Source organism: Ktedonospora formicarum (genome assembly GCF_016587355.1).
GTDB lineage: Bacteria > Chloroflexota > Ktedonobacteria > Ktedonobacterales > Ktedonobacteraceae > Ktedonobacter > Ktedonobacter formicarum.
The window spans coordinates 3,102,945-3,218,287 of the sequence record NZ_BNJF01000001.1 but is presented as its reverse complement, the minus strand read 5'-3'; the positions used below and the strand labels follow the sequence as shown (position 1 = coordinate 3,218,287).

Genomic DNA, 115,343 nt, shown 5'->3' with positions numbered 1-115,343 from the left:
GCATAGCAAGGGCTGCTTTTCTATCGGCAAAGCAGCCCTTGCTCTATAACTCCTGCGAACCATAGGCAGTTTAACTCTTTCTACTTGTAGAGCTGGCGCAAATTATGAAGCAAGCAAGACGGTCGTGTGCCTCGCGATCTCTTCATCTTCTTCCGTCCACTCCTGGTTCATCATCTCAGGCTCTTGTACCAACTCAACGTCACAGGAATCATCCTCGATAGCCCAATTTGTGTACGCGTAAAATGACTCTAGTAGTGTATCTGTCACATCGAACATCATAGCAGTACCCTTTCCTTTATCCCCTGGCTTTGTAGCCCGTTTCCATTTCTCTGCTGCTAATACTACTTGAGCCGTGTCACAGCGCCATCATAAAACTGTCGCGAAACTGTCGCGTTTCTCTTTCCAGGGTAAACACAGAAGCGAAAGGTGATATCTCACTAGATAAATCGATAAATATGGCAAAGTGTTACGCCTGGGTCTTCTATTCACTCAGGCACATGAAACGACATGGTATGATAAGAGCAGGGACACACTCACGCGCATCCACAGTTCGATGCGACAAGGCAGCACAAAGGAGAGTGCCGTGAAATTTGACCTCAATGAAGAGCAATCAGACATTCGCGACATGGTTCGCCGCTTCACACAACAAGAAATCACGCCCCATGCCGAAATGTGGGATGAAAATAACCACTTTCCACGCAAAACCTTTACTCAAATGGCCGGATTGGGTCTGATGGGCATGACCACACCTGAAGAACTGGGGGGCAATCTGCTACCACGCCTGACCGCCGCCCTGGCTTATGAAGAACTGGCCCAGGGAGACATGGCTACTGCCGTAGGGCTCTCTGTTCATAATATGGTAACTGGATCAATCGCGCGCTTTGGCAATGAAGAACAACGAGCACGCTGGGTAGACAAACTTGCCTCGGGCGAGCTACTCGGCGCTTTCTCACTAAGCGAAGCCTCCGCAGGTTCGGACGCCGCCAGTTTACAATGTCGGGCCGAACGCGCGGGAGATAGTTATACACTCAACGGCAATAAACTATGGGTCACTAACGCCGGTGAGGCCGATATCTATCTGCTTATGGCACGCACAACAACTGGCAGTGAATCTTCGGGCATTAGCTGCTTTGTTATAGAGAAGGGCACTCCTGGCTTCCTCTTTGGCAAGACTGAGCGTAAGATGGGACTACACTCCTCGCCTACGCGCGAATTGATCTTTGAGAATTGCATCATCCCGGCTACACACCGCCTGGGGGACGAGGGAACTGGCTTCAAGATCGCGCTCTCTTCGCTCGATGGTGGTCGTATCAATATCGGTGCTATCGCTGTTGGCGTGGCACAAGCGGCCTTCGAGACAGCACGCCAGTACGCTCAGGAGCGTCAGCAGTTCGGGAGACCCATCGGAACCTTCCAGGCTATCGAGTTTATGCTCGCTGATATGGCGATGAAGATCGAGGCTGCGCGCCTGCTTGTTTATGAAGCCGCGTATAAGTTGGATCAGTCACAACAGCCATCACGGCAGACCTCGATGTATAGCGCCATGGCAAAGTGCTTCGCTACTGATACCGCAATGGAGGTCACAACCAATGCGATCCAGGTTCTTGGTGGCGCAGGCTATGTACGAGATTATCCCGTTGAGCGCTATATGCGCGATGTAAAGGTGGCGCAGATTTTTGAAGGCACCAATCAGATTCAGCGTATTGTGATTGGGCGCGCGCTCCTCGATCAGCTCCACTAATTTGTGGCTCATCCAGGTCCTCAGGCCAAGCGAGAGATTGCCTTATTAGTAGTATATCAAGACAAGACTCATATGAGAGACTTGCCAGAATTGTTTTTTTTCGATATGCTAAAAGGGCAAATTTCTGAACGACCGGGACGTGTGCTACCATGGACAGCAATGATGGCACGCGTCCTCGTCTCTTCTACTCCTCCTCTTGCCAATATCCAATATACTATTCAAGAGTTATCTCTATTCACTTCATTATGTTCTTATACGGGTCTATGCCTGTGGAAACTAATAAGGATCTTTATTCGAAAGCCTGAACGGCAGACCTGGTTTACATAAAGCTGAGCGAGTCAGCCCGCTAATGAGGGTCTGTACCGGTCACGACAGTGATGCCGGTATTTTTGTAGGAACAACTACCACGCTCAGGTTTTCAAATAAGCAGAAGGAGCTTTGTTTCATGAAGTCTGATTGGGTCGCGAGGATCAGCGACCGTGTAGAACAGCATGTGCGACAGGTGAAGGGCGAGCACGCCACGATTATCTGCGCCTCTGGGCTCAGTCCCTCAGGGACAGTCCACCTGGGTAACCTGCGCGAAATTATGACCGTTCACATCGTCGCTGAAGAGCTGCGCGCTCGCGGCTGGCAAGTTGAGCATATCCAATTCTGGGATGATTATGATCGCCTGCGCAAGATTCCCGCTGGCATTCAAACATCCTTTGAACAATATATCGGGCAACCCCTGTGTGACGTTCCCGATCCCTTTGGGGAATACGCGTCATACGCTGAGCGCTATATTACGGAATTCAGCGAAGGACTGGCCCATCTGGGAGTCCCTATGACACATGTACGCCAGTCTCTGGCCTATCGTGAGGGACGCTATACCGAAAAGGTCAAGTTCGCGATGGCACATCGAGGCGAACTCTTTGATATCCTATCTGAGTATCAAACACACCAGGGGCAGCAAGAGAGTATTAACGAGCGCCGCGCTGCTTACTACCCCTATCGGGTCTATTGTGAATCCTGTGGCAAAGATACGACTCAAGTTCAACACTATGACGAAGCGACGGCACGTATCGAATATACCTGCCAGAATTGCCAGCATCATGGCTCGTTCAGTCTGGATGAGAAGATCTCAGGCAAACTGGTCTGGAAGGTAGACTGGCCGATGCGCTGGAGTTTCGCGGAAGTTGACTTTGAGCCAGCAGGCGCAGATCACTCGACGCCCGGCAGCAGCTTTACTGTTGGGCAACGCATCGTGCAGGAGATCTTTCACTCGCCGACACCACAGTACGCATCTTACGCCTTTGTAGGCATGGAGGGACGCGTCAAGATCTCCAGTTCGGCTGGCACAAATGCCTCTCTGGCTTCCGCACTCGCCATTCTGGAACCGGCCATCCTGCGCTGGCTCTATATCCGCCGCGCCAACAATCAGCCCTTTATGATCGACTATGGACAGGGACTATTACGTCTGTATGACGAATGGGATTCACTCTCACGTCAGATAGCAAGCGGCAAGGCAAATGAGGCCAATCAACTCGCGTATAAGCGCGCGACTCAAGGCTCCGCAGGATCGATTAAGCGCGCGGAACGCAATGTCCCCTTCTCGCTACTGACCTCGACGATGGATGTCACACAGGGCAACGTAGAGCAGGTGTTGCGTATCGCCACCCAGACCCTCAAGGAAGAGCGCCAGATCGAGCCAACCCAGCTAGAGCCACGCCTGACCTGCGCTCTTAACTGGGTCAACAACTATCTACCAGAGGATGAGCGCACCACAATTCGTACCTCCTTTGACGCTGAAGCATATACCCAGTTGCCGGAGAGCGAGCAGGCCGCCTTGCATCTGCTGGTAGAGGAGTTTGAGAACGCCTGGAGCCTTGACGCCTTAACAGACCTCATGTACCGCATTCCCAAACAGGTTCGTGGTCTCCCTGCTGACGCTCCTGCTACACCAGAGCTCAAACAAGCCCAGCGCGCCTTCTTTGTAGCGATCTATACGCTCATCTGTGCCTCGGATACGGGACCACGCATCCCAACGCTGATGCTCTCACTAGGTAAAGAGAAGGTCAAGAGCCTGCTCACACCTGATGGAGTTTCAGCTCAGGCAGAGCAGCCTGCATAACCAGACATCTATATAGTGAAGTGTCAGACAAGGATGACCTGATACTTCACTATAGTGCGCTCGTTGCCAGCCAGGGTTAGGTATGTCTTATCGCCCACCATCCAGGAATTCAAACGGTACCGGGATACAGCCATGGTTGTGAGCACGGGCGTATCGTATTCAGTAATGGAGCTTGAGGGATCTATCACCCAGATATGGACCCTACCCTGACTATCCAGGGAAGCCAGTACAGTATCGCTCAGCCAGGAAACATGGAGTATTCCACTTCCTCTATGCCCGATGTAGCGCGCGATAATTTTATTGCTTAAGACATCACTAATCCGCACAATCCCATCATCGCCAGCCGAGGCCACATAATTATTGCGCCCACTTAGTTCATTAATCCGACCCTTATGGCTAAACTGAAAAACCGAGCGCCCATCTCTCCACACGCGCATATCCCCCCTCTCGTCCACGCTTACCAGAAGGGAAGTCTCAGTGTACCAATAGAGATCGCGCACAAGCGCGGATGCATGACAGTACAGCCTCAGATACGAACCAGACGCACGAGCACCAGCGAAAAGATGCGAGCAATCATAGGTATAGATCGATCGGTCCTCACAAGCCACCAGAACAAGATTATCGCCCACAGCCAGCGAGGTCACAGGAGAAGGAACTTTGATGCGTTCTAAAAGATGACCATCTGCCTTGGTCCAGATGTGCACCTGACGATCCCGCTCCTGGCATGATGCGACGAACGGAGAAGCAGGCAAAGTTGCGAGATATTTGACCGGCCCTACATGGCCCTTATATACCTCTAACTCCTCTTCAAAGGACACGATATGCACGGCATGATCCTCTGTCGCGACTATGTTCTCCTGGTAGTGGGTACGATTCGCAATGGCAATTATCGGAGCATCGAAACCATAGGTGCCCTCTTGCTGAAGCTCATTCGAGACAATTGGGGTTACGACATCAACCGTTGGGGTTAACGCAGTCGAACCTTTATATTTACCCAAATCATTAACCGCGCTGATGAATATCGCACCCAGACCAGAGATAACCGCCACGCTCAAGATGCCAAGCCCAAGCGCATTACGCCTATCTACTTGTTGCTGATCGACGAACGAAGAGTATGACCTATAAATCGCGGCTTTCGCTATGGGATACGCGCCAAGTGCCAGCCCAATCACATCATTTACCTTTTGCGCATCTGGGGGGCGCATCTCGGGATCAAGCGAGAGCATACGCGCGACAATATCTCTGAGAGCCAAGGGTGCGCTACCTACGGGAATAGGGGGAAAGTGAAACGGGTGCGTAGCGGGATCCTGACCTGTAAGCATCTGGTGCAAGAGCGCCCCCAGGCTATAGATGTCAGAGCGTGGCGTAGTCTGTGCCCGACCATATTGCTCAGGCGCGGCATAACCCGGTGAGCCAAAGGGGATCGTATCTTTGGCCTGCCCCTTGCGATAGGAGCGCGCGATGCCAAAATCAATCAATGAGACTTTCTGGCGCGGACCGACTATAATGTTCGCGGGCTTGAGGTCACGGTACACAATCGGCGGGGTCTGGTTATGCAGATAAGACAAGATGGAACAGAGTCTCTGCACGACTTCCAGCAGAGCACGCGTGACTGATTTCGCCTGGTACTCCTCTGGGCTCAGATGCGCAAAGTAATCCTCTAAAGTACGCCCCTCGACATAGTCCAGGGCCAGAAACCAGCGCTGCCCCTCCCTAAAATGTTCGCGCAGGTGGGGAATGCCGGGATGCTCTAACGATCTCAGGGCCTTTGCTTCATTGTAAAAGGTCGCAGTGGCATCAATCGTATCGGAGGCGGAATGACCAGCGAAGTCGATAACCTTAATCGTGGTAAGCTTACCACGCTGTTGTGTATCCTCAGCCTTAAATATTAAGCCGTAGCCGCCCTCACCCAGAGCGGTTTTCAGAAGATAGCGCTTATGCAACAGGATACCAGGCTTGAGAGCTGTGGAAGTAGTTTCAGGCAAAAACGCTTGTTTCATAACCTGCCTGCGCGTTGGACGCGACGATAGAGGGTCCTCAGCATCGGCGGAATCATATTGGGAGAGGGATAAGGGTTTATGGCAGAACTGGCATGTAGAGGCTTTGTTATCGTTGGCTCCTCCACACTGATCGCAAAATAACATACTCTAACTCTGCTCCTTCTCAGGAAAATCCTAGTATGTAATACCAAATTTAGAGGTAATACACACATATCAACGCAAAAGGAGAGAGAAGATCAAACGAACCTGAATCAAACGATTTGCCAAACCTGCACAGAGCGGTCCACACCTGCGGAAGCAAGGCGTGCGCCATCCGGCGACCAGGCGACAGACGAGACATACCCCTGGTGCCCCTGGTAGGTAAAGGTGCAACGCTCCTTACCAACATTCCAGACCTGCACAGTCTTGTCATTGCTCGCGATGGCGACATGTTTGCCATCCGGCGACCAGACAACAGAGTTCTTAGCACTATTGCCGCCAGAAGTACGCAGAAGTTTGGTATGCTGTGTATAGGAGATACCCACATCCCAGACACAGGCATAAGAATCGCTAGAGGCCGAAGCCAGCAAATACTCCTTTGGATGCCAGGCGAGAGCATTGACACGCTCATTATGCACTTTGAGCACACTGGGTTCCAGTTCCGTTGAGAAGATGGAGGTCAGACGCTGCCAGAACGAATGAGGCTTTTTCAATTCGGCGAAAGGGTTCCAGAAGCGAACTTGTTTATCGCGACCTGCGGAAGCCAGATACTTACCATCAGGCGACCATGCCAATGCATAGACATGATCCTTATGCTCGGTATAGCGATAGAGTTCCTCATGATCCTGTGCCTGCCAAACCAACGCCAATTTATCATTACCGCCCGAAGCAATGTAATCACCATCGGGCGACCACGCCACCGCGTTCACAGGCGCGCTATGCTCGGTATAGGTATATGTCAGATGGCCGTTGGCGGATTCCCAGATCTGCACAGTTGTATCATCGCCAGCAGAGGCAATATACTTGCTATCAGGTGACCAGCACAAAGTATTGACGCGAGCCGAGTGGCCTTTATATGTCCAGACACGATCACCAGAGGCAGCATCCCAAATGATCACAGTCTTATCATAACTCGCAGAAGCCAGCCACCTACCATCGGGCGACCACGCCACCGCCGTTACACGTCCACTATGCCCACTGCAAATGTATACCGTATTAGGTTGCTTGACAATCTGGTATTGAGTGGTGCGCTTCGCGGCCTTACCGGTAGTGTTTGCGCTTGACGCCATAGCTGGCGTTTTAGGTGGTAAGGGCGGCAAGGTCTCAGGTGCGCGATACATAAGCGGAATGCGCGTCGAAATCGTGGGTGGAGAAGTGAGAGCAGCCCCAGTAGTGTAGAGTGTAGCGATACGCTGTAACTCGGCACGCACTTTCGCAACAGATTCGGGGCGCTCATTCACAGGCACGCTGACCATCTGCATCGTCAGGTCAGCAAGTCCTTCAAGGGCAGGATGCTCTGGCAGATGGATGGACGAGAAATGGAACGGCGTCTCGGAGGGATCATATCCCGTGAGCAACTGGTGAAGGGTCGCACCCAGACTATAGATATCAGCGCGCTCTGTGGTCTGTGAACGGCCATACTGTTCAGGAGCGGCATAGCCCGACGAGCCAAGCGCGGTAGTATCCCTGGCTTTCCCCGGTTTGAAGTGGCGCGCAATGCCAAAATCGATCAAGAAGGCATTTCCGTTTGGGGTCAACATCACGTTCGCAGGCTTAAGGTCGCGGAAGATAATAGGCGGATTACGCGAATGAAGATATTCCAGAACGTCACAAAGCTGGATAGCAATATCCAAAGACTGATCAATGGGAAGAGTTGAGCCTTTGAGGCGGCTCAAGCGGCTCTCCAGCGGCTCTCCTTCGATGAAATCCATCACCAGGTAAGAGCGCCCCTGATCGGTAAACTGCTCATAGATGCGCGGCAGGTTTGGATGCATCAGACCAGCCAGCAAGACAGCCTCATGCTGAAAGGCATCCGCCGCCGATTGGCGATCATTCTCATCCAGGCTATTCTGGCTCATCTCTTTCACGGCGACCAGGCGGTTCCCAAATTGCGAATCGAGCGCCTTGTAAACAGCTCCAAAGCCCCCTTTACCAACATTCGCCAGAATGATATAGCGCTGCTTCAGCATATGCTGAGGCTGAAGCAGGCCCGTAATGGTCGTACTGCTTGTAGGTAACTGAAACGTACTATTGGCACTACTAGCCGAGCTGGTGGAGGGAGTGGGTGCCTGCGTTGAACTGCTCACAGTGCTACTACGAGCGCCCAGGCCAACAATCGTGTTTGTCGTTGTGTCAACTCCACCAAGCGCCTGCCCACAGGCACGACAAAAGCGAGCTTCTGGCCGATTGGCGGCCCCACATCGATCACAGAAAAATGTTGCAGCGGACGACATGGAATCCTTTTTCTCGATACGTATCAATCTAGCAAGAGAGCCAAAGATATACCGACTGTACAGTAGTACAACAGAGGAAAAATGTCAAGCGAAGCGTTCATAGAGCACATCATATCCCAGTTCTTGTTGGGCTTGGGTATGAGAAAGGCACATGTTAAGAGAGTGGTCCTAGCGGTTCTGGTCCTGGTATGACATAAATGTTACCGTAAGGGCTTATCTCACGTACACAGAGTAGGTATGATGGTATAATACCCTTGTCTGTACGGAGCAAGAATCATCCGGGAGCCATTTTTCAAAAACACACGTGAGAACGTTATACGATAGCTATCCGTACTGCCTGACTGTTTTGGAATTGAGGGGATGCTGTTACTATGGCAAAAAAAATCTTGATTATGGATGACGATCCAACTATTGCCGACTTGCTCACTGAAGCACTGGCGGATGAAGGCTATGAGACGTTTATGACGACCCAGAGCTTGCGTTTCTATGACTCTATTCAGGAACACAAGCCCGATCTGGTGTTGCTAGACCTGATGATGCCTTATCTGGATGGCCGTGACGAACTCAAGCTCATGACGATGGGGGTAGGCAAACAGATCCCGGTCATCGTGGTTACAGCGTTCCTGGGGGCCGCAAACGAAGAGCAGGAGTTCCGCGATGCAGGCGTTGTGCACATCGTGTACAAACCATTCGATCTGGACAAGCTGGTCGCGCTAGTGAAGCAGACCATCGGGGAACCGGAGGAAAGAAGCGCATGAGTGACATTACAACTAACACGCCCACGCGCTTGGCGCTTGACGCGATGGGCGGCGACAAGGCTCCCGGCGAGATAGTGCTGGGGGCCATTCAAGCTGCACGTGAGTATGGTATAGGAGTCTACCTTGTAGGGCAGGAGGAGGTGCTTAAGAGCGAATTGGCGAAGCACGATACTACTGGCCTGGATCTACCCATTGTCCATACAGATGAGGCCATCGATATGGACGAACATCCCGCGACGGCGGTCAGGCGTAAGAAGAATGCCTCGATGACCCTGGCGTTACAATTGGTGCGAGATGGCAAAGCTATTGGCGCGGTCTCCGCTGGAAATAGCGGCGCGATGATGGCGGCAGCACTCTTCACCTTGAAGCGTATTCCCGGCGTAGAGCGGCCAGCTCTTGGCGGCGTCTTTCCCACAAAGAGCACCCCCTGCCTGGTCATCGATGTTGGCGCCAATACGGACTGCAAGCCAGAATATTTACAACAGTTCGCCCTGATGGGCTCTGTCTACATGGAACGCATATTTCATACCAAGAAGCCACGCGTTGCGCTGCTCGCCAACGGTGAAGAAGAGAGCAAAGGAAACCAGCAAGTCGTAGAGACCCACCAGCTCTTAAAACGCAATGCCGAGCGGCTGGGCCTCAATTTCATTGGTAATATCGAGGGACGTGAAATTTTGCATCCGGCAGCGGATGTGGTGGTCTGCGATGGTTTTGTGGGGAATGTCGTACTCAAGCTAAGCGAAGGCATTGGTGAGACGCTCTTCTCTATGCTTCGCGAGGAATTCACCTCTTCGTTGATAAGCAAGCTAGCCGCAGCAGTCCTGAGACCAGGCATGCGTAAGATCTATAAGAAGCTGGACTACGCGGAATACGGCGGCGTGCCTCTGCTAGGTGTCAATGGCGCAGCTATTATTGCGCACGGTCGCTCCAATGCCAGGGCCATCAAGAACGCGCTCCGCGTGGCAAAGGAAACCGCAGAAACGGGTGTAACGCAAGCTATCACCGAAGGCGTCGCCCATTTGGCTGAGAGCAGAGCAGATAGCACACCTTCCGCACTTTAATACTCATTACGCAAAACTGGGTTATATTTACAATGACGCTATAAAATGTTGCGCATGCAACATCTTATAGCGTCATTTTTAAATGCCCGCCATGTATGACGGGCACCAAAATTTTTGGTCCAATTTGGCAATATGAAGCGACGCAACCGGCAACGTCCCCGATGCGTGATGTACCACGACTTTTCGTTCCAACTGGCATCCTCGCCGCTTATTTGTATATGTGCTCAGTGCCTAAGAGGAAGATTTCTTCTGCCTTTTGGCCGCACCACCCAGGCGACCAATACGGCTATAGAAATCAGGCCCCTGGCTCTCTTTTGTGGCGTTTCCGCCCTTCTTGCCCATCGCGGAAAAGTGCTCAGGACCATACTTCGTGACATTGGCTCGCCCACCTTTCTGAGCGATAGTGCGATAGTACTCAGTGCCACGCTTCTCTTTCAGGACGGTACCGCCCTTCTTCCCTATCCGCTGATAGTAGTCCTCGCCATACTTGGCACGCACAGTATTACCACCTTTGCGGCCAGTTTTGGGTGTGGGGGACGTCGTATTGTTATCTGTTGACGCTATAGACTGCGTGGAGTGCTCTTCCTCTACCATATAAGGCTTCCCTCTCAACTTCTCGCGACATACCAATCCTCAACCGTGCATCCTACCTGTCCCACCAAGTGGCGGGCGAGCCGCGAAGGCAATAGCCGCACGCCTGGTCGAAACTCGCGCAGAGCCTCGATGCGTATAAGTCTAACAAAATGTATTATAAACGTCAATACATTACATTGATGCACAAGAACAAATAGTTATTTGTGGCTATTTTATGAGCATTGCCTTTAACACAAGATAATACAAAGGGAAGAGCATGATCTGCTTCAAATAGCAGCGGATCATGCTCTTCCCTTTGAGGGGATATATTCCGACTAGATTTGTGTGTCTGAGGTTCCGTCGATGGCAGGCCAATCAAAAGAAAGGTCACCAGTAGAGCCGGAGCGGCGCAGACGAGAGCGCGAGCCCTTACGCTCATGAGGTATGCGACCCCCATATTTACGCATTGTGCGCATATGCTGTTTGCGCTCTTTATCCTCTTTAAATTCAATTGAGAGGCGGCGATAGAGGTCTTCCCATTCGTCAAGGATAGCCAGGCGATCATGTTTAGCGATGATATCTAGACTGCCCTGGCGCATACGCGCGCGCAACTCATCATTCTCAATCATAGTATCCAGGTAGCCAGCAGCCTCCTCACTATTACCGGGTTGGAAAAGGAAACCATTCTCGCCATGATGCACCAGTTCGGGCAAAGCATAGGAGTTAGCGGCAAGCACAGGCAGACCACAAGCCATGGCCTCCATCGTCGCTAGACTCTGCAAATCCGCCTCAGAGGGAATCGCAAAGAGAGTAGAGGTTCGACGTAGTGCGAGCAGATCAGCATCGCGCACATAGCCGAGGAAACTCACACGGTCCTCCAGTTGCAGGCTCGCCGTCAGTGCGCGCAGCTCACTCTCCATGGGTCCTGAACCTACCAGCGCCACATGAGCAGGCTGGCGCATATACTTCAGAGCGCGAATCAACACATCGATGCGCTTCTCCTCACTCAAGCGATTCACATGAATAATTAGTGGGCGATCCTCTGGTAGGCCGAAGCGGCGAAGCACCTCTGGGTCGGGCTCACCAGGCGTATACTTGCTGATATCGATGCCATTTGAGATGGCACGCGCAGGTGCACGCAAGCCATGTTCATAGAGTAAATTCAGCGCGGTTTGTGTGGGAGCAGTGACATACTCGCAACGGTTACAGAAATTGACCAGATAGCTATAGGTCACGCTGCTAAACGGCTTACCAAAGACGGGATCAGATGAGAGAGAGCGGCTCATATTGATCGGCAAGTAGTGATTGGTCGCGATCACGGGCTTACGCAACCCTCCCGCCAGGATTTGCGCAACATTGCCGAGGACTACCGGAGAGTGAATATGGATAATATCGGGATCGCTCCGCTTGATCAGGTTGCGAATCGGCATAAAGGGCAAGAAAGGAATACGGAGTCCCTCGTAGGTCGGCCACTCAAAAGACGAGAAGCGATAGACACGCACGTCATGCTCAAGGCGGCGTACATCGCGCGCACCATAACTGGGCGCGACGACCCAGACCTGGTGACCACGTTTGGCGAAATCGACCGCGAGGCCACGCGTGACGGTAGGCACGCCTCCTACCATTGGAGGATATTGATCGGTCACAAGCATGATGCGCATGGTTGCTTCTAGCTCCTGGTCATAATACTCTATGCATTCCTATGCGAACACCTAAGCGCGTAAGCGCCAGCAGAAGAGAGAATACCGCCCTGCCCTCGCATAAGAATTGGTTCTCATCTAGACCCTTAGACGATGTTGGTAACACCCTACCTTTGTTATACGCGCTGAATTACCAGATTGTTGTTACTATAAATTTCCTAATATATGTGAAAAACCGAGGCGTAATAGCACGCTGGTTTTCGTCTAAACCTTCACATAAACCGAGGCGAGCAATCGGATAAGCAGGCTATAAGCAACGACGACTTCAGGTAGGTACGAGTAACACAGAGAGGGACGCGGTAAGACATATTGGGTAGTCACCGCGTCCCTGATAAAAAGAAGGCACTGCTAGAAAGTGCTGCTTAGTCTGTGGACCCACTTTCACCTTCAGCCGGAGCAGGAGGAGCAGCCTCCACAGGAGCCTCTTCGGTAGGCTCTGGTAGCTCAACCTTCGGAGGAGCGACCTTGGCAACCGACTCTTCCGGCTCCGTAGCGAGCTTATAGCCCTTGGGAAGTTCCACGTCCTTCGCATAGATAACATCATCAAGCGTTGCCAGCCGTGCGATGTCCACTTCAATTGCCGGAACAATCTTAGATGCCTGGCATGTGACCTCAAGCGCGTCCATGTGTAATAGAGTACCCTTTGTATCGCGGATAGCAAGCGACTCACCAACGAAGTGCAGTGGGATCTTGATTTTCACCTCTTCGTTTAGGTTAATGCGAGAGAAATCGACATGCAGAACCTGGGTTGAAACCGGGTCGTGCTGCACATGACGAACTAGCACCGTCTCAGGCTTCCCTTTGGGAAGGTTTAGCGAATAGATACTGCCTACCGGACTCTCGCGCTGTAGACGCGTGAAGGTCTTCTCATCAAACTGAACGGCAACAGAGTCGAGCTTGTGACCACCAATATTACCAGGGAGAAGCCCCTGACGTCGCAAGCTCTTCGTCTTCTTCCCCATAATCTCGCGTGGGGTGACATCCATTTCGATTGGTTTCGCCATACGATATCTCTCCTTCTCACAAAAGTACACTCTCCTTATGCGAAAACCAGCCCTCATACGAGGGTTGATGTTCGTTGTAACGTACGCGCTCAGGTTTTCGCATAAGACCATAGGGAAGAATGCAAAAGTGCCATCATTCCCATCTCCAGGGCTTCTCAAGAGTCGCCAGCTTGTCAAATCACAGAGATGACAGCTTTTGAGAAGCCCTGTATCCCTTATTACGGATAAGTGGCCTTCCTGGATGAAAGGAGCTCGATATCAGGCAACAAAACCATTTCTCAGTGGGCAACGCTGCTTTGCTTCAAGCGTCGCTCGCGTTGCTCCTGGAAGAAGCGTAAGAGTTCATCCGCTTCCAGCGTATTAGGAACATCTTCAGCGGAGAGCCAGCCCTTACGCGCGATGCCAATGCCATAGAAGACATCATCGAGCCCCTCGGTCGTATGCGCATCAGGTCCAATTGGTACCTTCAGGCCCTTCTCGCGGCCCTTGCGCACCAGACGCCAATCCAGGTCCAGGCGCGATGGATGAGCATTGATCTCAATGCAGACCCCCTCTCGCGCAGCCGCGTCAACCACGGCCTCCATATCTAATGTATACCCTGCTCTACCAAGCAAAAGACGACCCGTAGGATGAGCGATAATTGAAGTATAGGGATTCGCAATGGCGCGCAACATGCGCCGCGTCTGCTCCTCCGGTGTGAGGTTAAAGTTACTGTGAATTGAGACAATCACAAAGTCAAAGCCAGCAAGCAAGTCGTTCTCAAAGTCAAGAGTGCCATCTTTTAGAATGTCACATTCGATGCCCTTGAGAATACGGAAGCGTCCCTTCAGTTCCGCGTTCAGGCGGTCAATCTCTTCCCACTGTCGGCGCACATCATCCTCTGAGAGGCCACCAGCATAGGCCGCCGCCTTACTGTGATCGCTCAAACCAAGGTAGGAGTAGCCACGCTCAATGCATGCATCAACCATCTCGCGTATGGTCCTCTGCCCATCGCTATAGGTTGAGTGTGCATGTAGGATGCCGCGCATATCACTCTGCTCTACAAGCTTAGGAAGTTTGTGTTGAGCAGCGGCTTCTATCTCGCCTGTATCTTCGCGCAACTCAGGAGCGATATACTCAAGATTGAGCGCAGCATAAATATCGCTCTCCTCGTGGCAGGGAATCAACTCCTCGCTTCCATCGCTAATCTTAAAGAGGCCATAGTCATTGATGGTCATGCCCATATTTTGCGCACGCCTGCGGAGCGGAATATGGTGCTCACGCGAGCCCGTGAAATGATGGAGGGTCGAGGGGAACTGACTATCGCTGACTACACGCAGGTCCATCGCGATGCCACTGGCAAGGACCACGCTCGACTTGGTCAATCCCTTCCCTGTAATCGAAAGAATGCCGGGTTGTGAGGTAAAGAAAGTCATGATTTTCTCGCGCTCATCCTGACCGGCACCATCGCTCACACTAACGACCATATCGATATCCTTCACCGTCTCACGGCGGCGACGCAGACTTCCCGCCACCTCCAGGCGTACAATCTCAGGGAGCGTCGCAAGGGCAGCGCGTATACGCTCGGCCTCGGTGAAGGCCACATCAAAGCGGAAACGGTCCGCATGCTGCTGCAAGAAGGCAATCCCTTGAAGAATCTTCTCCTGCGTCTTCTTGCCAAAACCAGGGATCTTCGCCACCTTATCATCTTTGCATGCCTGCTCCAGATCGGCTATGCTCTTGGGATGTAACTCATCATACATGGCGTTGATCTTCTTGGGGCCAACTCCCGGAATGCGCATCATTTCCAGCTTCACGGCTGGCGTATTGGCTCGCAGTTCATTCAGGATAGCGATGTGGCCCTCCTGGACAGCCTCTTCGACGCGCTTGATAAGCGTGGCTCCTAGACCAGGAGTCCCCTTGAGCTTCTTCTGTTCCACCAGTTGTGTGAGATCGCCATCCAGGCTATTGAGAGCACGCGCGGCATTCTCATAAGCTCGCTGCTCAAATACATTGCTATCGGCCTTGAGGGCCAGAAGAGATGCAATCTCTTCTAACATTGAGGCGACTTGTGCTTTATCCATAACATTCTCTTTCATTCGATCTTTGCCGTATAAGGTTTACGCGCAAGAGAAGATACATAAAGGGTACGTGGATTCAAGGATCGAGATGGAAGTCAAAGTATTCGGACGAGGTCACGCCCGTTTCAAAAGGGTGGCGCCCTCGTAGATCACGATTCAGGTAGCGCTTACAATCAAAATGCACCAGCAGCCAGCAATAAAGCGGATCGCTCACAAAGACAGCATCCCAGGGATGCTCTTCTCCCAGGTCAAGTACTTTGTTACAGACAAAGCAATGCGCCATCCGCACTTGCACTGCCTGCTCGAACCAGGATAAGACAAACTGATGCATATCATCGAGCAGCATATAATCCAGACAGTCAACTGGATAGCCAAAATCTATGGGATCTGGACATTCACGAAAGTCACTGTCAGCACGGCTAAGTGCGACCAGCGGGGCCTTGACGACGACTTTGATCTCATCGTCTACCCCATCAGTATACGCACCTGTCGTAGTGCTGGTAAGCAGGAGACCTTCACGGGCAAACCAGGACAATAGTTCATTACGCATATACTCAATATTGTACTACAAAACAGACGCCCTGTAACGAGCGTTTGTTCTATTTTTCGCACCTTCGACACAGGTCAGGTCTGCTACCAACAAACAAATAAAGATTCCCTGTACCTTGAGGCGGTCACCTTGTCTTGCGTGACAATATCCTGTATAGTAATTAGTGCAATATTAGTATGTTTCACATCAGGGCACACCACATTTATATTAATTGCTATCTAAATTATTGATCATCCTCTTCCTCTTATAAAATTTCTCTTGAAAGGTGCTTAATGAACAATTACAGCGAGGTTCCTGTAGAGCAGCGACAACTTATTGGTCAACAGTTAGGTAATTATCGTCTGGTCCGATTGCTCGGGCAGGGTGGCTTCGCAGATGTTTATCTTGGCGAACATATTCATCTTCAGACACATGCAGCTATTAAGGTCTTACGGCTTACATTGACCGCTGAGAATATGGAAAGCTTTCGGAAGGAAGCCCAGGTCATCGCACGCCTTGAGCATCCCCATATTATCCGTATCCTGGATTATGGCGTTGAGCATGGTCTCCCTTACCTGGTTATGAGCTATGCCGCGCATGGCGCGATCAGTCGCCACTACCCTCGCGGCACGCGGATCCCTCTACCCACACTCATAAGGCTCCTCAAGCAAACAGCGGGGGCCTTACACTACGCACATGGTCAGCGCCTCATCCATCGCGATATCAAGCCCGAAAATATCTTGCTCAACCAGAACGATGAGGTTCTATTAAGCGATTTTGGGATTGCCCTGGTCGCACAGACTTCACGCCAGACAACGCTAGATGTCGTAGGGACCGCGACCTATATGGCCCCAGAACAACTAATGGGGAAACCTTCACCCGCCAGTGACCAGTACTCGCTTGCGATTGTGGCGTATGAATGGCTCATGGGCAACCCGCCCTTTAGTGGCTCCTTCCCCGAGGTATGTGCGCAACAGCTGAACGCTCCTGCCATCGACCGCACCCGCAATAATGCGCACCTCATGCCAGAACCGATTGCCCAGGTCTTAGAAAAAGCTCTGGCAAAGGACGCCCAACAGCGCTTCCCCGATGTCCTGGCCTTCGTCAACGCCTTTGAGCAGGCTGCCCAATCATCAACGCACACTAGCACGGAGAACGTCGAACCAACCAAGCTACGTTTGCCAGCCCAGCCCCATGCTCCTCTGTCACATCAGAACGGCGATACAATCGGATATCAGAGCGAGGGTCTTACCGAAAAGACCCCAGCCTTAACCCCGCCTATAAACACCGCTGGGCCACGTATGCTACTCCCATCGCGATCTGTCCATAGCGAGAGGCCCATTAACGTCTCTCCACAGCAGAACGGATCACAGACGCCTTCATATAACATCAACTATGTTCCAGTTGGGCAAGCCTCTACTGGACGCTCCTGGCATACAAACGATGGGTATCGCCTTCCATCTAATCTCACACCCAAACGACTAATACTCATAGGAGGGCTGATACTCTTAATCATCATTCTGCTTATTAGCATCTTCCCACTAGGGAAGGGAACATCCCAAACTAGCTCCCAGAAAACACCAGTAGCAACATCTACAGCAAAGACAACCACTACAAAACCCTCGCCCGGAAGTATTCTCTACCAGGCTAACTGGTCGCAGGGGGCCGACGGTTGGGATCTTAAGGGCGGTTGGCATACAATGAATGGCAAGATCGGCATTGACAGAGAGGACGCTAGATCCGATATGGATATCTTCGCGCCCTTCCAACCTGCCATCGCCAGTTATATCGTTGAGACCCAACTCACGTTCAATGGTTTCGGTGGACCTGGCGGTAAAGACGAGGATAAGCACAAAGGTGGACCAGCCGATGGCGACGACTATGGCGTCATTGTACGCTTCAGCGATGGGGGCGGCTATGCCTGTGGTCTGGATAGAAATGCCGGGGCCTACATCGCCTCACTACACGATAATCATTTGCAAACGCGACTGACCAACGTGGGCTATTCGTTCGCCAGCGGAAGCCATACCTTCCGCGTCAAAGTCCAAAAAAGCGAGATCACGCTTATCATTGATGGACAACCAATAGCCCACACCAACAGCGATACGCATATGACACCGGGGCTGGTCGGTTTGCGTAGCAACAATGCGATCATCGAAGCCACAAACTTCAAAATCATAGCCTTATAATAAGGACAGCTTGTTTTTATTTACTTATTCACAAACCTGAGCACGTTCGGGTTGATACGAGACCAACGTCGCTCTTGCGACGTTGGTTTTGCTTAGGTCTCATGCGAAAGCCCATGCCGCTAGCGACCGCGAAGGCAACATCGATGTTCGTAGCAACAACCGCGCTCAGATTTTCCAATGAAGTTACAGAGGGGGAAGATGAAGGATAATCACGACGACCTGTTGAATCAGCAGCTAGGTAACTACAAGCTAATCAAGCTTCTTGGGCAGGGGGGCTTCGCTGACGTCTACCTGGGCGAGCATATTCACCTTCACACGCAAGCCGCTATCAAGGTCCTGCGCATCCGACTCACTAGCGAGAATGTTGATAACTTTCGATCCGAGGCTCAGACCATAGCGCATCTGGAGCACCCGCACATCGTACGCATTCTCGAGTACGGCGTCGAGCGGGATAGGCCTTTCCTGGTTATGAGTTACGCCCCACAGGGCTCGCTACGCAACTTACATCCACGTGGAACGCGTTTGCCCCTCTCTACCATTGTTACCTACACGCGGCAGGCAGCAAGCGCCCTGGAGTATGGGCATCAGCAGCGGATCATTCACCGTGATGTCAAACCAGAAAATATGCTGTTAAGCAAGGACAACGAAGTGCTCCTCAGTGATTTTGGTATCGCGCTTATCGCCCAGAGTTCCCATCAAAGCGCCCCTAACATCACAGGAACAGCGATCTACATGGCTCCCGAACAGACACAAGGTCGTGTGGTGCCCGCGAGCGATCAATATGCCCTGGCAGTCGTAGCCTATGAATGGCTCACGGGCGAGCCCCCCTTCAAGGGCTCTATGGCAGAACTGATTGCGCAACATCTTACCGCCCCAGTGCCACCACCACAAGACAAAGTGCCGGGCATAGCACCTGACATCGTTGGCACACTCTATCGCGCGCTTGCCAAAGGTCCAGAGCAGCGCTTTCCTTCTATTACAGACTTTGCCGATGCTCTGGCAAAAGCAAGTGAATCCACTCAGCTAAGCGCCAATCCTACGCCCATCATTCCGCCACCTCCTCCAGGAGCACAGACACCCATCATTCCGCCACCTCCACCCCAGATTTTCCCAATCGACCCATATCAATCACGCTCTATACCAACACCGAATATGACCCCTTCTCATCCCGTGCCTTCCGCACCCAATTATCCACCAACCAGAACAGCACCTCCGCCTGCAACGCCAAGCTATACGCCTATACAGTCAGTGCCACCCACCACACCAGCCCATCCCCCAGCGCCGGTGCAACCAACACCGTCATCACCCTCACATCCCTCAAACGCCTATGCAGCCTTCTCACAATCAGTACCGGCACAACCAACAAAAACCGTACCCGATGTGAGTGGTTTCGCGACTATTCATCAACCACAGACGCCAACGCCACCAGCGGAACCTAAAGTGCCCCTGAGTGTCACAACGCAGGAACATAGCTCACAGCCAACACGGAAGAGCAACCAGCAAGAGCGGAATACACTCGCACAACCACCAAAAGCGCCGAAGAAGCGCAGAGGTAAAGTATGGGCCCTGGTTATCACATTATTGTTACTCATACTGGTTATAGCTGGTGGCGTCTTTTACGCTAGCACAATGCTCTTGCCCAAACAAAGCGCCTCAACGCCCACTGCCGTCACGCAGACCACACCAACGCCAACACCAACACCAACTATGACACCGACGCCAACCATGACGCCTACACCTACGGCGATTCCAGAGACAATTCTCTACCAGGCCAATTGGAACACAAACGCGGATGGCTGGAAGATTGGAAAACAATGGAAGTGGATCAGCAATGGGTCTCTAGGGAGTGATGGTACCAACCAGGATGGGAACTATACTCTTATCGCGCCCTATAAGCCAACCAGTAGCGACTATGCGGTAGAAGCGGTTATACAATATAATAACAGCGTCTCAAGCGACGCAAACTTCAACCTCGTAGCCAGAAGCGTGACTGGGAAGAACGGCTATGCAGGCGGCATAAATGCCTCCAATAACGACGCCTATATCGCGCACCTTGATAACGACTCTGCCACTGACGAGACGAACAAACAGGACTATACCGTAGATAACACCCAGCACACCTATCGCCTGGAGGTCAAGGGGAATGTCGTCACGTTCCTGATCGATGGGCAGCAGGTCAGTCAGATCACGGATAATCGTTATACAGAGGCAGGGCAGGTGGGGCTACGCTCCAAGTATGCCGATATCAATGTCTTCAGCTTTAAAGTCGTCGCTCTGACGGCATAAGGTCATTTTGAAGCAAGGGCACACAGCATTGCTGGAACCAAACATAATAATGGGAAGGGTTAGCCAGGTGAGCTTGATCACCTGGCTAACCCTTCCTCATCGTTAGCAGTCTCACAAACCTATAGTGAGACGTTGCGCTTAGCGATTAGTTGATGTACTTATATTAAGAGGAGTATTGGTCGCGAACTCGCGCACAAGCTTGTTGAAATTCACAGCTTGCTCATCTTGCAAATGATAGCGACTCTTATCCATAATGCGTACTTCTATCGTGGAGTTGACACGCTTGAAGACCCCACTCACTTCGCTAGGCGTTAGTTCGCCCTCACGCCCCCACACTGCAAGCACGGGCACTTGCAGGCGCGCGAATGGCTCATGCACATCCATCGTCAGGCCATTGCTGAGTAAAGACGAGCCCGCAAAAGATGCTCCAGGCTGATGCGCGCTGGTAAAGACATACTCGACCAACTCGTCAGAGATCAGGCCAGGATTATGGTAACCAAGTTGATCATAGTAGCCTCGAATAGCCTGACGTGAGGCAAGCATATTATAAAGAGCCTGTCCTACAATTGGTGCACGCAACAGAAGACGCCAGGCGCTCTCTAATGGGCTCGGATAGTTCTCCTGCAAGATCGATGGAGAAGGCTCAACCAGAATCAAGCGCTCAAAGAGTTCCGGGCGGCGATAGGCATCCGCGATAACAAAGGCGCAGCTTTGGCCGTGCGCAATAACAGTGACAGGCTTATTGATGACCTCGCGCAGGAAATCGTGTATCAGGTCAGCATAGGTTTCGGCATCATACGCCACCCCTGGGCGATCCGAGAGACCATACCCCAGCAGGTCGATAGCATACACACGGAAATTCTCGGCCAGAGCATCCAGATTCTTACGCCACTCATAGGATGATGCGCCCGGCCCAAAACCATGAATAAAGAGGAGAGGTTTCGCGTCGCGAGCCCCCTTGACGCTGTAAAACATATCGCCATATTTCCAGGGATAGCGTCGCTCCTCGCCAGTGAGGACAGTATCAAGTTCGCCAGCCATCGACTCGACCATCTTGTTATAAATAGCCAGAGCTCCCAATGCGCCGCCTACTAACAGTGCGGTTGAAGCCAGTTTCTTCGCGAAACCCATATGCGTAATAACTCCCTTTTTATATATCGAGACCACGATACAAGCATGGTTGCCAGTCCCGCATCAGACTACATAGATTACTATACTCAGATTGAGAATATCTTTGGCGTTACACATCAATCGTCCGACATGCAGATGCAGCACCCGTCACGCCGCACTTTATTCACAGAATACAATATATCTGTTACTATAGCATGGACTCGAAGATCACACAAAGCAAACAGGACATTCTGAGCATATTATAGAGCAGATATAGATTTATATTCCTCTACTCATAACACGCAAGTGGCCAAGCTTCTGACGACACAAAGAGAGAAGCTTGCTAACACTTCAGTGGAACATCGTAAAGCGTTTGCACCAAACACAGCCAGCTTGTATACTGCTGGGAGAAATCAGATGACACTTTGCATCATCAATGAGATATACGACACAATACCCAGAGGAAAATAGAAACTAATGGCCGATATATCAACCAAATTATTATTTGCTCCCGCAGTTGAAGAGGCATTACATGAGGGAAAGGCCGTAGTTGCCCTGGAATCGACTGTCATCTCACATGGATTGCCTTATCCTGAAAACGTCCACGCGGCACAGTCTATGGAAAAGGCTATTCGTGAGGAAGGAGCCATCCCAGCAACGATTGGTCTGATCGATGGCAAAATTAAAATTGGTTTGAGTAGCGAAGAACTAGAATTCTTCGCTACCACTCCTGGCATCCATAAAGTCAGTCGTCGAGACCTTGCTTATGCTCTGGCAACGAGACGCCTGGGAGCAACAACAGTCGCAGGAACAATGCTCTGCGCTAGCATGGCAGGTATCCGCTTTTTCGCCACGGGTGGTATCGGTGGTGTCCATCGTGGGGCAGCCGAAACCATGGACATCTCCGCAGATCTGACGGAGCTGAGTCGAACGCCCGTCATGGTTGTATGCGCGGGCGCAAAGTCAATTCTGGATCTTGACCTGACTATGGAGTATTTGGAGACGCAGGGAGTACCAGTCCTGGGCTGGCAGACCGATGAGCTACCGGCGTTTTACGTACGCGAAAGTGGCTTCCGCCTCCCCTTGCGTGTCGATGATGTTGAGACAATGGCGCGTATCGCCTCCGAGCAATGGGAATGTGGGCTCAAAGGTATCGTCGTGGGCTGCCCCATCCCTACCGAACATGCCATGGATCCCAAGCCACTAGAAGCGGCTATCGATGAAGCGCTACGCCTGGCACAACAGCAAGGAGTAAAAGGGGCTGCAACGACGCCTTTCATCCTGGGGCACGTAGCACAAAGCACTGGTGGAACCAGCGTCGAGGCCAATGTCGCTCTGCTCATCAACAATGCCCGCTGGGCCGCGCGCTTCGCCCACGCGTACCACATCAACCGACAGTAGAACACAATATATTAGATTGATAAGGGGGGAGAAGCCATCGCAGAAACAATGTGATGGCTTCTCCCCCTTTATCTGGGTATTATTAGAGTGAATCCCAAAGGGCACAAAAAAGGTAGGGAGTTGAGGGGCAGGCAATCAGAAGCCGCCTCCTATCATATCTCCCTACCGATGTGTGCTGACTTTAGGATTTTGAAGTGAAAATCTCATCTGAGAAGAAGCGAACCCACAGCACCACGACAGCCAATCCTCCGATCAACGCGAAGAAACCCATCGCGCCGCCCGCTTTGTCTGTGCGGAAAGGGAAGAAGAGGATCATCGCCATCCAGACCATTGTCAGGGTCACTGTCCAGTTAAGTTTGGTTGTCTCTGGATTCGAACGATAGAAGAGATTAAAGAAGAAGATAATGAGCAAGCCAACGAGGATGACCAGAGGCTTGAGTGGCGTAAGATCGTTACCAGTATTTGTCCAATCAATGACCAAGTTGCCATTGACAAACACAAAAGTAAAGACCCATGCCAGGGATAAGACCGCGCCCCAGATAACCTTGCGCAATTCTATAGGACTATTCACCGTATGCGGCTCCTTTCGCGGAGGGTTTTGCCAGATACTACCTATCGAAAACCTGAGCGCGCTAGCGGAGTCGGTTTTCGCATAAGACCATAGTGAAAACTGGTTGAACACGCAGGCACTTCTACAATCTTATACGAAAGCAACGACGCTAGCACAACCAGCGCTTAGGTCTCCGTATGTATAAGGAGTAAGTACCATGCGTAATGGTAATCGTATTGTAGTCGTTGCGCCAAAATAAATCAATATCTCTGCTTAGCCTGTCCCAGCCTCCCTCAACAAGGCCCACACCGAGCTACTCCGCCTTTCGCACTCTCCCTCTGCCACTCTCTGCATCAGAATACGCTGCTGAGATTAACTAACTTCTAGCCCAAACCTCTCAGTGCGCTGGCTCGCGGGATTGGTTTTGCAATATGCCCAATCCCGCGAGCCAGCGCGGACAGAGAACAATCTATAATGGAACCATTTAATCCCTTAATGACGATAGTGGCGGCGGCTGGTAAAGATCATAGCAATAGCATAGCTATTGGCAGCCTGGATTACTTCTTCGTCACGCCTAGCTCCCCCGGTTGGATAATAGCAGTCACACCAGCCCGAGCGGCGGCTTCGACTCCATCGGGGAATGGGAAGTAAGCATCGGCAGCAAGCACCGAACCACGCGCGCGACTCCCAGCCTTTTCCAATGCCAGTTGGACGCTCGCCAGGCGGCTCATCTGTCCCGCTCCAACCCCAATTAATGACAGTTTATGCGCCAGGACAATCGCGTTCGATTTTACCAGACGCACGACCTTCCAAGCAAACATCAGGTCTGTGACCTCTTCCAAATTGGGGTCCCGCTCTGTCACAACCGTATATTCGATCTCCTGCTCCCCCTGGTAATCTGGTGTCTGAAGCAAGAGCCCTCCCTGGATTGAGCGTACATCAAGAGGATACTCTGGTCGTAACTCTTTTTTAAGCCCATGGGTGCTTCGCTTCTGCGGCTTGTGTAGACAATGCGTTGCTATCAGGCGCATCGCGGGCTTCTTACGTAATAGAGAGAGTGCCTCTTTACTAAAAGAGGGTGCGACCACCGCTTCATAGAATAGCTGGCTGAGTTCGTGCGCGACGTCACCATTCACCTCTCGGTTACAACCAACAATACCACCACTGGCGGGAATAGGATCACCTGCGTGAGCCTGCTGGTATGCTTCGAGCAGCGTATCCCCGCAGGCCAATCCACAGGGATTAGTATGCTTAATAATAGCCACGGCTGGCACCGTAAAGGAACTCGCGGCCTCAATCGCTACATTTAGATCCAGCAAATTGTTATAGGAGAGCTCCTCACCTTGTAGCATCTCTGATGTTGCCAGAGACGGTTCAACGCACGCGCCATGTGGAGTGTCAGGCTGTGATGGCATTACCCAACGGTATAAGGCCGCTCGCTGCTGTGGATTTTCTCCGTATCGTAACGCCTGCACATAACGTAGGGGAAGCGTCAATTCATCGGGGAAGAGGTCACCACCTGAAGAGCGCAGATACTCAGCAATGACGCTAGCATAACTTGCAGCATATTGAAAAGCGATAGCAGCCAGTCGACGCCTGGTCCCCTCGCTTACCTCACCTTGCTCTCGCCACTCCTGAAGTACTAAGCCATAGTCTTGTGGGCGGACTAGCACCAGCACATCTGAGAAATTGCTGGCGGCAGCTCGGACAAGTGTCTCACTACCGATATCAACTTGTTCCATTATCTCTGTTGTAGATATCCCTTGTTTTACGCTAAACGCGGGAAAGTTGATCACAACCACATCGATTGGCTCGATTTGATGTACACGCAAATCCTCTTTGTGGCGGGGGTGGTCTCGACGCGCCATGATACCAGCCAGGAGGGTATAATGCATTTTTTGCAATTTCCCATCCAGAATGGCGGGTAATTGAGTAAGTTCTTCAATAGGAGCGGCCTGGATTCCAGCCTCCTGTAGCGTCCTTCGTGTGTTCTCTGGAGAGAAAAGCGATACTCCCAGATCTCCCAATTCCTGAGCTAACCGAGTCACCCCTTCGCGATTCGCCACGCTTATCAATGCTCTCATAAAAAAACCTTTCAAACATCACCAAGCACTGCAATGTGCTCGTAGCTCCTAACAAAAACGTACCACACAGCAGTTGCCAGCACAGGACCGCCATGCTATATCAGATGCCATCTTTCCATATCAGTATAGACCAGACCATAGCCTCTACATCTTCTCCGAAAATCTGAATGCGACAGCGGCGTTAATTTTAGAATAAGACCTTAACCAATTTTTAGTACTTTACAACTAAATTGTCATATAAGCAGGCCAAGCGCAAAAAAAAGCATGGTAATATTCCTAGCAGAACCATCATACATAGTTGCAGGCCACAAATAGCTATGCCATTTCAGTGCGTTTCTTAATGTATCACTTCATTGATACATAGATGCTTACTATTATGCAGCAGTTGTCTGGAGATCAGGTTTACAAGGTAAGGGCTTTACAGGAGATACAGAGAACAGGAAATAACATACTGACAAACTAACAGTCGCTCGATAGTATGACAGTTTGAGACAACAAGTATTTTAGCGACAGTCAACCGTAGTACATCAAATGGAATGCCCACTGTGATGGATGGTTCTCAGAGAAGGATCAGAAAGGGGACACTCGATACAATGCAAACTCTCCCACGACCCCAATCCAACAGCAATGACGTGGAGCAGGATGAAGGTGGAGAACACTACTCGCTCCCACCAAAGCGTAAACGCGTCAAGCCAGTCGTCCTGGCTAGTATTGCTCTCACACTTATTCTGCTGCTAGCAGGTACAGGCACCTATTTTATCGTCCAAAGCCACCCGAACACACACGCCGCCGAAGACAATCCCAACTGTACAATTATCGTACCTCAGAATCCTCTAAGCGCGCAGGGATTAGCGACGCCTTATCTGTTACAAGCAACCGATCCAGCTCAAGGTCCCTGTCACGAAGCAAACACAGGACAATCAGCCTTCGTACAAAGCGCGATCATCGATCCAGCGACCGGGCAGGTCTCTATATACGATCCCCTGATCATCGATAAAGGCAGCACACCAGCAGTCAAACCAGTCGTGCCCAAACTGCCCCAGAATGCCATTGTCGCCCTCTGGTTTGGCTCCAACGGTGACACTCTCACTTTGAAAGGGAACCGTAACGCACTTCAACAGGGCAAATGTGTCAACGGGCTTCCTAATGATCCATTTGGGCAATATGCCTACTGCAATGCGCCAGCCTTCTTCGCAGCTGCTAATCAGGCAATCAAGAATGGGAAACTCAAGGTGCCTGCGATCACAAAAGGGAAAGATGGCCTCCCCTGCCCAACCGTACGCGACTTCTTTGTCGTTGACCAGGATCAGAGCGATAACGTCACCACCACCTACCTCGCGACCGATGACGGAAAAATCGCGCAGATGAGCGCCGCCAACGCGCAACAATTGCAGGGAGCACAGGCTATTAACAATGGTAGCGACAATCGCCTGGTCGCTATTGCACTGGACAACGCACTTGGCTGTAAGCCCTGGATGGCACCTAACCTGGAAGATCCGGGGCAGATGTCAACCTCACTGGCTCTCAATGAGCTCTTCGCGATGGTTCGCCAGGGGCCACCCGTTGCTCTCATTCCCAATGGGGACCCGATGGTCTTACATAATGACCAGCCTAATATGCAGAAGCTTAACCTGTATCGTGTGGGTGTAAACCAGCCAGAAATCAAGCAGGCCAGTCAGGCAAGCACCAGACTCTACTGCACAAACCTGCTTGCGGTCGCTCCACAACGTATGATCACAGATTCACGCTTCACTATCCGCCAGCCATCGCCAGATACAGACGCAGCCAATAACCTCTTCACCTTCCTGGCGCAACGCTTCAACGCAACCTGGGGCAAGGAAGATGGTCTTGACTGCAAGGGGCTCCTCAACGTCAACTCACCCATTCAAGTGAAAACAGATGACAACGGAGTTGCCATTAACGCAACCATTCAGGACATCAAGTTCAACATGCCTATGGATTGCTCCGTTAATGGCGTTCTAATTCCTGGCTGCAACGGCACCACGACAATCAATGGCGTCAGTTGTACACTCGCCGTAGACCGTGCGACCCGCCGGGTACTCATCAATTGTCCGCAGCCTGGACAGAACAAGGATGAGAAATAGCTCCTTGCTCTCATCAGTTAAAAAGGAGTTTTATATGCAAACATTGCCCAGACCTGATATACATGAGTCGCCTACTGTTAGCAGAGACTCTTTGAAGCGCTCAAAACGACGTTTCCCAACATTTCGCGTCTTGGGCATTGCCCTACTACTAATCACACTGCTTGGCGGAGGATACGTCCTTGTCAACCAGCCGCATAAAGGCACACACGCTGCTGACGCGAACGCGAATTGCTCGTTAATCGTGCCCGCCAATCCACTTAGTGCCCAGGGATTGGCAACCCCTTATCAATTGCAGGCAACTGACCCTAACGCCGGTCCCTGTAATGAAGCGAACGCGGACCAATCCGCCTTTGTCCAGGGTGCAGTCTTTGATCCCGCCACAGGGCAGATTTCGATCTATAACCCCTTAGTCATCGATGCTGGCTCAGAACCAGCGGTCGCTCCAGTTGTGCCCAAGCTACCCGCGAATGCCGTTGTGGCACTCTGGTTTGGCTATAATGGGGATACACTGACGTTGCAGGGACAGGGTAACTCACTACGCCAGGGACGCTGCGTCAACGGACTTCCCAATAACCCCTTCGGTCAATTCGCCTATTGTAACGCTCCGGCGTTCTTCCGCTCGGCGAACCAGGCCATTCGACAGGGCAAGCTTGTACCGCCACAACTCGGCCAGGGGAGCGATGGGCAGCCCTGCCCAACTGTGCGCGACTTCTTTATTGTTGACCAGGACCAAAGCGACAATGTCACCACGGTCTACCTGGCTACCAATGATGGCAAGACCGCTCAGATGAATACAGACAACGCAGCGCAATTGCAAGGTGCGCAAACGCTCGTCAATGGCAGCGACAATCGTCTGGTTGCGGTCGCTCTGGATAACGCCCTGGGCTGCCAACCCTGGAGCGCGCCTGATCTGGCCTCTCCCGGGCAGATGGCGACCTCACTGCCACTCAATGAGCTGATGGCAGCTGCCAGGCAGGCCAGGCCAGCCGCTGTAATCCCTGTAGGCGACCCGATGACATTGAATAATGGCAAGCAGAGCATCACCAAAACCAATCTCTATCGTGTAGGTGTAAATCAGGCCTCTATCGCGCGAGCCAACCAGGCAAGCACGCGACAGTACTGCACCAATCTCTTACAGGTTCAGCCGCCACGCCTGCAAGCATTGATGGATCTGTTGCAACAGCAACCCTCGCCGGATCCGGCAGCGGGCAACAACCTCTTTACCTTCATGGCCCAGCGCTTCAACGGCACCTGGGGAGCCGATGGAGGCCTTAACTGTCAGGGTTTGCTCAACAAGAATAGTCCTATTCAAGTGCAGACCGATGACAATGGTGTCGCGATCAGTGCCACCATCAATCTCAACGCCAATGGGCAATAGCATCACCTGTTCAATAAAAGAAGGAGGCCGGTCATTGCTGACCAGCCTCCTTCTTTTATTTTCTTGCCTATGCCTCGGCGACTACGGCTTCCTGAACCTCGCCTTTCAATTCGGCGATTGAAGGGCGATCGGGGAACTCAGTCAGGATGTTCACGTGACGGCGTCCCTGGAAACCATAACCAAACTTGACATAACCATCAATGAGGGCGAAGAGCGTATGGTCGCGACCCAGACCCACGTTATCACCGGGGCGGATCTTTGTGCCGCGCTGGCGCACGATAATGCTGCCAGCGGTCACCAACTGACCATCAAAGCGCTTGACGCCAAGCATCTTGGGCTGGCTATCGCGACCATTGCGCGAGCTGCCCATACCTTTTTTATGTGCCATGAGATCTTACTCCTCTGTGCTGGTTTCGGCTTCTTGAGCCTTCTTGGTCGTACGACGGCGGCGAGGCTTCTTCTCCTCGACGGGCTGCTCCTCAACGGTAGGCTGTGTCTCAACGACCTCAGCCTGCTCGACTGGGGCGCTATCGTCCTTCGCCTCTGGCTTCTCACCAGTAATCAGGCTCTTCCCATTCGAGATAATGTCATCAATGCTGAGAATGGTCAATTCCTGGCGGTGACCGCGGCGATGACGATAGCGTTTCTTGGACTTGTACTTAAAGACGATCAGTTTTTCGCCGCGTGCCTGCCGCACAACGGTCGCAAGCACCTTGGCACCCTCGACGAAAGGCGCGCCTACAACGGAATTGTCAGCGTCAGAAACCAGCAGGACCTCGCCAATTTCGATCTGTTTTCCATCTTCGTAGGGAAGTCGATTGACCTCAAGCTTCTCACCTACAGAGACCTTGTACTGTCGTCCACCACTTTTAATTACAGCGAACATTTCTTTTAATTCTCCTTATAACATGCTGCCGAGCCCGCAATGATCTGCCATTCTGACAGTGGCACGGCTCAAGAACCCGCGCGCGATGAGAGGGATACGTGGGAGGCGTGGATGGGGGCCTTCCTCACAGTTCCACTTATGCTTTATATGCACCCTGAGCGCAACAACGGCATTGGGATCCACATAAATGCTTACGAAAACTCATCGATCTTTATGATTTGCGCCCATAGCCAATAACGAGGAAGAGGTGCTATGTATGAGAACAAGCAAGCTCACACGAACGGCCAACATGCGCGGGGCATGACCAGAAATGGTCAAATACTATGGATCATGCAAGAGAAACCGCCTACAAGTCACCACAGTTACCCGCAGACGATATATCACTACGTCCCATAGTGTGGGCACAACGATGCAAGCATATGATAGCAGTGCCAATACTTATGTGTCAAGCGCTTTATCGCAGACTTCGAAGAGCCAGCCCATCAAAGCAGGCTGTGTTGGAGGCAAGAAGGACATTTGCGCCTCCATGTTAACATTTGGAGGCTTTTCTGGTATCCTCTCTGCAAAGGCAAGCTTCGCGCGTTGGCGACCCATAGATCCACACTGAGGAGAAAACATAGGATTATGGACATATACGAGGGACTTAATGCCTGCCCAAATCTGGAGCGTTACTCAGACGATCCAATATATCATACCAGGGCAGTAGAGCAACAGACCGGGATTCGCTCCAATACGCTCCGCGTCTGGGAACGACGTTACAATTTCCTCAATCCTAAACGCGCTGGAAACGATTATCGACTCTATTCCGAACGTGATGTGATACTGCTTCGCTGGCTAAAAGAGCGCATAGACCAGGGTATGAGCATTAGCGAGGCTATTAACCTCTTTGATCATCTCAGTAAAGCCCAGCAGCAAAAGGTATTTACAACTCCCCTCAAAGAATCTTTCATCTTTCAGGTCGCCAGCCCACAACCTCCCACTCCAGCCAGGGCCTCGAAGGAAGAGACACGTGAACCACAAGAAGAGCCTCCTCCACGCCGAGAGGAAGAACATAATGTCTCAGAGCTTATACAAGAAACCGCACTATCCATCGCGGATGAGATAGTGCAGGTTGCCAAAAAACGCTTGCTCAACGCATTTCGAGAGTTAAACGATGCTGAAGCTCAGATGATCCTGACACCACTTTTGATTACGTATCCCCTGGAACAGGTTTGCGTAGATCTGATTACCCCTACTCTCTGGGAGATTGGTGAACTATGGGCTGCACAGGAAATTACGGTGACCATTGAGCATTTTGCCAGCAACTTCTTTCGCGGGCTACTCACTAACCTCTTTCACGCAGCCCCCAGACCCGGCAATGTCCCCCTGATACTGGTAAGTTGCGCTCCAGGTGAGCCTCATGAGATTCCAGCACTTATGTTGGCTCTTACACTTCGCTTGCATAATATGCGCGTCGCGTACCTGGGGCAAAGTATTGAAAGCGAGGGCTTGCTCCAAGCGATTCAGCAACTACAACCAGGAATCGTATGTGTCTCGCTCACCATCGCCGCTCACATGGGAAATCTGACCTCCCTGGCACGTCAAATTCAGAAGCTCACCACCTCACGTCCACACTTCATTTTTGGTGGGCAGGCATTTCTTAATTATCCACTCTTCGTCGAGGAAATACCAGGCACCTATCTGCATGGTACAATGGAAAGCATCGTACAACAGATACAATCCTTCTACACGTAATTTCAAGGAAAAACGGTATGAAACGTTTTCCAACCTATGGTTCTCTGGCCCTAGCCCTCTGCCTGGCAGCCTGGGCGGCCTCCTGGTTACGTATCGAGCCGCTATATCGCTATAGTTTCTTTCCACTCTGGCTTGGGTATATTCTCTTTATGGATGCGCTCAACAGGCACCTCCATGGAAGCTCGCTGCTAAAGAGAATGCGCGGGCGTTATCTGTTATTATTTCTGATTTCCAGCCTCTTCTGGTGGATCTTCGAGGGTCTAAACCATTTCGTGCAGAATTGGCACTATCAGCTAGATCAGCCATATACTCCGCTAGGCTACTTTCTCCTAGCCAGTCTTAACTTCAGTACTGTCTTGCCTGCAGTTATGGAAACGACAGAGTTGCTGACCAGCTTTAAGCGCCTGCACCCGCGCTTGCTTTCAAATCAGCCGGGGCCACGACTCCCACTTCCAACGCTTGTGGGAGCTGAAGTCCTAGGTGTGCTCTGTCTACTGCTGCCTATAATCTGGTCTCGCTACTGCTTCGGGCTAGTCTGGCTCTGTGTGATCCTCATCCTCGATCCTATCAACAACTGGTTCGGGCGTAAGTCAACGCTAGCCCATCTGGCGGTGGGCGATTGGCGTTTTATTGCCTTGCCACTTGGTACTCTCCTCTGTGGTTTCTTCTGGGAGATGTGGAACTTTTTCGCGCTTCCTCGATGGTATTACACTATTCCCTATGTGGGCTTCTGGAAGATCTTTGAGATGCCTTCACTGGGCTATATAGGCTATCTACCCTTTGGTTTGGAGCTCTTCGCGCTTTATCAGTTTGTATTGCTAGTTCTGCGGCAAAAGGAGGATTATCTCGCGTTTTAGAAATACCCTTATAACCGCTTTCAGCGAGGTATAAAAGAATGAGTAGAGACCAAACAAAAAGCAAAAACTATTTACCTCCCGGACAAAAACCGGCCCCACTGGCAGAGCTAACATGCTCAGGTTTTAGAGAGGTATGAGCCAATAGCGCTTTTGCAGAGGAATGGGGAGCTTACTATTTGGTTTACAGGTTACAGCATATAAGCTATACTTACGTGGAAATTTATGCGTTTTGGTTGTGTCTGGAGGATTTTGTCCGTGAAGATTACATGTAAACAGCAAGATTTGAGCCGGGGACTCTCCGTTGTCAGTCACGCGGTCTCAAGTCGCAGTACGCTACCTATTCTCGCTAATATTTTGCTGACGACCGATCAGGGTCGCTTAAAGCTTTCAGCGACCAACCTGGAGATTGGTATCAACTGCTGGATTGATGCGGAGGTACAGGAGGAAGGCTCAACAACCGTACCAGCCAAGACGATCTCAGACCTGGTTGGCAGCTTGCGTCCTATCCAGGTTGAACTCTCTGTTACAGATGAATCACATACAATAAACGTCAAGAGCCAGGGCACCAATGCTACGATCAAAGGCATGGACCCATCTGAGTTCCCCTTGATCCCCAGCACTGAGGGAAGCGAGACGCCTATCGCGCTGGATGCGAAACAGCTCAAAGAGATGATCACCTACGTTGCCTTCTCAGCGGCGGATGACGACGCGCGCCCCGTGCTCACAGGTGTTCACGTCGAGACCAGCAATGAGCAGTTAGTCTTCGCGGCAGCCGATGCCTTCCGTCTGGCAGTCATGTCTATCCCTCTGCCCGCAGGCGAGGCGCTGGCCGATACAATTTTGATTCCGGCGCGCACGCTTACAGAACTGGCGCGTATCCTGCCAAACGAAGGCACTGTTCAGATGATCGTGACCCCCAATCGCAGCCAGGTCCTCTTCCATACCGAGAATGTCGATATGGTGTCACGCTTGATCGAAGGAACCTTCCCCAACTTCCGAGGCATCATCCCTAAAGGGCACACGACACGCGCCGTCATCGAGACCAAAGAGTTCGCGGCAGCCGTCAAGACTGTCACTCCCTTCGCACGTGACAGCTCAAACATCGCGCGTATCAAAATCAGCAGCGGCTCTGAGGACGGTCAGGAGCCAGGCACACTGACTATCGAGGCCAATGCCGAAGATATTGGTAGCAATGTGAGCACAATCAATGCGGCAGTTGACGGTCCCGAGCAGGAAATCATCTTCAATGTTCGATATCTCTCAGACGTACTTGGCGTACTTACCACGCCAGAGGTCGCGCTGGAAGTTATCTCGGCAGCCCGCCCTGGCGCACTCAAGCCAGTTGGAGCAGCGGACTATACCTACATCATCATGCCAATGAGCACCAATCGCTAGTGGGCATTTCACTGAGAAGTGACCTTAGCCGGTCGCCTCTCAGTGCACCTTTGGCATGGTAAGCGAGCCACTTCACGGACAGGGTGTATGTATTTATCTCACCTCACACTTTCAAATTTTCGCAACTATGAACAACTGGAGATTTCTCTGGGGCAGGGCCTTTTCATCTTTTATGGAGAGAACGCTCAGGGGAAAACCAATCTGCTGGAAGCGGTAAGTATGCTTGCGACCGCGACATCCTTCCATGCCTCCAGCGACCGCGAAGTGGTTAATTGGCAAGCATCGGACCATGTCTCGCATCTCAAGGGGCGTATCGCACGCCCTGAAGACGATGTGCAGGTAGAGGTTATTGTCTTTGATCCAACACCCCCAACATTTGCTGGAAATTGGAATACGCCTTCTCCTCCCAAAAGCCTTGAATTGCCTGCCAATACCCCACGCAAGCGCCTCAAGCTCAACGGCGTCCCTCGGCGCACCATTGACGTTATCGGACAAATGAAGGTTGTCCTCTTCGCACCAGTTGATCTCCACCTGGTTGATGGCTCTCCTGAAGAGCGGAGGCGCTTTCTCGATAGAGCGCTCTGCCAGATCAATCCACACTACTGTCAGGCCATTGTGCGCTATCGCAAGGTGGTGACACAGCGCGCAGCCCTACTCAAACGCATTCGCGACCACCATGAGGACCCCAGTCTACTCGACTATCTTGACGATCAACTTGCGCAACTCGCGAACCAGATTATGTACGAGCGCAACCGCATGATTGAGGCCCTGAACCAGCTAGCCAATCCTTTACAAGAGGCTATTAGCGGTGGGCGCGAACAACTCAAGCTCGTCTACCGCCCTTCCTTCAAACTTGATGAGGCATGGTCGCTCCCCGAAGCTCAACAGCAATATATCAAGCAACTCCACGCACTACGACGCAAAGAGACATTACAGGGTGTATGCCTGCTTGGCCCTCACCGTGATGATCTCGAATTTCTGGTCAACGGTGTGAATATGCTCTCCTATGGCTCGCGAGGGCAGCAGCGTACCGCCGCACTCTCGGCAAAACTCGCAGAGCTAGCCTTTATGCGCGCGATGACAGGCGATGAGCCCGTCCTCCTCCTCGATGATGTCTTCAGCGAGTTGGACCAGATGCGCCGCCAGTATCTCTTACAGGAGGTATTCCGACATCAGCAAGTGTTGCTGACGGCGACGGATCTCGATGATTTTCCGCCCGAAATCTCAGAGAAGGCCCATATTTACAGAGTAGAACATGGCAAAATTACCCTCCCCACTGGTCCCCTACCATGACATTAAGAGTGCCATAGGGGAGCACAAGCTAAAGCTCTACGCCTCCCGATGGGATCCTTATACCGTGACGAGTTTTATCTCTGATGTTTAGTAATTAGGCGGCTGGCTTTTCTGGTTGGATTCTCTTATCAATACTTTTCAGCGCGGGATTCACAAGTAGAGAAAGAGTTGCGCACAGGTATATAACACCCATAATGATTAGAGAAGATTGGAGTCCAGTCCATTCAATCAGGTAGCCTGTCAGAATGACACCTATAGGAATACCACAGAGCGAACCCGCACCAATTCCCCCAGCACACGTGCACGCATCTCTTCAGGAATGCGCTCATATCCAACTGTCAAAAGCAACGGATTAAGTGGGCCACAGGCTAGCCCCGCTATCACCTGCACAACAATAAGAAAAGGGAGAAAAGGCCAGAAAGCGAGAGCCAGAAAACGCGTTCCTCCACCCAGAGTAAAACAAGTCCCCAGAGTCAGACGACGAGGCAGGCGATGACCAATCGCGCCATAGATAAGCGTTCCCAGGAAGGCCGCTCCACCAAACGCTCCAATCAGAACACCAAGAGGCCAGGGGCTATGGAAGAATTCACGTATATATACCGGGCAGATGACAGAGAAAAGCGCAGCGTCTAGCAAGTTTGTTACCAGGACTGTAATGATAATAGAAAACAAGAGTTTGTCACCATATATAAAATTCAGACCATCACGTAGGTCTGCCAGATAGCTCCTTACGCTAACGTTTTTAATTTTGGCATGAGGAACTGTTGTATGGACTAGCAGACCAATCAGGAGTGCGGAGAGGGCGAAGGAGACAGCATCTAGCCATAGGAGGTTGTTCGCGCTCACCCAGACCATAATAAAAGCTGCCAGAGGTGCGCCCAGCAGCCCTGAAAGGCGACTTAGACCATCACTGATCGAGGTTGCTCTCTCCATAGGAACATGCGCTCGCTGTACCAGATCTGGCAAGAGTGAGGAGCGCGCGGTCTCACCTGGAGATTTGAGCAACCCTCCGATGAAAACAAAGCAGAGCAGCTGCCAGAACGGCAGACCCACAGTCATATACAACAGAGGAATACAGGCCGTACAAACACAACTAGCAATATCGGCCCACACACTGGTGCGCTTATAACCCAGGCGATCTACCAGGGCACTGCCGAAGAAGGCTGAGAGGACGAGTGGGAGCGTCGTAAAGAAAGCCGAAATCGCAGTCTGCTCGACACTCCCGGTTGTCTGAAGCACAAACCAGGGGATTGCGAGTAGTGTCAGGCGATCCCCTACCAGAGAGATAATATTGGCGGTATAGAAGGCATACAATGGCAAGCGTGCAGGAGCAAGCTCAGGTTCCTGAGTTGCGGGCTTATCAGACATAGTTACCATAAAATCTAGATTCCCTCACTAAATGAGCGTAGCTCGCGATATGTCTCACGATCCAATAGCAGCGAAAAGCTGGCATTTTCCTTCATGCTCTCTAAGGTGACGACCAGGGCGGGGCGTCCTTCAGCTTCTACCTCACGCACTGGAAGCATACGCATGCGTGGATGCTCACGCCAGAAGTGCAAACCTCGGGGATGCGAGAGCACATGACCATCGAGTGCAATCCAGTTATCAACGTGGCAATGTGTGCATGAAGCATCTATTGGGGCATAGGGGCTATAAAGATCATTTAGCCAATCACGCGCGCTCTCAGGCATTTTTATGCTGACGGGTCCGACTCTTCCACACCTCGTACAAGTTATGCTGCCGCGCTCTAATCCTTCACTGTAGAAGGCATGGGCCCATTTCATGAGGCGCTTTAGCGCGGGCTTATAGCCTTTGATGCCCTGAAGTACCTGTGGCAGACGGCTAGCGGTCAAGACCGCATCAGGATGAGCACAACAAATGGGGCACTTTAAACGAACCAGGCCCTCTTGTGGATCAATTTGCCCGAGCAGGAGTTGTTGACCACAAAGCACGCACCAGAGCCGTGTCTCCTCCCACTCCTGGTGCTCCACTCTCTCTTGCATCTCCAAATCTTTGAGCAATAAACGGCGAAGAGCAAGCTTTCCGCGCTGTAAGCGCATTGCCACCGCACCAGGTTGGGTCCCCAGGCGCGCGGCGACTTCGCTCAAGGGAGTGTCCTCTACATAGCGCTGGATCATTACTGTACGGGTCTCAGGTGGCAGCAGCGCAAGAGCTCTATCAAGTAATTCGATGAGTTCCTTGCGCTCAAGCGTCACTTCGAGATCGTTATCATCAGCTAAAAGGCTGTTCAGATCCTTCTCATGCTCTTCACTCTCCAGGTGAAGCGACACAGAATGGCGCACAATATCTCTCCCCTGGCGCCGGAACCAGCGTAAGCAGATATTACGCGCGATCCCATTGAGCCATTGTGTATACTTCTCGGGGTCACGAAGTGTATTCAAATGCCTCCAGGCTTCTAGCAGTACCTCTTGCGCCAGATCCTCAGCACTGCCAGCATCTCCTGTAATCGACGCGCAAAGGCGAACCAGGCGCGCACGCTCCGCTGGTAACGCACACTCCAAAGTATTGCCAATCTGTAGGATTTGTTTATTCATACGCTATCGCCTCTCGCTTTGTGTCGCTATTTGATCTCTACTCATATGTCACCATTGGCGACAAAAATTCACGCCAAAAATAGGCAAATAAAGAAGAAAGCGCCCACATCTCACAATTTTTATACGTGTGGGCTCTTTCTTCTCGATTAGTTAGCGTATGATCACACCACAAGATCACTGCGGAGAAGAGGTGCTAGACTTTTGTTGAAAAGACTGCCACTCTTGCTGGATATGCCCAACCATGCTTTCATCAGGAATATAGCCTCCATAACGTGTAAGCAAATAAGCGTTGGTCATAACGTGCAACTCTTGTTCTCCTTCTCCCGAAACCAAGCGTTCTGAAAGACGCTTCTCAAATTCGGAGGGAGTCTCTTCTTGCTTACGATGCAAGCCACGATAGGCAGACCATTGCAACAACGCGCGATAGATCTCGCGAATAGTGCGCACAGCAGGTTCAGCGTTCATGGTCTCAGCGACCTGGGAGGTCACATTAGCGGGCTCCTCGCGACGGGGAAAGATGCGCCACCAGAGAGTCCAAAGGAAATTTAAAAGCTGGGTTGTAAACAGACGCCACGACCAGAGACTTTCGCGTACATCCTGTTGAGACTGTAGCTTACGCCTTACCAGAGCATTACTCCGTTTTAGACGTCGCCAGATAAACCAAATCAGGAGACAGATAAGCGCGATAATAAGCAACACCCCAAGGATCTCCAGAGTAAAGAGGAGAGGGGAAGGGGTACTCGCAGGCTGAGCATGGTGTGGTGGTGGTGGCTGCGAAATAGTCGGGCGTTGACGCGCTGGTGGGAGTTGAATTTGTAGATGTAGAGAATCGAGCAACCAGAAAAGCGGTGTTACCAGAACAAGCGCCACAGTAGCAAGAGCGTTTACCAGAGCAGTATAGATCGCGCTCAAGGGCCCCTGAGCCTGAGAGAGGAAATCAGGGCTGACAAAGGCCACCAGGATCAGACCTACAACGCATAGAACTAAGCATATAATGCCAACCACAGACAGAATTGAGCGCTCCTGCCCTGAGACGCTTCCCTCTAGACCGCGCAGATGGCTCAAGCGCAGAAAAGATGCTCTAGCCAGTGAATGTGCAATAAGCGCGAAGGAGAAGAAGAGCACAATGACAAGAAAGAGCATAGGAATGCCTGTGGCTCCACTTGAGGCACTTGTCACCAGAAGCGCAAAGATGATGATCCCCAGGCCAATACGTAGCGCATTCAAAACATCACCAGGCTCCACACGTCGTCGCGTGAGTGCTAGTCCACGCCAGAAGAGGAGCGCGCTAATGATTAACACCAGGAAGGTACGATAGCCCTCTGGATGAAGCAACAAGATATCATTCACGCTTGCAAACAGCCAAGCTGGGTTATAGAGTGGAGTCGTCGCAGCATAGACTCCTCCCCAGATAATCAGGAGGGTTAGCACAATCAAAACAAGCATACGAAAAGGGGCGGACGAGAGGAATGGTTGACCTGATTCCTCAGATCCAAATTGGGTAGCTTGCGAAAACCAGATGGCTGCCGCGAATGGGACAAAGGCTCCCCAGAGAGGTAAAATCGGCGTCCCACCACCCAGGCCAGTTACCGCGAGAACGCAGAACGCGGCATAGATAGCGCAGGATTCCATCGCAGCATAGACAAATGGTAGCAGACGTTCACCCTGGCTTAGCGCATCATCGGTTGTACTGTCCTCTTCGGAACGCGAAGAGGTGAGCAACCGCCGCGCCTCAATCTCATCTCGTTGAGAAAGTTTTGGCGAAGGTTCAGGAGCCGACCCCATACAGTTGACCTTTCATCAATAGCTTACTAAAACAATCTCTCTGGTGGTTTGCCATTCATTCGCCTGAGCAGAGTCGCCTGGGCTGCTCAGGCATTGGGCAACAACACGGCTTGAATAGGAGCCATGTAGCGGCATTGGCGAATGCTTTTAGAAAAAGATATGTTGTATTGTAGTTACGTCACAAATCCATGTCAACGCAATTACGCTCTGTCTACTCAAAACCTCACATGTTTAGATCTCCAAACTTATCCACAATTTCTTCCACTTCTACACAATTTTTGTGGATAACTTTTTTATTTCCTCATAAGAGGCGGTAGAGACGACAACATTTGCGCAACGAGGAGTTCGGGCGCGATACTATCTATAATGTTGGTCTTATCCAGAAGGATAGCAGACTTAATCTGTTGATAACTAAAAGGGTTGGGGGCCAGCGTCACTCCATGATGCCAGGGACTTGATGTCCAGACATGCATAGAATAGAGAGTACCAGGCAGATAGGGGGTAATCGTTGGAATGCCAAGCGCGCCTGCGATATGACCGGGACCTGTATCGTTAGCTAGCGCGAGCGTCGAACGGTTCGTCAGAATAGCTAGCTCGCGGAGAGACTTGGTTGCATAGACAAATACACGCGCATTCTCATTTGTGCCACGAAAAGCCCCAAAATCCTCACGCATATCCTCCTGGCGCAATCCCACAGGATGCATTTCATCGGGGCCACACAGGATGAGGAAGTCAATCATTCTGCCTGGAGCATATGCCGCCATCTCCTGGCAGAAGCCCTCTATGACCTCATCCCAGCGACAATAACATTTGGCGATGACGACTGATTGAAAAAAACAAGCAATTTGTAACGCCTCTTCTCGCAACCCAAGCTTACGAGCAAGGCGCTTACCATATGCCTCTTCGCTGGCATTAAGAAGCACACGTGGCTGAACCTCTTTTCCAACAAGCGTTGCTGGAGCGAGTGAGAAAAGATCCTCAATAAAGTCAGCATAGCGCCTCTCGCGGCTACGCTGGGCATAGCTACGCACACCCACACGAAAGAGGCGCTTGAAGATTGCGACCCGGCGCGCAATAGTAGGCGAATCAGTAGATTGAATGGTCAACTCTGGCATCCCATCATGACCGCCATGCAGGTCAATACCCACTATCGTTGTGCCAGGAATACGCTCCAAAGTAGTCTCCAGGGTCTGTTGCCCAGATGCCACTTCTTGAATACTGATGGAGTACCAATAGGCTTGCTGGTAGAGTGTTTCTTGAAAAAGGGTCGCAACCCCCTCATCTACCAGGATGTGAACGGGAGTTCCCGCTTTTCCCAGATGGCGAAGCGCTTGAAGAGTCCCCTCAAGCAAAGCGGTGGCAACAACACTCTCACCCAGGCGACCGGCCTTGCCGCCAAGTTGAATTGCCACAGCATCGGCACTATATATCACTTCGCTACAACGCGCCAGAATTTCTTGAGTGGTGGGGGAAATTTCATGTGGACGCTCAGCGCCCCATTCATCCATAAAGGCCAGATTATATGTCTGCGTCACTGCATATTCCTCAATAAAGCAAGGAGCCGCACGCCAGAGCAGGCGAGACAACTCCTTGCTTTACACTTTATCTGTATGGTAAGACGTTGCTAGCGCGCGCTGCGAGCTTGAGCGAAGCGCTTGTTAATCTCATTCCAGTTGACAACATTCCACCAGGCGTTTAGATACTCAGGGCGGCGGTTCTGGTACTTCAAGTAGTAAGCATGCTCCCACACATCATTGCCAAGCACTGGATAGAGGCCCTCTGAGAGGGGGCTATCCTGGTTTGCAGTAGAGGTAACTTCGAGATTACCATTGCGATCAGCAACCAGCCAGGCCCAACCAGAACCAAAGCGCTTGGCACCAGCATCGTTGAACGCAGTCTTAAAGTTCTCGAAGGAACCGAATTTGGCATTGATAGCACTCGCGATTTCACCTGTGGGTTCTCCACCGCCATTGGGCATCATAATCTGCCAGAACATAGAATGGTTGCTATGACCACCACCATTGTTGCGGACTGCTGTGCGAACACCCTCAGGTACTTCGTTGAGACGACGCAAGACCTCATCAATAGGGAGGTTAGCAAACTCATGACCCTGCAACGCATTGTTCAAATTGGTAACATAGGTCGCATGGTGCTTATCGTGATGCAAGTGCATGGTCTCGGTATCGATGTAGGGCTCAAGCGCATTGTACTCATAAGGAAGAGGTGGAAGTTCAAAGGCCATAAGATATCTCTCCTTCGTAAAAATAGCCAGAATGCTAGCAGTGGAAATATGGTCAGGTATGCGAAAACATAACGGTCTCAGCAGACCATAACTCCCTGAACATGCGCAGCACATAGTAGTTGTGTGTAATAGGCAATAGTGTTGTCAAACAGAAACTTAGCTTCAGATGCTCTTCTGTTCTGAAACTATTACCTGATCTATATCAGTATACCCCGTGTCGCATAACGCGAATGGGATCGATTGCGCAGGCAAAAGACCTATAAGATACATATACAAGATGCAGAGCTTTATATATGTAGGAAACATCTCTTTACCTCATCTCCTAGCACGAAGCATAAAGCCCAAACGTCTCAACCTGACCCTATCTCTCCTGCTCTATATTCAGGCACATCTCTATGAAATCGGATGTACCAAAGCGATTTACTTGGGTAAAGGCTCGTATCTGTTGAAAACCTGCCTGCTCATAAACGCGCAGAGCTCGTTTATTCCACGCGAGCACAAAGAGGCGAATCTGGCGAGGAGAAAACTGGTCCCTCAAAAAGGTGAGCGCGGACTCAACAAAGGAAAGACCAAGCCCATGTCCTGTTAGATCAGGACGCAGCCCCAACCCCAAGGCGGTTGTGCCATGTTCCCCATCAATAAACACACGCGGCTCACCAGCATCCCAAACCAGAGCCGAGGTGCCAACATTGATAAAACCAGCTAGCAATCCCTGCTCATCATATGCCGCATAATAGGGGCTGCGTTGGTCAGTCAGTTCGGCAAGTGCTTCCTCCATATATTCACCACCCAGATTGTAGACTTGATATGGCTCCGGGTAGCGCCATTCAAACAAAGCAAGTACCCCTTCTCTCGAAAGAGGCATGAAACTAAAACGCATAATCCCCTCCTGATCGGGAAGCTTGAGCCCAGTCTTCTCTAAAATATTTTCGCATGGTTGTTAATAAACACAGCTCAAACAATCCGCCAATCGCTGTAATCAGCAGTCAGGTATCTTGTCAACGGGCAAATTATACGCTATGCGGACAGGCCAAAGCAAAGTTAATGTGACAGGTAGAGAATAAGCAATTGGGCATTTATGCGTCAAAAGTCTTTCCAGGTGCTATAGAACACAAGCCCCAAACGCCTGTATCGCATCAGTCGACTTCTGTGTTATAATGCCCGCAACTTATATACTTCAGGGGAAGCTCTGAAGTAGGAAAGACGCTCACCAGATGCTTTAATGCAGATAGGGAAGTAATTCGAGGACTAGCTATGATTATCGGGAAAATTGTAAAGTCAGACTCGCACATCAACTATGTCTGTCAAGTCTATGGACGGCATGAAGTTGAGGCTCAGCCAGAGCCTTCTGACTATACCTTTGGTCGTCTTGTACGCATCAGGGTCAATTCGGGGCCAGGGAATGAGCCCGATGATCTCCTTGATATGGCGCTGGGACGCAACCAGAAGCCTGTAACATACGCGGTAGGAGTTATTTACGACACGATCTTACAGAATCCCGCTTTCGGCTCCCTCGGGCCACGCCTTTCTAATGAGACCCAGATCGAACTCTTCTCTCCCGATTACATCACAGAAAAAGCGGTACTTATCTATATTATGATCCTGGGCATGATGGAGCAAAACCTGGATGAGCAGGGAAAACAGAGCATCCCATCGGCAATGCATGGTGTTCCACCGCTTTCATTGGAGCTAGATAGCGAAATTGAAACCATGTCCGATGAAGAGGTACGAGCGTTCCATTTCTTCAGTGATCCTGCTGATCCGAGCAATCCCAACGGGCTGGAGCCCTATCTCCATATGGGCTATCTCCCGCATATCATTGCTCAGCGTAGTAGCCTGCTACCTATGGTCACCTTGCGCATCATCGACCAACTAGAGCGACTCTTTCCGCAGAATCTAGCCCTGCTCTCGATCGTAAAACGCAACTTTGCCTGGCGGCTGAAGGTTGAAACCACCGGCTAAGATCTTCTGCGAAAATCAACACCGCTGCCGTGTCCTCAAATGGGGATCGCGGCGAGCACGCCCTTCTTATGCGAACCCTTAAGCGTGCTCAGATTTTCGGAGAGGCAGTAATGGAGGAGCTTTACATCTATGCTTGATACCTTTCGCAACGCCGCCACATCCATGCCACCAGCCCGCAAGCCTGTAGGGATTACCAAGGGACCGGGTGAGAGCAACCATGAATTTACTTTTGTCTCTCGCGATGATGCCCAGGTGCTCAAGAACGGCGAGTACGTTTACTACGAACTTTTTGAGCCTGATAACAACGAAGCCTCACATTTTCAGGTTCGGCGCGTGCTCGGGCGCGTCATCAAACGTGTGCCGCTACAGCTATATCCCGATACCTTCCTCGGTGAGCCCGATGTTCCGCCAAACCAGGTCGCGGCCATGGTTGGCTATAATACACGCACCAACGAACTCTTTGAGCTCCATGTGGCGATTATGGGCTACTATGATGCCATGACAGGCTCGTTCATCAATCCCTGGATTCCACCTCAATCAGGCAAACAAATCTTTCTGGCGGACGACCAGATGCTCGCCGACATCCTCAGTCGCAAGAAAGATAAGCAGCCAGGTTCAGCGACCATCGGCTCGCTGCTTACCCGCACGCCAGAGGCCGTACCCATTGTGCTCTCAGTTAAGGACGTAGTCAGTACACATCTGGCAATCATCGCCAGCACGGGCGCTGGCAAGAGCTATCTCGCCAGCGTTGTTATTGAGGAATTGATGCAGCCACATAACAAAGCCTGTGTGCTGATTATTGATCCACACGGCGAGTATGGCACCCTCGACCAGATTGCCAACGTGCCCCAATTCGCGGAGATAGGAGATGGGCGACACCAGGGCTATCAGCCACACGTGCGAGTCTACAAGCCAGAACAGGTCAAAGTACGCATCTCGACCTTGACTATGGGTGATATGCGCGCACTGCTTCCCGAGATGACAGAGAAACAGCAATATCTACTTAATCGCGCCATGCGCAAGGTGCGCGAACGCAAAGGGGATACTCCCTGGGGTGTCGCGGACCTCAAAGTGGCGATCAAAAGCGTCTCGAAGCAGAAGAGTGACGACGAAGGTGAAGGAGCGGACGACTCAAGCACGGTTCACGCTCTGAACTGGCGTATCGAGCAACAGTTTGAACAGAGCTTTACCTTCGATGATACGCAACACCTGGACCTGCGCGAGATCTTCAAACCGGGTCAGTGCACAGTGCTCCAGCTAAACGAGATCGACGAACGCGACCAGCAGGTTATCGTAGCGACGTTGTTACGCCGTCTGAACAAGGCACGTATGGATACCGAACGCGGCAAGGTCCATTCGGGAGAGTCGTACCTGCCTTATCCAGTCTTCGCGCTTCTCGAAGAGGCTCACCACTTCGCTCCAGGTGGGGCAGAGGTTGTCTCGACCTCAATTCTCAAACAGGTGCTAGCCGAGGGGCGTAAGTTTGGTATCGGCGTGGGCTTGATTAGCCAGCGACCGGGCAAGCTAGATGCCGACGTTTTGAGCCAATGCCAGACACAATGTATTATGCGCATTGTCAATGAGATTGACCAGAAGAGTGTCGCCGCCGCAATTGAAGGCGTAGGACGCGATCTGCTGGACAACCTGCCCGCGCTCTCGAAAGGACAGGTAATTGTGGCAGGTGCGGCGGTAAACACGCCAGTCATCTGCCGCGTGCGAACACGCCATACACCACACGGTGGCGAGAGCAAAGACGCGCCGGATTTGTGGCAGAAATACTTCAGTCCTGAGAACCAGGAGCAGCGTCGTCGCGATGAGGCTCCCCTCAATGGGAACCGGGGCTTCAATTTGATGAGATAGATATAAGTGTTATGACCAGACGTATGAAATGGCTGCTATTGTTTCTTACTGCACTTCTGGGTTGGGGAGGACTTGTACTGTATACACGCTACACGCCACCTCAATCCTTTCTGGCCTTCGCGGGTTTCTTTATGATCCTGGGTATCACGCTCAGTAGCACATTAACACCCATTACCTATACCATCGGCTCACGCCTCTTCCCAATCCGTATCTATCAGGCCACGCTTCGCCATGCCGCTCGCCAGGCTGCATTAATCACGCTAGTCATCATCTTTAACCTGATCTTGCGAGCCCTACATAGCTGGAATATCTTTACAGCTATAGCTATTATCGCGGCAGCAATCATCTTTGAGATGTTGGCTCTGGCTCGGAAGTAGGACCACATATGCATGTCTGTGTTATCCGGCCCGGCGCGCTTGGCGATACACTATTGGCGCTTCCCATCATCCAAGCCATACGGGAGCGTTATGAGAACCCGCAAATTACATTTGTAGGGCAGGCCGCGATCTTGCCCCTCATGATAGCTTCAGGGCTTATTACACGGGCTCTCGACTTCGAAGATCGGCGATGGGGAGAGTTATTTTCGCCAAATGGGATTCAGCATCCTGAGTCGCTGGCACTCCTGAGCGACTGCCAGCTTGTCATATGCTGGATACGCGATATAGATGGTAGTATCGCGCGCAATCTGCGCGCTGTGACCAGCGGACGGATCATCGTTGCGCCGGGACGTCCTCAATCAAACACAGAGATGCATATCATTGATTATCTGGCAAACACAATAGAAGTCACCATAGATAAACAATTCACGCTCCAGCTTCGCGATCCAGAGCAGCCCCCAACCGTGCATAAATACCAGGGGTACGTCGCGATCCACCCTGGCAGCGGTGGTATCCATAAGTGTTGGGCACTTGAGGGCTATGTCGAGATTATACAAGAGCTGTGGAAACGAGCCATCCCAGTACTGATGCTGGCAGGCCCGGCAGACAGAGAGCGTCTGGACGCGCTACACCAGATGCTGCCAGATCCGCCGCCCATGTTATTCGCGTCTCTGCTCAATGCTCCACTACTCCAAGTAGCGCAGGCACTCTATCAATGTCGTGGCTATCTAGGAAATGACTCGGGCATTACGCACCTGGCAGCACTCCTAGGAGTGCCAACACTAGCGCTATTCATTGCCAGCGATCCCAGGCTATGGCAACCATATGGTTCATCTATACATGTGCTTACTGCACAGGAAACAGGACTTTTGTCCAGTAAAAGTGTGCTCTCCACCCTTAAATCGTTGTGTGTGTAGGCAATCGTTTAGCGGTTAGAGAGGAGGAATGTAACAATGGATCAGCATCCGGGCATGCCCACACCGGACCCCTCGCAGGATAAACTCATACTGCCAGGACCACAGGAAACGGGCCATTCACCCATACCAACGCAGCAGAATACACCATATCATGAGGACATGACATATCATACATATAGTGCACAGCCACAACAAACAGGAGGGCCTGCTAACCTGGCACGCAATCAGGCTGATCCAGCTGTTCCACGTAATCTCTTCGCCAAATTAGGTTACTACTGGCACAAGGACCCGGCATACCGCTTTCTCATGTTTGCAATTAGCCTGGTCCTACTCGCAAGCCTGGCCTTTGCTATTATCGTTGGCAATTATCTGACACAAGCCCAGAATGGCTCCAATGGATCAGGACCACAGGCACATGGTCCCAACCTTTCCCAGACGAGTACGGCAACCGCGCAGACAAGCCCAACGCCATCACCAACGCCATCACCAACCCCAAGCCCAACACCCTCACCAACGCCATCGCCAACCGCGACACCGACACCAATCACCAATGGGCCGCTTGCAGTTCAGATTACAGACGTGCCTGCAAGTGTCGTTAACAACTCGACGGTTACGGTTACGGTCACAAGCCAACCTAATGTTAATGTGCGCCTCTCTGTACGTTACCAGGCCGCCCCATTCATTGGCAGCGGCAATGGAAGCAAAACAACCGGAGAGAATGGAATAGCTCAATTGACCTGGAACGCACAAGTTATAGCAACCCAAACCACAACCGCGCAGATCATAGCAATAGCGACGGACCAGAATGGACAAACGGTCCAATCGGCCCCTGTGAACGTGAAAATAACCGTGTCATAAATGACACGCATCAACAGCGCATAGAGGAGTGTCCGGTGGACGGCCATAGCTATCAGCCATCCACCGGACACTCCTCTATATGCCCCTGACTGCTGCTATTGGTGAGGCAAGATGGCTATGCGAGAGCTAGTAAGGCATCTCTGTGCATGATGATAAACACAAATCGGTTTATAGACGCTATTTCTAACGAGTCGTGATTTTTCTCTTGCTTTGAGCGTATACTCTCAAGAATAAGGAGAGAGATAGTGCTACAATCATATGCAAAATGTATTCTTGGATCTTCTCTCGCTATTAAATTTTCGTTTAAGAGAATACAATATTGAAACTTGCAAGCATGTGTAAGGTGGTCTATGACACAAACCGATGATATCAAGCAGCTTCAGGAGGCTGTGCGCGTAGTGCGCCAGAGCGTAGGGCGGGTCATTGTAGGCAAAGAAGAGGTAATTGACCTGCTCATGGTAGCCTTACTATGTGAAGGGCATGTCCTTTTTGAGGATGTACCAGGAATTGGCAAGACGACACTGGCGAAATCACTAGCAAGATCTCTTGGCTGTAGCTTTCAACGCATTCAGTTCACGCCTGATCTGCTCCCCTCGGACATCACCGGCATTACCTTTTATAATCAGAAGAAGGGTGAGTTTGAGTTCCGTCCTGGTCCATTGCTGACACAGATTGTACTCGCGGACGAGATTAACCGCGCTACACCGCGTACACAATCAGCACTCTTGGAAGCTATGGAGGAACGCCAGGTTAGCGTAGAGCGTGAGACGCTGAAACTACCACGGCCTTTTATGGTGATCGCAACCCAGAACCCAGTTGAATTAGAGGGAACCTTCCCGCTACCAGAAGCACAGCTAGACCGCTTTCTCTTACGCCTACGTCTGCACTATCCTAGTAAAGACGAAGAGCGCCTAATCCTACAACGCTTCAAGGAGGCCCAACCTCTGGAAGAGCTTCAACCAGTACTGAGCACTGAATGGCTACTCAAGCTCCAGAAGCTCATTCGACGTATCCATGTTGAGCCAAGCGTCGAGAGCTACATTATCGAACTAGTGGCAGCGACCCGAACACATAACAGTATTGAGCTAGGCGTTAGCCCACGTGGTACGTTAGCGCTCTATCGTGCCAGTCAGGCATACGCTGCGCTCCAGGGACGCACCTATATCATTCCAGACGACGTGAAGCATGTGGCGGTGCCAGTATTGTCGCATCGCATGATCGCCACCAGCCAGACACGCTTACATGGGCAGGTCATGGAGCAGATCATTGAAGAGATATTACAGAGCGTCGCAGTTCCAGTAGAATCATAAAGTCTTATGCGAAAACCAACGCGCTCAGGTTTTCGCATAGGGAGATGGTCTTATGCAAAGTCCACGACAGGGTCGCGCGTTTATTCGCGGCAAAGGCATTACAGATGGTATCTGGTACACGCTCTGCGTGCTACTGGTTCTGCTGGGCATTATCATACGCCAACCCCTGCTAGTCGTAGTGGGTGTTCTGCTCTTGTTGATTATTATCACGACAGATATCTGGTCTCACTACTGCTTGATTGATCTGCGCTATCAACGTAAGTTTAGCCAGAAGCGGGTTCTCTTTGGTGAAGACGTTACCATGTCAATTACAGTCGAAAATGGTAAAATTCTGCCGCTGCCCTGGTTAGAGGTAGAAGATCTGCTGCCACGCTCATTGCCCCTCAAGGAGCAGGAGTTACGGAGCGCACCCCTCAGCAATCTGGCGATGCTTGAATGCCTCTTCAGCCCAAGGTGGTACGAGCGCGTCACACGTAACTACACAGTGCGTTGCATCCAGCGGGGCATTCATACCTTCGGGCCTACCAAATTACATAGCGGCGATGCCTTCGGCTTCATCACACAGGATCAGGAGCTTAACAACCACCAATACCTGCTTGTCTATCCCCTGGTGGTCCCATTAGATAGCTTTGGCTTGCCCGCGCGTCATCCCTTTGGGGATTATCGCGCTCCTCGCCGCCTCCTTGAAGATCCTTCACGAATCATTGGTGTGCGGGATTACCGCTATGGGGATAGTATGCGTCGCGTCCACTGGAAGGCTACCGCGCGCAGTATGCAGATGCAGAGCAAGGTCTATGACGCCACCACCACCTTCACCCTGGAATTATTCCTCAATATCGATACGCGAGCCGACGCATACTATGCGATCCATCCTGAACTCCAGGAGTTAGCGATCTGTGTTGCCGCGTCGCTGACAAACTGGGCGCTCGACAATAGTTACGCGGTTGGGCTATACGCGAACACCATTATGAATATGCCAGACGAGGAACTGGCTATTGGACGACGCTACATAGAGCCGCAAAAGAGCGAAGTCGAGCCGGAGGCCGAACTAGCCCAGCAACTCAACAGGAGGCGCATTCGCCTTCCAGCCTCTAGTAGCGAAGAGCAGCGCAAAAATGTAATGGAGATGCTGGCACGCGTTCAAGGCTACTTTGGAGCACCCATCGAAGAGGTCTTACAGGCGGAGAGTTCACGCCTCCCCAACGGCGCCACTGTCGTGCTCATCACCAGCACCCTCGGTGATCGCATGCTTGACCGTTTGGTACAACTACGACGGCGCGGGCACGCCATCAGTGTCCTCTTTATTAATGACACACCACCGCCACAAAGGGTAGCAGGGATCAGCATACACCATGTAGGAGGTGAAGAACTCTGGCAGAGGCTCCTGGCTCCCTATACAGAGACCGCCACTCCCAACGCCGATGAGCTTTCTGGTGATGCTCGCCCAATACGGGCAGAACAAAGCTTGAGTCTGTAGAGGCGATAGACAAGAAATGCATAGAGACCAGGGAGAGAGATGTATCGCGTTTCTCCCCGGTCTCTATGCATACATCTAAATGTTAGGAACCCAGTCTTCAGCGTGAGGAAGGTCATCTCCCCGACCAGTTCGTGGGGAGGGTGTAGAAAGATTATCTTCTGACTCAGGCTCAGGATTGATGTTGCTAGGGCGAAGCTGGAGGAGTGCCTCCAATTCCACTTGCTTATAGAGCCGTTGACGCTTGATCCCCTGCCGATAACTGCGCAAGAGGCCACGGCTCACATAGGTATATAACGTCGATAGCTTTACGCCAAGAAAATGAGAAGCTTCTTTTCCATTTAGATAGTTCTCCCCATTTAATTCGAGCATGGTACACCCTCCTTCCGTGCATAAATGCGGTAGCTTTGCTCCTATTTTCCCAATGATAATGAGCAGTACACATTTTGTCAATCTACCGATGTAGCAGGCAGGACCAGCAAGGAAAGGCAATAACGAACCACTCCTCGCTGGTTCAATCAACCTAAATCGAGTATTATCAAGTTTCGCTAAAGTTTGACAAATGAAATCGAATTTAATTGACATTCATCATAGCACATGATACAACATAGAAAAGAGCAAGCCGAATGTTTAAACACAAACTTGGATATACACATACTCTAGCAAAGGAGCACACGAAGTATGTCAACGCCAATTTCCAGCAATAGCCAGATATCGCAGAAAGAAACCACCTCTGCCACCAAAAACAAAGGTGGGCTTGAGGGCATTGTAGCCGCGACAACTGCGATTAGTAAGGTTGAGGGAGAGATAGGTAGACTCATCTATCGTGGCTATAACATACATGACCTGGCTCGCACAACGATCTTTGAAGAAATTGTTCACCTGCTCTGGTTCGGGCATTTGCCTAACAAACGAGAGTTAGAACAACTTCAGGAGCGCTTCGCGACAGAGCGTACCATTCCGGAAAATGTTATGGTAACCTTGCGCTCATTACCTGCCAGCACCGAACCTATGGATGCCCTACGTACGGCAGTCTCAGCCTGGGGCGCGGTCGCTATCCAGGGTAAGCCAACCATTGATCAGGCCATTGCCCTGACAGCTCGTTTCCCACTCTTCCTGGCAGCCTTCGATCGCTTGCGCCGTGGATTAGAGCCACTCGAATCAAAACCGGAACTGGGGCATGCCGCGAACTATCTCTATCTTCTGACAGGCGAAATACCTTCTGAAGAACATGTGAAGGGCCTCAACGCCTATCTGGTTTTATTAGCAGATCATGGCATGAACGCCTCAACCTTCACAGCTCGTATCGTCGCCAGCACAGAATCGGATATATCCTCCTCAATTGTGGCTGCGATTGGAGCGCTCAAGGGACCACTGCATGGGGGCGCACCCTCGAAGGTGCAGGATATGCTGCGGGAGATTGGCACGCTTGAAAAGGCCGATGCCTGGATTCGCGAGGCCGTGTCTACAGGCAAGAAGCTGATGGGCTTTGGGCACCGTGTCTATAAGACGACCGATCCACGCGCGGAAGAGCTAAGAGAGATGGCTCGCCTGGCTGACGCGAATGGCTTTGTCTTCACACGGGGCGTCGAAGAGCTAGCTATCGCAATTTTGGAGGAGTTGAAGCCTGGTCGCCGCCTTTATACAAACGTCGAATATTACTCTGCAGCGCTGATGGCTTCAGTTGGCCTCAAGGGAGATCTCTTCACGCCAACATTCGCGGTGAGCCGCGTTGCAGGTTGGAGCGCGCATGTGCTGGAACAGATCAACAATAACCGCTTGATCCGCCCAGAGGCGGAGTACACAGGCCCAACGGATCTGGCGTTCAAGCCACTGAATGAGCGATAGAGGCCCTCACACGGCACGCTGACATTTTACTCTACGAGGGCGGTCGGTATCGACCGCCCTCTGCCGTTGTTCTATTCGCCACATCAAATAAGGACGATCTCGCATGCAAACACAGACACCGCCCGCTTCATCAACGCGACCACCCTCAATCCAACCCTCAAACTGGAAACTACTCGGCCTCTGGAGCCTGATCGGGCTACAATCATTCGGTGGCGGCTCCTCAACGACCTTTCTCATTCAGAGCACATTTATTGATAAGCACCACTATATTACCATGGAAGAGTATGCTCATTTCTGGAATCTATGCGTATTTAATCCAGGAATCAACTTAATCGGCATGACAGTTTTGATCGGGCGCAAACTGGGTGGAACATGGGGCATAGTAGTGTCACTGACCGGCTTGCTTCTTCCCAGCGCAGGGGTAACCTGCCTGTTGACAGCGCTGTTCTCATCTATTCAGGACAATCCCGTAGTGCAGGCGGTCATGCGTGGCGTTGTTCCAGCAACGGCGGGACTTATGCTACTAGTGGGTGCGCGCTTCGCTCAGCCACTCTTACAACAGGCCCATACGGAAGGATGGAAGACGTTACTGATCTGCTCTTCGCTAATCATAATCTGTGCGATAACAATTATTGTGCTCCAAATCTCTGTTATCCCGGTACTGGTAGGTACCGCTCTCATATCAATGCTTATCTTCACCTCTTGGCGCGGTAAACCTGATGAGGTAGCACGGCAAGCAGGCAACTCAGAAGGTCCTCTGAAAAAGGAGGGAAGGTAATCTATGATTGACCCACTGTTGTACTTCCTGCTTTTTCTCAAAGCATCCCTCTTCTCAAGTGGTGGATTAAGTAATTTGCCGAGCCTGCATCAAGACTTGATAGCACGCGGCTGGGCTCAGGAGAGCGCCTTCGGAGAGTCCATCGCTATTGGACAGCTTAGTCCAGGGCCAAATGGACTATGGGTCATCAGTCTAGGCTATCTGACTTATGGTGTCCCAGGGGCGCTTATGGCTCTACTGGCGATTACACTCACGGCGCTTCCGGTCCTACTTGTCTCGGCAGGCTATGGCATGATTGAACGTCAACGTTGGGTGCCTGGCTTTATGCGCGGGATATCGCTGGCAGTTGTTGGCATTCTGCTCACGGTTGTATGGTCAATTATCAGGCAGCCCGACATCGATTGGCGCGGCTGGATTATCGCAGGAGTCGCGGCCCTGTTAGGCGCGACCAAAAAGGTAAATCTGATCGGCATCTTGATACTGGCAGGCATTGCTGGCTATTTCCTGTACAGGTAGCACCATTTTGCAAGGCTGGGTCTTAGACATAAAACAACGCCGCCTTTCGGCGGCTAGCGCTCTCGCGCTCAGTTTTTTGTTAGGCTAGATTAATTTCTCATGCTTGCCTGCAACATGACGTAGAAGCTCGAATTGACCAGTATGGTAGGTTTCGTGCCATTGGAGTTGTTCAAGCACCTCTCCAAGGGTGCGCTTGCCGTCAGGACCAGAAGGCTGGACGAGCACTTCCGGGCTGATCTGTTCAAGAGCGGCTAGCAGACGCTGATTGGAGATACGTAGCAGATCCAGCAGATGCTTCAGGGAGCTCGCGCGCTCAGGTCCGCTCAGATGCTCAGATTGCCGCTGGTAGACTTCGCGCTCGCTCGGACTCAGGAGTTCCTCTGCCCCCAGGAGGCGAAGAGAAATATCGCGATGCACGAGAACATGCCCAAGTACCCAGTTCAAGCAGTTGCCACCATCTGGTGGCAGTACAAGACTCTCCTCGGTGGTCAGATCGCTTGTATGCATGAGAATAACGTCATGGTTTCTCTTGAAGATGAAGACCAGGGTTTTCATATTAGCCATGTCAGCACTCCTTTCCATGATGAGATCTACAGCGTGAGTAGACAAAATAAAGACTCTCTATATTATGACTCATCCTGCTCTGGATCGCGGCGCTGAGCAAGCCAGCGCTTAATGCTAGCCTCCTTCCCCTGGTTCCCAGGCTCATAGAAACGCTGATCCGCGAGGCGCTCTGGCAGATATTCTTGCACTTTTAGTACAGGTGGGCGTTCGGGATCTTCACTCTCCATATCTTTATAGACATCATGAGCATACTTATAATCTTTGCCGTAACCCAGGTTCTTCATCAACGTCGTTGGAGCATTGCGTATCCAGAGAGGAACGGGATCAGTAGGGCCATTGATAACTTCGGCGCGCACCTGACTATAGGCATTATAGACAGCATTGCTTTTGGGTGCCGCCGCCAGATAGGTTACAGCTTCGGCGAGGACAACACCAGCCTCGGGCATCCCGATAAAGTGTGTGGCCTGCTGAGCCGCCACGCAGAGCGCGAGGGCCTGCGGGTCAGCGAGACCGATATCCTCAGCAGCCATGCGCACTATACGACGAGCAATGTAGAGTGGATCTTCTCCCGCTTCAAGCATACGTACAAGCCAGTAGAGGCTACCATCTGGATCAGATCCGCGCACGGCCTTATGCAAAGCTGAAATAGTATCGTAATGCTGATCACCAGCCTTATCATAGAGCAAGGCACGATGTTGCATGACCTCCTCAACGAGGGCTAACGTGATATGCCGCGTGGTGGCATCGTTGGAACTCAAAGCCCCCTGGGCTGTTAGTTCGAGAACGTTGAGAGCGGTACGCGCATCACCATTGGCATAGATAGCAATAGCCTGGAGCGCATCTTCATCTGCCGTCAGGTGGTGCTGACCAAGACCTCGCTCGCTGTCCTCCAGAGCACGATTGAGAAGGCGTATAATCTGCTTCTCTTCAAGAGCCTGAAGAACAAAAACACGGCAACGCGAGAGGAGGGCTCCATTGACTTCAAAGCTAGGGTTTTCCGTCGTTGCCCCAATGAGCGTGACTGTACCGCGCTCAACGTGTGGCAGAATGGCATCCTGTTGGGCCTTGTTGAAGCGGTGGATTTCGTCAATAAAGAGGATAGTACGACGACGTGAGAACTGACGGAGTTTCGCAGCCTCATCGGCAATGCGGCGTAGATCAGCAACACCTGCCGAAACAGCGCTCAGCGTGACAAAGCGGGCATCTGTGTGACGCGCGATAGCCTCAGAGAGTGTGGTCTTACCGCTTCCAGGTGGTCCCCAGAAGAGCATAGAAGTCACCCGACCAGCCTCTATCGTGCGGCGTAGGAGCTTATCAGGCCCCAATAGGTGCTCTTGACCCACAATCTCGTCCAATGTACGCGGGCGCATACGCGAGGCCAGAGGTTCGCCTATCTGATTGCTTTCCTCTTGAGAAGTAGAGGGTGCCTTCGAGCTCCGGCTTGAGCGTGTCTTGCTATTTGCATTATCTTCCGTGGGTTGGGTATCTCCAAAGAGAGAGATCTGTTCTGGCATAGCAACATCCTCCACGTACCTGCTAGCACAGCCACAAACGTTTATGAGCCACAGGACGAATAATAAGGTCTATGCAAAACACCAGCGCGGTCACAACAAGAGCGCTTTCAGGTGTTTAAACAAGGTGTGCATTATACGACTTTGGTGGCGAGCAACAAGCCCGACGCCCAGTTTAAGTGGCAGAGGCGCAGGTCAGACCTCTGTCCAAGCGTGGCAAGCAGAGCCTCAACCTTCGTCTCATGGCCTTCATCCCAAGTTGGGCGAGGGTCCAGGTCATCAATAACATATATCCCTCCTGGCTTGAGCAGAGCCAGGGTCTCATCAAACAAATAAAATTTCCCTGGCGGTGTATCGGCAAAGATAAGGTCGAAGCTTGCGGGTGATTGCGCGAGAATGAATTCCGCGCCATCGCCCTGATAGAAGGTCACGCGGGGGTCGGAACCCAGGTGGCGGCGCGCGATCTCACTAAATGTAGCGCTGCGCTCGACCGTGAATAGACGCGCATTGGCATCCATTCCATCAACCAGCCAGCTTGTTCCTATGCCAGTTCCGGTCCCCAGCTCCAGAAAATGACCACCAGGCTTACTCGTGACAAGCATACGCAAGAGTGTTCCAGTCAGGGAATCTGATGCCATAGGGAAGTCGATCTTCTGCGTCTCCGCTTCCAAAAGCGAGAGAGCAGCTGGAGGTGGAATATGAGCAGTAAGCATAGTTATCTCCTCCTATCCTTGAAGGCAATTTCTCCTTCAGTCTACAACATTGCAAGTGCAAATGGAACTGACACACAATCGTAACACTTTCGGCATAATCCCGTAAAGGGCACACTGTATTCTATGGGTGTGAAAAGGTTATCGATTCAAAACATAAATACGTGGAGATGCAGATAAAAATTTTCTAAGTGTGATTGCTTCATCGCATGAAAGGGAACTGTAAAAGATGGAAAACATACACGAATCAAGGCATGAAAGGAAGCACCTCTTAGGTAAAACGGCATTCATTCTCCTTTCATTACCAATGAGTATCATCTACTTTACACTTGTCATTGTAGGGATTGCACTTGGCACAGGAACAATGGTAATCTGGATCGGATTGCCAATCCTACTAGCATCCTTCGCAATGCTCTGGGGCTTTTGCGCACTCGAACGACAGATGATCGAGACAATGCTGCGTATGCCAATTCCAGAGTATCCTCCAGAGGTGGGGCCAATGACATTGCGCAGGCGCTTTGGGCGTTACCTACAATCTGGGCAGACATGGAAGGGGCTTCTATATATGCTCTTCTTCAAGTTACCATTGAGCATCATTAACTTTACATTTGTGATCGCGGTTCTGGCCCTGGCGCTAGGTGGAGTTCTCATGCCACTGACATACCTGGTGACTAATAGCGTGCTCCAGGAAATCCAAAGGGCGGGGCATAGCACACCAGATATCACCTACAACATAGGATTTCTTGCAATCATTGCCAATGGACACTTCGATACTGTAATGTTTATACACTCGCTGGTTGGGATTCCACTAGGCATCGCCTTCTTCTTCCTCGCGCGCTATGTCATCAATGGGTTAGCTCATATCTCTGGCCTGATTGGACGCGTCATGCTAGGGCCGGATACACAGGCAATGCCCACTCCAAAGGATGATCTTTATGGAGCAGGCTCACGATCACAGCGAGGCTATGCCACGCAGGAGACAAACTCACAACAGCGTGAAGCCCCTTTGCCCTATGCACGGACACTGTCATAGTAGGCAAAAAAGGGAAACTCGAGCCAGAGCAAAATTCAAACCATGTTCGGAAATTGAACATGGTTTGAATTTTGCTCTGGCTCTATTTATGCTCACTATAGGGCACTGATTGGGTCAATATCGATCTCCCAATCGGGCGCATCAACAACGCGTAGGAGTCGATGCAGGTCGGGACCACGCGCGATCATCTGCCAGCGATACTTATTGCGAACACGCTCTAGCATGGCAGGCGCTGGCCCGACAATATCAGTATTGACCAGGCCAAGACGATTGATCCAGTGGGTCAACCGTTCAGAGAAGCGCATAGCCTCAAGCTGACAGCGATGGCGATTACTGTGGCTATATGTGAACTTAACGAACTGACGGAAGGGAGGATAACCATAGCGCTCTCGAGTCTCAATCTCCATACGATAGAACTCGTCATAATTATGACGTGAGGCAGTATCGATACAGAAATGTTCGGGATTAAAGGTCTGGATAATCACATGACCAGCCTCGCTACCTCGGCCCGCGCGACCCGCGACCTGCGTCAACAGCGTAAAGGCACGCTCTGGCGAAGAGTAATCAGGCAGATTGAGAGCAATATCGGCGGAAACAACACCAACCAGCGTGACACCCGGAAGGTCCAACCCCTTAGCGATCATCTGCGTACCTATAAGGATATCAGCCTGACGGCTGGCGAAACGGTCAAGCAACGCTTCATGAGCATGACGATTACGCGCGGTATCACGGTCCCAGCGTAGCAGGCGAGCTTCAGGGAACATCTTTTGAATCGTACGCTGAACTTTCTCGGTTCCCAGACCAAAGTAACGAATCTCGGCGCTCTGGCAGGCAGGACAATAGCGTAGAGGCTTGCTCTGCGCACCGCAATAGTGGCACATTAGCACGCGCTCGGTAGAATGGTAGGTCAGGGGAATATCGCAATGCTCACAGAGCGCGGTATAGCCGCAATCGCGACAGAGAATACAGCTTGCGGCACCACGCCGATTCAGGAACAGAATTGCCTGCTGGCCCTGCTCCAAGACATTAGTCAGGCCCTCATGCAAGCGACGACTAATGATGCTAGTATGGCCTGCGCGCAGTTCAACGCGCAAGTCCACTATCTCCACTGGTGGCAATGTCGTCCCTATGCGGCCCTTAAGCTCAACCAGCTGATAGCGCCCTCGCTCAGCACGATGATATGACTCAACGGCAGGGGTGGCGCTACCCAGCACCACCGGGATACGCAAGATTTCACCTAGTTTGAGCGCAGCCTCACGCGCATGATACGTTGGCTTCAATTCACTTTGTTTGTACGCGGCCTCATGCTCCTCATCGATGATAATCAGGCCAAGATCGGGTAATGGAGCAAAGAGGGCCGAACGTGAGCCAATGACCACATCAACCTGACCTGCGCGAATGCGCCGCCACTCATCATAGCGCTCGCCCACGCTGAGTTCGCTATGGATAATAGCAACACGATCAGGAAAGCGGCCCGCCACGCGCTGCACAGCCTGCGTCGTCAAGGCAATTTCTGGTACTAGAATAACCCCACGCTTCCCCTGGGCAATAATCGCTGCCAGGGCCTGTAAGTAGATTTCGGTCTTGCCACTTCCGGTTACGCCGTGAAGCAGAATAGGTTTGGGTGTCGTTCCCTGCTCACCTTCACGCACGGCATCGAGGACAGCGCGTAAGGCCTGCTCTTGCTCTTGAGTCAGAGTCAATGGCTGGCTGGCGGGAAGTGCACGACCTTGCAGAGGATCACGCCTGAGTTCCTGGCGCTCGATAGAGATGATACGCTCATCTTCAAGCTGGCGTAGTTGGCGCTCAGTCAGATCAGTGGCGCGACAGAGGGCGGCAGGCGTCCAGGGAGAACCACGATTCAAGCTCTGCTGCAAGAGATCCAGAGCAGCAAGCTGGCGCTGAATGATCAGACCTGCCTTGCTCTGCACAGGTGGCGCAAGTGTCGCGCTAGCAGTAGTTCCCAGGGACCAGGGATTAGCCGATGCCTTTGTTGTCGCCTGAGAAGCACTGACAGAGTGTGGTACCTCACTACCAGCGGTAGCTTCACTCTCGGCGTGGCGCAGACGCTCTTCAAGCTGCTCGCGCCAGATGAGTAGTTCTTCTCCTTTGACCAACAGACGCACAGCGCGACGCAGCCGAATCTTCGCGCGGCCCTCGACCAGCTCTGGCTCACGCACGATAAGATTACTTTGCTTGATTTCTTTGAGTAACTGCTGAGCTTTGGTCTTACCAAGCATCTTTTTGAGTTGTTCAACGTCAAGCGAGCCATCAGTATGCAGGAGGCCGAGCAGGGCACGCAGACGTAACGAGGCATCCTGCGAGGAGGCGCTACGCATAGCGTCCTCCAACGCCTCCTGCGAGAGCTTGAGGACAAAACGCGAACGTTGCAACAGACCTGGCGTCAGCATATTAAAGACTGTATGTGCCAGAGAGGTCGCATAGTACTCCGAGAGCCAGCGTGCAAGCTCTAACTGATGAGGGAGTAGCGCTGGTGTCTCGTCAAGAATACTACTGAGATCACGCAGTTCAATGCCCTCCTCAAGCAAAGAGATAGCAGCCTCATCATCAGCAAGCACGCGCCAGACAATCCCCTCGTCGAGACGATCTCCATAGGGGACCGCTATCAATTGTCCTCGACGCAGGCGTGCCTCCAGAGCGGTCGGAACACGATAAGTCAGTAGCGGCTGCTCCGTGTTCCAGCGACCCGCCGTAGTCAAGACTTCCACCAGCATTCTTGTTCTACCGCCTTCTAGCGTCGATCAAACTCATGGGCCAGTTCCGAGAGGCCAAAACGGATCATCGTAGGTCTTCCATGGCAGCAGCTAAAGGGGGCATTGACCTGCTCCAGTTGCTCAAGCATCTCACGCATCTCGCTCATGGCAAGAAAATAGTGCTGTTTGATCGCTGCCTTGCAGGCCACATTCGCCAGGGCGCGTTCCTCCCAGGTCTCAGTATGCCCAAGTTGCTCTTCAGATGTCAGTTCTACAAGTAACTGGTGCAGTGAAAGAGTATCGAGACGCTTTACCAATTCGCCGGGGACAGCACGCACCTCGACGCTCTTACCGTTAACAACTTCCAACTCAAAGCCAATCTGGCGCAACTGCGCGGCATGCTCCTCCAGAGCCTCAATCTCGACAGGCGAAAGCGTCAGCACCATAGGGGTGAGCAAAAGTTGCGAAATTGTGGCACGAGACTTCATAGCAGCGACCATACGCTCAAGTACAATTCGCTCATGAGCAGCATGTTGATCAATGAGATACATCCCATCTGGTCCCTCAGTCACGATATAACTTTGCGAGAGCTGCCCCACAATGCGCAGGCGCGGGAACTTACGGGTCTGCTCAGGGGCGAGGCTATGGCCGGGCAAAGTCGTTTGCGCGAACACTTCCGCAGGCACTGTTTCCTTATCAGGTAAGGATGGAGAGGGAAACAACTCAGCGCGCTTCTCTGTCTTGGGAAAAGGTAATTGGATACCCCGAGTTGGAATTGACTTTGGTACGGCATCAAAGGAGTGTAGATCATTATCGCTGACAGGCGTCTCGGAGCGCGCAGGAGCCTCAGGCGAAGGTTGAGGTAGTGCCTCCATAGGTGTAATTGGGGGCAGCATCGCGAGCGGATCATCGTCATCAGGCTGCGCAAGCGTCGGGTCAGCTTGCGCAGTCTGCGTCTCGATAGGCGCGGCCCCAACTGGTTGTTCTAAGCGCGAGCCTTTCACACGATTAGCGATATCTACATGACTCTGCCATAGGCGAGAATGCACTGGGGGCCGATTGCCATGCTCCTCCTCGGTCACAGTCTGCCAGGGGTTATCACCTGGAATTACAGAACTCGACGTACTCTGCTGGCTCGACTCGTCCGCATCCAACGTTTGGTCGAACGTGGGAGGAGAGTCAGTATTGGAACTCGACGACTTCGCCTTCCAGCGAGGCATCTCTGGCTCCTGCAAGAGCGCCTTGCGTGTAGCTCGCAGGATAGCGGCAAAAACTCGCCTCTCCTTCAAAAAGCGAATCTCGGTCTTAGCAGGATGGACATTTACATCGAGGAACGATGGATCAATCTGAATATTAATTACAGCGATAGGATGGCGACCACTGAGCAAGAGTGAGTGATAGGCCCCTTCAACGGCAGTCGTGAGCATACGGCTCAGTACCCAACGCCGATTGACAAAGAAAGAAATATGCTGACGTGTACTCTTATACGCACTGGGGCGGCTAACAAAACCCTTAACGCGAGGATACTCACCGTCGTCCTCATGCTCATCGTCGCCATCGACCTCTACCATCTGTTCGGCGATCTGCAAGCCATAGACCTGCACCAGTACGCTAAAGAGCTTACCATCACCAGGGGTCGCGAAGATCTGTTTGCCCTCGCTAGTGACGGTAAAGCGAATCTCAGGATAAGCCAGCGCGTATTGTTCTAGCAGATGATGACAGTGGCTCACTTCTGTATTACGACTCTTGAGGAACTTGAGGCGAGCGGGAACGGCACTAAAGAGATTGCGTACCGTAATCGTAGTACCCACAGGCGATGCGGCGGGAGTAGCATTGGAGATGCGCCCAGACTCTGCGCTAATCTGTGCTCCTTGCTCCGTGTCACGCGGACGACTCAGTAGCGTCACTTCAGCAACGGCGGCGATACTCGCCAGAGCCTCCCCTCGGAAACCGAGGGAATGAATCTGCTCTAGATCATCTATCACAGAGACCTTGCTGGTCGCATGACGCTCTAGAGCCAGAGGAAGTTCCTCAAGTGGGATACCGGAGCCGTTATCAGTCACGCGAATAAGTTGTAGACCGCCATTCATCAGATCAACGCGAATCTGTGTCGATCCCGCATCAATACTATTTTCGATCAGCTCTTTGACCACCGATGCGGGCCGCTCCACCACCTCACCAGCCGCGATCTTAGCCGCCACATCAGGCGCAAGTTGACGTATAGGCATAACAGAATTCCCCCCACTTCGCTAGAACGCCAGGCACCAATAAGAACGAGTGTTCAGCCATTATAACACACCGCTCTTGGATATGCACTGAGCAAGAATGGCTATCCAGCGCCGCCTGGAGGGTCATCAGGAGGCATCTCAGTATCATCGGTGACACGATCAAAATAGTCCCATTGCTCCCAATTCCAAGACCCAAATACTTACATACAAGAACTGGTTTCCAACCTCTCTTTATCCACGCTCCTGAAAACCAGCACTCAATCCAGTTCTCTTCAATATTTACCGTTTTCAAGGGCTGCAAAAAGAAGAACTTTATAGGGCAAACTATGCCCTTTGACTAGCACCTGGAAAACAAAGGGAATAAAAGATGGAACACAACGAGTTATTTCAGACTGAGGGCAATATCGTCTTGCGGGACGTGAGGGAGAGTGATCTGGCACTCTTCTTTGAGCAGCAGTTAGATCCTGAGGCAAATCACATGGCAGCCTTCACAGCAAAAGACCCCACGGATAGAGATGCCTTCATGAAACACTGGCATAAAATACTCGCTGACGAGACCACTTACAATCAAACCATCCTTGCACATGGACAGGTGGCGGGTCATATCGCGAGCTATAAAAGCGACGCCTTCGATGGGCCAGAGGTTACTTATTGGATCGGCAAATCCTATTGGGGCCAGGGAATCGCTACCAGAGCACTATCATTATTTCTGAAGCTTCAAAAGGTACGGCCTATCTACGGTCGCGCCGCCAAGGACAATCCTGGCTCTCTGCGGGTACTGGCGAAGTGTGGTTTTAATCCAATCGGCGAGGACAGAGGATTCGCCAACGCACGCAATGAGGAGATCGAAGAGCTTCTCCTCAAGTTAGACTAAACTATCTACGCGAATTTGTAGGAATTGACAGGGTGGTCAAGTAGCGGTGGAGGTTCCTTTCTCATGGCAATTTATAAGCAATCCAATCAGCTTCAACCTTCCCCCTTCACCACCCATTTTGCCAGCTTTCCATTTTTTTCTGCTGATACTTTCCGCTTTTAACGGATTTAAAAAGAAGAGATAGGAGAGAATAAACTTGCAAAATGCAAGCCATAATAAAAGATCAAAAGAAAAACATACTGTCAGTCGTCGACGCTCATTTTATTTACAAAAAGAAAGAATAACATCCATGCCTACAACATTTATTGAGCAAGAAGCCACACCCAACAATGATGCTATAGCTTCTGAAACTATCAAAGGCTCCGTGGCAAAGCCTGCAAAATCCGTCACTGTCGCCCTGACGTTTATGATAAGCTGCGTCACCCTGTTGATGACTGGCTTCGCTATCATCATTCCCGTCTTCCCTCAGCGCTTGCAGGCTCTAGGCTTGGGAGCAGGAACGTTGGCTTTGATGGAGGGAGCCTTTGGCCTGGGTATGTTCCTTTTTAGCACCCCAATGGGTACGTGGGCAGGGCGTGTTGGTCGCAAACCAATTCTCTTCATCTCTCTAGCTGGCTTTATCGTCACCAATCTTGCCTTAGCCTTTGTGAACATCCCCCTCCTCTTTATTCTTATCCGCTTTATTGAGGGCATGTTGATTTCGGGCCTGATGCCTGTCTCTATGGCAATGGTGGGCGATACCATTCCCCAGGAGCGGCAGGGGCGTTGGATTGGCTTTATCACGACCGCGCAGGCCACTGGAATCGCGCTAGGGCCGGGTATTGGCGGCTTTCTCTATCAGGCTATGGGCTTTGTTGGCCCCTTCGTCCTCTCCGCAGGAATCGCGCTTGTGGCATCTCTACTTGCCCTGATCCTGGTACCAGAAACCCTGCCAGAGCATGTGCGGTTAGAAGCCATACAAGCCAAAAATCAGCGGGGTTCAAAGGCAAAGACCGCAAAGGACTCGCGCCTGATAGGACTCATCTTACTCTTTGCGCCCTTCTTAATTATCGACTTCGGCATGATCTTCACCTATCCTTTCGCCTTCCCACAGTATCCATTCTTCTTTGAGAAGGTGCTCCACTACAGTACCGCCCAATATGGCGTGATTATCAGCGCCTACGGCCTGGCCCTGGCGGTCTTCCCGCTCTTCCTGGGACGCCTGAGCGAGGGCCTGCCGAAAAAACCGCTCATAGTCATTGGTAGCTTGCTCTTTGGTGCTCTTAACATGTTTATGTTCGCCGCGCCTCTGTATCCGCTCTTGATCCTGGGGGCCATCCTGGGTGGGCTGGGAAGCGCCCTGGTCTCTCCCGCGATGGGCGGCATCTACCTGAGTGCTACCACAGATGCTAATCGTGGCAAGGTGATGGGAATGCGTGGATCGGCCATCTCACTCGCAGTCATGCTTGGCCCATTGACGCAGGCACTTATTGGTCCCTGGATCACCCCCCAGATCACCTTCGCCATTGGCGTCATTATCTCTCTGGTCATGGTTATTATTGCCTCCCTCTTGCTGAAAAATACCCGGCAGGAAGGACGAAGCAACGTAGAGCAAGAGAGAGCACTCCCTCGTCTACATTGAGGTAATAGTGAGATGATAAACAAGTAGTATCCGCTCGCAACCAACCTCTTTCCAAAACTCTATAGCCCAGGACACAGCCAGCAGCCCCGAATTGGGGCTGCTTCTGCATAGGAATACACTCTCCACCTGTGCTATAAAAAAACCAGCACATCATAGCCTGATAGCTTGCATTTCGCTACAGGCGGGAAACGGGCAGGGTCTAGGAGCAACAATCTCGACTCTACCATGTTCCCCACAGGCAACCAATCAGGCACACCGCAGCTCTGAGCGCGATGCCCACACGGTTGCAGCACGTTCACAAACATCACCCTCTGCCAAAAGGTGCAAGTCTTGAGGGGATCATAGACGCGAAACATCCACACCGACATTCGGAAGGAGGAGAGACAATGGTGTCATTGTCTCTCGCACTTGCACGCGAGGCGCGTGAGAATTTCGACGAAGCGCCTTTCGTCGGAACGCTCAGGTACTTCGCATCCATCGACTCCGGCACGTGCCATGTGCCGGGGATCAACGTCAAGGCCAGCTTCTACGAGCGCGAGCTCAAGAAACTGGGCTTCAAGGTCACGCTGACCTACGACCCCAAGTACGGGAACAACCTCTCGGCGGTGCTGGAGGGCAAGGGGAGCGTGTCCATGGGCCTCATAGGTCACTTGGACACCGTATACCCTGTCGGCGCAGCCGAGCAGTTCCCGCCCCGTATCGAGGGCAGCATGCTGTACGGTCTCGGCGTTGACGACATGCACGGCGGGAACTTGCTCATGCTTGAGGCTCTGCGCTTCCTTCTGAAGCGCGGTTGCAGGAACTTCAAGAAGATCGTTGTCATCCTGGACAACGACGAGGAGCAAGTGTCGATGCACTCCCGGCCCTGGATCCAGGAGCTCCTCAAGAAGCACCAGATCGACGTGGGGCTCGAGTTCGAGTCCCAGGAAGAGATGATGGGGAACGGCATCCACATCACGGATGCCCGGCGAGCCCTCCATGTCTACGACCTCACGGTCTTCGGGCAGGCGGGCCACGCAGGGCTTGGCGAAGGTGTCGACGCCTTGCGTGAGCTGGTGGCGAAGCTCGAAGCGCTCTGGGCGATGGAAGCGCAGTACCCTGGAATAAGCGTCAACTCCACCAACGTCGGCGCAGGGCTCGGCATTTCGCACAACATCACCCCGGCGGAGGCCACGGCAAAAATCTCCATCCGCTCGACAACACGGGAGGAGCACGGCACAATACCGGGGATAGTCCGAGAGATCGCGGAAACGCCGATCAAGGTGAGCGGAACGCAGGCAGAGCTCAAGCTCCGCTTTCACTCGTCACCCCCTTACCACGCAACCCCGCTGATAAAGCGGCTGGCTGGCCTCGGTGAGGCCGAGGCCCGAAAGCTCGGGCTTCCCTACTCCGCGACGGCCAAAAAGGGAACCTCCGACGCCAACACGTTCGCCGAGCTCGGGATTCCCGTCCTCGGCAGCCTCGGTCCGATCGGCGGCGGCGATCACGAGGCCGCCAACGAACACATGCTCCTCGGTGATCCGCTGCGCGATAAGTTCGCCTTCGTGGTGGGCATGATCGCCCGTATCTGCCAGGAATGGGCGGTCTGAGCACCTTCGCGCATGATCTGACCTGAGTGTCACCAACACCCAGGCCACACCCTCGGCTCACAAGGCCAGAGAAGGGTGGAGGGAGCCGTTCGGCAGCTACAAGCTACCGAACGGCTCCTTCTCTTTGTATTTTGCGATCTCTTATCATCTACATTCTAAGGCAAAGAACATAAAAAATCGTCAGTGATGAAGAGGTGTAGACAAGGGACGAGGTTTGCGCTACCATGAATCTAAACCACTTACCTTGGCTATTAGAAAGGGGTCGTACAGATTCTATGGCGGAGCTTGACGCATATATAACGAAGAATGAAGAGCGCTTCCTGGAGGACCTGAAGGGATGGTTGCGCATCCCAAGCATCAGCACCCTACCAGAGCACACAAGCGACGTACAGCAGGCGGCAGAGTTCGCGGTGGGTCAGTTGAAGAGCATCGGCTTTGAGCAGGTAGAGGCCATCGCGACCCAGGGACATCCCCTGGTCTATGGCGAATGGCTGAAGGCTCCTGGCAAGCCTACGCTACTTGTCTATGGGCACTATGACGTGCAGCCAGTCGACCCTGTTGAACTCTGGGATACACCTCCTTTTGAGCCTACCGTGCGTTCTGGTAATATCTATTGCCGTGGAGCCTGCGACGATAAGGGTCAGACCATGCTGGTCTTCAAGGCTCTGGAATCACTCATGGCGGTGGATGGCAAGTTACCAGTAAACGTGAAGGTCTTGATCGAGGGTGAGGAGGAAGCTGGCGGCGAGTCGATTGAGCACTATGTGCGCACCATGCCCGAGCGTCTGGGATGCGACGCCGCTTTTATCTGCGATACACATATGCCAGGACCCGAGACCCCCGCGCTAATATCGGGACTACGTGGTATCATTTACACGGAGGTTGAGGTGCATGGCGCGCGACGTGACCTGCATTCAGGCACCTATGGAGGTATCGCGCCCAATCCCCTCCACGCGTTGGCTATTATCATCAGCAAATTGAAAGACGAGCAGGGGCATATTCACATTCCCGGCCTCTACAATAAGCTACGCCCTGCGGCCCAGGTTGAGAAAGACTTCTGGCAAAATGATCCTTTAAACTTCGCTGAGAATCTGCGCGAAGAGATGGGTGTTGAGCAACTGGCTGGCGAGCCAGAGCATCCCCCACTGGAGCGCATTAGCGCCCGTCCTACCTTTGAGGTACATGGCATCGCGGGTGGCTTCACTGGTGAAGGTGCCAAGACCGTCATTCCAGCTCAAGCCACAGCCAAGATCAGTCTGCGCCTCCCACCCGATCTCAAGTCACAAGAGTGTTTCACTCTCTTTGAGAAGGCCGTACAGGAGGCCGCGCCCGAAGACGTGAAGGTCATAGTACGCAATGTGCATGGCGGCGAAGGACTGGTTGTGGAGCTTGATAATCCCGCCATCGTTGCGGCAGCTACCGCCTTGAAAGAGGTCTATGGTAAGGAGCCGGTGTATCTGCGCGAAGGTGGCTCGATTCCAGTCGCAGCTCTTTTCAATGAGATCCTAAACGTGCCGGTAGTATTGATGGGCTTTGGTCTCCCAGATGACAATCTGCATGCTCCCAACGAGAAATACTCACTATCACAATTCTACAAGGGCATTCGCACCGTCGCCCGTTTTCTTCAGAATCTGGCCTAACTCCTTATAGATAGTAAAGAGCGTCCAGGGCCTGTCCTCTGACAAGCCTGGACGCTCTTCTCTTTCTCTTCTAAAGGCAGAGACCCAGCACACGGGCCTGGCGCAAGACCTCAGCACCGGTCTGAAGATCATGGCTGGCGGCAACCGTCTGCGCGGCCTCATTGAGAGCCGTAAGCGCTGCTGGTGTATCCAGATCATTCTCCATTGCCTGCTGGAAGCGTACGCGCAAGCTTACGTCCTCGCCGCTGGTCTCATCTCCAACAAGACGGCGTACATGGATAAAGCGCTCGACCGTCTCATGAGCCTGGCGCAGATCCTCGGGCATACATTCCCACGCCTTACGATAATGGTGGCTCTGAAGAGCCACACGGATCGTATCAGGAGTATACTCTTTGAGTAACTCACTGACCAGTGTCAGATTGCCCAGCGACTTACTCATCTTCTCCCCATCCTGATACACCATGCCAGTGTGCATCCAGACTTGGCTGAATGGCTTCTCGCCTGTGTAGTGCTCCGACTGAGCGATCTCACATGTATGGTGTGGGAAGGCCAGATCAGCCCCACCACCATGAATATCGATGCGAGGTCCCAGGTGGCGAATTGACATCGCGCTACATTCAATATGCCAGCCAGGGCGACCTGGACCCCAGGGACTGGGCCATGCGGGCTCACCCGGTGCTTGAGCCTGCCACAGTACAAAGTCTAGTTTATCACGTTTGCGTGTATCATCTGGAAAGTTACCACGCTCATTCGCGATATTGAGCATCGCCTGATAGTCGTCGAGACCGATAGCGCGCGCCATCTCACCGAAGTCTGGGTCCTTCTTGACATCATAAAAGACACAACCCTCACTCACATAGGCAAGGCCCTGCACCACAAGCTCCTGCACAATTTCCACAATATGCGGAATCTCATCCGTTGCGCGCGCATACACGTCTGGTCGGCGCACATTGAGCGAGTCCATATCGCTCAGGAAACGTGCCGTCTCGCGGCGACCCAGTTCATCCCAGGCCAGCCCTAGTTCGCGCGCCTTGCGTAACACATCGTCATCGATATCGGTCACATTCTGCACATAGCGCACAGTCGTTCCCTGAGCCTCAAAATAGCGAATAAGCGTATCGAATGAGACATATGTAAAGGCATGACCAAGGTGCGTTGTATCATAGGGCGTCACACCACAGACATAAATACGCACCAGATTCTTCTCAAGGGGCGTAAAGGGGGCGACGGTTTGGGTCAAGGTATTAAATAGTTGCATCGGTATCTCCGAGTGAGAATAAACGAATAGCGTTTTGAGTAGTAACCTGGGCGATCTCCTCTAGCGTCATCCCGCGAATGTCAGCTAATTTCTGCGCGGTATGTCTGACAAAGAGTGGTTCATTACGGCGCGAGCGCTCTGGTTTGGGCACAAGATAAGGGCTATCAGTCTCTACCATCACGCGATCCAGAGGCACCATACGCGCGACCTCTGGCAGTTCATTTCCCTGCTTAGTCAGGGGACCCGCGAACGAGAGGACAAAGCCAGGGCAGGTACTCAGGCATTCCTCCGCCTGCTGGACTGTTCCAGAGAAGCAATGGAAGACACCTCGCAAACCTTTTCCATGCGCCCGTAATAACTCCGTGACATCCTCATGTGAATCACGCACATGAATAATACAAGGCAGGTCATACTCGCGTGCCAGATCCAGGTGCGCGCAGAAGACGGTGCGTTGCGTATCGCGTGGTGTGAGCATACGATAGTAATCCAGTCCGAATTCGCCAATGGCAACGACCTCTGGCTCCTTCGTCAGCGCGCGCAGTTGTGCCTCCACCTCTGCCGTATATGTGCTGGCATCATGAGGATGCACGCCAACACCAGCGAAGATTACCCCAGGATGCTCTTGAGCAAGTTGTAACGCCGCCTGACTAGACGCGAGGTCGCACCCAGGATCAATCATACGCGTGACGCCACCTTCGATGGCACGTTGAATGACATCTTCGCGATCTTCCTGGAAGCGAATCGTGTCGATATGAGTATGGCTATCGGTAAGCACTCGATGGTCCTTTCAACAACGCGCTCCAGCGTTCATCATATTCCATAACACCACCTCTCACGCGTTGTCCCAGATATTTGCGCTTGTTTCTTTGTCCAACTGCTATTATGATCGGCCAAAACTTCAGCATTTGTAGTATATGCAAACGCCCCGCATGGTGTCAAATCAGGATGAGTTAGCCGAATGGCTATACATCGGCAAGAAAAGGCCTTATTGCTCTCGTCTAAAACTACCCTTTTTAATGCTGCATAGCAGTGAGCACACATTCCGAATGGTGTTCAAAAATTGAACACCATTCGGAATGTGTGCTCACTGCTATGCCTCTATACTGCCTAGTGCGTTAAGCGGTTAATGTTGCGCGATACGCATATGTGTCTCACTCATTGGAGGCTTATCAATATTGGGGAGCTAGTAATTAGCCTGACATTGCGTGTGACTAGAGCTCAGCGCTGTCCAGCCAGATTGTAACCGGCCCATCATTGAGGAGATTGACAAGCATATGTGCGCCAAAGACACCACCAGCAACACGTATTCCACACGCTGCCATGGCTTCTTTAAAGCTTTCAACCAGTGGGGCAGCAATAGCAGGCAAGGCAGCGTTTACATAGCTAGGACGACGTCCCTTGCGTGCGTCGGCATAGAGGGTAAACTGCGATACCACCAGAGCAGCGCCCTCGGTATCCAGCAGCGAGCGATTCATCTTCCCCTCGTCATCCCCAAAGATGCGCAGGTTGACGATCTTTTCTACTAATGTCTTCACTTCGGCCTCGCCATCCCCCTGCCCCACACCTAGCAGGATCAGCAACCCCTTACCGATCTCCCCCACAACCATATTATCAACAGTGACGCTCGCTTGACTTACACGCTGTAGTAGTGCTCTCATATGACCTCAAATTCCTCGCTCTCTCCACTCATATAGCGCCTCAAGTTCGCAAGACTCCATCTATAGGCAATAGGATCAAGCAACTTACAATCAGAGAGAAGCAGGCTATAATAGACGCGGTACACATGTACGCTGGTCAGCACGCTCTCACCATACCTCTGTACAGCCAGGCGAGTAAAGTGTTGCCGTTCTCGAAGCGTAACAAAGTTATAGAGGTCGAGGAACATGATTGCCCCGGCAATATCCATCATATGATCGCCAACAGCGCTCCAGGGGCTGACATCCAAAACAGCAGAGATTTCCTGTCTCTCATTAGCCAGCACATTACCGAAGAAGTAATCTCCATGCACAAAACATCTCTCTGGCTGACGTGGCAAGGTATTGAGGTCCTGATTGAAACGCGCCAGTACATCACTTACGTCAATACCATCCACTTGCAAATCAGCACGCGAGTGTGCCAGTTTGCGCGGAGCAATCTCCCGAATAAAGTCCTGCCAGTCATCATACATGGCATCGTCCCCAGGCAGCACTGGACCATACCTTAAAGTTGGCAATTTCACCCGTGCAAAAGCCGACAACGCATCCAGGTAGTTCCGTAGTAACGTCAGCCGCTGTGAGGCATCAAACTGCCCATATATATCGGCAATGGGGCGACCAGCTAGCCTCTTCTCAATGAGATAGACGAGGCCCTCATACTGCTCTATACTTTCGATTTGGGGGAGTGCAAAGGGTAAATGTTCACTCGACAGCAAGAGATAGGTTGCCCGTAGAGCCTCCAGGTATTGCATTGTGCCATCATTAACGGATTTGCAGACCCTGATCACTTTCCCGTCTGTATAGTAATAGGTCTGGCTCTCCGAGCCCTCTCCCAGTAAAACTGGCTCTTGCACATTAAGCGCACGAAATAATCCCTGAAGCTCAAGATCCCTTATTCGCATGATACAGATTGCCCCTCCTTGGAGGAAAGTGCTTAGCCTCTTGCGTCTTCATCCTTTTGTTCATGGGGCTCAATGCTCGTCTGGAGGCCAACCGCGATAGCAATGGAGAGGTGAGCCAGGTCCGCGATACTCACATCGAAGGCACTTAGGCCAAGTTGCTGTGCCCGAAGCATTGCCATACCATGTAGGCGCACAGAGGGTCGCCCACTACGAAGTTGTACCACTTCCATCTCACGCCATTTGACACCATGGATGCCCGTTCCCAGGGCCTTGCTGATAGCCTCTTTTGCCGCGAAGCGGCCCGCAAGGCGCGCAGGCTTATTGCGGCACTGTATGACCTCTTGCTCGGTAAAGACACGCTTAAGGAAACGTTCGCCATGCTTCTCAAAGACTTTGCGTACCCGGTCAACCTCGATAATGTCGATGCCAACCGCGATATTCACCCCTTGCGGGGCTTGCAGGGGAGCAGGCAAGCCTGCTTTACCAGCCGGGCCAAAGAGCCAATCGGGAATCTCGATTCCCGGTTGCCGCACCAGTGGTGTAAAGAGCAGAGGTTGCTGGTCGTCCATCGTTTTTTCCTTTACAGCTGTGCTCAGAAAGCTTGGACCCCACATATGTTAGACGCAGAGCTTTAGCCTGCGCAGGGCTCACCGTTCAACCGATTTGCCCTCCGCTTTAGGTATCTTAGCAATACCCCTACAATAAGTTGTTAGATCAAGGGAATTGCCTTTGGTAATTCCCTTGATCCCACGAAGCGCTTTAACGCTGAGAAGTCTCCAACAGGCACAGGGGCTTACCGCGCCCCATGAACTTCCTGGCTATTTGGTTTCTTCGAGCGTCAAGAGGGGGGTATCACTCAGGACGCTTGTAGTATCCCCAGGAGGGAGGATCGTCGGAGCAGGACCCGTCCCGCGCCCAATGCCACGATAGATGAAGCCGTAGCGGTTCATCTCGTTCGCCTCATAGATGTTGCGCCCATCAATAAGTACCGGGCGACGCATCGCTGCGCGCACCTGCAACATATTGAGAGACTTAAATTCGTTCCATTCAGTCACCACCACCAGGGCATCAGCCCCAGTTGCGACATCGTAGGCACTCCCACAGAAATCAACCATGTCCAAATTGACGCCTTCGCGCTCCAGAGCAGCACGCCCAGTCTCAACAGCGACTGGATCATACACACGCACGGTTGCGCCCTGCGACGTCACCCAGCGAATGATATCAACAGAAGCCGCCTCACGCATGTCGTCCGTATTCGGCTTGAAGGCCAAGCCAAGTACACCAATCACACAACCGCGCAACGCACCTAGAATATTCGTTAGCTTATTGATAACCAGGTGGCGTTGATCATGGTTGATATCCATTACAGCGTGCAACATCTGAGGATGCAGACCAGCCTCATCCGCCATATGAGCCAGCGCGCGTACATCCTTGGGGAAACAACTGCCACCATAGCCCAGACCAGCATCCAGGAAGGCACGACCGATACGCTTATCGTGGCCCATACCTTCAGCGACCTCTTTGACATCCGCGCCCAGGCGCTCACAGATCTGAGCGATCTCATTGATAAAGGAGATCTTGGTCGCCAGGAAGGCATTGGAGGCGTATTTAATCATCTCGGCAGTGTAGATATCAGTGACGATGATTGGCGCACGCAGAGAGAGATAAAGACGAGCCACACTCTGAGCCGCCTCAATATCTGAAGAACCAAGAACCACACGATCAGGATGCTGGAAGTCCTGAAGGGCCGCGCCCTCGCGCAGGAACTCGGGGTTGGAAACAACCGCGAAATTCACCTCTGGGCGCTTGAGGTTGTTGCGAATGACTCGCGATACCACGTCACCGCTGCCAACTGGTACGGTGCTCTTATTAATCACGATGGCGTAGTGGTCTAGCTCTTCGGCAACCATACGCGCCGCCGTCTCCACATAGCGCATGTCTGCTGCCCCCTGGTTAGCACCAGTGGGGGTGGGAACAGCAATAAAGATAAATTCGACGTTATCCAGGCCTTCTTTATAGCTGGTGGTGAAGCGCAGGCGACCCGCATGCACATTGCGCTCAACCATCTCTTCCAGGCCCGGCTCATAAATAGGGAGAATACCTTGCTTGAGCTTGGCGATCTTCTCTTCAATTACATCTACACAGACAACATTGTTACCCATATCAGCAAAGCAGGTGCCGGTAACGAGCCCGACATATCCTGTTCCTAGAACACAGATATTTGACACGATATTACTCCTCTAAAGTGACAAATGGATTTTCGTGTTTCTCTTCCTCAATCGTAGTAGGCTCACCATGACCAGGAAAGACAAAGAGGTCATCAGCCAATGTATACAGCTTGCTTCGAATCGACTGTACCAGTTGCTCATAACTGCCACCTTCCAGATCTGTACGCCCAATGCTGCGATAAAACAAGGTATCGCCGCTAAAGACGCAATAGGGCTGGCTAATCAGGCAGATGCCACCTGGTGAATGACCCGGCGTTTCCACAACCTCTAGCGTGAGAGTACCAAAGGTCAGATGGTCGCCTTCCTTGAGCAAAATATCAGGCTTCCGCTCGACAAGAGGTGTCTTCAAATTATAGCGAGCCGAGGTGCGCGCGTCTGTATACATGTATACATCAGCGGCATGAATCGCCAGAGGTACTGGGTAGGCCGCGCTAACCTCATCAATCGCGCCGGTATGGTCAAAGTGGCCGTGAGTATTGAGAATATATTTTGGAATGAGTTGTAGTTCTTGAATGGTATCGAGGATACGCTGAGCCTCATCGCCCGGATCGATAATCACCGCCTCGCGAGTTTGAGGACAAGCGTAGAGATAACAATTCTCCTCCAGCATCCCCACGGTAACGCAAGCCACAATGGGCTGCGCCTGATTGGCGCTGGTATCAGACATAATATGTCGTTCTTTCTTCATTTGTAGGTCCTGGATGACCCAAATGATAAGCTATAGCCATACGAAGGCTACGACCTTCAGCGTTGTTCCATCCTGGCTTAAACACAGATGCGCATTCTCTCGCACCCCATTATAGCATAAGAGCCTCATCCACTCTCGCGCCGATAGCCAGCACTCTTCTCAGAGCGCCTTTGTAATTAGAGACTGTTTACTTCTCCGAATCGTAAACTAATATAGCTGGATATTCCTATATCACTACATCTACAGGCTATTTGCTGGCTATGAGAGATACATAAGAGAAAGGCCACAAAGTCTTTTCCGTTTTCAGCTAGACGAAACGGAAAAAGATATGTAAAATGGGAGTATAAGGATAACTCAGGCAACCCAATACATCGACACATACACAGGCAGCCCGATTTAATGCTCACCAAGGTCTCTGTCCTATGTCAGGCCAGCACTCAGTGTCCACATAGGAAACGAACAGTCGATAGCACCTGGAGGAAGAGAAAGCAAACATGTCGAAGGAACGCAAAACTTACCGTCGGAGTCCCGGACGCCAATATGACTCCAATTACGATCCGCTAAGCAGCCAGCATGGCGCGAGTCAAAGTGATCGCATGTCTTCGCAGTCCGGTAGCCGCTCCGGCACTCTTCACTCACAGCGGCCCGATCCACGCAGGACACGTCAACTCCTGCGCCAGCAGATCATTTCCAGTAAATCCCAGGGCACAGACGAAGAGAATACAGACCTTCAAGAGCTAGAAACCGATGAGGTTGAGCAGCGCATCCGCCGCACCTCCGGCGCGATGGTTGGTCATACCACCTCGCGTCATTTGCGTGGAAATCATGACAGCGCCTATGAGGCCCCACATTTACCAACAACGCGCGAACTCTATCCCGATGAAGGTGATGAATGGGAGCAAGCCGAACTTGATGAAGTTATGGATGATGAGTATGGAGATGATCCATTAGACGCGCGTGTAGACTACGCAAGCTCCAGCGTTTCACGTCCATCACAAATACCACCCCGCCGCAGCGCACTCATAGATGAGCGACGCGAATCCGGTAGCCGTCTCCTACACCCCACCCCTGCCGAAGAGGAGTATGAGGAATTTGAGGAAGAGTATGAGGATGATGAGTATGAGGAGATCGATGAGCGTCAGGCACGCCGCCAGAAGAAGCGTAACCGAAAGATGACGCGCCGTGGCATCCTGATCGGACTTGGAGCCGCCACTGTCGCAGGTGCTGGCATTACTGCTTACGAACTCGGGCCGAAACTACCCCAGGCGATTGGCGATGCTGGCACTAATATCGAACGGCAGGTCCAGGATGCGTTTAACAAGGGTTTGACCCAGGGTGCGGAAAACGCACGTAAGGAAATGCTTACTGCTCTAGAGAACCTGGAAGGCTTTACCCTGGATGGTGCAATTACTGCTGCCAAGCTGACACGTGTGGCATATGACGTTTTCGTCGCGCCTATCGTACAGTTTGGATCGTCCGTTGCGGTGGATTTCCTCAAGGCAATGCTTTCCGCTCTCAAGACTGCTCGCGGTCTACTCGCGGGCGTTTATCAGGATAACGCAACGCTCCAGGCAATTCAGAAGGTGCTTGAGAGTTGGGTTGACCAGGTACAAAAAATGCCTAAACAGCTCACAGCAATTACCCAGACAGATCTGGATGGCGCTCAATCTTACCTGCGCGCACTGCAACGCAAAGTTGAGGAAGAGAAAGCTAAATTGGCTAATCCTCAGACAACACCGACAGTCTCCGCAACGTCCCAAACGACACCGACTCCTAAAACAAAGAAGTAGCGATTCTCCAGGTCAGCGTTTCCTTAGCGCTTGCGTATTGAAGATATAAAATGGAGGGCGGGTCTGCTATCAGTGACCCGCCCTCCATTTTATATTCCTAATGATTGCATGTTCGCGGAGTACAAATCTATGCCTGTGCTGTGCTACTTGAGGGCTGTTCAGGTTCGTGCGCCTCTGCACCCTCACCCTCTTCCATGGCAGGTTTTATGGAAGCCTCCTGCTCTTCTACAGACTCCTGTTCTGACAAAACCGACACTTCGTCGTTATCCACCGCTACCTCAGGCTCCTCGTCAATCTCGTTCGTGTTCTCTATACTCTCACTATCTGTAGCCGTTTGTTTTGGCTCTGGCTGGGGAATGCCATAGGTGCTCGCCAGTTCACCATCCGGAACAGGCTTGGAGATACGAATAATCCAGTAGGTCATTGGTAATAAGACAATAAACAGGATTACCGAGGTCCATTGCGCCTGTTTGAGAACATGGGTCCCCAGAAAGTCAACAATGATATTGTCGCGCGTGAAGAAGATGAGGAACTGTGTAATCACGTAGGCATACAGGTAGACTAACATGAGCATACCAGGCCGACGAAACTTGCGAGCGCAATAGAGCATCACACCCAGCAGAACGATGTTGGTCAACATCTCGTATAGGGCCGCTGGCTCCACAGGTACTCCGCACAGGTTGTAGCTTGCACAGGCCCAGCTATCGGGATGAACATAGACCGTTGACCAGGGCAACGTACTCTGATAGCCGATAATATCACCATTAATAATATTGCCGATACGCCCAAAGATCTGGCCCACCGTCGCAAAGAGCACACCCGCATCTATCAAGACCAGAGGATTAATATGCTCTTTACGCGCGCGCCATATCATGGTCGCGATTCCCAGGAAGATAGCTCCAAAGAACGCCATCCCACCTTCCCAGGTAGCTATAATATGGATCGGGTTGCGCAGATAGTAATCGACAAAGTTCGGTTGCTGAATAACAAAGTAGAGGCGCCCACCGATGACACCCGCCGCGATACACCACCAGAGCACCCGGTAGACAACGTCCTCCGTGATGCCTTTACGCTTGCAGTATCCCCTGATAGACCATAAGGCGATTAAGATACCAACAACATACATCAAGCCATACCAGCGAATAGCCAGTGGTCCCAGATGTAGTAGCACAGGATCGATATTTAAATAGATATAAGGCGGACCAATACGTATCCACCCCCAATTAATTAGATCTGCCAACGGGAGAGTTCCCATACTTTACTCCGTATAATGAATCACTTCTGGCACAGAAACACACAGAGGAACTGCATGGTATGCCAGCGTTATTATTTCATGGTCTTTCCAGATCCAACTGTATCATAATATGCATTCTCCTACCATGCAACCCATAAGAATCTATCGACAGAACGCATCAATTCTCCATGCGAGGTTTGCTTAACGAGAACAGTCATAGCCAGTCCACCACAAAAATGCTACAATCTTGCTGACACAACATATGCCCACCAGCTATTGAGAGCAGACATTTCAGTGAAAAAGAGAGCTTTCTTCCTACGACGCATAATTCTTATTATATGCGTCGCTATTATTCTCGCTTTGATCGCGCCTGTGAGGCGCGCGCTGTATTACCACTCCTTTATTCAGGGAACGTGTGTCATTACAGCCAGGCATCTGCAAAGCGATAGCCAGAACAGTAAACGCCCCATCTATAAGCCCATATTCACCTATACACTCACTCTGCCTGATGGACGCCAGATCAACACAAGCGGTTTCGATGGGCCAGATACTTTTGTCTATAGCACCCAAAAGCTCGCGCAAAATGTGCTGGATAGTTATCCGCTCGGGCAACCAATCAACTGTTGGTATGATCCTGCTCAGCCTGAACGCGCGCTCCTGGTCTTCCAGGGCTATAGCTCTGAGCAGGCGCTCTCAACATTTCTCTTCTTTCTCCTGGCCTTTATGATCTTCCTTCCAGCTCTAGCCTATCTCTTTGAGTGGCAATTCTGGCGTTATGTCGCGCTTCGCATACGTGGTACCCTCACTAGAGGTATTGTTGTCAATCGTATCGAACAGCGCAAACAGGGAATGACATATAATGTCTATACAATCCTCTATCGTTCAGAAGATCAACAGGGCGGGGTCGCGCGCCATATCCAGCTTACTGCGCCTCCTATCGAGCGGCACAGCCTCCCCGATCTCTACAATGTCTTCGTGTGCTATGATCCACGCCAACCTCTCTATGACCGATGCGGAAAATATCCACGCCTGTATCGGATCATTCCAGGTCTTATTGGCTCGCTCATCTTCCTGGCGCTGACACTAAGCTTTATCTATATGGCTCTGTTTAATCTCTATTGGAACTAGCTTCAGAAGGAAACTACTTATTATGCCAAACGCCCATGAACTCATTTCTCTGGCTCGCCACACATCTCAGCGCGCGCACGCTCCTTACTCTCACTTCCACGTAGGGGCAGCACTCATCGCGGATGGAAAGATATATACTGGCGTGAATATTGAAAGCGCCAGCTATGGCCTTACCCTCTGCGCTGAGCGCTCCGCTCTGGCGACGGCTATATCTGAGGGAGCAAAGACTATCACCGCGATAGCTGTTTCCTGTACCGACACGCCTGCTAATGCTCCGCTCAGCAGCCGTACTCCCTGTGGGGCTTGTCGCCAATGGATGATCGATCTAGCTCCCGACGCGACCGTCTATATCGATGGGGGAGACGATGAGAATGGAGAGCCTATCATTCATACGATGTCTGTTCGAGACTTGCTGCCACATGCCTTTGAATTATGAGTAATAAATAAAGAAAGTCTATCTATTGCTTCAAGGGGTGATCATAGCTTCTTGAACTATGAACATTTCTTGCCATTTGTAGACATTTAAGGCCCTTGACTCATCTGCTATACTCATTGCTAGTACGGCGAGTTACGTCGGAATGTACGCCTGTGGAGATCCTGTAAGACCTGGGAAACCAGGCAGGTTGTTCGTTGAAGCAGGAACCGAACACCAGATATGGCTTGTCCATATTTGGGTAAGTTTCGGATAACGGGATTGATTCTCTGGTATGGCATATGCTATGATCAATTTCTAACACTTCGTGCTCTAACAAAAGGGGCATACATACGTTTACTCTAACGGCCCTAAGGTTGTGTACCCTGGGCGACCAGGAGGGACACGAGCCGTATCCTGCATCTCCCCGAGAGGCAGGCGGCGTGCCCACTGCTATACCTCCGGTATTGGTAAGAGCGGCCGTAAGCTTTACGCTTATAAACTCTGTCCTGCCCCTTTGACTCGCACGAAGTTCCCCGATTACCTGTGGCCCTTCAGAATTTCCTTAATGTTTCTCCTCAATCTTACCCAACAGGCAAACTCCACAATAACGGCTGGCACAAGATTTTGGGAGTAACTTCTTGCAAAGCGCAGATACAGGTAAATATGCTGGTAATTTTACTTGACATGCACTACGTTTCTTGTGTACTCTATAAGTCACAGCAGCTATTCAAGCGTGTCATATTGTATCAGGCCAGCCTCTTTGTAGCGCGACCTCCTAATGCGGTCAAACTTCATTTTTCGCTCTGAGGTATGTCTATGTGGTTTGGCGCTTGCGCGCACCAGTACCACAACGGTCTTCCTACAATTTACCCCCGCTCTCAACGAGGGTTTACTTGCCGCTTGAAGCGTATAAGCGATGCCACCTGGCTCCAACAGGAACATACTGGCACCTTCCTCTACCTGTTTTTATTTTCTCCGCACGATCAACCCGAGGCTCAACAAACACATTGTAATAAACTCTCTATTTCTTCCGGACAGATGGCCCATGGCATCGTTTCCAGGCAGGGCCAGAGAGGGGAGTGGAATGCAAGCAGTAATGATTGCTCCCACTCCCCTCTCTGTTATCTCGCCGGGCCATCTGCCCGGAAGAAACACTGGTTGTTCGCGCACAACGACCTCGTACATGGTGCATCCGTAGGTTGTGTTTTCGCTAACGGGTCATACAGAACAGCTTCAGGAAGGAGCCTATCATGGCGCATCAATTTACACTCGGCGTCGAAGAAGAGTTCCAGATGGTTGATCGACAGACCGGGCAACTGGCATCACATATCCAGACAATTATGGAAAAAGGAGGGCCACTGTTAGGCGAGCACATCAAAGCGGAAATGCTCCAATCAGCTGTCGAATTGATAACAGATGTCTGTCCCAATATTGCGGCACTGCGCCTCGATTTGCAGAAGCTTCGCTCCGACCTCACTAATCTGGTTGAAGCTGAAGGGTTAGCCCTTGTTAGTGCAGGTACCCATCCGATGGCTCGCTGGGAGGAGCAGGAGCGCACACCCAATCCACGTTATGCCGAACTAGAGGAAGAGTATCAGGACGTTGGACGCTCCATCCTCATTTTCGGCCTGCATGTCCACGTAGGCGTCGAAAGTCAAGAGATCGCAATTCCGCTTATCAATCAGCTACGCACATGGTTGCCACATTTCCTGGCGATATCAGCCAATTCACCTTTCTGGGGTGGGCGCAACTCCGGTCTCAAATCTTACCGCGCCATTGTCTGGCGACGCTTTCCACGCTCAGGAGTACCTATGACCTTTGACTCTTACCAGGACTTCGATGCATATGTGGCGCGCCTGATCAAAACTGGCTGTGTGGATAATGGAAAGCGCATCTGGTGGGATGTTCGACCACATCCGTTCTTCAATACTGTCGAGTTCCGTATCGCTGATATGCCAGCGACCTTTGAGGATACGATGGCTCTCGCGGCCCTTGCGCAAGCGCTCGTTGCCAAACTCTCATGGCTACACAAACGCAACCAGGGCACACATGTCCTACCCGCGCATTTTATCGAAGAAAATAAATGGAAAGCCAGCCGGTATGGTCTCGACGCCGAATACGTTGACTTCTCTCAAGCTCGTCGTATGACAATGCGCGAATCTGTGCATGAGACGCTCGACTTTGTCGACGACATGCTTGACGACCTGGGGAGCCGCCGTGAGATCAATTACCTGCGCTCTCTCCTTGATGATCCACGCGGCACTGGCGCCGACCGCCAGCTCGCCATCTATCATGAAACTGGTAGCCTCTCTGATGTTACGCGTTATCTGATCCGTCAGACAGCTCAGAGTAGCCCGCTCAACAATCTGAGGAGCTGGTAGTGGCTTATGATAACCCTTATACGAAAACCAACCCTACCGGGGTAGCAAGCACTATCTCATGTGGGGAATAGTATGCTCAGGTTCTCATATAAAAAACCAGAGTAGGATAACATGTTCGGAAAAACTATCTTCTCCTTACGGTTACGCAAAGCGAGGTAGACGCGACGAGGGGCCTGGCGACCGTAAGTGGATCGCCAGGTCCCTCGTCGCCCCCCCAACATCCCATCGAAGATTCCTCTCACCACTCTTCACGCCCTTACCTCCAATAATCCATATCAAGCATTTCAATAGATATAGTACAATAGAGCGTGAAGAAGCGTAGTTTTTCCATTTAAGAGGCGAAACATTGACGTTTCGCGATACACCAGAGAAGGAGCCACACGCAATGGCGAGCAAACCCTTGCACCGCGCCAGCACCTATGAGCGCTATCTATGTACAGATGAGTTACTTTCGCTTCAAAAGGCTGAGCCCGATCTCGCACACCACGATGAGCTACAATTTCAGGTGGTTCATCAGGTCTTCGAGCTCTGGTGGAAAGAGAACGCGTTCGAGCTGCGCACCATTCGCCAGTTACTCCCTCAGGGGAAACTCCACTACGCACTCCGCCTGATGAGGCGTGTCATTCAAACCCAACATCTCATGCTTGAGAATCTGCGTATGCTCGAAAATATGTCTCCCTGGGACTTCCATGGCTTCCGCAAGGTGCTGGAGGATGGAGCGGGAACCGACTCTCCTGGCTTCCATGCGCTTATGCACCTCTCGCCCTTGCTCTGGGATGACTTCAAGGCTGTACTCAACCGCGAAGACGTAACATTGATCCAGGTCTACACTGAAGCCCAGCAATACCCACTTCTTCGCGACTTCGCCGAGGCCCTGTTGGATTATGACGAGATCTTTCAGCTCTTCCGTGTCCAACATTTCAAGTTGGCTCAACGCATGATAGGTCCCGGATCGATAGGGACTGGCGGAACCTCCATGCGCATTCTCAAACGCACCCTCAGCGATGCCTTCTATCCCGAACTCTGGCAGGTTCGCGATCAGCTCACCGCCCTTGCCCAGCAGCAGGAATAGTTGGGCGCAAAGGGTTAAAGCCCTTTCACTCCTCTTCTGCGAGGGCCGCGAACATATAGCAATTGTAATGCACGGCTTGCTCCAGATCCGCAATCCGAATATGCTCATTGGGGGAATGAGCCGCGTTACCCCAGTACGTCGCATTGCCGGGAGCCATCAGCCCTAATAAGTTCGCGTGCCGTCGCATTGAACCCAACAGGGGAAGCGTTCCACCACCAAGAGGGGTAATTGAAGCTGGCTTCTCAGCATACTCTTCCGCGATACGAGCAATACGCTGCGAGAAGGGATGATCGAGTGGAGTCATGACCGGCTCAGCATTGCCAAAAGTCATGATGCGAATGTCCTGGTAGCCATTGGCATCCAGGTGTGCTCGTAGCTTGGCGACAATATCATCTGGCTCCTGTTCCGGCACCAAACGAAAATCGATCTTCGCCATCGCCTTTGCTGGAAGAACCGTCTTCGAGCCCTCACCTGTGTACCCGCTCAGCAACCCGGCAATGTTGCACGTTGGGGAAAACGCTTGCCGCTTGCGAAGCTCGATGCCAGTCAGGTTATCATTGAAAGCGTCAATACCATATGCTTGCTTCATCAGGGTTTCATTATCTCCCTGCTGCGCCAGCGCCTCAATCTCGGGCTCGCCAGGAATCATTACAGCATCGTAGAAACCGGGGATGCGCACGCGCCCATCAGCATCCTTCAGGGTTGCCAGAGCCTGGACCAGCCGCCAAGCTGCGCTTGGCAAAATAGGGGCGCTTCCTGAGTGCGCATCAACACCAACACCCTGTACATCCAGTTGGACATAGACTAGCCCCTTACAACCGAGCACCAGGCTAGGACGACCATCCTCATCAAAGCCCGAGCCCTCCCACATCGCGCCATCAGCCTCAAAGAGATGCGCATATTTCTTCGCGATCTCCTCGAAGTGGACGCTGCCAATCTCCTCCTCGCCCTCAATCATCCAGCGAATGGTCACAGGCAACTCGCCATGTACCTCGCGAAGAGCGCGAATCGCTGTCAAACGCGCCGCAATCTCAGCCTTGTTGTCCGCCGAACCACGCGCGTAAAGCTTGCCATCGCGAATGGTAGGCTCAAAGGGAGGTGTATCCCAGAGATTCAATGGCTCGGCAGGTTGCACATCATAATGGTTGTATAAGAGAACGGTAAAGGGGCTGCGCCCGCGAATCTCACCAAAAATAACAGGAGGTGCGTCCTCAACCGTCAGACGTTGAGTGCTAAATCCATTCTCTTGCAACAGGCTCTCGACAAGGTTCGCCATCTCCGCCACTCCATCATTCTGAGCCGCGACACTTCTCTGGCGACAGAGGCGCTCTAATAGGTGCAACGCCTCGTCCTTATGCTCCTCAAGATAGGCTTCAACCGCGCTGGATTGTAGCTTTTTAACCATGCGTCGATTCCTTTCTAACCTCTTATGAAAACCAATGCCCTTAGATGGCATTGGTTTTCATAAGAACTCGAACGTGCTCACATTTTCGGCAAGGAGAACCATAAAAAAACATATATCAGGCCGGGCTGCCCACATCGTGAATAGCCCAGCCTGAACAGTTTTGACTAAAGCATACTAGTGATGGAAGAGACGAATTCCCGCCATTGCCATCACGATATCATAGGCGTCGCAGGCTGTGACAACATCTTCATCGCGTAGAGATGCGCCCGGCTGAACAATGTAAGAGACACCATAGCGTGCCGCGAAGTCGATGTTGTCACGGAAAGGGAAGAAACCATCAGACCCTAGCGAGACGCCCTTTAAGCCTGAGAGCCACTCCTCCTTCTCCTGGCTTGTCAGGCGCGGTGGTACGGTCTCAAAGAGTTGCTCCCACTCCTTCTCCTCAATGGGCGTCAGGTCTTCGCGGAGATAAGCGTCAACAGCATTTACTCTCTCCTGACGCTTGACACTGGCCTTGAATGGCAATGAGAGGGCCGCTGGATGCAGGCGCAGGTACCAATCGGCAGCCTTGGCGGCAGCAACACGCGTACACATGATACGTGACTGTCCACCTGCACCAATACCAATTGCCTGCCCATCATAGGCGAAGCAGATAGAGTTGGACTGTGTGTACTTAAGCGTGATGAGCGAGAGGATCAGGTCACGCTGAGCGGACTCTGGAAGGTGCTTATTTCGCGTCGGAATATCTTTGAGGTGCTCAGCGGAAGGCGTGATGTTGTTGCGCTTCTGCTCAAAGGTCACGCCAAAAACCTCACGTGTCTCCATCTCCTCTGGCTCATAGTTGGGATCGATTTGCAAGACAATGTAAGACCCCTTGCGTTTCTTGCGCAGAATCTCCAGCGCCTCTGGCTCATATCCAGGCGCGATCACACCATCCGAAACCTCGCGGCTGATCAGCCGGGCGGTTGGCACATCCACGATATCGCTAAGTGCTGCCCAGTCGCCATAAGAAGCCTGGCGGTCCGCTCCACGTGCTCGTGCGTAGGCACTGGCGAGTGGGGAAAGTTCCAGATCCTCAACGGCATAGGCCTGCTTGAGAGTATCACTCAATAGCAATCCAAGGGCCGCGCCTGCTGGACTCACATGCTTGAAGGAGGCCGCTGCGGGAAGATTGAGACTTTGGCGCAGTTCGCGCACCAGTTGCCAGGAGTTGAGGGCATCAAGCAGGTTAATATAGCCGGGCGCTCCGTTAAGTACCTGGAAGGGGAGTTGACCCTGCTTCGCATAGACGCGCGCTGGCTTCTGATGGGGATTACATCCATAACGCAGGGTAAGTTCTGTATGCTGGTTCTCCATGAGACTGTGTTCCTCTTTATTATGTAAGGTGTTGTGGCTGCGGTTCCGGCGAGTGCTTTTTATGGCCTGCCATTCATGAACCTGAGCGAAGCTAGCCGCCTTGACGACGGCGTTGGTGAATGCTATTAAGGACATGAAAAGGTATGCGCTGACTACAACGCCTGATGACTGCTGCCTTGGGAGATCTATCTTACTTTTATCTTACGTCATGAGGAAGCCCAGGGGCAAACAGGAGTATGGGAGCAAGTATCTACACCCTCAAACCAACAAGTACCACCATCCACGCACATTCTCCAAATTGGCAGGAGATAGGCGTTGATTCTCTTCAGAGCACTACATTGAAAGCATGGCTTTATGTATGCCTGAGGAGATGCTGAAAGATAGCGTATACTATGGTTGTACGCAACAAGCACTGCGATCTTTACGTATATATTAGGGGAAGTATGCTCTCCTAGCCATAAGCAACATGCACGCCAGGATGGATCAAGAAGCACCCATACACACCATAAAGGGTTAGCAATGAGGGAACAATGTACACCTTAGAAGACGATCATGACGCGTCAGCGTTCAAGCGTAAGCAGGCCACGCGCAAGGAAGAGGATGCCATGCAGCCTTCGGCACCCAACGCGCAGAAAGCAACAGAGAACACCGACATCAGCGAGATGCCTACCAATGTGACAGTTACCGACGTCCGCCCACACACAACAGAGGAGCAAGATACTCCCTCCACCGTACGAGAACAGATCAGTCAATCTCTCCACCAGCTGGCACCTGAAGGACCTCATCGACGTATCGCTATCGCAGCTCTCACGATAGCGTGTATCGGCGTCTTTATTACAGCACTGGACGAGACGGTTGTCGTGACCGCGCTCCCACAGATCATTACCGATCTGCACCTCTCACTAACCCAACTCGATCATGCCTCCTGGATCGTAAGTGCCTACTTGCTCGGCTTCGTCGTAGCCATGCCACTTATGGGGCGTGTCTCCGATATCTATGGGCGGCGGCGCATCTTCCAAATCTGCCTGACGATCTTTGGTCTTGGCTCTTTCTTCTGTGCCATCGCCCCCTGGCTTGGCGCGAGCCTAAACCTGAGCTTCTTGCGCCCTCTTGGTGTTGATACCTCCTCACCTGGACTTATCTGGCTTATCGCGGCCCGTTTCTTCCAGGCCATTGGCGGCGGAGCCCTGGTACCCGTCGCAATGGCTATCGCGGGCGACTTCTACACACAGAAGCGCCTGGGTATCGCCCTGGGCATCATCGGCGCGGTTACCGAGATTGGAGGCGCACTTGGCCCCCTCTATGGAGCCTTACTGGTCGAACACTTTGGCTGGCAGTCCATCTTCTACCTTAATATTCCAATCGTGGTTGCTCTGATGGTAGGGACCTGGCTATGTATCCCGCGTGGACAGCACCTGCGCGAAGGAGTGGATTGGCTGGGAAGCCTATTGCTAGGATTGGCCTTAACCTGCCTGAGTCTCGGGCTGGCGCAACAGGGCGCGGAATTGGGAACCAGGCATACCAGCGCTAGCCCAGCACCTCAAAACAACCCTATCGTGTTGGCTCTAGCAGTGATCTTCTTTGTCGCCTTCGTCCTGGTAGAGCGCAAGGTCCGCTGGCCCGTGGTTGACCTCTCTCTCTTCAAGCGCTTTACCTTCAGCGCCTCAACTCTGGTTAGCCTGCTAGTAGGTGCCGCGCTCATCATCGCAATGGCCGACATTCCCATCTATATCGATACAGTCATGCAACTGACTGTCATGGATAGTGGTCTGGCTCTGTTACGCATGACCGCGCTTATCCCGGTCGGGGCACTACTTGGTGGCTGGCTCTGTAACCACATTACCTGTCGCTGGACGGCGGTGCTGGGTCTGCTCTTTACAGCGGTGGGCTTCTACCTGATGAGCCGCTGGCCCATCGATGTCAGCTGGACACAGATTACGATCAGCACCATGACGGCAGGCCTGGGTTTTGGCCTCGTCATCTCGCCTATCGGTACCACAGCCCTGAATGCGGTCAAAGCCAAACAGGCCGGAATGAGTTCCGCAGTAATCACAGCCCTGCGCATGGTTGGAATGATCCTGGGGCTGGCTATCTTGACCTCCTGGGCCTTAGCGGACTTCAATCGCAGGATTCAAGGCTATCCCGCGCTGGGTAAGAACACGACGGCGGGCGATTATATCATCTGGATGCAGAACTACGCCGTTCACCTGGTACGCTCAGCTCATACCGTTTATACTTCTGTCTTCTTCGCGACGATGATCCTCTGTGTCATCGCACTCATTCCAGCCTTCTTCCTCTGGGGCAACCAGACCCCACTCTCAGAGCAGGAAGCGGAACTGACTCCGGCGGTCATACCCGGCAAGAGCTTCTTCGCGCAACCACGTCAGGTACTCGCAGCAGGTAGTATCCTCCTGGTCATGCTGCTCATCGCAGGTGGCATTCTGGCGACATTTATGGTAGATGGGCAGGCTCTGGGATTGCCAAAATCGAAGCCAACCTTGCGCTCGATTACGCTCCAGGTAGGGTTGGATCAGCAAGCAATCACCTCTTTACTTGCCTCACAGCTCAAGGTCCAGGAAAGCACTCTGAGCGATGTCAGTGTTACGCCTCTCCCTAATGATGGTCTGAAGCTCAGTCTCAAACTACACATCGATACAAACGGTATTAAGCGGGTAATGCCAGTTGAGATGGAAGGGAAGCTAGCGCTGGATAGCAAACAGAATGTGCGCTTGAATGTAACCCATGTGAGACGCGATGGCAAGGATGCAGGCAAGCAAACAGCAAAAGATATGCAAGCCCCAGTCGATGAGATGTTCACAAAATCGGTTATGCCTGCTCTTCATGCACAGCTCAAAAGCGTAAAAATTCGTGAGGTGCATACGACGACAACGCTAGGCTGTAGTCAGGGTAAGATGGTGCTCTTGATCAAGCTGGAAACTCCGGCAGTCGAGGATCTACCCAATATCGCGCCACCAGCCCCTTACTGCCTGCTCGGGCCCATAAATATCAATGATATCAATAAACTACCACCTGAGCTGCCCACACCGTAACCAATATAAACTTACTCTTCTAAGAAACACTGAGCATATCAGTACTCGCTATTGAAGAGATCATAGATATTCCTATCCATACATGCAAGAGAGAAGGCATTATGCTTAAGATACGAAAGCGCTGGAAACATCATCTTCGTCCGTCGCGCGCGGCGGTCGTCACGCTCCTTCTGCTCATTGCGGCGTTGTTATTCATCACACCAGTTTACGCCGCGACGAGCAGACCTGTGCAGCAACAGGAAGAGCTACCGCTGAACGCACACATCTATCTCTCAACTGCCTCACTACGTCCTGTGTTTGAGGAGCAGATCGATGCACAGCTTCCGAAGACCGTCGATAGTACGATGAAAGGTATTACGGATGGTATGCCTGCTGAGAGCCGGGATTGGGTCTCAAAGATGGCTAAGGTGCTCATTCAACCTTCGGCGACCCTGACGGACCTCTCTCCCCAACAAGGGGGTATGCTGACCTCGTTGCGTGTTCGCCTCTATCCCGATGATCCCAAACCAATTAATGCTGACATGCTAGTGAGCTTCTCGGTCGTAAATACGTCCACTATTCAGGTCAGCGCAGAGCCAGTGCAGGGCAGCCCAACACTGATAAATGGCCCCTTGACGACCCTACCAACGCCTCTAGGTAAACTACAAACGATCCAAACAACACCTGGATGTGGCACGAATGCCCTGGATATTGGCATGCAAGTTCCCATTACCCTCACGGACGAGCAAAACCAGCAGACAACATCCTTCACACCTGGAGAAACCAGGCGCACAACACTCTCAAGTATGGAGCAATTACAGGGCACGGCAAGCGCGACCAATGCCTATGTTGAGCTACCTGCCGCATCAATAAGCACGCTAGGTCCGGCGCTGGGAGTACTCCCCTTGGGCAATAACCTCTACGCACGCAACATCAAACTAGCTATCAGTGGTACACAGATCGTCGCCACCAGCGACATCACGCTCGGTCAATCGCTGGTAATCGCGAAAGCTACGACGCTCCTCAAACCCACGGCCCAGCAAGGCAAGCTGGCGGTCAAAGTCCAGAAGACAACTATCGCCGTCTTATCCATCTTTACCTTTCCGTATGATACCTATAATGCCAAGATTGAGCAGGAGCTCAATAGCAAGCTCAATGGCGCGCTTGGCGATAAGTTCACGCTACTCTCAGCAGCGATTGGGGCGAACGAAAATATCCCCTGCGCGGCAAAAGATAGCCTGATACTTTCGGTTCAAGCCCCCAATGGTCTTTTTTAGCCGCATATATTGCTTGCCTCTTCTCAATGGGGTACTTCCATACTGGAGAAGCGCCCCACTGAGAAAGGCCGAACAATAGACGGAACACTCCCAGAGAGAAGCATCTCCGCGACACAGTCACCAGTTAACGCGCTCAGAATCAGGCCTACGCTATTGTGTCCCGCCGCAAGCACAACGTTCTCCCATGCGGGAAGAAAGTCAATAACCGGCTGATGATCAGGCGTCCAGGGGCGTAGCCCGGCCCAGGTGGCACGAACTTCGTGCGTCGCTAGAATGGGAGCGAGTCGCCGCGCGGTTGCTGCCAGCTTCGTCGTCCCTTCTACCGTAACCCTCGTATCAAACCCCATCTCGCTCTTTGTAGCCCCCACCAGAATCTGTTCTCTGCGCGGGACTAGATAGATTGCCTCGCCAAAGACGATATGTTTGAGCGGTGAAGCTGGCTGCTCAAAAGCCAGGAGTTGCCCATGCAATGGACGCACAGGAAGCTTCACATTCAACCATTCCAGGCAAGGTCCGATCCATGCCCCTGGCGCGAGTACCAGCCACTGGCAGGTAATCTGCTCCCTACTCGCTGTACGCACCCCCTGTACTCTTGAACGGTGTGTGACGGTGCCCACAACCTCCTGTTGAGAGTAGATATTCGCTCCCGCTTTGCTGGCTGCGAGTGCGAAGGCACGCACAACATCTGTTGCTCGAACCTGTGACTCCTCAGGAGCATAGATAGCAGCATAGACATCAGGTGTGAGTAATGGTTCCTGCTTACGCGCCTCATCACCATCAAGCCAATAGAGGCTCATCCCTAGAGATTTCCAGTCCTGTAGCCGCTTACGCAAGCGGGGTGCGCGTTTCTCCTGGCGGATAACACGTAAGGCCCCAGAGCGCTCATAGCCTACCTGGATACTACTTTGCGCCTCTAGTTCCGGCAATAGGTCAATAAGGCGGGAGAAGCCAGTCAAAACCAGGTTGGCAAATGGGCCAGGGCCCGTAAGCGGTCCCAGGGGAGCAAGCAGACCCGCCGCAGCCCCTGAAGCCTGCCCACCAATTTCGCCACGTTCCAGTACAACGACTGTGATCCCTTGTTGTCGTAAGGCATAGGCGATAGCGCAGCCAATCACGCCGCCGCCAATAATTAACACATCTGTGGTAGTTTGCATCCAGGTACTCCACTCCCATTAACACAATCAGTCCTGCTGCAAACTATACCACGTTAGCCCTTGGGCCCTAGCAACTTCCGATACTCCCAGATCCAGAGAGAGCAGTGGTGGGCTCACCAGAAAAGGAGAGCAGATGCAACCTACCCTGCCGCAACCCGGACCAGGATGACGGTATAGATCCCATTTCGAGACGCAAAGCTTTTTGTAGTTCCTCCCATGCCACACAAATCTCAGCCTCCGTGGTACGCAGATTACCAATGGCAAGACGCAAGGTATAGCGCCCCTTGAGACGTGATGAGGAGAGGAAAGTTCGCCCGCCCGCATTCACACGATTGAGCACACGTTCATTGAGGCGATCAAGTTGCTCCTCGTTATGCATCCCGGCAGGGTGCGTACGGAAGCAGACGACACTAAAACGAGTGGGAACCAGGAGTTCGAAGGTTGGAGAAAACTCAACCCAGCGCGAGAACTGGCGCGCTAATCGGCAGTGGGCGGCGATATTGTTGACAAGCCCATCCTGGCCGAAATACCGTAAGGTCATCCAGAGTTTAAGGGCAGGAAAGCCATGCGGTAAAGAGGCATCATAATCCATCAGGTTAAGAGCCTGTCCAGAGTGACCCTCATTATTCTGGAGGTAATCAGGCGTCAGGCTAAAGGCAGATCGTAGCGCCTGGGGACGACGGGTATAGAAGACGCTACAGCTAAACGAGGTAAAGAGCCACTTATGCGGATTGATCGCCAGGGAATCGGCCCGCTCGCACCCACGCAAGATCCAGCGCATCTCTGGCATAATAGCGGCTGCGCCAGCATAGGCTGCGTCCACATGTAACCAGAGACCATAGCGCTCACACATATCGGCTATCTGTTCAACCGGGTCCACGCTGGTTGTCGATGTCGTACCCACAGTAGCAATCACAGCAAAAGGCCACCAGCCAGAGCGAAGGTCCTCACGAATAGCCTGGTCGAGCGCCTCCACATTCATGCAATAGTCAGCGTCGGTTTCAATCTTGCGCAGGCTCTCCTGACCAAGACCCAGGAGAATCGCTGCCTTCTCAACTGAAGAATGAGCCTCTTCCGAAGCATAGAAGCGCAAACGCGGCATCTCCTTGCGACCAGCTAATCCCTTCTGACGTACATGGAGACCCGGTACCATCTCGCGCGCCGCCGCCAGAGCATTCGCGATAGCTGAGTTATGATGGATCATACCAAAGAGCGGTCCAGGTAGACCCAACATCTGGCGTAGCCAATCTAATGTAACCTGCTCAAGCTCAGTCGCAGCGGGCGAAGTCTTCCAGAGCATCCGTGAGACATTGAATGCTCCTGTCAACATATCGGCCAGAATACATGGTCCCGAACTAGTCACCCCAAAGTAGGCCATAAAGTTACCTGAGTTCCAGTGTGTAATGCCAGGCATAATCACACGCTCGACATCCGCCAGTATATGCTCCATCTCTTCGCCATGAGCAGGCGGTATGCTAGGTAATGCCTGGCGGATATCCCCAGGCTTCACCTGCGCCAACACCGGATATGATTGAATATCCCGCATGTAATCCGCGATCCAGTCAACAAACAGATGACCATATCTCCTCAAAGCTTCCGCATCCATGTCGCCTTCCCTGGGTAGGGGGCCGGAGCCTGCCTGAATTTGCATGTTCAACCACCTCCACTCGACAACAACCAGATAGACAGCGCGTACAGAGGGTACCACTGTAACCTTTTAGACAGTATATCAATACTTACCAGAAACTAATAATGTGTTGTTATGGATTGTATGCATTTCGATGGTAAACGTCAATATAAGGCTTCTACCATATTATGAACCAATTTTAACTTTTCATAAAACTGCCATATTTTCATGAACATACTTTTAACAAAAGCGCACGCTCTCACGTTGCCATCGGTAGACATAGCTTTTTTATTACAGTAATGTCATTTTTCCACAAGGCTAACAAACACACGTGTCTACTCAGAGGAGATAAATAGCCGCTGCATCCTTCCGAATCTAAAATCTTTATACATAATTAATACCCTAAATTTGCATATTATGCTACCATATACTCTATATTCGCTTCATTACATATGTCACGTATAAGTTCCATGATATATGTAAGCACCTTTACCAAGGTGACGAATAACCTGACAGGTTCCATATGTGATGTGTGTTATATGTTGAGGAGTTGGAAATGGAAACCCCAAGCAAACAACACGATTCGCGATACCCCGCTGGAGAGCCCACTAAGGGCAAACCTCAAACTGTTGGTTATCCAAACACGCAGGAGATAACGCTTTTCAAGGAGCTATTGCCCATCCCCCAGGCAATCATGCTCCCTGACCGCAAAATACCAGTCACAGAACCAAACCTGACCCCCCTGCGAGCAGAGCAGCCACGCGATGGCTTGCCACATCTTGAGCGCTTTCCGGCCATACCACGCTTCGATCTGGAAACAACCATTGTAGAGACTCTCGTACCCGCGATGACCCTGCGCGCGTGGGAGCGCCATTATGGCATCCCCGTTCCTTTGCGCAATACAAATAACTACAGACAATATTCACAACGCGATCTGGCTGCAATCAAATGGCTACGCTGGCGCATCAAACGCAATGATACAAGCGTTTATATGGCAATGACTGAACTAGCACGTTTTGAGCCTGCCTATGTCCGCCAACAGGATGGAGAGGTGCTACTTGAGACACTGGCCCCCCATCGCAGCGTACATTGGACGATTTGCATAATTCATTGCTACATGCTATCACACGTATGGATGAGGTCAGCGCCAGTCGGCTCCTACGTGGAGCCTTCGCCGCACACCCGGCAGCCTATGTATGCCAGCAGTTGATCCAGCCAGTTTTGACAAAGCTGGTCGAACTCCGCCACACAAGCTCACTTTCACACTCAGTTCAGCGCTTCGCATCCAAGCTCACACGTGCTCAAATTATCCAGCTTATTGAGGCTGGTATGACCCCTCGTGAGGCTCTCCAACGGCTCTCCTCCCTGGAAGCTCAGGCGCCGCAAATCTATGCCAAACAGCAGCGCACACGCAAACGGATGAAGACCATTCCTCCTTTTGAGCGCCTCATCGATATTCTCATTGAAGCGATGGCACGCCTCGATGAAGCACATGCACAAAGTATTCTCGACGAAGCGTTTTTCTACTATACAGTCGAAGATGTCTGTCTCAATCTGATCCAGCCAGTGCTCTACCGCATTGGTGAACTCTGGGCTTCGCGCCAAATTACAGTGACAGTCGAGCATCTCGCCAGCAATATAATTCGCACGCGTCTTTCATACCTCTTTCAGACCACACCCAATCTGCGTCAGGGTCCTGGAATTCTGGTAGGCTGCGCTCCCCAAGAGACGCATGAGATAGGCATTCTTATGTTGGCTCTCTTCTGGCGACGTGCTGGCCTCAACATCTATTACCTCGGACAGATGATTGAGTGTCAGAGCCTGCTTCAGGAGATTCGCAAATTACGGCCCGGTCTAGTATGTCTCTCAGCAACCATGCGTACCAGCGCGCGCACTCTGGCCGAAGTGGCGCGCGAGATCGATAAAATAGATGCTCCTCGCCCTGATGTCTGCTTTGGTGGTAGCATCTTCGCTCACGAGCCCGGCTTAACAAGGGCGATTAAAGGCTCCTTTCTCGGATTGGATGCGCGCCAGACAACACAACATATTCAAGAACTCTTGCAAAAAACACTCTGAGCGTCCTGCAAAGAGGTTTCGCGCGAAACCTCTTTGCTTCGGCAAGCCATACTCATGACTAATCTTATTTGAAGAGGGCTTACGTTCACCAAAAATAATATCTTACGATCCTCCCTCTACTGTGATCTTAGGGCATTTGGTTATATCTCAAATATACACATCCCTCTATACAAGCGTTTCTCCCCCTCCAAGAAGTTTCCCGTGAAACTTCTTGGCATCTTTTTGGCGATTTTCTGCATGTAATTTTCTATGAACAACTCTTTTATATGCTATTATTTGCGTGGAGTACATTCAGCACATATTGACACACAGAAACGTGAAAGGAAAGCTACGTTAGTGGATTGGTACAACGAACCGCCCAGGTGGGCCAGCGCTGGCAACACCATCACGATGCAGGCGGGACCAAACACGGATTTCTGGCGATTGACCGCCGGAGGCTATGTACGCGATAGTGGACACTTCTACTATCAGCGTCAGAGAGGTGATTTTCAGGCCGAAGTCCGCTTCAAAGGGGAATACCAGGCCATGTACGATCAGGCAGGGCTTATGGTGCGAGTCAATGAGGCAACCTGGCTCAAATGCGGTATTGAACTGGTTCATGGCAGGCAGCAGGTCAGCGCTGTTGTTACACGCGAATATTCAGACTGGTCTATGGTCGCACTTCCTGACAAAATAGAACTTATCTGGCTGCGTGTCCATCGACACGGCGCGACTATCGAGATTCACTACGCCCTCGATGGGTACGATTATCAATTGCTACGGCAAACATATCTTTCACAAGCCGAAGCAATGGATGTGGGCTTGATGTGCGCCTCACCTGAAGGGCTTGGCTTTCTCGTCAGATTTGAGGACTTCTCCCTTCAAGCTTACAAGAGTGAGAAGCAAGCATAGGGCTTTTGTATCTGTAAGATAAGGCTGAAACGTATCATCACTACACAGATATGCAAAACTCAACTGATAGTGCATATGGGTAGTGTATATTTGGAGACTCCGATGACAATGACCACAACTGAATGGGCACACCGAGATATTCTGACCAATGGCATACGTATGCATTATGTCACGCAGGGCGAGGGTCCTCTCGTCGTGCTTCTGCATGGCTTCCCTGAATTCTGGTACTCATGGCGCTCGCAGATTCCCTTCCTGGCAGGACTGGGATACCGGGTCATCGCGCCCGATCTTCGAGGCTACAACGATACCGATAAGCCCAAAAGTGGCTATGATGTATCGACCTTGCTACGCGATATCGAAGGGCTTATCAAAGGGCTGGGCTATGAGAAGGCCACTATTGTTGGGCATGACTGGGGTGGGGCCTTGATGTGGCTCTTTGGGCTAAGCTATCCCCATATGACCGAGCGTCTGATCGGCTTGAATGCACCACCACCCTGGACCTTCTCGCGCTTGCTTCGCACACCTGAGCAGCTTCGCAAAAGCTGGTACATTTTCGCCTTCCAGCTTCCATTCGTGCCTGAACTCTCACTGGGTCGGAACCATTGTGAACCTATCGCGAAGATGCTCTATGCCAGCGCGGTCCAGAAGTCAGCCTTTCCTGATGATGTATTAGCTCTCTATCGCGACGCCATGAGCAAACCAGGAGCACTCACAGCCGCCATCAATTACTATCGCTCGCTCTGGAGAGGTGGGGGTTTGGGCAAGACAAGCAATGACAAGCGAACTATCGAACAACCGACACTTCTAATCTGGGGAGAGCAGGATATCGCGCTCGGGATTGAGATGACCTACGGCCTGGAACAATGGGTACCTCAGATCGAGGTGCGGCGCCTCCCTGACAGTGGACACTGGGTGCAGCAAGAGAAACCCGAACAGGTGAATCAGTTAATGAAAAATTTCCTCACGCACGAATAAAACCGTCACATGCTTACATACAAAAAGGGGATGTTGTCGCTAAAAGCGACAACATCCCCTGATTTCTCACGCCTTAGACGCTCTTGGGATCGCTATAGACGATAGCACGCTTAACCTGTTCAATCAGGTCTGTGACGGGGATGCCACGTGGACAAGCATCCGAGCAGTTAAAGATGGTTCGGCAGCGCCAGACGCCATCCTTCTTGCCTAGAATGTTGAGACGCTCAGCGGCCCCTTCATCTCGGCTATCGAAGATAAAGCGATGCGCGTTCACAATGGCGGCAGGTCCAACCCAGTCTGAATTCCCCCAGATTGAGGGACAGGAGCCTGTACAGGCACCGCAGAGGATGCACTTGGTACCCTCATCGAAGCGTGCGCGCTCCTCCGGCGATTGCAGACGCTCGGTCCCTGGTTCATTATCATAAGTGATCAGATACGGCTTGACCTGCTTGTACTTATCAAAGAACTGGTCCATATCCACGACCAGATCTTTGATGACAGGATAGCCCAGCATAGGCTCAATAATCACCTTCTTACCTACATCGCGCATCAGCACCTTACAGGCAAGACGGTTACGACCATTGATACGCATAGCATCCGAGCCACAGACGCCGTGCGCACAGGAACGACGATACGTCAACGTGCCATCCATCGTCCATTTGATTGTATTCAAAGTGTCTAGCAAACGGTCGATAGGTTCGGCCTCGACATTAAACTCGTCCCAGTAGGGCTTATTATCCCGCTCCGGGTCGAAACGCTTTATTCGCACTAAGACTTGCATAGCGTTCTCCTCTAGTACTTGCGCTCCTTAGGCTTGAAGATGGGATCGTCTATAAGCACGACGTCCTTGTAATCCAGGCGGACATCATGAGCCTTCTCGCCTTTATAGGCCAGTGTATGTTTGAGCCAGTTCGTATCATCGCGCTTGGGGAAGTCGAGGCGATAGTGAGCACCACGGCTCTCCTGGCGCGCGATTGCACCATGCACAGTCGCTTCGGCACAGTCAAGCAAGAAGCCAAGTTCAATGGCCTCAACCAGTTCTGTGTTGAAGCGTTTGCCTTTGTCCTGCAACTGCACCTTCTTGAAGGCATCCTGCAAGCCATCCAGCGTATCCAGGGCGGAACGCATGCCCTTCTCCTCACGCTCGACGAAGACCTTATCATTCATCTCATTCTGCAAAGTCGAGCGGATATAGGCGGCGGACTCACTGCTGGAAGACTTACCAGAATCAAGCAGGCGCGTTACCATATCACGAGAATAGGTCTCGGCGTTCTCAGGCAAAGGCGCATGGTCGTTCTCAGCAATAAAGCGAGCGATATCCTTGCCAGCCCGTCGCCCAAAGACGATCAAGTCAACCAGCGAGTTCGTGCCCAGACGGTTCGCTCCGTGTACAGATACACAGGCTACCTCACCAGCGGCATAAAAGCCTGGCATAGGTGTCGACTGTGCATCAACGACAACACGACCATCCAGGTCAGTTGGAATACCGCCCATTGCATAGTGGGCAGTTGGCTGAATCGGCACTGGCTCGGTAATCGGCTCAACTCCTAGGTAGTTACGCGCGAAATCAGTGATGTCGGGCAGCTTCTCTTGAATAACCTTCGCGCCCAGGTGACGCACATCTAGATAGACATAGTCTTTCCCGTCAACTCCACGACCCTCATTGATCTCCTGCACAATACAGCGCGACACAATATCACGCGGAGCAAGGTCCTTTAGCGTTGGCATATAGCGTTCCATAAAGTATTCGCCCTTACCATTGAGGACCTTAGCACCTTCACCACGTGCCGCCTCGGAGAGCAGAACGCCAACTTTATAGATACCTGTGGGATGAAACTGGTACATCTCCATATCTTGCAGGGGAATGCCGCGCCGGTACGCGATTGACATACCATCACCCATGCAAGCGAATGCGTTGCTGGTCACCCTCCAGGCACGTCCATAGCCGCCAGTCGCGAACAGAACAGTCTTGGCATGGAAAGTGTGGATCTCGCCAGTGCGAATCTCCATCGTCACTACACCACAGACACGTCCCTCATTGATGATCAGGTCAAGCACCAGAAACTCGTTAAAGAAGCGCACCTGATTCTTTATCGCGCTCTGGTACATAGTCTGAAGGATCATATGTCCTGTGCGGTCAGCGGCATAGCACGAACGACGCACAGGTCCCTCGCCAAAGTTGCGCGTATGCCCACCAAAGCGTCGCTGATCGATGCGCCCATCAGGCGTACGATTAAAAGGCAAGCCACGATGCTCAAGCTCATAGACTGCGTCAATTGCGTCGCGTGCCAGAATCTCAGCGGCGGGCTGATCCACCAGGTAGTCGCCACCCTTCACCGTATCGTACATGTGCCATTTCCAGTGGTCCTCTTCCTGGTTGCCCAGGGCCGCAGCTACGCCCCCCTGCGCGGCACCTGTATGTGAGCGGGTTGGGTAGACCTTGGTAAGTACCGCAACGCTCGCATTGGGCAACTGCATCGCGGCCATCAGGCCCGCACCACCGGAACCAACGATGACAACATCAAACTTCTGATACATATCTTTTATCCTCGTTTCGAAAACCTGAGCACTTTTTTCTTGATACAACCCTCAACGCTGCCTGATCGGAAGCTAGCGCTCCGCGCTCAAAGGGTCGATAAGGAATCCGTGCTAGCCGCCAATCGGGCAGCGTTGGTTTTCGCCTAAGACTTCACCCTCATTTCGAAAACCTGAGCGCTTTTTCTTGAAAGGAATCCGCGCTAGCTTTATATAATCAACTAGTGCAGGCAGGCGGGGCCTAAGCTGCCGGCGACAGGTTGGAAGGTAATCAGCGTGATTGTTCCTAACATGAAGAAAGCAAGCAATAGCACAGCGGCGATACCCTGCAACACCATACGCGCCCCTGGGGAACGTACATAATCGTCAATGACGACGCGCAGCCCATTTACGCCATGTGTCAAGCCAAGTGTGAGCAACAGCCAGTCAAAGAGTCGCCAAAATGGGTTCGCGTACCGCGCCGCCACAAAGGCATAGGTTGTGCATGAAACATCGTTAGTCACATGCATAATTGTCAGATGGATAATGACCAGAAAGATAAGCACCACACCCGAAATACGGAAGTAATACCAGGAAAACGTCTCAAAGCCACCGCCAGCAGGGCGAGGGCCACCATATAAACGCGACAGCATACATTCGTCTCCTTCTCACAAGGGATCTCACCCTTACGCACGCAAGCAACTACCTCTCAGAAAACCTGAGCGCGCGAACAATCGCCGCGCCTGTAGCATTGTTTTGCATAAGGCGCTAGTTCTTGACGCTCAAAATGGCCTCAGGGCTGAAGAACCATTGGACAAAAGCCAGAGACGGCAATAGAGCTGGTTTCAACACATAGTAAGCGAATACAGCCGATATCACGGCCGTAAGGCCCAGAGCCGTGTAGAAGAGAGGCTTCTGCAAGCGAGCGCCCTTGCGCCAGAAGTCAATTAAGACAATGCGCACGCCATTGAAAGCATGATAAAAGACGGCCCCAACCACTGCCAGCGACAGGAAGCGCACAATGATGTGGTCAAAAAGCAAAATACCATCGTTATAAACGGTTGGACCAAAGCTTAGCAGAGAGATGTCGACGACATGAATGAACAAGAAGAGCAACAATCCAAGTCCTGTTACGCGATGAAGCAGCCAGGACCACATACCAGATTGGCCTTTATACATTTTCCCCTCACTTCTGGAGGGCGGGAGGTAGGGGCATGAGGCAAAAAGGATAGATAGAAATCGGCTCAGCCTCTGGCGCTTGCTCTCGCCCTGCGTGAACATCCAAAGCGGGGAAACCTACGCCTTGGACAATCACAAGAGCTAGCTAACTCCTTGCTCGAAAACCCAGTCAGCCAGCGCTAGCTACGCCAGGAACATAGGTTTTCGTATAAGGCGTAATGAGCCTATAGAAGCCGCATCAGGAAAAGGCTGAGAATGAATGAAAGAGAAATCTTATATGAAAACCTGGCGCATCAGCGCTAACTACGCCAATGGCGACGCGTCCCTGAATAAGAATTGGTTTTCGCATAAGACCTAAATAGTGCATGCTTGCGCTATCCCAGCCCTCTACAACCAGGCACCCCGCTGTGCATTGCCAAATTACCTGGGCAACTTGGCTCATGTTGTATATGTATTATACTTCACATATGCGGAAGCACGCAAACTGCTCTGACGCTCTGCGATAGCCTCTCACAAGTCCTCAGCAAGAAGCACATCAAATACAAGCGCTACTGGCGGCGTTCTAGGCCTTTGAAATTCCATCACCAACGAGAAGCGAGGTACGCTTGTCACGCAGGAATTGCGCGATTTCAGCCGGATCTTCCTTGCGTAAAGCCTGGGCCTTAATGTCAGCGAGTACACCACCCCATTGTTCTTTCGCTGGAAGAAAACGGTTGTCGCGTGCCAACAGTTCTTCAAAGATCTGGCGTTCTAGCTCATGCCATACAGAGCGATCTCGTCCATCAAGATCGCCCTCATCAGGCTCATAATCTTGATCGTTGGTATGGTTATCAATACGAGCATGCAAAGGATGGAAATACTCACGCACCATCTCTTCCATCCGGGGAATGTCCAACGAGCCCGCATCAAAGGCCAGAGTTCCAGAGAGAGAGACCTGGACAACAGGCGGCTTCTCCGCCTGCGCATACTCCCCACTTACCTCTCGACAGTAGCTCTCCAGGCGCGCATAAATAGCATCAGGTTCATTCAAGCCATCTACGCGAATCTCATGGCGTACGAAGGGGCGGCGATGGCTCCGCAAGCGGGTTGCATGATGCACACACTCACTCTGCTCAACATTGATACGTTCAGGTTCTTCGGTATCAATCTCAACATAGTAGTAACCGCGATCCTCCCACTGGGCTTCTTCAGCACTACAGGTCTCGGTCGAACCAGGATTATAGATCCAGCCCTCAAATTCATAGGGCTTGTGGATATGTCCTAGAGCTAGATAATCGACCTGCCCACGTAGCGTCTGGAATTGAGCCATTGAGGGTAAGCCTTGAATGCGCGCGACCATACCATCAATACCCGTATGCATAGTGAGCAGGCGATATTCGATACCACTCGCATCCTCCCCGGCGCGTGAGGTATCAAGGGCCTGCGATAACCCTTCTAGAGCTCGACCAGTCGAGGAACCAAGCCAATGAATCCCATACACCCGCAGGCGACCGTCCAGCAGGTCGATATACCCGCCAAGCATGCTCTGTTGATCCCACGGCTCAAGTAAAGGCATTCCATCCTCCATCCGAGGGTGGAGCAGGACAAGGTAGCCCTGATAGCAGAGAAACTGAAGCCATGAGGTTCCATCGCGATAATAGCTACGATCGTGGTTCCCCTCGATAGCGATGACCGGGATGCCAGCGTCTTTGAGTTTCTTCAGGCCCTCAATCGCATGAATCAGAGTCATAGCATCGATAGCGCGCTTATTGAAGAGGTCGCCCGCGATCACAACGAAGTTGACCTTGCGCTCAATGGCTTCGCTGGTAATTTCCCAGAAGGTCAACGTAAAATCATTGAAGCGCTCTCGCACGCCATATTGCTCATATCCCAGATGCGTATCCGCGCAGTGGATAAAAGACGCTCGCATAAGAATCTTTGCCTCTCTGTTTCATGGATGGTCCGCTATCCTTGACGCTCTTAAAATGGTACCGCTTTGAGCTTTCTTAGCTTGGACCAGTCACGAAAGCTCGAACGGCAGCAGCCACCAGAATCAGGCCAGCAATGCTATATATCAGCAGATCGCGGCGTGGATTCTTCCCATTCGAAGCATAGGTTGTGGCAACAGGTAAAGCAAATATAACGATAGCCCCATAAACATAATGCAGATAGTACAGATTAGAGCCACCACCAGGCTTGAGGCCTGTTGCTACCATAGCCAGACCCAGTACCCCCTGCAAGGCAGCCAGGGCGATAGCAATATACATGCTTATCTTCAGTGGCTTTGTGAGACTCTGTTTACGAAAATACTGTACAAATCCCCAGATAGTGACTACCGCACCTGACAAGAAGATCAGATAAGGGTTATATGTATGAAGTGTTAGAATCAGTCCTATCAAAGCAATACACTCCTCAAAGGTCCACCGTTCAGGGGAGCATCTCGATGGTCCTCTCTGCTGTTCTCTGGCCTTATTCTTTCTTGGCCCGCAAAAGTGGAATTCCCTGATGTACTATAGCGCGTGCGCCAGGGAAAGACAAGTTCGCATAAAATCTATCGTCCACCCACATAAAACAACGCCCCAGTACTCAAAGGTCGGTCCGGGACGTCTTTTCTTATACGCATACAACATCTAAATACTAGCGCTCGTTCGATTTAGAGTATTCTAGCATTGACTGCATATATGCGCGGAGCTCAGAGGCTAATTCAGGGCGCTTGAGAGCATAGGCTATAGAGGTCTTGAGCAAGCCTAGCGGATTACCTGTATCAAAACGCTCGCCATCGAAACGCATACCAAAGCACCGCCCCTCTTGAGCTTGGGCTTGCAACGCATCCGTCAATTGAATCTCCCCTCCCTTACCAGGCTTCGTTTTCTCTAGCAACTCAAAGATATCTGGTGTGAGCACATAGCGTCCGGCGACCGCCAGATTCGAGGGGGCTTCTTCTGGATCAGGCTTCTCAACCATGTGGGCAATTTTCACGAAACCCTGTTCGCCATCAACAGACTCGCCCGCGACGATACCGAATTTAGAGATTTCTTCCTTTGGAACCTCAAAAAGAGAAATCACGCTACTCTGATAACGCTCAAAGAGCTCCATCATACGTGGAAGGCAAGGAGTCTCGGGGGCCACCAGATCATCACCAAGCATCACCACAAATGGCTCATCCCCTACAAGATGTTTGGCACACAAAACGGCATGCCCTAGACCAAGCGCCTCAGGCTGGCGAACAGCTGCAAACTGAGCTAGATTTTGCACTCGACGCAACTCTTCCAATTCCTTGAACTTGCCCTTACGCTCCAACGTTCGTTCAAGGTCGGGAAATGAATCAAAATGATCCTCAATACTCCGCTTACTTGAGCTGGTCACAAAAATAACTTCTTCTATTCCCGCTTCAACAGCCTCTTCCACAATATATTGCAATGTTGGCCTATCAACCAGGGGCAACATCTCTTTGGGAATTACTTTACTTGCTGGTAGGACTCGCGTCCCCAGGCCAGCTACTGGCATCACGGCTTTACGTATGCTCATTGAGCCTCCTCACAAAATATGAGCGAAGAAGTAGCGTCTCTCACGATACGGCTCCACTTCTCTACCATTAATATTGTAGTGCATATACATGCGCTAGGTCAATCTGAAGCAGATAGGCAAATTTCACCTATTTTGTTCATTTTTGAACTTTTTGTCGCTTCTTCTCTATATTGGCTACAGCGTAACAAGTGCTAAAGGCTGTATTGGTGCCGTATTAAGGGATACGAGAGAGAAGAGAAGATAGTTTCTTCCAACCTGCATGAAGCCCATAAAAAGCTGTGCCTTTATGCGCAATGCTATATCACGTTGTCTTGCTATTTCAGGTGGTTTCTGCTAGACTTCCTCTCTGATACCGTATCGGGGGGATTATTATTTTATGAGCTCAGGCATTTCTACTCAGGCTTCTGGAGAACTGGTCAGGCCAGAGGTTGAACGCACTCGAGGCACTCATTTTCTTCGCTTTATAGTTCGACCATCTGTTATTACCGCGCTCCTCTATGCGCTCTTTTTAATCACATTTAGCGCCTATCAGCATTATGATGTATCACACTACGTACATATTGGCACTGTCTTCTCACAGCACGATAGCCATGGAAACGCGGGCTATGATGGGCAGTTCTTTTATTACATGGTCACCGATCCACAGCATGCACCTCAGCACATAGACGACCCATCGTACCGCTATCAGCGCATTATTTATCCTATTCTGACGGCAATATTAAGTCTGGGGCAACAGGCGCTTGTGCCCTATATGCTCTTGCTTATCAATTTCGCCTCAATCGTGGCGAGTGTTGAGATTGCCGCGTATTTGCTCAAACGTCACCAACTCTCCCCCTGGTATAGCCTGGCTCTAGGACTATACTTTGGACAGACTACAGCACTAATCTTCGATACGACAGAACCCCTCACCTATCTTTTTGTCTGCCTTGGGCTTCTCTTCATCGAGAAAAAACGCCTATCTATCGCGGCTATCTTCATGAGCCTCTCAGTACTTTCACGCGAGACCGCGATCCTCTTTCCCCTGGGATTCGTTGCACTGTATTTTTGGCAGCGTCGCTGGCGAGACTGCATCAGTTTCGCGTGCATCTCGCTCCTACCAACTATCGTTTGGTACGGCTTAATCGTGGTCATTTTTGGACGCACAGGTCTAGGTTATGCTCCACCTTTTGAGCACATCCCATTTCGAGGCATCTTCGTCTTTGCCAATGATAGATTACGTTTCCCTGCGCTATTCACGCTAATGTTCGTTCCCAGCGTTATCAGTCTTCTCGCCTTCGCCCTAGGCACGCTCCGACGTCGTTGGGGTGAATGTACCTGGCTGATTTACCTGATGAATCTGGTCCTGGTGGTCTTTATGTCCATCGCATCTTACAAAGAGCTCGTCTCTGCGGGTCGTCTCTCAACAGGACTTGTCCTGGCTATGCTCCTGTACGGCTGGCAGGTACGTGACCGCCTGATGCTCTGGAGCACTCAGATTTACGTACTTACATTCCCAATTTACGTCTATGGCGTCTTCTTTCTACGCTTCCCAAGTTAAGCATAGAAGGGATAATACTGTCATCCCTTAAAAGGCACGCACAAGGCCCCTTGATCGGATATATACACACAAGAGAGTATCTGATCAGGGGGCCTTGCTGTAAAGAAGCTATGAATTGGAAGACTTGGGAAGTTTCGGAATCAACCAATCCAGAAAGGCTTGTTCCGAACGTGTCTGCATCAGTACACGCCCTGGTCCCGTAAGCTCACATACTAAACCCTCACCACTCAAGAGAGTCGATTTAAAATTGCCCATACCACGTACATTGAAAGAGATTGAACCATCAAAGCCGACAATGTGTCCAGTATCAACTGTATAGCGCTGACCAGGAGCCAATACCCGTTCTTCAATCGCACCGAAAGAGGAGAGCAGAAGCTTGCCCTGACCCGCCACTTTCAGTAGCAGCAAACCACCACCTCCAAAGAAGCCACGCGCACCTCCCCAACCTGTGTCAAACTGCACACCTATCTCCGAGCCCAAAAAGGCTCCACTATGCAGATAAAAGAGGCCATTAGGAACGATATCAATAACCTTGATCGCTCCTAGCAAGCGAGGGGCAAGCGTGACTTCGCCTCCCATAGCTGGAGCATGGTACGTGTTCTGAAAGAAGCTCTCTCCGCCCAGCATACGCTTAATACCACCGAAAAGACCACCACGCGCCCCAGTTTCCACAGTTACCCCATCACTAAAGCTAACCATAGCTCCTGGCTCCACATGAATCTGCTCATGAGGGGCTAGGCGTGCTATCGCCAGTGAAAACGATGAGGGGTGATTGATATAAATTTCCATGCATTCCTCTCCTGTATGTTTGATATATATCTATATTTCTAATGACGCAGTCAAGAGTATTACATCAAAGCGCTAAGTCAATAGGTGAGCCAGCCTCAATCAAGCATTAAGCTATACCATCTCTAGCAATAAGTTATGAGGTATTCAAAAGGGGCATAACACACAAGATGGGTGAACTCCACTCACTCAGAGGAGGATTTGACCAATGAGAAGATATAGCAAAGTTGATTCACACTACCCCAGATGGAACTAGTACTTTGCCCTGTTTCTCTGTTTTTTCGCCTGATATACGCGTATCTGGCAAAAATCCAGGCGCCAGGTGAGACACCCCTTCTGTTGGATGCCTCTTGCGGCTAAGATTGGCTCAACTGCTTTAAGAGCACAGGTTGGCTTGCTGAGTCCAAGGATTTCTGATCAGGCTTCGTTTAATTTTCTTGTCTTTGCATGAATGGCCTATGCTTCGCAAGGGAAGAAAAACATTGTGATCCCAATTTATCTCCTACCATGACGAAATCCAGCACATTATGGTAGTGCTATTTTGTGTCTACGAAGCTCGTGTCTGAACTTTGCGTCTGGATGAGAGTCGCATTGGCATCTGTTATTTCGTAGGGGACGAGCTTATGCTTTAACTTTTTATATTTCTCAGGTTGAAATGATACTCTCTCATTGTAATCTTGATTACTTGGCAAATAATTCTGGGCCTGCATCTTATACATTCGGGCATACTTTCCTTGTCGTGCCATTAAATCATCATGAGTACCATATTCTACAATCTGTCCCCCATCAAGCACAGTAATATAATCTGCCATACGCACACTGCTGAAACAATGGGTGATAAGCAGGCTTGTATGTCCATGCATGAGATTCTGGAAGTGCTTGTACAATTCATATTCTGCTTCTGCATCGAGCGCTGCTGTTGGTTTATCTAAAATGAGCACACTGATGTTACGCATAAACATGCGCGCCAGGGCAATCTTCTGCCATTCTCCTCCGGAAAGATCTATTCCCTCCTCCTGGTTTTCTCCTGCCATCCAACGGCTAAGAATACTCTGATATCCTTGCGGGAGGTCCATAAGACGCTGATGGATACCCGCCTTTTTAGCTGCTTCCTGAATCACATCAATGTCTTTCATTGTATATGTGTTCCCTAACCCAATATTCTCTTGCGCACTGAGGTCATAGCGCGAAAAGTCCTGGAAGATAGCTCCAATCTCCCAACGATAATTGTCCACATCGAATTCGCGAATGTCAATTCCGTCCCACAACACCTGTCCGGCACTCGGATCATACATGCGAGTAAGTAACTTGACGAGCGTTGATTTTCCCGCTCCATTCATTCTTACCAGGGTTAGACACCAATGAGCAGACAAAAACAAATTGATATCTTTCAGTATCCGGGGATGTTGAGGGGTATAACGGAAGGAAACATTCTGAAAGGTAATACCATCAGGGAAAGGAACAATATCTTCATCGTTATACAATGTATTATCATCGTTCATATTTCTAGCTTCCTCTGGCTCTCTTAGTCCATCTTCTTTCTCAAGAGCTGATTTCCTATGCATTTTGCTTAAGAAAATCTAAAAATTCTCTTGCTACCGTTTCTGTATCTGTATAACATTGATTTGCTGTATATCTTTCAACCACACGTATTCCATATGAGGGAAAATGGCGGTCTCTATCATGATCTTTGGCTGCGGTTGAATGATATACTTCCCCATCTACCTCAAATATGCCCCCATTTTCCCTCACAGCAGATGAGAAAATCAGCTTCTTTATTTCTCCGGTCAGTTATCGCTCCTAAACGAGCCATACAATTTGGAAAGAAAAGAACGCCTGCTTTATCAAGAGCTTGAGCTATTTTAATCTCAGTGTTGGAACGAAAACGCAAGTTGTTCCACATAAGGGTAGGGGTTCGCCCTATTGGCTGCCCTGATTTGCAATCTGTTGTTATCCAATAGTTGTGCGTAATTTCTCTCGCCAATCAGGGGACACAGATGGTAGGAGAAGGTCTGTGTCATAGTAAAAATTATCTTGATTCAATGTTACTATAAATGCATCTAAAATCGCTTTTGTGATTGGATGATTTTCATTTTTAATAATGCTATAAGATTTTCGTGGAGCAGATAATTTAACATCCAATAATCCGTCTTCATATCCCTCATCAGGAGATAACCAAACAAAATGGGGTTCGACCTCTAATTCACATTCAGTTAACAACTTTGCAGCCTCAGACTACATTCTTTCTGTGAGGATATGAGCAGTATTCGCGAGCACCTTTTCAGCGTATGGCTTGTCATTCATTCTTCTCTCAGAATTAAGATAGCAGCGTATTGATGAGTATATTTAAGTTTAATAATATATTTAACCCTTTAATTTGGTCAAACATGTTCTAAGATAGAATTGCTGAAGCGTATTGTAAATCTTGATCTACCGACGCACGGTTCACCTGAAACACGCTAGGAAAATAAGCCTCTCCGACATGCGGTTTGGACAAAAATGGATAAAAAAGGCGCTTTTAAACTGATCATTATTGATGACTGATGTGAGAATCTCTTTTGGCTTTTGGAGCTTGTTTATGTGGAAAAGATGTGGATAACATGTGGAGAAGTGGGGATGAGAGGACTCGAACCTCCGACGCACGGTTTAGGAAACTCGTCACTTGACCAACCCGCTCCACAAGCCGATTGAGATAGATAACGTGACTTCCAGTACATCGGTTTTTTTATGTTCCGATTACAGGGAGGATACCATGACATCTGTTAAATCCGGCATCGAAGACTTTCTTGCTGAGAAAGACACCCTCGAAACAAAAACGCTCAACTGGTACACACAGAAACTTGCGGTTTTTTCTGCTTGGTGCGAAAACGAAAGTATCGAACTAGAAGACATCAATAAACGCACCGTTGTCGCCTTTCAGAACCACCTTAAAGCCTCTCGATCACCTCGCAAGGACACAAACCTATCTTCATATACTATAGCGGGTTACATCCAGGTTATAAAGACATTTCTAACGTGGTGTACCGGAGATGATGAATACGAGGACATCGTAAACGAGAGGGCTATCCGCAACGTCAAAAAGCCGAAGGTGGACATCACTATCATCGAAGCGTATACAGATGAGCATATAAAGCTGCTCCGTCAAGCGGCAAGTAAAGAGTACTCACAGTCGCTACGAGACCGTACAACCATGATACTCAACTTACTTCTCGGAACTGGCATACGTGCTCATGAACTGGTAACACTCACTATTGGTAACGTCTTCACAAACACAAACGACCCCCATATTAAGGTGTACGGCAAGGGGCGTAAATGGCGCGAGGTGCCACTCCACAATGATCTCAGGCGGCAAATAAAGCAGTTCATCAATACACACCGTAAGGACGCAGGCCGGGATGATTTGTTGATTGTAGGCCGCTACGGTGAGCCAATGACCACAAGCGGGTTAGACAGAGTATTCAAACGGCTCAACGAACACGCGCAGATCAAGGACGTTCGGGTATCCGCTCACACCTGCCGCCACACCTTTGCTAAACGCTTCTTACTCAGGAACAACAACATCTATGCGCTCTCTGTACTACTTGGTCATTCATCCGTGAAGGTAACAGAGATATACCTCCGAAGCATCACAGCGAACGAGGTCCGTAAGAATCTCTAAAAGAAAAAGGGCTTGGATAGTGTTATCCAGGCCCCTCTTTTGTATTTATGCTGGTTCCTCTAAGCTCTCTTCGGTCTGTGCTCCTAGCCAGTCCTCCGCCGTTACCGCCTCCTCTAGTTCCTTCACCAGTTCTACAGTCTTCACACTCACTGTCACAACCTGCTTAACCAGACGCATAATATATTGTGCATCGTCCAGACGATTAGGATCACTTTCAAGACCGCTACGCTTATCGGTCGAAACCTGATACTGGTCGATTACCCAATCTAATGCCGAACGATTGCCAAGACGATACTCAAAGCACTCTTGTGGTATGCCTTGCAGCGTCAACCCTTCACTCATTATCAGAGATGTTTTATCCGCCGAAAGCTTCATCTTCTTGACGTAGAGCCGTTGGACCATTGGAATGTCTTTGTTAGAATTTGCCTTCAAGTCGTACTCTTCAGCCTGTTCATAATTCACATGCAAATCCATCAACTGCTTACCCACACTCACACATGCCTCAAAGCTTTCCTCATTCAGCAACAAGGGGATGTGCGGTAAATCGCGTTTAAGATTCTCACTATATAGTTCGCGGTACTGAGGGTGATGCAGCATAGCATAGACATAATGAAAAATATCCCGTTTCGTGACTTCGGAGCCGTACTTCTCCCGAAATTGTTTAAGTGCCCAATTCGTAATGTTCTCGCGACGGTTACTACCATCTTTTGAATAAGTATAAAACGGGAAACACTGAGATGCTCCCTGTGGAAGCAAGTCTGGAAATGCGTTTACAGCTAAAGCAAAAGTAGGCCACTCTGCCCCTACTTTCAACCAGATGACTGTATTATCAGTTTCGCATATAGGTTGGGGGTAAATTGACTGAAATACCCCTTGCCTATGATTCATAATACTATCAAAATAGAGGTATTTTCGAGTATAAGGGCGATAGAAGGCATTGCGAATAGCATTTGAATTAAAATGAGCTTCTATGCCTCTTGCCAAACACTCTTTTAGTCTACTGCTCCATTTTATTTTTGTTTCGTCTGCAAGGACAAAATTATCTATGTCTTTGGGTGAGCCTGCTTTTTGCCATCTGGTCATCTCCAAATTATACGTGTCAATTATTCGTTTAGCCTTCTCTGCTAGCTTATTCTTATCGAAGTCGTACATCCAGCTATCCCGGTTAGTCTGTATACCCGGTGAATAAGCCTTAAAAATAGAACGGAACTCTGCTCCGCCTGCATCTACATTATTAGCTGCTTTAGCATCTTTATTGCCCATTGCCAAAAACATGGCAAATTCCTTGTGAAGGCCCTCAGTAATCCAAGTATAATTTTCATCTGGCTGTAGTATTTGCCAAGTAATTCCCTTAATACTTCCCGCTTCTGCCAAAAATTTGAGTTTGGCTGTGCCTTTCAGATTATCATCTACTTTGTAGTAGTTGATAATAGCAGGCTTGTGTTGATTTACATGAGCACGATTACGAACGAGTATTGTAATACCGACGCCGACCATAATGCCAAAGACATTACCACCCTTCCTCTTGCGCGCATTTCCACCAAGATCTATATGATAAATCTGAGTAAACTCATCAGCTAAACGCTTACGAAAACCATCAAATGCATAACTATCAAGAAAGCTATTATTGCTGACGAAACAAACGATGCCATCATTATCCTGTAAGCGATCAGTGGCCCAACGAAAAAACTTCACATAAGCATCGCTTAAAGCTCTAGTATTTGTTGCGTTCGAACCTCGCACATATTTTTCATAAACGCTTTCATCAACTATTGGATATTTGCGATTCTTATTGTTGTCATTTTCACTTTTCTGGCCGACATTATAGGGTGGATTTCCCAACACTACCGTAATATCCGCATCCTTTTCGCGTTTAACTCGCTCTGTATTTTCCTCAACAAACATCTCTAGCCGCATCTGTTTGCCTTCAGCCAGTTCTAACGAATCTGCAAAACACACTCCCTCAAAAGGTTCATATTGACCCATTTTCGCATAGTATTCGTGTTCGATATTGAGGGAGGAAATATAATACGGCAAAAGCATGATTTCATTGCAAAAGAGGTCTTCTTTATATTTTGCCTCCAATGAGAAGTCATCTATGCGCCGAATGAGGTTGACGATGAAGTTTCCAGTACCAGTAGCAGGGTCTAGGATTTTGACACCAGAAGTCTCGATAGACTTACCGAATTCGCTCTTGAGTACCTCATCAACACTATCAACCATAAAATTTACAATCTCTTGTGGTGTGTAAACAATGCCATGTACGTCAGCTTGCTTGACAGAGAAACCTTGGAAGAAGCGCTCATAGACCGTATTGAGAAACTCTTGTCGCTCACTCCAATTCTCTCGCCCCTTTGCGGCTTTTTCTATTGCTACATAGAAACGGTCCAGAGTCTTGAGAAATTCGTTGCGATTGAAGGAACGGCTGGCAAGGGCATCAATAACTTTCTCAATCTCGGCAGCAATAACATTACGTCGTACAAAATCGGGATTATTAAAAACGGTGCGGAAGAGACGCTCAGTAAGAAGGTGCTGTATTAGCATCTCATCAATGGCATCATTGTTCATCTTAGGATCTAGTGAAGTGCGGCATACCTCTGCAAAGGCAGTAAAGGCAACCTGGAATTTCTTGTTAAGTTTATGCTCTTCTGCGATGATATTCAGAAGGGCCTGGGCGTGCTCCGGTATTCTTTCCTTAAATTCATCAACCGCCTCCTCGAAGTTCTCAATATCTGGCTCTACATAAGTGAAGAAGTCGCGCAGTAAATCTATGACTCGATTTTTATCTGTCAGATCATAATCATTGGGTGTACGCCGCTTCCCCTGGAACAATACCGCCCGTTTGCTATCCTCGAAGACAGTGTTGATTAAGGGGTAGCCAGCAGCAATCTTTTTGGTGATTTCAGCTTCTAGGTCGGTCTTTGGCCCTTTCGCTTCCCAATAACCACGACGGATACGGAACTCGTCTAGCACAACACCATCGGGGCGAATCTTCTCAATTGTCATCTCAGGAGCTAGGGACCACCCGCAATACTTGGCAACAGCAGACAGCATGTTCTGAAAAGCTGCACGGAGACCTAGTTCGTAATTTGCGACCTCTTGATAGCCCTTCAACTCAGCATAGTATTGATTTGTAACTTTATTGAGAAACTTCTTATCGATATTCTGTGGGGTACGCGCCATATTCTTCCTTCCAACACCTCCGCCCTTCGTTGTCTTCTTTTCCTCTGTCGTATCTTCGTCGTCCGGCTCTTCAACACCGTTCATTTCATTGACAGCTTTACGGACACCCTTAGCGATATTGGCGAAAGCAGCATTTTCATTTGACCACATTGTAACAGGCTTTCTATTGCTAGGTAACACTTTCAAAGGGCCGAAGGGAGCATATTCCCAATCACAGGGTTGGAGAAGAATAGGAATGACATGAGCATCACCTACTTTGTGACGCCTAAGAGCTTCCTGCATTTCAACACTAAAACAGTAGTCAGATGCAATAAAGTTCGCACTTACAAGAAGCAAAATAATATGTGCCGTTTTCAGGTGTTCGCGCAGCTCTTGATCCCACAAGGTGCCCGCTAAGATGTTCTGTTTTTGCCAAGCGGAAATCAAATTTTGACGCGAAAGGAGAGAGAGATGTTTTTCTAACTTCTTGAGCAGGCGCTCATCTTCATTTGCGTATGAATAGAACAACTCGAATGCATCAGCCGCCACAAGTAGCACTCCTTGCTCAGGCTCAACGTAGAACTACGAATCCCAAACTACAGATACAGGTGGTAGAGATAGAGAGGTTAATTGGTAGGGTTGGGGGCATCTTCCACTAAATCTTTCACAGACACCCCTAATGCATCGGCTAGCCGACCAAGCGTAACAGTCGTAATTTCGGCGAAAGGGTCGCGCACGATACGATATACGGTTCTATTGTCCAAATCTGCTTTTCTTGCAAGCTTTGCAGTGCTGATTCCTTGCGCTTCCGCAATTTCCTTTACTCTGAGGCGCACGGCCATACAGTACTCCTAAGCTTACAAATGTATGCATTCTTACACATCATTAAGAGTGTATCAAAGCGTAAGGGTTAGCAGAATATGATTTTAGGCATAGTAATTTAGCGATATCCTTGTAATGTATGCATTGTAATGCTAACATTTAAGTGTTATATGGAGATAAAATAATTTATTAAGCAAGGAGACGTTGATCATGGTGGAAAGCGAAGTGGCACAACTCAGAAAAAGGATTGAACTTGAATATCAGGCGATGCAGCGAGGATTGAATGGAGTTGCAGAGGTTGCCAAGCACAACATGGTAAACCATAAGTATGACTCAATCTACGCGTGCTATGAGCAGTTAGAATCGGCTCTTGGGAACAGTGAGCAGGCGGCAGAGATGCTTATTGAGTTGAACGATAAGATGGTGCCATGAGCAAAGAACAAGCAATCATCCTCAAATGCAACAAAGGAATGGCAAACTGGGGTAAACACTACTTACAGGAACACGGATGCATCCTTGATGCTAAACCAACCCATCACGATCTGCTCACCTGCCCCCAAGGTACAACAGTAGAAAGGGCTGGAAGGTATCAAACTCTTGAACCTCGATATCGGTATACCCTTCCTGATGGAGCCTGGTTTGTTGGGCAATATCTTCGAGCCAGGGCGAATGAACATGAGACTGGCAACTACATTTTATTCTTACCGGAATATGCGGCATCAACTCAACGGAAGGAGCAGCGATGACTGTTGTATTTCAAACCTCATTTTTGAGCTCAGTTTTGCATTTTTTGCGCTATCGAGCAATTTTCTTGCTCTGACTCATCCGGCCTGTGTCTGATCGTTGTAGGGTGTTGCACCTCCCGTTGCGCGGTGTTGTCAGCCGATTGATGCGAATGCACAACGCGTTGCACGCCAATGTACGGTAAGTGCTCGCCCTATGTTTGAGTTTTGCGCGGGGCCTGTTAATCGTTGTATGCGTCTTGCAGGTCGATGTTTCGAGCTTGCGCTACGTTGTTCGGCGTCTATACAACTTTGTCAGAACATTGCTTGCATTTGTAAGACATTTGTATTATTATTTGCTCAGTTAACTCCGCGTACTAAAACCCAGGTAGCCGAACGTTTATAAATTGTCCCTCTCAGATCGCTTCTAAAGCCAGTTCATGCCCGATCTATCACTCTATAAATCTTAAATCAACTATTGACTTTTTTAAATCTATAATTTATACTCATTTTTACCCAATGAAGGGAACTATTTTAGAAAGAGAGTAAATTAATGAAGAAATCTGTGACTTTTTTTGTTGGCTTGCTCATCATGATCGGGGCGTTGCTCGCATGTGGAGCTGACTCTAACACCAACACCGGAACAACAAGCACCTCCTCGACACAAACAACAG

At 51.1% G+C, this 115,343-nt stretch carries 93 protein-coding genes and 1 pseudogene (1 of these 94 only partly in view); 44 read left to right on the top strand and 50 right to left on the bottom strand.

The features are described 5' to 3' along the window. Positions 1-102: 102 nt before the first annotated feature. The gene (locus K3T82_RS13885; RefSeq protein WP_220194038.1) at positions 103-279 is read right to left on the bottom strand and encodes a hypothetical protein; all 177 of its coding nucleotides are present in this window, start codon (positions 277-279) and stop codon (positions 103-105) included. A 304-nt stretch (positions 280-583) separates the two neighbouring features. Between K3T82_RS13885 and K3T82_RS13880 the strand changes: the two genes are divergently transcribed. Together K3T82_RS13880 and lysS are read left to right on the top strand one after the other, a co-directional pair. Next, the gene (locus tag K3T82_RS13880) at positions 584-1,741 is read left to right on the top strand and encodes an acyl-CoA dehydrogenase family protein (protein ID WP_220194037.1); all 1,158 of its coding nucleotides are present in this window, start codon (positions 584-586) and stop codon (positions 1,739-1,741) included. Positions 1,742-2,186: 445 nt separating this feature from the next. Next, complete coding sequence (gene lysS, locus K3T82_RS13875) at positions 2,187-3,851, top strand: lysine--tRNA ligase (protein ID WP_220194036.1); 1,665 nt, start codon at positions 2,187-2,189, stop codon at positions 3,849-3,851. Positions 3,852-3,874: 23 nt separating this feature from the next. Here lysS and K3T82_RS13870 read toward each other — a convergent pair whose 3' ends face one another. Together K3T82_RS13870 and K3T82_RS13865 are read right to left on the bottom strand one after the other, a co-directional pair. Then, positions 3,875-5,995 (bottom strand): serine/threonine-protein kinase, encoded by a 2,121-nt coding sequence (locus K3T82_RS13870; RefSeq protein ID WP_220194035.1) that lies wholly within the window; start codon positions 5,993-5,995, stop codon positions 3,875-3,877. 107 nt (positions 5,996-6,102) lie between these two features. Then, positions 6,103-8,283 (bottom strand): serine/threonine-protein kinase, encoded by a 2,181-nt coding sequence (locus K3T82_RS13865; RefSeq protein WP_220194034.1) that lies wholly within the window; start codon positions 8,281-8,283, stop codon positions 6,103-6,105. Between the two features lie 371 nt (positions 8,284-8,654). On the opposite strand from K3T82_RS13865, the gene K3T82_RS13860 reads away from it, so the two are divergent. Together K3T82_RS13860 and plsX are read left to right on the top strand one after the other, a co-directional pair. Next, the gene (locus K3T82_RS13860) at positions 8,655-9,041 is read left to right on the top strand and encodes a response regulator transcription factor (RefSeq protein WP_220194033.1); all 387 of its coding nucleotides are present in this window, start codon (positions 8,655-8,657) and stop codon (positions 9,039-9,041) included. Further along, the gene (plsX, locus tag K3T82_RS13855) at positions 9,038-10,102 is read left to right on the top strand and encodes a phosphate acyltransferase PlsX (RefSeq protein WP_220194032.1); all 1,065 of its coding nucleotides are present in this window, start codon (positions 9,038-9,040) and stop codon (positions 10,100-10,102) included. The genes K3T82_RS13860 and plsX overlap by 4 nt, the downstream gene beginning before the upstream one ends. Before the next feature lie 231 nt (positions 10,103-10,333). Here the strand turns inward: plsX and K3T82_RS13850 are convergent, their stop codons facing one another. From K3T82_RS13850 to K3T82_RS13830, 5 genes are all read right to left on the bottom strand, one after another. After that, entirely contained in the window at positions 10,334-10,696 is a 363-nt protein-coding gene (locus K3T82_RS13850) for a hypothetical protein (protein WP_220194031.1), read from the bottom strand. A 314-nt stretch (positions 10,697-11,010) separates the two neighbouring features. Then, the gene (locus K3T82_RS13845; protein ID WP_220194030.1) at positions 11,011-12,336 is read right to left on the bottom strand and encodes a glycosyltransferase; all 1,326 of its coding nucleotides are present in this window, start codon (positions 12,334-12,336) and stop codon (positions 11,011-11,013) included. A gap of 401 nt (positions 12,337-12,737) precedes the next feature. Beyond that, entirely contained in the window at positions 12,738-13,379 is a 642-nt protein-coding gene (locus tag K3T82_RS13840; RefSeq protein WP_220194029.1) for a 50S ribosomal protein L25, read from the bottom strand. A gap of 278 nt (positions 13,380-13,657) precedes the next feature. Then, positions 13,658-15,442: a DNA polymerase/3'-5' exonuclease PolX gene (polX, locus tag K3T82_RS13835; protein ID WP_220194028.1), complete on the bottom strand. Its 1,785-nt coding sequence runs from the start codon at positions 15,440-15,442 to the stop codon at positions 13,658-13,660. A gap of 73 nt (positions 15,443-15,515) precedes the next feature. Beyond that, on the bottom strand, positions 15,516-15,989 hold the full coding sequence (locus tag K3T82_RS13830; RefSeq protein ID WP_220194027.1) for a hypothetical protein: 474 nt from the start codon (positions 15,987-15,989) through the stop codon (positions 15,516-15,518). A 272-nt stretch (positions 15,990-16,261) separates the two neighbouring features. On the opposite strand from K3T82_RS13830, the gene K3T82_RS13825 reads away from it, so the two are divergent. Both K3T82_RS13825 and K3T82_RS13820 read left to right on the top strand, forming a co-directional pair. After that, a complete protein-coding gene (locus K3T82_RS13825; RefSeq protein ID WP_220194026.1) occupies positions 16,262-18,157 on the top strand; it encodes a serine/threonine protein kinase in 1,896 nt (631 codons plus the stop codon). A 198-nt stretch (positions 18,158-18,355) separates the two neighbouring features. Next, positions 18,356-20,443 carry a serine/threonine protein kinase gene (locus K3T82_RS13820; protein WP_220194025.1) on the top strand — a complete coding sequence of 696 codons (2,088 nt, stop codon included), beginning with the start codon at positions 18,356-18,358 and terminating at the stop codon, positions 20,441-20,443. A 138-nt stretch (positions 20,444-20,581) separates the two neighbouring features. Here the strand turns inward: K3T82_RS13820 and K3T82_RS13815 are convergent, their stop codons facing one another. Continuing rightward, positions 20,582-21,574: an alpha/beta fold hydrolase gene (locus K3T82_RS13815; protein ID WP_220194024.1), complete on the bottom strand. Its 993-nt coding sequence runs from the start codon at positions 21,572-21,574 to the stop codon at positions 20,582-20,584. A 456-nt stretch (positions 21,575-22,030) separates the two neighbouring features. Here K3T82_RS13815 and K3T82_RS13810 point away from each other — a divergent pair, with 456 nt between their 5' ends. Beyond that, the gene (locus K3T82_RS13810; protein WP_220194023.1) at positions 22,031-22,954 is read left to right on the top strand and encodes a pseudouridine-5'-phosphate glycosidase; all 924 of its coding nucleotides are present in this window, start codon (positions 22,031-22,033) and stop codon (positions 22,952-22,954) included. 181 nt (positions 22,955-23,135) lie between these two features. On the opposite strand, the gene K3T82_RS13805 is transcribed toward K3T82_RS13810, so the two are convergent. Together K3T82_RS13805 and purH are read right to left on the bottom strand one after the other, a co-directional pair. Continuing rightward, entirely contained in the window at positions 23,136-23,525 is a 390-nt protein-coding gene (locus K3T82_RS13805) for a hypothetical protein (protein ID WP_220194022.1), read from the bottom strand. 536 nt (positions 23,526-24,061) lie between these two features. Beyond that, on the bottom strand, positions 24,062-25,588 hold the full coding sequence (gene purH / locus K3T82_RS13800; RefSeq protein ID WP_220194021.1) for a bifunctional phosphoribosylaminoimidazolecarboxamide formyltransferase/IMP cyclohydrolase: 1,527 nt from the start codon (positions 25,586-25,588) through the stop codon (positions 24,062-24,064). 593 nt (positions 25,589-26,181) lie between these two features. On the opposite strand from purH, the gene K3T82_RS13795 reads away from it, so the two are divergent. Together K3T82_RS13795 and K3T82_RS13790 are read left to right on the top strand one after the other, a co-directional pair. After that, on the top strand, positions 26,182-27,693 hold the full coding sequence (locus tag K3T82_RS13795; protein WP_220194020.1) for a hypothetical protein: 1,512 nt from the start codon (positions 26,182-26,184) through the stop codon (positions 27,691-27,693). Positions 27,694-27,727: 34 nt separating this feature from the next. Then, the gene (locus tag K3T82_RS13790; protein WP_220194019.1) at positions 27,728-29,071 is read left to right on the top strand and encodes a hypothetical protein; all 1,344 of its coding nucleotides are present in this window, start codon (positions 27,728-27,730) and stop codon (positions 29,069-29,071) included. Between the two features lie 67 nt (positions 29,072-29,138). On the opposite strand, the gene rpmA is transcribed toward K3T82_RS13790, so the two are convergent. Further along, entirely contained in the window at positions 29,139-29,459 is a 321-nt protein-coding gene (gene rpmA / locus K3T82_RS13785; RefSeq protein WP_220194018.1) for a 50S ribosomal protein L27, read from the bottom strand. A 204-nt stretch (positions 29,460-29,663) separates the two neighbouring features. Next, positions 29,664-29,957 (bottom strand): annotated as a pseudogene (gene rplU, locus K3T82_RS49900) (50S ribosomal protein L21); the annotation flags it as partial. Between the two features lie 624 nt (positions 29,958-30,581). On the opposite strand from rplU, the gene K3T82_RS13775 reads away from it, so the two are divergent. From K3T82_RS13775 to recF, 4 genes are all read left to right on the top strand, one after another. Then, positions 30,582-31,691, top strand: a complete 1,110-nt coding sequence (locus K3T82_RS13775) for a MerR family transcriptional regulator (protein WP_220194016.1) — start codon at positions 30,582-30,584, stop codon at positions 31,689-31,691. A 17-nt stretch (positions 31,692-31,708) separates the two neighbouring features. Further along, positions 31,709-32,548 (top strand): hypothetical protein, encoded by an 840-nt coding sequence (locus K3T82_RS13770; protein WP_220194015.1) that lies wholly within the window; start codon positions 31,709-31,711, stop codon positions 32,546-32,548. A gap of 255 nt (positions 32,549-32,803) precedes the next feature. Next, on the top strand, positions 32,804-33,943 hold the full coding sequence (gene dnaN / locus K3T82_RS13765) for a DNA polymerase III subunit beta (protein WP_220194014.1): 1,140 nt from the start codon (positions 32,804-32,806) through the stop codon (positions 33,941-33,943). 87 nt (positions 33,944-34,030) lie between these two features. Continuing rightward, the gene (gene recF / locus K3T82_RS13760; protein WP_220194013.1) at positions 34,031-35,236 is read left to right on the top strand and encodes a DNA replication/repair protein RecF; all 1,206 of its coding nucleotides are present in this window, start codon (positions 34,031-34,033) and stop codon (positions 35,234-35,236) included. Between the two features lie 252 nt (positions 35,237-35,488). Here the strand turns inward: recF and K3T82_RS13755 are convergent, their stop codons facing one another. The 6 genes from K3T82_RS13755 to K3T82_RS13730 all read right to left on the bottom strand — a co-directional run bounded on the left by K3T82_RS13755 (position 35,489) and on the right by K3T82_RS13730 (position 42,698). After that, a complete protein-coding gene (locus K3T82_RS13755) occupies positions 35,489-36,613 on the bottom strand; it encodes an MFS transporter (protein WP_220194012.1) in 1,125 nt (374 codons plus the stop codon). A 5-nt stretch (positions 36,614-36,618) separates the two neighbouring features. After that, positions 36,619-37,791: an RNA polymerase sigma factor gene (locus K3T82_RS13750; RefSeq protein ID WP_220194011.1), complete on the bottom strand. Its 1,173-nt coding sequence runs from the start codon at positions 37,789-37,791 to the stop codon at positions 36,619-36,621. Between the two features lie 174 nt (positions 37,792-37,965). Further along, positions 37,966-39,576 carry a DUF4129 domain-containing protein gene (locus K3T82_RS13745; protein ID WP_220194010.1) on the bottom strand — a complete coding sequence of 537 codons (1,611 nt, stop codon included), beginning with the start codon at positions 39,574-39,576 and terminating at the stop codon, positions 37,966-37,968. Positions 39,577-39,869: 293 nt separating this feature from the next. Further along, the gene (locus K3T82_RS13740) at positions 39,870-41,111 is read right to left on the bottom strand and encodes a glycosyltransferase family 9 protein (protein ID WP_220194009.1); all 1,242 of its coding nucleotides are present in this window, start codon (positions 41,109-41,111) and stop codon (positions 39,870-39,872) included. Between the two features lie 89 nt (positions 41,112-41,200). Further along, positions 41,201-41,818, bottom strand: coding sequence for a superoxide dismutase (locus K3T82_RS13735; protein WP_220194008.1), 618 nt, complete (start codon positions 41,816-41,818; stop codon positions 41,201-41,203). Between the two features lie 361 nt (positions 41,819-42,179). Continuing rightward, positions 42,180-42,698 (bottom strand): GNAT family N-acetyltransferase, encoded by a 519-nt coding sequence (locus K3T82_RS13730; RefSeq protein ID WP_220194007.1) that lies wholly within the window; start codon positions 42,696-42,698, stop codon positions 42,180-42,182. 374 nt (positions 42,699-43,072) lie between these two features. On the opposite strand from K3T82_RS13730, the gene K3T82_RS13725 reads away from it, so the two are divergent. From K3T82_RS13725 to K3T82_RS13695, 7 genes are all read left to right on the top strand, one after another. Beyond that, positions 43,073-43,780: a DUF8166 family protein gene (locus K3T82_RS13725; RefSeq protein WP_220194006.1), complete on the top strand. Its 708-nt coding sequence runs from the start codon at positions 43,073-43,075 to the stop codon at positions 43,778-43,780. A 129-nt stretch (positions 43,781-43,909) separates the two neighbouring features. Continuing rightward, positions 43,910-45,640, top strand: coding sequence for an ATP-binding protein (locus tag K3T82_RS13720; protein WP_220194005.1), 1,731 nt, complete (start codon positions 43,910-43,912; stop codon positions 45,638-45,640). Positions 45,641-45,651: 11 nt separating this feature from the next. Further along, positions 45,652-46,017 carry a hypothetical protein gene (locus tag K3T82_RS13715; RefSeq protein ID WP_220194004.1) on the top strand — a complete coding sequence of 122 codons (366 nt, stop codon included), beginning with the start codon at positions 45,652-45,654 and terminating at the stop codon, positions 46,015-46,017. A gap of 8 nt (positions 46,018-46,025) precedes the next feature. Then, complete coding sequence (locus tag K3T82_RS13710; protein ID WP_220194003.1) at positions 46,026-46,934, top strand: glycosyltransferase family 9 protein; 909 nt, start codon at positions 46,026-46,028, stop codon at positions 46,932-46,934. A gap of 36 nt (positions 46,935-46,970) precedes the next feature. Next, positions 46,971-47,792, top strand: coding sequence for a hypothetical protein (locus K3T82_RS13705; RefSeq protein WP_220194002.1), 822 nt, complete (start codon positions 46,971-46,973; stop codon positions 47,790-47,792). Positions 47,793-48,142: 350 nt separating this feature from the next. Then, positions 48,143-49,102, top strand: coding sequence for an AAA family ATPase (locus K3T82_RS13700; protein WP_220194001.1), 960 nt, complete (start codon positions 48,143-48,145; stop codon positions 49,100-49,102). Between the two features lie 52 nt (positions 49,103-49,154). After that, positions 49,155-50,579: a DUF58 domain-containing protein gene (locus K3T82_RS13695; RefSeq protein WP_220194000.1), complete on the top strand. Its 1,425-nt coding sequence runs from the start codon at positions 49,155-49,157 to the stop codon at positions 50,577-50,579. A 75-nt stretch (positions 50,580-50,654) separates the two neighbouring features. Here the strand turns inward: K3T82_RS13695 and K3T82_RS13690 are convergent, their stop codons facing one another. Then, positions 50,655-50,948 (bottom strand): helix-turn-helix domain-containing protein, encoded by a 294-nt coding sequence (locus K3T82_RS13690; protein WP_220193999.1) that lies wholly within the window; start codon positions 50,946-50,948, stop codon positions 50,655-50,657. A 309-nt stretch (positions 50,949-51,257) separates the two neighbouring features. On the opposite strand from K3T82_RS13690, the gene K3T82_RS13685 reads away from it, so the two are divergent. The 3 genes from K3T82_RS13685 to K3T82_RS13675 all read left to right on the top strand — a co-directional run bounded on the left by K3T82_RS13685 (position 51,258) and on the right by K3T82_RS13675 (position 53,718). Then, complete coding sequence (locus K3T82_RS13685; protein ID WP_220193998.1) at positions 51,258-52,424, top strand: citrate synthase/methylcitrate synthase; 1,167 nt, start codon at positions 51,258-51,260, stop codon at positions 52,422-52,424. 103 nt (positions 52,425-52,527) lie between these two features. Continuing rightward, positions 52,528-53,202 (top strand): chromate transporter, encoded by a 675-nt coding sequence (locus K3T82_RS13680; RefSeq protein ID WP_220193997.1) that lies wholly within the window; start codon positions 52,528-52,530, stop codon positions 53,200-53,202. A 3-nt stretch (positions 53,203-53,205) separates the two neighbouring features. Beyond that, a complete protein-coding gene (locus tag K3T82_RS13675) occupies positions 53,206-53,718 on the top strand; it encodes a chromate transporter (protein WP_220193996.1) in 513 nt (170 codons plus the stop codon). 84 nt (positions 53,719-53,802) lie between these two features. Here the strand turns inward: K3T82_RS13675 and K3T82_RS13670 are convergent, their stop codons facing one another. The 3 genes from K3T82_RS13670 to K3T82_RS13660 all read right to left on the bottom strand — a co-directional run bounded on the left by K3T82_RS13670 (position 53,803) and on the right by K3T82_RS13660 (position 56,506). Next, positions 53,803-54,282, bottom strand: a complete 480-nt coding sequence (locus K3T82_RS13670) for a DinB family protein (RefSeq protein ID WP_220193995.1) — start codon at positions 54,280-54,282, stop codon at positions 53,803-53,805. 62 nt (positions 54,283-54,344) lie between these two features. Continuing rightward, the gene (locus K3T82_RS13665; RefSeq protein ID WP_420799304.1) at positions 54,345-55,652 is read right to left on the bottom strand and encodes a replication-associated recombination protein A; all 1,308 of its coding nucleotides are present in this window, start codon (positions 55,650-55,652) and stop codon (positions 54,345-54,347) included. A gap of 275 nt (positions 55,653-55,927) precedes the next feature. Next, positions 55,928-56,506, bottom strand: coding sequence for an O-methyltransferase (locus tag K3T82_RS13660; protein WP_220193993.1), 579 nt, complete (start codon positions 56,504-56,506; stop codon positions 55,928-55,930). Between the two features lie 226 nt (positions 56,507-56,732). Between K3T82_RS13660 and K3T82_RS13655 the strand changes: the two genes are divergently transcribed. Beyond that, a complete protein-coding gene (locus tag K3T82_RS13655) occupies positions 56,733-57,536 on the top strand; it encodes a sensor domain-containing protein (protein ID WP_220193992.1) in 804 nt (267 codons plus the stop codon). A gap of 95 nt (positions 57,537-57,631) precedes the next feature. Here K3T82_RS13655 and priA read toward each other — a convergent pair whose 3' ends face one another. Together priA and mutL are read right to left on the bottom strand one after the other, a co-directional pair. Continuing rightward, positions 57,632-60,271, bottom strand: a complete 2,640-nt coding sequence (gene priA, locus K3T82_RS13650; protein WP_220193991.1) for a replication restart helicase PriA — start codon at positions 60,269-60,271, stop codon at positions 57,632-57,634. Between the two features lie 17 nt (positions 60,272-60,288). Further along, on the bottom strand, positions 60,289-62,478 hold the full coding sequence (gene mutL, locus K3T82_RS13645; RefSeq protein WP_220193990.1) for a DNA mismatch repair endonuclease MutL: 2,190 nt from the start codon (positions 62,476-62,478) through the stop codon (positions 60,289-60,291). Between the two features lie 367 nt (positions 62,479-62,845). Between mutL and K3T82_RS13640 the strand changes: the two genes are divergently transcribed. The 4 genes from K3T82_RS13640 (at position 62,846) to K3T82_RS13625 (ending at position 68,202) form a co-directional block, all read left to right on the top strand. Continuing rightward, positions 62,846-63,352, top strand: coding sequence for a GNAT family N-acetyltransferase (locus K3T82_RS13640; RefSeq protein WP_220193989.1), 507 nt, complete (start codon positions 62,846-62,848; stop codon positions 63,350-63,352). 289 nt (positions 63,353-63,641) lie between these two features. Beyond that, complete coding sequence (locus K3T82_RS13635; protein WP_220193988.1) at positions 63,642-64,973, top strand: MFS transporter; 1,332 nt, start codon at positions 63,642-63,644, stop codon at positions 64,971-64,973. 386 nt (positions 64,974-65,359) lie between these two features. Next, positions 65,360-66,562: a M20/M25/M40 family metallo-hydrolase gene (locus K3T82_RS13630; protein ID WP_220193987.1), complete on the top strand. Its 1,203-nt coding sequence runs from the start codon at positions 65,360-65,362 to the stop codon at positions 66,560-66,562. Positions 66,563-66,837: 275 nt separating this feature from the next. After that, a complete protein-coding gene (locus K3T82_RS13625) occupies positions 66,838-68,202 on the top strand; it encodes a dipeptidase (protein ID WP_220193986.1) in 1,365 nt (454 codons plus the stop codon). Between the two features lie 70 nt (positions 68,203-68,272). Here K3T82_RS13625 and cysS read toward each other — a convergent pair whose 3' ends face one another. The 7 genes from cysS to K3T82_RS13590 all read right to left on the bottom strand — a co-directional run bounded on the left by cysS (position 68,273) and on the right by K3T82_RS13590 (position 74,951). Beyond that, entirely contained in the window at positions 68,273-69,460 is a 1,188-nt protein-coding gene (gene cysS, locus K3T82_RS13620; RefSeq protein ID WP_220193985.1) for a cysteine--tRNA ligase, read from the bottom strand. Continuing rightward, complete coding sequence (locus K3T82_RS13615) at positions 69,447-70,235, bottom strand: TatD family hydrolase (protein ID WP_220193984.1); 789 nt, start codon at positions 70,233-70,235, stop codon at positions 69,447-69,449. The genes cysS and K3T82_RS13615 overlap by 14 nt, the downstream gene beginning before the upstream one ends. A 436-nt stretch (positions 70,236-70,671) precedes the next feature. Then, positions 70,672-71,118, bottom strand: a complete 447-nt coding sequence (dtd, locus tag K3T82_RS13610) for a D-aminoacyl-tRNA deacylase (protein WP_220193983.1) — start codon at positions 71,116-71,118, stop codon at positions 70,672-70,674. Continuing rightward, complete coding sequence (locus K3T82_RS13605; RefSeq protein WP_220193982.1) at positions 71,115-72,056, bottom strand: phosphotransferase family protein; 942 nt, start codon at positions 72,054-72,056, stop codon at positions 71,115-71,117. Before K3T82_RS13605 ends, dtd begins: the two co-directional genes overlap by 4 nt. A gap of 32 nt (positions 72,057-72,088) precedes the next feature. Further along, positions 72,089-72,625 carry a holo-ACP synthase gene (acpS, locus tag K3T82_RS13600; protein WP_220193981.1) on the bottom strand — a complete coding sequence of 179 codons (537 nt, stop codon included), beginning with the start codon at positions 72,623-72,625 and terminating at the stop codon, positions 72,089-72,091. Between the two features lie 249 nt (positions 72,626-72,874). After that, positions 72,875-74,284 carry a UDP-glucose dehydrogenase family protein gene (locus tag K3T82_RS13595; protein ID WP_220193980.1) on the bottom strand — a complete coding sequence of 470 codons (1,410 nt, stop codon included), beginning with the start codon at positions 74,282-74,284 and terminating at the stop codon, positions 72,875-72,877. Between the two features lie 4 nt (positions 74,285-74,288). After that, a complete protein-coding gene (locus K3T82_RS13590; protein ID WP_220193979.1) occupies positions 74,289-74,951 on the bottom strand; it encodes an MBL fold metallo-hydrolase in 663 nt (220 codons plus the stop codon). Between the two features lie 515 nt (positions 74,952-75,466). Here K3T82_RS13590 and K3T82_RS13585 point away from each other — a divergent pair. Then, complete coding sequence (locus tag K3T82_RS13585) at positions 75,467-76,762, top strand: hypothetical protein (RefSeq protein ID WP_220193978.1); 1,296 nt, start codon at positions 75,467-75,469, stop codon at positions 76,760-76,762. A gap of 127 nt (positions 76,763-76,889) precedes the next feature. On the opposite strand, the gene lgt is transcribed toward K3T82_RS13585, so the two are convergent. Continuing rightward, positions 76,890-78,017: a prolipoprotein diacylglyceryl transferase gene (lgt, locus tag K3T82_RS13580; protein WP_220193977.1), complete on the bottom strand. Its 1,128-nt coding sequence runs from the start codon at positions 78,015-78,017 to the stop codon at positions 76,890-76,892. Positions 78,018-78,290: 273 nt separating this feature from the next. Here lgt and K3T82_RS13575 point away from each other — a divergent pair, with 273 nt between their 5' ends. From K3T82_RS13575 to K3T82_RS13560, 4 genes are all read left to right on the top strand, one after another. Beyond that, a complete protein-coding gene (locus K3T82_RS13575) occupies positions 78,291-79,124 on the top strand; it encodes a DUF3592 domain-containing protein (RefSeq protein ID WP_220193976.1) in 834 nt (277 codons plus the stop codon). Between the two features lie 22 nt (positions 79,125-79,146). Continuing rightward, on the top strand, positions 79,147-79,560 hold the full coding sequence (locus K3T82_RS13570; RefSeq protein WP_220193975.1) for a cytidine deaminase: 414 nt from the start codon (positions 79,147-79,149) through the stop codon (positions 79,558-79,560). A 1,229-nt stretch (positions 79,561-80,789) separates the two neighbouring features. Continuing rightward, positions 80,790-81,920, top strand: a complete 1,131-nt coding sequence (locus K3T82_RS13565; protein ID WP_220193974.1) for a carboxylate-amine ligase — start codon at positions 80,790-80,792, stop codon at positions 81,918-81,920. Positions 81,921-82,305: 385 nt separating this feature from the next. Beyond that, on the top strand, positions 82,306-82,992 hold the full coding sequence (locus tag K3T82_RS13560) for a tryptophan 2,3-dioxygenase family protein (RefSeq protein ID WP_220193973.1): 687 nt from the start codon (positions 82,306-82,308) through the stop codon (positions 82,990-82,992). A gap of 25 nt (positions 82,993-83,017) precedes the next feature. Here the strand turns inward: K3T82_RS13560 and K3T82_RS13555 are convergent, their stop codons facing one another. Continuing rightward, entirely contained in the window at positions 83,018-84,397 is a 1,380-nt protein-coding gene (locus K3T82_RS13555; RefSeq protein WP_220193972.1) for a M20/M25/M40 family metallo-hydrolase, read from the bottom strand. A gap of 174 nt (positions 84,398-84,571) precedes the next feature. Further along, on the bottom strand, positions 84,572-85,888 hold the full coding sequence (locus K3T82_RS13550; protein ID WP_220193971.1) for a phosphoribosylaminoimidazolecarboxamide formyltransferase: 1,317 nt from the start codon (positions 85,886-85,888) through the stop codon (positions 84,572-84,574). A gap of 395 nt (positions 85,889-86,283) precedes the next feature. Between K3T82_RS13550 and K3T82_RS13545 the strand changes: the two genes are divergently transcribed. Beyond that, positions 86,284-88,803: an MFS transporter gene (locus K3T82_RS13545; RefSeq protein WP_220193970.1), complete on the top strand. Its 2,520-nt coding sequence runs from the start codon at positions 86,284-86,286 to the stop codon at positions 88,801-88,803. Between the two features lie 101 nt (positions 88,804-88,904). Further along, a complete protein-coding gene (locus tag K3T82_RS13540) occupies positions 88,905-90,059 on the top strand; it encodes a hypothetical protein (protein ID WP_220193969.1) in 1,155 nt (384 codons plus the stop codon). Positions 90,060-90,082: 23 nt separating this feature from the next. Here K3T82_RS13540 and thiO read toward each other — a convergent pair whose 3' ends face one another. Together thiO and K3T82_RS13530 are read right to left on the bottom strand one after the other, a co-directional pair. Next, the gene (gene thiO / locus K3T82_RS13535) at positions 90,083-91,213 is read right to left on the bottom strand and encodes a glycine oxidase ThiO (RefSeq protein WP_220193968.1); all 1,131 of its coding nucleotides are present in this window, start codon (positions 91,211-91,213) and stop codon (positions 90,083-90,085) included. 67 nt (positions 91,214-91,280) lie between these two features. Next, positions 91,281-92,864: a pyridoxal phosphate-dependent decarboxylase family protein gene (locus K3T82_RS13530; RefSeq protein ID WP_220193967.1), complete on the bottom strand. Its 1,584-nt coding sequence runs from the start codon at positions 92,862-92,864 to the stop codon at positions 91,281-91,283. 532 nt (positions 92,865-93,396) lie between these two features. On the opposite strand from K3T82_RS13530, the gene K3T82_RS13525 reads away from it, so the two are divergent. The 4 genes from K3T82_RS13525 (at position 93,397) to K3T82_RS13510 (ending at position 96,782) form a co-directional block, all read left to right on the top strand. Next, positions 93,397-94,050, top strand: coding sequence for a MerR family transcriptional regulator (locus tag K3T82_RS13525; protein ID WP_220193966.1), 654 nt, complete (start codon positions 93,397-93,399; stop codon positions 94,048-94,050). Then, positions 93,972-94,916 carry a cobalamin B12-binding domain-containing protein gene (locus K3T82_RS13520; RefSeq protein ID WP_220193965.1) on the top strand — a complete coding sequence of 315 codons (945 nt, stop codon included), beginning with the start codon at positions 93,972-93,974 and terminating at the stop codon, positions 94,914-94,916. Before K3T82_RS13525 ends, K3T82_RS13520 begins: the two co-directional genes overlap by 79 nt. A 336-nt stretch (positions 94,917-95,252) precedes the next feature. After that, entirely contained in the window at positions 95,253-95,807 is a 555-nt protein-coding gene (locus tag K3T82_RS13515; RefSeq protein ID WP_220193964.1) for a DUF1349 domain-containing protein, read from the top strand. Between the two features lie 102 nt (positions 95,808-95,909). After that, positions 95,910-96,782, top strand: coding sequence for an alpha/beta fold hydrolase (locus K3T82_RS13510; RefSeq protein WP_220193963.1), 873 nt, complete (start codon positions 95,910-95,912; stop codon positions 96,780-96,782). Between the two features lie 73 nt (positions 96,783-96,855). On the opposite strand, the gene K3T82_RS13505 is transcribed toward K3T82_RS13510, so the two are convergent. From K3T82_RS13505 to galU, 7 genes are all read right to left on the bottom strand, one after another. Then, entirely contained in the window at positions 96,856-97,563 is a 708-nt protein-coding gene (locus K3T82_RS13505) for a succinate dehydrogenase iron-sulfur subunit (RefSeq protein ID WP_220193962.1), read from the bottom strand. An 11-nt stretch (positions 97,564-97,574) separates the two neighbouring features. Further along, positions 97,575-99,320 carry a succinate dehydrogenase flavoprotein subunit gene (gene sdhA, locus K3T82_RS13500; protein WP_220193961.1) on the bottom strand — a complete coding sequence of 582 codons (1,746 nt, stop codon included), beginning with the start codon at positions 99,318-99,320 and terminating at the stop codon, positions 97,575-97,577. Positions 99,321-99,538: 218 nt separating this feature from the next. After that, positions 99,539-99,949 (bottom strand): succinate dehydrogenase, hydrophobic membrane anchor protein, encoded by a 411-nt coding sequence (gene sdhD / locus K3T82_RS13495; RefSeq protein WP_220193960.1) that lies wholly within the window; start codon positions 99,947-99,949, stop codon positions 99,539-99,541. A gap of 115 nt (positions 99,950-100,064) precedes the next feature. After that, positions 100,065-100,475, bottom strand: coding sequence for a succinate dehydrogenase, cytochrome b556 subunit (sdhC, locus tag K3T82_RS13490; protein WP_220193959.1), 411 nt, complete (start codon positions 100,473-100,475; stop codon positions 100,065-100,067). A gap of 562 nt (positions 100,476-101,037) precedes the next feature. Further along, a complete protein-coding gene (locus tag K3T82_RS13485) occupies positions 101,038-102,384 on the bottom strand; it encodes a metallophosphoesterase family protein (protein WP_220193958.1) in 1,347 nt (448 codons plus the stop codon). 76 nt (positions 102,385-102,460) lie between these two features. Next, a complete protein-coding gene (locus K3T82_RS13480) occupies positions 102,461-102,853 on the bottom strand; it encodes a COX15/CtaA family protein (RefSeq protein WP_220193957.1) in 393 nt (130 codons plus the stop codon). A gap of 238 nt (positions 102,854-103,091) precedes the next feature. Then, a complete protein-coding gene (gene galU, locus K3T82_RS13475; protein WP_220193956.1) occupies positions 103,092-103,982 on the bottom strand; it encodes a UTP--glucose-1-phosphate uridylyltransferase GalU in 891 nt (296 codons plus the stop codon). A 376-nt stretch (positions 103,983-104,358) separates the two neighbouring features. On the opposite strand from galU, the gene K3T82_RS13470 reads away from it, so the two are divergent. Next, positions 104,359-105,519 (top strand): AZOBR_p60025 family cell surface glycopolymer formation protein, encoded by a 1,161-nt coding sequence (locus K3T82_RS13470; RefSeq protein WP_220193955.1) that lies wholly within the window; start codon positions 104,359-104,361, stop codon positions 105,517-105,519. Between the two features lie 108 nt (positions 105,520-105,627). Here the strand turns inward: K3T82_RS13470 and K3T82_RS13465 are convergent, their stop codons facing one another. From K3T82_RS13465 to K3T82_RS13450, 4 genes are all read right to left on the bottom strand, one after another. Further along, positions 105,628-106,308: a TIGR00266 family protein gene (locus K3T82_RS13465; RefSeq protein ID WP_220193954.1), complete on the bottom strand. Its 681-nt coding sequence runs from the start codon at positions 106,306-106,308 to the stop codon at positions 105,628-105,630. Between the two features lie 533 nt (positions 106,309-106,841). Beyond that, the gene (locus K3T82_RS13460; protein WP_220193953.1) at positions 106,842-107,807 is read right to left on the bottom strand and encodes an ABC transporter ATP-binding protein; all 966 of its coding nucleotides are present in this window, start codon (positions 107,805-107,807) and stop codon (positions 106,842-106,844) included. A 55-nt stretch (positions 107,808-107,862) separates the two neighbouring features. Next, a complete protein-coding gene (locus K3T82_RS49895; RefSeq protein WP_220193952.1) occupies positions 107,863-108,057 on the bottom strand; it encodes a DUF559 domain-containing protein in 195 nt (64 codons plus the stop codon). Positions 108,058-108,255: 198 nt separating this feature from the next. Beyond that, positions 108,256-108,525 carry a hypothetical protein gene (locus tag K3T82_RS13450; protein WP_220193951.1) on the bottom strand — a complete coding sequence of 90 codons (270 nt, stop codon included), beginning with the start codon at positions 108,523-108,525 and terminating at the stop codon, positions 108,256-108,258. A gap of 532 nt (positions 108,526-109,057) precedes the next feature. Between K3T82_RS13450 and K3T82_RS13445 the strand changes: the two genes are divergently transcribed. Further along, positions 109,058-109,963, top strand: a complete 906-nt coding sequence (locus tag K3T82_RS13445) for a tyrosine-type recombinase/integrase (RefSeq protein WP_220193950.1) — start codon at positions 109,058-109,060, stop codon at positions 109,961-109,963. 45 nt (positions 109,964-110,008) lie between these two features. On the opposite strand, the gene K3T82_RS13440 is transcribed toward K3T82_RS13445, so the two are convergent. Then, positions 110,009-113,674, bottom strand: coding sequence for a type ISP restriction/modification enzyme (locus K3T82_RS13440; protein WP_220193949.1), 3,666 nt, complete (start codon positions 113,672-113,674; stop codon positions 110,009-110,011). A 77-nt stretch (positions 113,675-113,751) separates the two neighbouring features. Continuing rightward, the gene (locus tag K3T82_RS13435) at positions 113,752-113,967 is read right to left on the bottom strand and encodes a helix-turn-helix domain-containing protein (RefSeq protein WP_220193948.1); all 216 of its coding nucleotides are present in this window, start codon (positions 113,965-113,967) and stop codon (positions 113,752-113,754) included. A gap of 190 nt (positions 113,968-114,157) precedes the next feature. Between K3T82_RS13435 and K3T82_RS13430 the strand changes: the two genes are divergently transcribed. The 3 genes from K3T82_RS13430 to K3T82_RS13420 all read left to right on the top strand — a co-directional run. Beyond that, a complete protein-coding gene (locus K3T82_RS13430; protein WP_220193947.1) occupies positions 114,158-114,379 on the top strand; it encodes a hypothetical protein in 222 nt (73 codons plus the stop codon). Then, positions 114,376-114,693 (top strand): hypothetical protein, encoded by a 318-nt coding sequence (locus K3T82_RS13425; protein ID WP_220193946.1) that lies wholly within the window; start codon positions 114,376-114,378, stop codon positions 114,691-114,693. Before K3T82_RS13430 ends, K3T82_RS13425 begins: the two co-directional genes overlap by 4 nt. A 529-nt stretch (positions 114,694-115,222) precedes the next feature. Then, positions 115,223-115,343, top strand: partial view of a DUF4352 domain-containing protein gene (locus K3T82_RS13420; protein WP_220193945.1) — the beginning only. It continues 413 nt past the right edge of the window; 121 of the gene's 534 nt are visible here — the first part of the coding sequence; it begins with the start codon at positions 115,223-115,225; its stop codon lies beyond the right edge, outside the window.

Excerpts from the sequence above, each read along its gene's own strand:
- K3T82_RS13815 (WP_220194024.1), bottom strand. The coding sequence starts at position 21,574 with ATGGGTTTCGCGAAGAAACTGGCTTCAACCGCACTGTTAGTAGGCGGC.
- K3T82_RS13590 (WP_220193979.1), bottom strand. The coding sequence starts at position 74,951 with ATGTCTGATACCAGCGCCAATCAGGCGCAGCCCATTGTGGCTTGCGTT.
- dtd (WP_220193983.1), bottom strand. The coding sequence starts at position 71,118 with ATGAGAGCACTACTACAGCGTGTAAGTCAAGCGAGCGTCACTGTTGAT.
- K3T82_RS13840 (WP_220194029.1), bottom strand. The coding sequence starts at position 13,379 with ATGGCGAAACCAATCGAAATGGATGTCACCCCACGCGAGATTATGGGG.
- K3T82_RS13830 (WP_220194027.1), bottom strand. The coding sequence starts at position 15,989 with ATGCGTAATGAACTATTGTCCTGGTTTGCCCGTGAAGGTCTCCTGCTT.
- K3T82_RS13655 (WP_220193992.1), top strand. The coding sequence starts at position 56,733 with ATGGAAAACATACACGAATCAAGGCATGAAAGGAAGCACCTCTTAGGT.
- K3T82_RS13640 (WP_220193989.1), top strand. The coding sequence starts at position 62,846 with ATGGAACACAACGAGTTATTTCAGACTGAGGGCAATATCGTCTTGCGG.
- K3T82_RS13870 (WP_220194035.1), bottom strand. The coding sequence starts at position 5,995 with ATGTTATTTTGCGATCAGTGTGGAGGAGCCAACGATAACAAAGCCTCT.
- K3T82_RS13705 (WP_220194002.1), top strand. The coding sequence starts at position 46,971 with ATGGATCAGCATCCGGGCATGCCCACACCGGACCCCTCGCAGGATAAA.
- K3T82_RS13725 (WP_220194006.1), top strand. The coding sequence starts at position 43,073 with ATGATTATCGGGAAAATTGTAAAGTCAGACTCGCACATCAACTATGTC.
- sdhC (WP_220193959.1), bottom strand. The coding sequence starts at position 100,475 with ATGTATAAAGGCCAATCTGGTATGTGGTCCTGGCTGCTTCATCGCGTA.
- K3T82_RS13755 (WP_220194012.1), bottom strand. The coding sequence starts at position 36,613 with ATGGTAACTATGTCTGATAAGCCCGCAACTCAGGAACCTGAGCTTGCT.
- lgt (WP_220193977.1), bottom strand. The coding sequence starts at position 78,017 with ATGGGAACTCTCCCGTTGGCAGATCTAATTAATTGGGGGTGGATACGT.
- K3T82_RS13505 (WP_220193962.1), bottom strand. The coding sequence starts at position 97,563 with ATGCAAGTCTTAGTGCGAATAAAGCGTTTCGACCCGGAGCGGGATAAT.
- K3T82_RS13625 (WP_220193986.1), top strand. The coding sequence starts at position 66,838 with ATGGCGGAGCTTGACGCATATATAACGAAGAATGAAGAGCGCTTCCTG.
- thiO (WP_220193968.1), bottom strand. The coding sequence starts at position 91,213 with ATGCAAACTACCACAGATGTGTTAATTATTGGCGGCGGCGTGATTGGC.
- K3T82_RS13670 (WP_220193995.1), bottom strand. The coding sequence starts at position 54,282 with ATGGCTAATATGAAAACCCTGGTCTTCATCTTCAAGAGAAACCATGAC.
- K3T82_RS13865 (WP_220194034.1), bottom strand. The coding sequence starts at position 8,283 with ATGTCGTCCGCTGCAACATTTTTCTGTGATCGATGTGGGGCCGCCAAT.
- K3T82_RS13635 (WP_220193988.1), top strand. The coding sequence starts at position 63,642 with ATGCCTACAACATTTATTGAGCAAGAAGCCACACCCAACAATGATGCT.
- K3T82_RS13720 (WP_220194005.1), top strand. The coding sequence starts at position 43,910 with ATGCTTGATACCTTTCGCAACGCCGCCACATCCATGCCACCAGCCCGC.
- K3T82_RS13570 (WP_220193975.1), top strand. The coding sequence starts at position 79,147 with ATGCCAAACGCCCATGAACTCATTTCTCTGGCTCGCCACACATCTCAG.
- K3T82_RS13520 (WP_220193965.1), top strand. The coding sequence starts at position 93,972 with ATGGATGAGGTCAGCGCCAGTCGGCTCCTACGTGGAGCCTTCGCCGCA.
- K3T82_RS13585 (WP_220193978.1), top strand. The coding sequence starts at position 75,467 with ATGTCGAAGGAACGCAAAACTTACCGTCGGAGTCCCGGACGCCAATAT.
- K3T82_RS13810 (WP_220194023.1), top strand. The coding sequence starts at position 22,031 with ATGGCCGATATATCAACCAAATTATTATTTGCTCCCGCAGTTGAAGAG.
- mutL (WP_220193990.1), bottom strand. The coding sequence starts at position 62,478 with ATGCCTATACGTCAACTTGCGCCTGATGTGGCGGCTAAGATCGCGGCT.
- K3T82_RS13675 (WP_220193996.1), top strand. The coding sequence starts at position 53,206 with ATGATTGACCCACTGTTGTACTTCCTGCTTTTTCTCAAAGCATCCCTC.
- K3T82_RS13775 (WP_220194016.1), top strand. The coding sequence starts at position 30,582 with ATGGACATATACGAGGGACTTAATGCCTGCCCAAATCTGGAGCGTTAC.
- K3T82_RS13790 (WP_220194019.1), top strand. The coding sequence starts at position 27,728 with ATGCAAACATTGCCCAGACCTGATATACATGAGTCGCCTACTGTTAGC.
- lysS (WP_220194036.1), top strand. The coding sequence starts at position 2,187 with ATGAAGTCTGATTGGGTCGCGAGGATCAGCGACCGTGTAGAACAGCAT.
- polX (WP_220194028.1), bottom strand. The coding sequence starts at position 15,442 with ATGGATAAAGCACAAGTCGCCTCAATGTTAGAAGAGATTGCATCTCTT.
- K3T82_RS13465 (WP_220193954.1), bottom strand. The coding sequence starts at position 106,308 with ATGGAAATTTATATCAATCACCCCTCATCGTTTTCACTGGCGATAGCA.
- priA (WP_220193991.1), bottom strand. The coding sequence starts at position 60,271 with ATGCTGGTGGAAGTCTTGACTACGGCGGGTCGCTGGAACACGGAGCAG.
- K3T82_RS13860 (WP_220194033.1), top strand. The coding sequence starts at position 8,655 with ATGGCAAAAAAAATCTTGATTATGGATGACGATCCAACTATTGCCGAC.
- K3T82_RS13545 (WP_220193970.1), top strand. The coding sequence starts at position 86,284 with ATGTACACCTTAGAAGACGATCATGACGCGTCAGCGTTCAAGCGTAAG.
- galU (WP_220193956.1), bottom strand. The coding sequence starts at position 103,982 with ATGAGCATACGTAAAGCCGTGATGCCAGTAGCTGGCCTGGGGACGCGA.
- K3T82_RS13425 (WP_220193946.1), top strand. The coding sequence starts at position 114,376 with ATGAGCAAAGAACAAGCAATCATCCTCAAATGCAACAAAGGAATGGCA.
- K3T82_RS13820 (WP_220194025.1), top strand. The coding sequence starts at position 18,356 with ATGAAGGATAATCACGACGACCTGTTGAATCAGCAGCTAGGTAACTAC.
- K3T82_RS13605 (WP_220193982.1), bottom strand. The coding sequence starts at position 72,056 with ATGCGAATAAGGGATCTTGAGCTTCAGGGATTATTTCGTGCGCTTAAT.
- K3T82_RS13660 (WP_220193993.1), bottom strand. The coding sequence starts at position 56,506 with ATGCTTACTGCTCATATTCCACCTCCAGCTGCTCTCTCGCTTTTGGAA.
- purH (WP_220194021.1), bottom strand. The coding sequence starts at position 25,588 with ATGAGAGCATTGATAAGCGTGGCGAATCGCGAAGGGGTGACTCGGTTA.
- sdhD (WP_220193960.1), bottom strand. The coding sequence starts at position 99,949 with ATGCTGTCGCGTTTATATGGTGGCCCTCGCCCTGCTGGCGGTGGCTTT.
- K3T82_RS13530 (WP_220193967.1), bottom strand. The coding sequence starts at position 92,864 with ATGCAAATTCAGGCAGGCTCCGGCCCCCTACCCAGGGAAGGCGACATG.
- K3T82_RS13735 (WP_220194008.1), bottom strand. The coding sequence starts at position 41,818 with ATGGCCTTTGAACTTCCACCTCTTCCTTATGAGTACAATGCGCTTGAG.
- K3T82_RS13715 (WP_220194004.1), top strand. The coding sequence starts at position 45,652 with ATGACCAGACGTATGAAATGGCTGCTATTGTTTCTTACTGCACTTCTG.
- K3T82_RS13460 (WP_220193953.1), bottom strand. The coding sequence starts at position 107,807 with ATGAACGATGATAATACATTGTATAACGATGAAGATATTGTTCCTTTC.
- cysS (WP_220193985.1), bottom strand. The coding sequence starts at position 69,460 with ATGCAACTATTTAATACCTTGACCCAAACCGTCGCCCCCTTTACGCCC.
- K3T82_RS13445 (WP_220193950.1), top strand. The coding sequence starts at position 109,058 with ATGACATCTGTTAAATCCGGCATCGAAGACTTTCTTGCTGAGAAAGAC.
- K3T82_RS13510 (WP_220193963.1), top strand. The coding sequence starts at position 95,910 with ATGACAATGACCACAACTGAATGGGCACACCGAGATATTCTGACCAAT.
- acpS (WP_220193981.1), bottom strand. The coding sequence starts at position 72,625 with ATGGACGACCAGCAACCTCTGCTCTTTACACCACTGGTGCGGCAACCG.
- K3T82_RS13845 (WP_220194030.1), bottom strand. The coding sequence starts at position 12,336 with ATGCGCATCATGCTTGTGACCGATCAATATCCTCCAATGGTAGGAGGC.
- K3T82_RS13555 (WP_220193972.1), bottom strand. The coding sequence starts at position 84,397 with ATGGTTAAAAAGCTACAATCCAGCGCGGTTGAAGCCTATCTTGAGGAG.
- K3T82_RS13695 (WP_220194000.1), top strand. The coding sequence starts at position 49,155 with ATGCAAAGTCCACGACAGGGTCGCGCGTTTATTCGCGGCAAAGGCATT.
- sdhA (WP_220193961.1), bottom strand. The coding sequence starts at position 99,320 with ATGTATCAGAAGTTTGATGTTGTCATCGTTGGTTCCGGTGGTGCGGGC.
- K3T82_RS13795 (WP_220194020.1), top strand. The coding sequence starts at position 26,182 with ATGCAAACTCTCCCACGACCCCAATCCAACAGCAATGACGTGGAGCAG.
- K3T82_RS13770 (WP_220194015.1), top strand. The coding sequence starts at position 31,709 with ATGAAACGTTTTCCAACCTATGGTTCTCTGGCCCTAGCCCTCTGCCTG.
- K3T82_RS13485 (WP_220193958.1), bottom strand. The coding sequence starts at position 102,384 with ATGCGAGCGTCTTTTATCCACTGCGCGGATACGCATCTGGGATATGAG.
- K3T82_RS13565 (WP_220193974.1), top strand. The coding sequence starts at position 80,790 with ATGGCGCATCAATTTACACTCGGCGTCGAAGAAGAGTTCCAGATGGTT.
- K3T82_RS13665 (WP_420799304.1), bottom strand. The coding sequence starts at position 55,652 with ATGCGCCCGCGTACATTGGACGAGATTGTGGGTCAAGAGCACCTATTG.
- K3T82_RS13685 (WP_220193998.1), top strand. The coding sequence starts at position 51,258 with ATGTCAACGCCAATTTCCAGCAATAGCCAGATATCGCAGAAAGAAACC.
- K3T82_RS13885 (WP_220194038.1), bottom strand. The coding sequence starts at position 279 with ATGATGTTCGATGTGACAGATACACTACTAGAGTCATTTTACGCGTAC.
- K3T82_RS13850 (WP_220194031.1), bottom strand. The coding sequence starts at position 10,696 with ATGGTAGAGGAAGAGCACTCCACGCAGTCTATAGCGTCAACAGATAAC.
- K3T82_RS13730 (WP_220194007.1), bottom strand. The coding sequence starts at position 42,698 with ATGCGTTTTAGTTTCATGCCTCTTTCGAGAGAAGGGGTACTTGCTTTG.
- recF (WP_220194013.1), top strand. The coding sequence starts at position 34,031 with ATGTATTTATCTCACCTCACACTTTCAAATTTTCGCAACTATGAACAA.
- K3T82_RS13710 (WP_220194003.1), top strand. The coding sequence starts at position 46,026 with ATGCATGTCTGTGTTATCCGGCCCGGCGCGCTTGGCGATACACTATTG.
- rpmA (WP_220194018.1), bottom strand. The coding sequence starts at position 29,459 with ATGGCACATAAAAAAGGTATGGGCAGCTCGCGCAATGGTCGCGATAGC.
- K3T82_RS13560 (WP_220193973.1), top strand. The coding sequence starts at position 82,306 with ATGGCGAGCAAACCCTTGCACCGCGCCAGCACCTATGAGCGCTATCTA.
- K3T82_RS13540 (WP_220193969.1), top strand. The coding sequence starts at position 88,905 with ATGCTTAAGATACGAAAGCGCTGGAAACATCATCTTCGTCCGTCGCGC.
- K3T82_RS13690 (WP_220193999.1), bottom strand. The coding sequence starts at position 50,948 with ATGCTCGAATTAAATGGGGAGAACTATCTAAATGGAAAAGAAGCTTCT.
- K3T82_RS13630 (WP_220193987.1), top strand. The coding sequence starts at position 65,360 with ATGGTGTCATTGTCTCTCGCACTTGCACGCGAGGCGCGTGAGAATTTC.
- K3T82_RS13470 (WP_220193955.1), top strand. The coding sequence starts at position 104,359 with ATGAGCTCAGGCATTTCTACTCAGGCTTCTGGAGAACTGGTCAGGCCA.
- K3T82_RS13745 (WP_220194010.1), bottom strand. The coding sequence starts at position 39,576 with ATGGGGTCGGCTCCTGAACCTTCGCCAAAACTTTCTCAACGAGATGAG.
- K3T82_RS13525 (WP_220193966.1), top strand. The coding sequence starts at position 93,397 with ATGGAAACCCCAAGCAAACAACACGATTCGCGATACCCCGCTGGAGAG.
- K3T82_RS13700 (WP_220194001.1), top strand. The coding sequence starts at position 48,143 with ATGACACAAACCGATGATATCAAGCAGCTTCAGGAGGCTGTGCGCGTA.
- plsX (WP_220194032.1), top strand. The coding sequence starts at position 9,038 with ATGAGTGACATTACAACTAACACGCCCACGCGCTTGGCGCTTGACGCG.
- K3T82_RS13825 (WP_220194026.1), top strand. The coding sequence starts at position 16,262 with ATGAACAATTACAGCGAGGTTCCTGTAGAGCAGCGACAACTTATTGGT.
- K3T82_RS13680 (WP_220193997.1), top strand. The coding sequence starts at position 52,528 with ATGCAAACACAGACACCGCCCGCTTCATCAACGCGACCACCCTCAATC.
- K3T82_RS13430 (WP_220193947.1), top strand. The coding sequence starts at position 114,158 with ATGGTGGAAAGCGAAGTGGCACAACTCAGAAAAAGGATTGAACTTGAA.
- K3T82_RS13750 (WP_220194011.1), bottom strand. The coding sequence starts at position 37,791 with ATGAATAAACAAATCCTACAGATTGGCAATACTTTGGAGTGTGCGTTA.
- K3T82_RS13550 (WP_220193971.1), bottom strand. The coding sequence starts at position 85,888 with ATGTCCTTAATAGCATTCACCAACGCCGTCGTCAAGGCGGCTAGCTTC.
- K3T82_RS13435 (WP_220193948.1), bottom strand. The coding sequence starts at position 113,967 with ATGGCCGTGCGCCTCAGAGTAAAGGAAATTGCGGAAGCGCAAGGAATC.